93 protein-coding genes and 4 tRNA genes (1 of these 97 cut by a window edge) are annotated in these 115,343 nt (G+C 50.2%); 60 read left to right on the forward strand and 37 right to left on the reverse strand.

Annotated elements, in window-relative coordinates; all coding sequences use genetic code 11:
• The first annotated feature begins 9 nt into the window (after window positions 1–9).
• The 3 genes from FIU95_RS06615 (at window position 10) to FIU95_RS06625 (ending at window position 2,240) form a co-directional block, all read left to right on the forward strand.
• Window positions 10–255, forward strand: coding sequence for a hypothetical protein (locus FIU95_RS06615; protein WP_152452646.1), 246 nt, complete (start codon window positions 10–12; stop codon window positions 253–255).
• A 222-nt stretch (window positions 256–477) separates the two neighbouring features.
• The gene (gene pcaB, locus FIU95_RS06620; protein WP_152452648.1) at window positions 478–1,827 is read left to right on the forward strand and encodes a 3-carboxy-cis,cis-muconate cycloisomerase; all 1,350 of its coding nucleotides are present in this window, start codon (window positions 478–480) and stop codon (window positions 1,825–1,827) included.
• Window positions 1,827–2,240, forward strand: a complete 414-nt coding sequence (locus FIU95_RS06625; protein WP_152452650.1) for a nuclear transport factor 2 family protein — start codon at window positions 1,827–1,829, stop codon at window positions 2,238–2,240. Before pcaB ends, FIU95_RS06625 begins: the two co-directional genes overlap by 1 nt.
• Before the next feature lie 50 nt (window positions 2,241–2,290).
• Here the strand turns inward: FIU95_RS06625 and FIU95_RS06630 are convergent, their stop codons facing one another.
• Window positions 2,291–5,419 (reverse strand): cellulose binding domain-containing protein, encoded by a 3,129-nt coding sequence (locus FIU95_RS06630; protein WP_152452652.1) that lies wholly within the window; start codon window positions 5,417–5,419, stop codon window positions 2,291–2,293.
• Between the two features lie 788 nt (window positions 5,420–6,207).
• On the opposite strand from FIU95_RS06630, the gene FIU95_RS06635 reads away from it, so the two are divergent.
• Window positions 6,208–8,292: a neutral/alkaline non-lysosomal ceramidase N-terminal domain-containing protein gene (locus tag FIU95_RS06635; protein ID WP_152452654.1), complete on the forward strand. Its 2,085-nt coding sequence runs from the start codon at window positions 6,208–6,210 to the stop codon at window positions 8,290–8,292.
• Between the two features lie 93 nt (window positions 8,293–8,385).
• Here FIU95_RS06635 and FIU95_RS06640 read toward each other — a convergent pair whose 3' ends face one another.
• Entirely contained in the window at window positions 8,386–9,306 is a 921-nt protein-coding gene (locus tag FIU95_RS06640; protein ID WP_152452656.1) for a haloalkane dehalogenase, read from the reverse strand.
• A gap of 500 nt (window positions 9,307–9,806) precedes the next feature.
• On the opposite strand from FIU95_RS06640, the gene FIU95_RS06645 reads away from it, so the two are divergent.
• Together FIU95_RS06645 and FIU95_RS06650 are read left to right on the forward strand one after the other, a co-directional pair.
• Window positions 9,807–10,292: a hotdog fold domain-containing protein gene (locus FIU95_RS06645; protein ID WP_152452658.1), complete on the forward strand. Its 486-nt coding sequence runs from the start codon at window positions 9,807–9,809 to the stop codon at window positions 10,290–10,292.
• A gap of 254 nt (window positions 10,293–10,546) precedes the next feature.
• Entirely contained in the window at window positions 10,547–11,029 is a 483-nt protein-coding gene (locus FIU95_RS06650; protein ID WP_152452660.1) for a hypothetical protein, read from the forward strand.
• Window positions 11,030–11,175: 146 nt separating this feature from the next.
• Here FIU95_RS06650 and FIU95_RS06655 read toward each other — a convergent pair whose 3' ends face one another.
• The 6 genes from FIU95_RS06655 to FIU95_RS06680 all read right to left on the reverse strand — a co-directional run bounded on the left by FIU95_RS06655 (window position 11,176) and on the right by FIU95_RS06680 (window position 16,457).
• On the reverse strand, window positions 11,176–11,685 hold the full coding sequence (locus tag FIU95_RS06655; protein WP_152452662.1) for a 6-carboxytetrahydropterin synthase: 510 nt from the start codon (window positions 11,683–11,685) through the stop codon (window positions 11,176–11,178).
• Between the two features lie 247 nt (window positions 11,686–11,932).
• A complete protein-coding gene (locus FIU95_RS06660) occupies window positions 11,933–12,520 on the reverse strand; it encodes a DUF99 family protein (RefSeq protein ID WP_152452664.1) in 588 nt (195 codons plus the stop codon).
• A 3-nt stretch (window positions 12,521–12,523) separates the two neighbouring features.
• Window positions 12,524–13,081: a DUF1415 domain-containing protein gene (locus FIU95_RS06665; protein ID WP_152452666.1), complete on the reverse strand. Its 558-nt coding sequence runs from the start codon at window positions 13,079–13,081 to the stop codon at window positions 12,524–12,526.
• Window positions 13,082–13,089: 8 nt separating this feature from the next.
• A complete protein-coding gene (locus FIU95_RS06670; protein WP_152452668.1) occupies window positions 13,090–13,623 on the reverse strand; it encodes a DUF2058 domain-containing protein in 534 nt (177 codons plus the stop codon).
• 145 nt (window positions 13,624–13,768) lie between these two features.
• Window positions 13,769–14,863: a PaaI family thioesterase gene (locus FIU95_RS06675; RefSeq protein WP_152452670.1), complete on the reverse strand. Its 1,095-nt coding sequence runs from the start codon at window positions 14,861–14,863 to the stop codon at window positions 13,769–13,771.
• Window positions 14,864–14,984: 121 nt separating this feature from the next.
• The gene (locus FIU95_RS06680) at window positions 14,985–16,457 is read right to left on the reverse strand and encodes an alpha/beta hydrolase (protein WP_152452672.1); all 1,473 of its coding nucleotides are present in this window, start codon (window positions 16,455–16,457) and stop codon (window positions 14,985–14,987) included.
• A gap of 772 nt (window positions 16,458–17,229) precedes the next feature.
• Here FIU95_RS06680 and FIU95_RS06685 point away from each other — a divergent pair.
• Window positions 17,230–17,745, forward strand: a complete 516-nt coding sequence (locus tag FIU95_RS06685; protein WP_152452674.1) for an RNA polymerase sigma factor — start codon at window positions 17,230–17,232, stop codon at window positions 17,743–17,745.
• A gap of 586 nt (window positions 17,746–18,331) precedes the next feature.
• Window positions 18,332–21,340, forward strand: coding sequence for a TonB-dependent receptor (locus FIU95_RS06690; RefSeq protein ID WP_152452676.1), 3,009 nt, complete (start codon window positions 18,332–18,334; stop codon window positions 21,338–21,340).
• A gap of 281 nt (window positions 21,341–21,621) precedes the next feature.
• Here the strand turns inward: FIU95_RS06690 and FIU95_RS06695 are convergent, their stop codons facing one another.
• A complete protein-coding gene (locus tag FIU95_RS06695; protein ID WP_152452678.1) occupies window positions 21,622–22,104 on the reverse strand; it encodes a hypothetical protein in 483 nt (160 codons plus the stop codon).
• Between the two features lie 691 nt (window positions 22,105–22,795).
• Between FIU95_RS06695 and FIU95_RS06700 the strand changes: the two genes are divergently transcribed.
• Together FIU95_RS06700 and gndA are read left to right on the forward strand one after the other, a co-directional pair.
• Window positions 22,796–23,998: a serine hydrolase gene (locus FIU95_RS06700; protein ID WP_152452680.1), complete on the forward strand. Its 1,203-nt coding sequence runs from the start codon at window positions 22,796–22,798 to the stop codon at window positions 23,996–23,998.
• A 606-nt stretch (window positions 23,999–24,604) separates the two neighbouring features.
• Complete coding sequence (gene gndA, locus FIU95_RS06705) at window positions 24,605–26,125, forward strand: NADP-dependent phosphogluconate dehydrogenase (protein WP_152452682.1); 1,521 nt, start codon at window positions 24,605–24,607, stop codon at window positions 26,123–26,125.
• A gap of 143 nt (window positions 26,126–26,268) precedes the next feature.
• On the opposite strand, the gene rdgC is transcribed toward gndA, so the two are convergent.
• The 7 genes from rdgC to FIU95_RS06740 form a co-directional block, all read right to left on the reverse strand.
• On the reverse strand, window positions 26,269–27,261 hold the full coding sequence (gene rdgC, locus FIU95_RS06710) for a recombination-associated protein RdgC (RefSeq protein WP_152452684.1): 993 nt from the start codon (window positions 27,259–27,261) through the stop codon (window positions 26,269–26,271).
• Between the two features lie 178 nt (window positions 27,262–27,439).
• Window positions 27,440–28,570 carry an alkaline phosphatase family protein gene (locus FIU95_RS06715; RefSeq protein ID WP_152452686.1) on the reverse strand — a complete coding sequence of 377 codons (1,131 nt, stop codon included), beginning with the start codon at window positions 28,568–28,570 and terminating at the stop codon, window positions 27,440–27,442.
• A gap of 191 nt (window positions 28,571–28,761) precedes the next feature.
• Window positions 28,762–31,119 (reverse strand): TonB-dependent receptor domain-containing protein, encoded by a 2,358-nt coding sequence (locus FIU95_RS06720; RefSeq protein WP_152452688.1) that lies wholly within the window; start codon window positions 31,117–31,119, stop codon window positions 28,762–28,764.
• Between the two features lie 324 nt (window positions 31,120–31,443).
• Window positions 31,444–31,782 (reverse strand): hypothetical protein, encoded by a 339-nt coding sequence (locus FIU95_RS06725; protein WP_152452690.1) that lies wholly within the window; start codon window positions 31,780–31,782, stop codon window positions 31,444–31,446.
• Between the two features lie 10 nt (window positions 31,783–31,792).
• Entirely contained in the window at window positions 31,793–32,296 is a 504-nt protein-coding gene (locus tag FIU95_RS06730) for a hypothetical protein (RefSeq protein WP_152452692.1), read from the reverse strand.
• 95 nt (window positions 32,297–32,391) lie between these two features.
• Window positions 32,392–33,498 (reverse strand): hypothetical protein, encoded by a 1,107-nt coding sequence (locus FIU95_RS06735; RefSeq protein ID WP_152452694.1) that lies wholly within the window; start codon window positions 33,496–33,498, stop codon window positions 32,392–32,394.
• Window positions 33,499–33,925: 427 nt separating this feature from the next.
• Window positions 33,926–34,324, reverse strand: a complete 399-nt coding sequence (locus FIU95_RS06740) for a VOC family protein (RefSeq protein ID WP_152452696.1) — start codon at window positions 34,322–34,324, stop codon at window positions 33,926–33,928.
• 479 nt (window positions 34,325–34,803) lie between these two features.
• Between FIU95_RS06740 and FIU95_RS06745 the strand changes: the two genes are divergently transcribed.
• From FIU95_RS06745 to FIU95_RS06755, 3 genes are all read left to right on the forward strand, one after another.
• Window positions 34,804–35,886 (forward strand): linear amide C-N hydrolase, encoded by a 1,083-nt coding sequence (locus FIU95_RS06745; protein ID WP_152452698.1) that lies wholly within the window; start codon window positions 34,804–34,806, stop codon window positions 35,884–35,886.
• Window positions 35,887–35,981: 95 nt separating this feature from the next.
• Window positions 35,982–36,854 (forward strand): GNAT family N-acetyltransferase, encoded by an 873-nt coding sequence (locus tag FIU95_RS06750; protein ID WP_152452700.1) that lies wholly within the window; start codon window positions 35,982–35,984, stop codon window positions 36,852–36,854.
• Entirely contained in the window at window positions 36,854–37,747 is an 894-nt protein-coding gene (locus FIU95_RS06755) for a polysaccharide deacetylase family protein (RefSeq protein WP_152452702.1), read from the forward strand. Before FIU95_RS06750 ends, FIU95_RS06755 begins: the two co-directional genes overlap by 1 nt.
• Window positions 37,748–37,904: 157 nt before the next feature.
• Here the strand turns inward: FIU95_RS06755 and FIU95_RS21690 are convergent, their stop codons facing one another.
• The 4 genes from FIU95_RS21690 to FIU95_RS06775 all read right to left on the reverse strand — a co-directional run bounded on the left by FIU95_RS21690 (window position 37,905) and on the right by FIU95_RS06775 (window position 42,609).
• Window positions 37,905–38,231 carry a YceK/YidQ family lipoprotein gene (locus FIU95_RS21690; RefSeq protein ID WP_152452704.1) on the reverse strand — a complete coding sequence of 109 codons (327 nt, stop codon included), beginning with the start codon at window positions 38,229–38,231 and terminating at the stop codon, window positions 37,905–37,907.
• Between the two features lie 22 nt (window positions 38,232–38,253).
• Window positions 38,254–38,769: a hypothetical protein gene (locus FIU95_RS06765; RefSeq protein WP_152452706.1), complete on the reverse strand. Its 516-nt coding sequence runs from the start codon at window positions 38,767–38,769 to the stop codon at window positions 38,254–38,256.
• Window positions 38,770–39,053: 284 nt separating this feature from the next.
• Window positions 39,054–40,526 (reverse strand): aminoacyl-histidine dipeptidase, encoded by a 1,473-nt coding sequence (locus FIU95_RS06770; protein ID WP_152452708.1) that lies wholly within the window; start codon window positions 40,524–40,526, stop codon window positions 39,054–39,056.
• A gap of 115 nt (window positions 40,527–40,641) precedes the next feature.
• Window positions 40,642–42,609, reverse strand: a complete 1,968-nt coding sequence (locus FIU95_RS06775; protein ID WP_152452710.1) for a VacB/RNase II family 3'-5' exoribonuclease — start codon at window positions 42,607–42,609, stop codon at window positions 40,642–40,644.
• 348 nt (window positions 42,610–42,957) lie between these two features.
• Here FIU95_RS06775 and FIU95_RS06780 point away from each other — a divergent pair, with 348 nt between their 5' ends.
• Both FIU95_RS06780 and FIU95_RS06785 read left to right on the forward strand, forming a co-directional pair.
• Entirely contained in the window at window positions 42,958–44,046 is a 1,089-nt protein-coding gene (locus FIU95_RS06780; RefSeq protein WP_152452712.1) for a Glu/Leu/Phe/Val dehydrogenase dimerization domain-containing protein, read from the forward strand.
• Between the two features lie 250 nt (window positions 44,047–44,296).
• On the forward strand, window positions 44,297–47,113 hold the full coding sequence (locus FIU95_RS06785; RefSeq protein ID WP_172975338.1) for a pitrilysin family protein: 2,817 nt from the start codon (window positions 44,297–44,299) through the stop codon (window positions 47,111–47,113).
• Between the two features lie 140 nt (window positions 47,114–47,253).
• Here the strand turns inward: FIU95_RS06785 and FIU95_RS06790 are convergent, their stop codons facing one another.
• Window positions 47,254–47,865, reverse strand: a complete 612-nt coding sequence (locus FIU95_RS06790) for a glutathione S-transferase family protein (RefSeq protein ID WP_152452716.1) — start codon at window positions 47,863–47,865, stop codon at window positions 47,254–47,256.
• Between the two features lie 90 nt (window positions 47,866–47,955).
• On the opposite strand from FIU95_RS06790, the gene FIU95_RS06795 reads away from it, so the two are divergent.
• Window positions 47,956–49,317: an amidohydrolase family protein gene (locus FIU95_RS06795; protein WP_152452718.1), complete on the forward strand. Its 1,362-nt coding sequence runs from the start codon at window positions 47,956–47,958 to the stop codon at window positions 49,315–49,317.
• Window positions 49,318–49,376: 59 nt separating this feature from the next.
• Here the strand turns inward: FIU95_RS06795 and FIU95_RS06800 are convergent, their stop codons facing one another.
• Both FIU95_RS06800 and FIU95_RS06805 read right to left on the reverse strand, forming a co-directional pair.
• Entirely contained in the window at window positions 49,377–50,087 is a 711-nt protein-coding gene (locus FIU95_RS06800) for an SIMPL domain-containing protein (RefSeq protein ID WP_152452720.1), read from the reverse strand.
• 143 nt (window positions 50,088–50,230) lie between these two features.
• Entirely contained in the window at window positions 50,231–51,403 is a 1,173-nt protein-coding gene (locus tag FIU95_RS06805; protein ID WP_152452722.1) for an aminotransferase class V-fold PLP-dependent enzyme, read from the reverse strand.
• Window positions 51,404–51,478: 75 nt separating this feature from the next.
• Here FIU95_RS06805 and FIU95_RS06810 point away from each other — a divergent pair, with 75 nt between their 5' ends.
• The 5 genes from FIU95_RS06810 to FIU95_RS06830 all read left to right on the forward strand — a co-directional run bounded on the left by FIU95_RS06810 (window position 51,479) and on the right by FIU95_RS06830 (window position 56,948).
• Window positions 51,479–51,919 (forward strand): VOC family protein, encoded by a 441-nt coding sequence (locus FIU95_RS06810; protein WP_152452724.1) that lies wholly within the window; start codon window positions 51,479–51,481, stop codon window positions 51,917–51,919.
• Between the two features lie 59 nt (window positions 51,920–51,978).
• A complete protein-coding gene (locus tag FIU95_RS06815; protein ID WP_152452726.1) occupies window positions 51,979–53,085 on the forward strand; it encodes a hypothetical protein in 1,107 nt (368 codons plus the stop codon).
• Window positions 53,082–53,753, forward strand: coding sequence for a GntR family transcriptional regulator (locus FIU95_RS06820; protein ID WP_152452728.1), 672 nt, complete (start codon window positions 53,082–53,084; stop codon window positions 53,751–53,753). Before FIU95_RS06815 ends, FIU95_RS06820 begins: the two co-directional genes overlap by 4 nt.
• A gap of 338 nt (window positions 53,754–54,091) precedes the next feature.
• On the forward strand, window positions 54,092–55,441 hold the full coding sequence (locus tag FIU95_RS06825; RefSeq protein WP_152452730.1) for an aspartate aminotransferase family protein: 1,350 nt from the start codon (window positions 54,092–54,094) through the stop codon (window positions 55,439–55,441).
• 121 nt (window positions 55,442–55,562) lie between these two features.
• The gene (locus tag FIU95_RS06830) at window positions 55,563–56,948 is read left to right on the forward strand and encodes a glutamine synthetase family protein (protein WP_152452732.1); all 1,386 of its coding nucleotides are present in this window, start codon (window positions 55,563–55,565) and stop codon (window positions 56,946–56,948) included.
• On the opposite strand, the gene FIU95_RS06835 is transcribed toward FIU95_RS06830, so the two are convergent.
• Window positions 56,945–57,178: a hypothetical protein gene (locus FIU95_RS06835; RefSeq protein WP_152452734.1), complete on the reverse strand. Its 234-nt coding sequence runs from the start codon at window positions 57,176–57,178 to the stop codon at window positions 56,945–56,947. The two genes, FIU95_RS06830 and FIU95_RS06835, sit on opposite strands and share 4 nt — an antisense overlap.
• Before the next feature lie 429 nt (window positions 57,179–57,607).
• Here FIU95_RS06835 and FIU95_RS06840 point away from each other — a divergent pair, with 429 nt between their 5' ends.
• From FIU95_RS06840 to FIU95_RS06850, 3 genes are read left to right on the forward strand one after another with little or no spacing between them, the layout of a single operon-like run.
• Window positions 57,608–58,951, forward strand: coding sequence for a glycosyltransferase family 4 protein (locus FIU95_RS06840; protein ID WP_152452736.1), 1,344 nt, complete (start codon window positions 57,608–57,610; stop codon window positions 58,949–58,951).
• The gene (locus FIU95_RS06845) at window positions 58,951–59,703 is read left to right on the forward strand and encodes a class I SAM-dependent methyltransferase (RefSeq protein WP_152452738.1); all 753 of its coding nucleotides are present in this window, start codon (window positions 58,951–58,953) and stop codon (window positions 59,701–59,703) included. Before FIU95_RS06840 ends, FIU95_RS06845 begins: the two co-directional genes overlap by 1 nt.
• The gene (locus FIU95_RS06850; RefSeq protein ID WP_152452739.1) at window positions 59,700–60,812 is read left to right on the forward strand and encodes a prenyltransferase/squalene oxidase repeat-containing protein; all 1,113 of its coding nucleotides are present in this window, start codon (window positions 59,700–59,702) and stop codon (window positions 60,810–60,812) included. The genes FIU95_RS06845 and FIU95_RS06850 overlap by 4 nt, the downstream gene beginning before the upstream one ends.
• Here FIU95_RS06850 and FIU95_RS06855 read toward each other — a convergent pair.
• Window positions 60,741–61,358: a class I SAM-dependent methyltransferase gene (locus FIU95_RS06855; protein ID WP_152452740.1), complete on the reverse strand. Its 618-nt coding sequence runs from the start codon at window positions 61,356–61,358 to the stop codon at window positions 60,741–60,743. The genes FIU95_RS06850 and FIU95_RS06855 overlap by 72 nt on opposite strands.
• A 107-nt stretch (window positions 61,359–61,465) precedes the next feature.
• Between FIU95_RS06855 and FIU95_RS06860 the strand changes: the two genes are divergently transcribed.
• Complete coding sequence (locus FIU95_RS06860) at window positions 61,466–62,188, forward strand: DapH/DapD/GlmU-related protein (RefSeq protein WP_152452741.1); 723 nt, start codon at window positions 61,466–61,468, stop codon at window positions 62,186–62,188.
• A gap of 44 nt (window positions 62,189–62,232) precedes the next feature.
• On the forward strand, window positions 62,233–62,745 hold the full coding sequence (locus FIU95_RS06865; protein WP_152452742.1) for a shikimate kinase: 513 nt from the start codon (window positions 62,233–62,235) through the stop codon (window positions 62,743–62,745).
• Between the two features lie 69 nt (window positions 62,746–62,814).
• Here the strand turns inward: FIU95_RS06865 and FIU95_RS06870 are convergent, their stop codons facing one another.
• On the reverse strand, window positions 62,815–63,285 hold the full coding sequence (locus tag FIU95_RS06870; protein WP_152452743.1) for an Lrp/AsnC family transcriptional regulator: 471 nt from the start codon (window positions 63,283–63,285) through the stop codon (window positions 62,815–62,817).
• A gap of 277 nt (window positions 63,286–63,562) precedes the next feature.
• On the opposite strand from FIU95_RS06870, the gene FIU95_RS06875 reads away from it, so the two are divergent.
• Window positions 63,563–67,120, forward strand: coding sequence for an indolepyruvate ferredoxin oxidoreductase family protein (locus FIU95_RS06875; RefSeq protein WP_152452744.1), 3,558 nt, complete (start codon window positions 63,563–63,565; stop codon window positions 67,118–67,120).
• A gap of 48 nt (window positions 67,121–67,168) precedes the next feature.
• Here the strand turns inward: FIU95_RS06875 and FIU95_RS06880 are convergent, their stop codons facing one another.
• Both FIU95_RS06880 and FIU95_RS06885 read right to left on the reverse strand, forming a co-directional pair.
• A complete protein-coding gene (locus FIU95_RS06880; protein ID WP_152452745.1) occupies window positions 67,169–68,479 on the reverse strand; it encodes an OprO/OprP family phosphate-selective porin in 1,311 nt (436 codons plus the stop codon).
• Between the two features lie 252 nt (window positions 68,480–68,731).
• Window positions 68,732–69,622 (reverse strand): TraB/GumN family protein, encoded by an 891-nt coding sequence (locus FIU95_RS06885; protein ID WP_152452746.1) that lies wholly within the window; start codon window positions 69,620–69,622, stop codon window positions 68,732–68,734.
• Window positions 69,623–69,808: 186 nt separating this feature from the next.
• On the opposite strand from FIU95_RS06885, the gene FIU95_RS06890 reads away from it, so the two are divergent.
• Window positions 69,809–70,912: a glycosyltransferase gene (locus tag FIU95_RS06890; RefSeq protein WP_152452747.1), complete on the forward strand. Its 1,104-nt coding sequence runs from the start codon at window positions 69,809–69,811 to the stop codon at window positions 70,910–70,912.
• A 29-nt stretch (window positions 70,913–70,941) separates the two neighbouring features.
• On the opposite strand, the gene FIU95_RS06895 is transcribed toward FIU95_RS06890, so the two are convergent.
• From FIU95_RS06895 to FIU95_RS06905, 3 genes are all read right to left on the reverse strand, one after another.
• Window positions 70,942–71,379: an acyloxyacyl hydrolase gene (locus FIU95_RS06895; RefSeq protein WP_253868897.1), complete on the reverse strand. Its 438-nt coding sequence runs from the start codon at window positions 71,377–71,379 to the stop codon at window positions 70,942–70,944.
• A gap of 340 nt (window positions 71,380–71,719) precedes the next feature.
• Entirely contained in the window at window positions 71,720–72,868 is a 1,149-nt protein-coding gene (locus FIU95_RS06900) for an RNA polymerase sigma factor RpoD/SigA (protein ID WP_152452749.1), read from the reverse strand.
• A 188-nt stretch (window positions 72,869–73,056) separates the two neighbouring features.
• Entirely contained in the window at window positions 73,057–73,476 is a 420-nt protein-coding gene (locus FIU95_RS06905; protein ID WP_152452750.1) for a hypothetical protein, read from the reverse strand.
• Window positions 73,477–73,740: 264 nt separating this feature from the next.
• Between FIU95_RS06905 and FIU95_RS06910 the strand changes: the two genes are divergently transcribed.
• Window positions 73,741–74,049, forward strand: a complete 309-nt coding sequence (locus FIU95_RS06910; protein WP_152452751.1) for a hypothetical protein — start codon at window positions 73,741–73,743, stop codon at window positions 74,047–74,049.
• Between the two features lie 72 nt (window positions 74,050–74,121).
• Here the strand turns inward: FIU95_RS06910 and FIU95_RS06915 are convergent, their stop codons facing one another.
• From FIU95_RS06915 to FIU95_RS06930, 4 genes are all read right to left on the reverse strand, one after another.
• Entirely contained in the window at window positions 74,122–74,880 is a 759-nt protein-coding gene (locus FIU95_RS06915; RefSeq protein ID WP_152452752.1) for a YciK family oxidoreductase, read from the reverse strand.
• Between the two features lie 51 nt (window positions 74,881–74,931).
• On the reverse strand, window positions 74,932–75,591 hold the full coding sequence (locus FIU95_RS06920; protein ID WP_152452755.1) for an HAD family hydrolase: 660 nt from the start codon (window positions 75,589–75,591) through the stop codon (window positions 74,932–74,934).
• 12 nt (window positions 75,592–75,603) lie between these two features.
• The gene (gene ubiG / locus FIU95_RS06925) at window positions 75,604–76,305 is read right to left on the reverse strand and encodes a bifunctional 2-polyprenyl-6-hydroxyphenol methylase/3-demethylubiquinol 3-O-methyltransferase UbiG (protein ID WP_152452757.1); all 702 of its coding nucleotides are present in this window, start codon (window positions 76,303–76,305) and stop codon (window positions 75,604–75,606) included.
• Window positions 76,306–76,554: 249 nt separating this feature from the next.
• A complete protein-coding gene (locus tag FIU95_RS06930; protein ID WP_152456179.1) occupies window positions 76,555–77,880 on the reverse strand; it encodes a TRZ/ATZ family hydrolase in 1,326 nt (441 codons plus the stop codon).
• Between the two features lie 189 nt (window positions 77,881–78,069).
• Here FIU95_RS06930 and gyrA point away from each other — a divergent pair, with 189 nt between their 5' ends.
• The 13 genes from gyrA to FIU95_RS06995 all read left to right on the forward strand — a co-directional run bounded on the left by gyrA (window position 78,070) and on the right by FIU95_RS06995 (window position 94,198).
• On the forward strand, window positions 78,070–80,631 hold the full coding sequence (gene gyrA / locus FIU95_RS06935; RefSeq protein WP_152452759.1) for a DNA gyrase subunit A: 2,562 nt from the start codon (window positions 78,070–78,072) through the stop codon (window positions 80,629–80,631).
• A 166-nt stretch (window positions 80,632–80,797) separates the two neighbouring features.
• Entirely contained in the window at window positions 80,798–81,877 is a 1,080-nt protein-coding gene (serC, locus tag FIU95_RS06940) for a 3-phosphoserine/phosphohydroxythreonine transaminase (RefSeq protein ID WP_152452761.1), read from the forward strand.
• A gap of 39 nt (window positions 81,878–81,916) precedes the next feature.
• Entirely contained in the window at window positions 81,917–83,020 is a 1,104-nt protein-coding gene (pheA, locus tag FIU95_RS06945) for a prephenate dehydratase (RefSeq protein WP_152452763.1), read from the forward strand.
• Entirely contained in the window at window positions 83,020–85,251 is a 2,232-nt protein-coding gene (locus FIU95_RS06950; RefSeq protein ID WP_152452765.1) for a bifunctional prephenate dehydrogenase/3-phosphoshikimate 1-carboxyvinyltransferase, read from the forward strand. Before pheA ends, FIU95_RS06950 begins: the two co-directional genes overlap by 1 nt.
• A gap of 68 nt (window positions 85,252–85,319) precedes the next feature.
• Entirely contained in the window at window positions 85,320–86,009 is a 690-nt protein-coding gene (gene cmk, locus FIU95_RS06955) for a (d)CMP kinase (RefSeq protein WP_152452767.1), read from the forward strand.
• Between the two features lie 173 nt (window positions 86,010–86,182).
• On the forward strand, window positions 86,183–87,862 hold the full coding sequence (gene rpsA, locus FIU95_RS06960; protein WP_152452769.1) for a 30S ribosomal protein S1: 1,680 nt from the start codon (window positions 86,183–86,185) through the stop codon (window positions 87,860–87,862).
• A gap of 140 nt (window positions 87,863–88,002) precedes the next feature.
• Window positions 88,003–88,311 carry an integration host factor subunit beta gene (ihfB, locus tag FIU95_RS06965; RefSeq protein WP_152452771.1) on the forward strand — a complete coding sequence of 103 codons (309 nt, stop codon included), beginning with the start codon at window positions 88,003–88,005 and terminating at the stop codon, window positions 88,309–88,311.
• 118 nt (window positions 88,312–88,429) lie between these two features.
• Window positions 88,430–88,738: a lipopolysaccharide assembly protein LapA domain-containing protein gene (locus FIU95_RS06970; RefSeq protein ID WP_253868900.1), complete on the forward strand. Its 309-nt coding sequence runs from the start codon at window positions 88,430–88,432 to the stop codon at window positions 88,736–88,738.
• 1 nt (window position 88,739) lies between these two features.
• Window positions 88,740–89,930: a lipopolysaccharide assembly protein LapB gene (gene lapB, locus FIU95_RS06975; protein ID WP_152452773.1), complete on the forward strand. Its 1,191-nt coding sequence runs from the start codon at window positions 88,740–88,742 to the stop codon at window positions 89,928–89,930.
• Between the two features lie 48 nt (window positions 89,931–89,978).
• Window positions 89,979–90,689 carry an orotidine-5'-phosphate decarboxylase gene (gene pyrF / locus FIU95_RS06980; protein ID WP_152452775.1) on the forward strand — a complete coding sequence of 237 codons (711 nt, stop codon included), beginning with the start codon at window positions 89,979–89,981 and terminating at the stop codon, window positions 90,687–90,689.
• A 141-nt stretch (window positions 90,690–90,830) separates the two neighbouring features.
• Window positions 90,831–91,133 (forward strand): ComEA family DNA-binding protein, encoded by a 303-nt coding sequence (locus FIU95_RS21695; RefSeq protein ID WP_152452777.1) that lies wholly within the window; start codon window positions 90,831–90,833, stop codon window positions 91,131–91,133.
• A gap of 162 nt (window positions 91,134–91,295) precedes the next feature.
• Window positions 91,296–92,186, forward strand: coding sequence for a glycosyltransferase family 4 protein (locus tag FIU95_RS06990; protein WP_152452779.1), 891 nt, complete (start codon window positions 91,296–91,298; stop codon window positions 92,184–92,186).
• 59 nt (window positions 92,187–92,245) lie between these two features.
• A complete protein-coding gene (locus tag FIU95_RS06995) occupies window positions 92,246–94,198 on the forward strand; it encodes a nucleoside-diphosphate sugar epimerase/dehydratase (RefSeq protein ID WP_253868903.1) in 1,953 nt (650 codons plus the stop codon).
• A gap of 160 nt (window positions 94,199–94,358) precedes the next feature.
• Here FIU95_RS06995 and FIU95_RS07000 read toward each other — a convergent pair.
• Window positions 94,359–94,434 (reverse strand) — tRNA-Asn (locus tag FIU95_RS07000).
• A 45-nt stretch (window positions 94,435–94,479) separates the two neighbouring features.
• A tRNA-Asn gene (locus tag FIU95_RS07005) sits at window positions 94,480–94,555 on the reverse strand.
• A gap of 241 nt (window positions 94,556–94,796) precedes the next feature.
• Between FIU95_RS07005 and uvrB the strand changes: the two genes are divergently transcribed.
• The 18 genes from uvrB to FIU95_RS07095 form a co-directional block, all read left to right on the forward strand.
• Window positions 94,797–96,803 (forward strand): excinuclease ABC subunit UvrB, encoded by a 2,007-nt coding sequence (gene uvrB, locus FIU95_RS07010; RefSeq protein WP_152452781.1) that lies wholly within the window; start codon window positions 94,797–94,799, stop codon window positions 96,801–96,803.
• Between the two features lie 150 nt (window positions 96,804–96,953).
• A tRNA-Val gene (locus tag FIU95_RS07015) sits at window positions 96,954–97,030 on the forward strand.
• A gap of 107 nt (window positions 97,031–97,137) precedes the next feature.
• Window positions 97,138–99,066, forward strand: coding sequence for a threonine--tRNA ligase (gene thrS / locus FIU95_RS07020; RefSeq protein WP_152452783.1), 1,929 nt, complete (start codon window positions 97,138–97,140; stop codon window positions 99,064–99,066).
• Window positions 99,067–99,093: 27 nt separating this feature from the next.
• Window positions 99,094–99,633 carry a translation initiation factor IF-3 gene (infC, locus tag FIU95_RS07025; protein ID WP_152452785.1) on the forward strand — a complete coding sequence of 180 codons (540 nt, stop codon included), beginning with the start codon at window positions 99,094–99,096 and terminating at the stop codon, window positions 99,631–99,633.
• Window positions 99,634–99,782: 149 nt separating this feature from the next.
• Window positions 99,783–99,977, forward strand: a complete 195-nt coding sequence (gene rpmI / locus FIU95_RS07030; RefSeq protein WP_020413351.1) for a 50S ribosomal protein L35 — start codon at window positions 99,783–99,785, stop codon at window positions 99,975–99,977.
• Window positions 99,978–100,012: 35 nt separating this feature from the next.
• Window positions 100,013–100,372 carry a 50S ribosomal protein L20 gene (gene rplT / locus FIU95_RS07035; protein ID WP_020413350.1) on the forward strand — a complete coding sequence of 120 codons (360 nt, stop codon included), beginning with the start codon at window positions 100,013–100,015 and terminating at the stop codon, window positions 100,370–100,372.
• Window positions 100,373–100,577: 205 nt separating this feature from the next.
• Window positions 100,578–101,591 carry a phenylalanine--tRNA ligase subunit alpha gene (pheS, locus tag FIU95_RS07040; RefSeq protein ID WP_152452787.1) on the forward strand — a complete coding sequence of 338 codons (1,014 nt, stop codon included), beginning with the start codon at window positions 100,578–100,580 and terminating at the stop codon, window positions 101,589–101,591.
• 131 nt (window positions 101,592–101,722) lie between these two features.
• Complete coding sequence (pheT, locus tag FIU95_RS07045) at window positions 101,723–104,098, forward strand: phenylalanine--tRNA ligase subunit beta (RefSeq protein WP_152452789.1); 2,376 nt, start codon at window positions 101,723–101,725, stop codon at window positions 104,096–104,098.
• A 130-nt stretch (window positions 104,099–104,228) separates the two neighbouring features.
• Window positions 104,229–104,534, forward strand: coding sequence for an integration host factor subunit alpha (ihfA, locus tag FIU95_RS07050; RefSeq protein ID WP_108733837.1), 306 nt, complete (start codon window positions 104,229–104,231; stop codon window positions 104,532–104,534).
• Window positions 104,515–104,883, forward strand: coding sequence for a MerR family transcriptional regulator (locus FIU95_RS07055; RefSeq protein WP_152452791.1), 369 nt, complete (start codon window positions 104,515–104,517; stop codon window positions 104,881–104,883). Before ihfA ends, FIU95_RS07055 begins: the two co-directional genes overlap by 20 nt.
• 114 nt (window positions 104,884–104,997) lie before the next feature.
• A tRNA-Pro gene (locus FIU95_RS07060) sits at window positions 104,998–105,074 on the forward strand.
• Between the two features lie 475 nt (window positions 105,075–105,549).
• Window positions 105,550–106,668 carry a PP2C family serine/threonine-protein phosphatase gene (locus tag FIU95_RS07065; protein WP_152452793.1) on the forward strand — a complete coding sequence of 373 codons (1,119 nt, stop codon included), beginning with the start codon at window positions 105,550–105,552 and terminating at the stop codon, window positions 106,666–106,668.
• 8 nt (window positions 106,669–106,676) lie between these two features.
• Entirely contained in the window at window positions 106,677–107,732 is a 1,056-nt protein-coding gene (locus FIU95_RS07070) for a serine/threonine-protein kinase (RefSeq protein WP_253869094.1), read from the forward strand.
• Complete coding sequence (locus FIU95_RS07075; protein ID WP_152452797.1) at window positions 107,729–108,796, forward strand: serine/threonine-protein kinase; 1,068 nt, start codon at window positions 107,729–107,731, stop codon at window positions 108,794–108,796. Before FIU95_RS07070 ends, FIU95_RS07075 begins: the two co-directional genes overlap by 4 nt.
• Before the next feature lie 1,091 nt (window positions 108,797–109,887).
• Entirely contained in the window at window positions 109,888–110,067 is a 180-nt protein-coding gene (gene csrA / locus FIU95_RS07080; protein WP_152452799.1) for a carbon storage regulator CsrA, read from the forward strand.
• Between the two features lie 260 nt (window positions 110,068–110,327).
• Window positions 110,328–110,924, forward strand: a complete 597-nt coding sequence (locus tag FIU95_RS07085; RefSeq protein ID WP_152452801.1) for a hypothetical protein — start codon at window positions 110,328–110,330, stop codon at window positions 110,922–110,924.
• A gap of 430 nt (window positions 110,925–111,354) precedes the next feature.
• On the forward strand, window positions 111,355–111,897 hold the full coding sequence (locus FIU95_RS07090) for a hypothetical protein (protein WP_152452803.1): 543 nt from the start codon (window positions 111,355–111,357) through the stop codon (window positions 111,895–111,897).
• Between the two features lie 876 nt (window positions 111,898–112,773).
• On the forward strand, window positions 112,774–115,343 hold the 5' end (the start) of the coding sequence (locus FIU95_RS07095; protein WP_152452805.1) for a PQQ-binding-like beta-propeller repeat protein. It continues 4,042 nt past the right edge of the window; the window shows 2,570 of its 6,612 coding nt (coding positions 1–2,570); it begins with the start codon at window positions 112,774–112,776; its stop codon lies beyond the right edge, outside the window.

Here is a 115,343-nt window from a genome sequence, read left to right on the forward strand (position 1 = left end):
AGTGGATCAATGATGGAATTGGAAAAAGATGTAATTGATGCAATTGAAAATGGCGAAATGATTCAAGCCATGAAATTGTTGCGTGAATCCAAGAAGGTTGACCTAAAAGAAGCAAAAATCATCGTTAATACTTATGTGCGTGAGAAAAATATACAATCCCCTCCCTCGGAAATACCTGGTCGCGCAGGATTAATCGGACTGTTGCTTATATTGGCGATCACGGGGTACCTGGCTTTTGGTCTTGGTGCTGGCTAGCGCCCTAGTTTTAGTACTACTTTGAACCTGTTATTTCTCTACTTGACCGAAATAAGGTTGTCAGCTAGCCGTAGCATTCTTTCCTGAATGCTATTGTTTATCCTATCTAGAAAATCGGACATCTAGACTTTGGTTTGCTCCTGAATATTTAGAATACCTTTATATCTATTAAAGATTGTTTTAAAGCATTGCTACTGTTACCTGCTGTTTGGAATATTAACAATGGCTGCAACCCTTATTGACTCCCAAGTCTTTTCTGGTCTCTTTAGTTCTCCAGCAATGAGTGAGATATTTTCGGATCGGCAAAGAGTCCAATACTATCTGGATGTGGAAGCCGCCTTAGCCAGGGTTCAGGCACGACTTGGCATTATTCCTGAAGAGGCGGCTGATGAGATTTGCAGACATTGCCATACCGAAGAAATTGACCTCAAGCGATTAAAATCTCAAACAGAATTGATCGGCTATCCGGTCTTGGGGGTTGTACAGCAGTTAGTTGAGCGCTGTAGTGATGGTCTTGGTCAGTGGTGTCACTGGGGCACTACAACCCAGGATATTACCGATACCGCGACCGTATTACAGATTCGCGCGGCAATGGAGCTGGTGGAAACCGAAGTAGATGCGATCGCCGATGCACTGGCAACCCTGGCCAAGGATTACAGGGACACGCCAATGGTGGCTCGCAGTAACCTTCAGCAAGCTGTGCCAATTACCTTTGGCTATAAGGCGGCAGTCTGGCTAGCTGGTTTCCACAGGCACCAGCAGCGACTTGGGGAGATTAAGAAGCGCGCTTTTGTGGGGGAGTTTGGTGGTGCAGCGGGTAATTTGGCTTCTTTAGGAGAGCAGGGCCTTCTAGTGCAGGCTGGTCTTATGGAGGAACTCAGCCTGGGTAAACCCCTGATTGCCTGGCACACCATGCGCGACAGGATTGCTGAAGTTGCTTGCCTGTTGGGTCTGATTACCGGCACATTGGGAAAAATAGCCCTAGATATCAAGTTGATGGCACAGACAGAAATTGGAGAGGTTACGGAACCCTTTACCTCAGGGCGAGGAGCTTCCAGTACTATGCCGCAAAAACACAACCCCGTCTCTTCGGTGTATATCAGTGGAATAGTACCCATTGTGCGGCAGCAGGTGGCGGCTTTACTGAATGCAATGGAAGAGGATCACGAGCGAGCGACAGGTACCTGGGAGATTGAATGGGTGGTTCTTCCTGAGATCTTCTGTTTATCTGCTGCTGCTTTGGCACAAGCTAGGTTTGCTTTAAGTGGTCTCAATGTGCACCCAGAAAATATGTTGCGAAATTTAGAAATGACGGGGGGGCTGGTCTCTTCTGAAGCAGTGATGATGGGACTAGGACCCAAGCTTGGCCGTGAAAAAGCCCACGATCTGGTTTACAAAATTTGTTGCAAAGCAATGGAGACTGGTCGCCCTTTTGCTGACCTCTTAAAAGAAAATGCTGAGATAACTGGGGTTTTAAGCGGCAGTGAAGTGGATCATTTAATCAATCCCAATAATTATCTGGGACTCTGCGGTAAGATGGTGGACCAGACATTGGCCAGGCAAGATAAGTGATGAGTAAAACGATATGTATTGGGAAGACTGAGCAGCTCTGTTACCAATATATAGCTGCTGTAGAGCAGGGTAACTTGGAAGCATTACTGGCGCTTTTCACTCCAAATGCATCCGTATACTCTCCAATTTTTGGGGAGTGCTCTGTGAAGAGTTTTTACTCTTATATTTTTCACTCAATCAGCAACCGTACAATGGTTTTGAGAAATATACTTTATGGTGGGATGAAGACCAATCAGGTTGCCATTTATCTTAGCTATACCCGATCGGTAGAGGGGAGAGATCCAGCCACAATTGATGTAGTGGATCTCTTTGATTTCACTGATGACTTTAGTGCTTTTTCATCTGTGAAAATTATCTATGATACCGCTCCAATACATGGAGACTTTGTACATCCAATAAATATGCCACAGTAATCCAAAGCTATTCCTTGAATCTCAAATGTTGGCACTATTAACGGTAATATTTATTGTGCTGAAACAGCAGCAAATGCCCGAAGTAACCCTGTGTTTGGAATCTTACCAGGAATTGGGCAGTGGAAGCTTTCGGAGTGTCCATAGTTGTAGCCATATAGCAGGTTACAGGCCATGACCTTGTGTCCAGCGGTGGTGGGGTGTACTGAGTCACCGGTAGGTACAATATTACCTTGGTCGGCAAGGAAGACTTTTGTTGAGGGAGCAATGCTAGCAACAGTACTTTTGATTTTTGTATTGTAATAATCTGTACAGTGGTTGGATGGGTCCTGGCCATCCAGGTTTGTCCGGCGGGGGATTGTCGAAATCACAAAAGCAATTTTGTCGTTTGGTATCCCGAGTGTATTGAGGTGGCCGTATATTTTGCCTACCAAAGTTGTGTTATCCCGAATATTTTCCGTTGAAACAATACTGGCGACCACTTGATCGAGTTTCTTGGCAGTCGTACTTCCAGCTTGCGGGGTAGAGCTGCACTGAGTTGCGCCGCTCCTGTTGAGGTGAGTGATATCGTTTGTGCCCAATTGAATGGGCACAATAACGGCATCCGTGGTTTCCAGATTTTGGTTTAATTGGCAGGCCTGGTTGTCTAGCCACCCCGCGCTATTGCCGCTCTCACGGCACATTTCAATAACTACAGAATTAAAGTAGGCGATAGAGTCAGCGCAGCTGGCAGAACTGTAGCCTGCAGGGATCTGGTGACCTGTGGGGTTGAGAAAGCACAGCATATCGCTGGTGCTGGCTCCCGGAATGCCAGTGTGCCAATAATTGCCAGTCTTCTTTTCTATGCCATCTGGCCCGGTAGGACCGCTCACGGTGCCGATAGTCTCTACGGGTTGACCATTGTAGCTAATGGTCAGTGCACCATTATTGTCGCTGCTACTCAGGGGGAAATTGGATTTCCCATCGGCGGCTTCGACAATGTGTTGCCAGATTTGAGAGCGGAAGCCCATAGAGTTGTAGGGCAGGGTGGTCATACCGTAGGTGATGGAGTCACCAATAAACCAGAGTTTGATTTTTCCCGTTTCACCTTGGGCAGAGTTGCCAATACCGCTGGGTTGGGTAGCGGTATTAGGGGAGGTCGATGTATCGGAGGTACCAGCTTGGTCTGAGCTACTAGCCTGGCAAGTGGCGCTAAGGGTTGGCTTACTGTTGGTTCCGCTATATTCACCATTAAAGCCAAAAGCTCGAGCTTCCCCTGGCGGAATGGTGTCTTGGCCACTGGCTGTAACAGAGCCTGAGTGGTCAACCACTTTTGCATTCCAAAAATTTGTGACTTTCTGGTTGCCAGGCCATTGCCATTGTATTTGCCAAGCGTCCAAAGGTTGGCTGCCGGTATTGCGAATGACAATGTTAGCCATAAATCCATTGCCCCAGTCATCTTGAATGGAGTATTCCACTGTGCATTGACCAGAGGCCTGGGGTTGCGTATCCGGAGTTGTGGGTGTTGGATCTGTGCCTGTGCCTGTGCCTGTGCCTGTGCCTGTGGTCGGAGTTGTTGGTGGCGTAGTCGTATTGTTGTCGGGAGTGGCGGTAGCAGAAGATTCAAACCATTTTAGGGCGAAAGCGCGAAACTCTGATTCGGATGGTAACTTGCCCTGCTTGGCCTGATAGTTATTGAGATAGCTCTTGGCATCTTTGTAAAAGTTTTCATGGGTATGATAAATCTCTTTTTTATTACCGTTGTTATCGATCAGCCAATAGCCGACAAACTCATTGATCCAGCTATCGTATTCATTTCCGTACATCTGCCAGTAGAGAATAAATGGAGATCCCCATTCAAGAGAAGTTTTAATCACATTGCGGGACAGCATGTCCTGAGCTTCTCCGGAGCGGGTTCCCCAATCTTTAAACCAGGATTCCCCGTAGCCGTATTCACCGATAAACACGCGCTTTTCGAAGGGCAGTCCGGCCTTGTGTGGCAGCTTTGAATCAATAAAGTCCAATGCTTTGGTGAGCTCGGCATGAAGGGTGGCGAAGTCGGAGTGCTTTTCTTTGGTGGTAAGATCGTAGGCAGAATAGGAAACCAAGTCGACATTGGTATGTGGCAAGACTGCGTTGGTAATACGCTCTTTGCCCTGCATGGCGGATTCCACCCGATTCACTTCAACGTAGTGATACAGATTGACGTTGGAGTGGGGCACATTGGCCTTGGCATCTTCAATGGCTTTTTGGCGGATATTCAGCCAGTCGATTAACCCCTGAATACGCAGCGGATCGATTTTCTGCTGGCTATCATCCCGTGTTCCATCGGCTTTCTGCACGAGATTCCAGTCGCCTTCCCAGTGACCGATCATAAAAGTCTTTCCAGAGCCACTATACTGCGTAAGCAGATATTCGGCCATCGCATAGATTTTATCGTACTGCCAGGTGAGCTCTTCCTGGGACATTCCTTTATTGTCCATCCAAGATCCGGAGTCCTCCACCCAGAACATATAGTGGGAGAAGTCCATATCCAGTACCTCTCGGTAAGCGGGTACTTCTTCCAGCATACGTTTGAATTGGTAGTCCAGACCTTTGCCCCTAAGCTCATCGTATAAGCCGGTGGAAAGGGCGATTTTAAGCAGGTTAGAGCCCATTGCACGGATGGCCTTGGCGGATTCCACCAAGGAGCCTTCCCCAGTGAAACTGTATTTCGGGCTGATGGTCTGGGTGCCCAAAATATAGTTGTAGCTTTCCAGGTCTGAGAGGGGTGTATTCCCTTTGGTTGGCTCTGCCGGTGTCGTCGGCTTAGGTATTTGCTGGCTATCACAACTGGCATTAATTTTGGCTGGAACCTGCGCACCACCGGAGTAGGCGATGTTGAAGCCAAAAGAGCGAGCCTCACCTACAGGGATATTGGCAAAGTCGCCGGTCCCTTCAGCGGAGGCTGCATTGCCACTCTGGGAAACCTTGGCATTCCAGGAACCGTCGATCACTTGGTCTCCAGGCCATTGCCAGGAGACGTTCCAGCCGTTAATAGGTTCTGTACCGGTATTGCGCACCATCACGGAAGCCATGTAGCCCTTATCCCATTGGCTCTGTACAACCATATTCACTTCGCAGTTGGTTGCCGCCATTGAGAAAGGTGTGATACCTAGTAGAAGAAGGGAGGTTAAGCCTGTTTTAAAAAATCTTACACGCATCTGATAACCACTAAATTATTCATTTTATGTAACCCTTCTAAGGCCCTTGGGGGGCAAGAAAGTTTCTTTTGAGGAGGTTCGGCCCACTGTGACTCAAAGGTCAAAGCATAATTTTCTGACTCAACCGTTATCTATAGGGTTATCTTTTCTTGAAAGACTTGATCAAGCCTGTCACTCCCCCTCGATATTGTCTGGAGCTCTCATAGACCAGAAACCTTTGTTGGCCTTTAGTCATTTTTACACTTGAGATGTGCCGACCTGAGACAAGTAAGCCGTTGTTCAAACCTTTATAAGAACGCATGAGTCATCTTCGTATTACTCAATCTGTTGAAATAAATAATGCTGTCATAACTGACAGACAGAAATAATTAATTGTTATTTATGTGCGCCGCTGGATTGGTATCACTTTGGGACTGAAAAAATCTGGATAATTTTGGCGGCCGCTGAATTCTGATAGGCATACTGAGCGGTGAAATTAGAGTATGCTGGCACCTACGTACCTATACAAATAATAAGCGATTGGTGCGATCAAGGACATTGACCCTGCCCATCACTCTCCGTGGTGTATCGGGATGTTGAGGCAGAGGTATCAGGAAGAGATAAAAGCCGGCGATAGTAGCTTCTTATAGTAGTTTCTTACTGTACTCCGGCATCCACTGGCCTGGCCAGTTTTCACCCCACAATATCAAGCTGACTTTTTGCGAAAGGGACTCACTTTTTTGGCGCTTCAAGGACATTGAGAGAAGGCCAATGCGGCAACTTTTCGTGTAAAAGTGTATGGAGAAAAAATGAAGAAAATAATAATTCGGTGGTATGCCGCATTTTTTATGCTGCTTGGGTACACCCCCTTTGCGCTTAGCGCGGAATGGCTTTTGGGTGCAGGTAAATATGACATCACTGGCCCAGCAGCCGATGTGGGTATGGTTGGTTACGGCGAAACCAGTCAGACCACCAAGGGAATCCATAGCCGCCTATGGTCCCGTGCATTTGTGATTGCCAATGCACAGGATAGTGAGCGCCTGGTGTTTGTCTCTGCCGATTTACAGGGGATTCCCCAGGGGGTTAAACAGGGAGTAATTGCCAAACTTAAGAGCAAATATGGCAACAGCCGCTATACCGACGAGAACGTTATGCTCACGGCTACCCATACACATGTTGGGCCCGGTGGTTACGATCATTATGTGATGTTAAACATGAGCGCGCTTGGCTATGCGGAGGATAACTACAACGCGATCGTTGAAGGTATCTACCAATCAATAGTTTCTGCGAATAATGGTTTGGCAGAGGGTGACATTTATCTGGAGCAGGGCACATTGCTTAACACCAGTATCAATCGAAACCCGGAGCCATATGCGCAAAATCCGGATGCCGAGGACTATCAATACGATACCAATAAAACCATGACCCAGCTCAAGCTGGTGAATGCCAATAATGAAGCTCTAGGTATTATTAACTGGTTTGCGGTGCACAATGTTTCACTCGGTACCAGCCAGCGTCAGCTGAGTAGTGATCACAAGGGCGCTGCCAGTTATTTATTTGAACAGTGGGCAGCAAGCCAGGTGGATACCACAGGGAGTTTTGTCGCAGCCTTTGCCAATAGTAATTTGGGTGATGCTTCCCCCAATATTTGTGGCCCAGGAGATGGTTGTGGCTCTAGCGAGTATGAGAGCCTTGTGTTGGCTGCAGAAAAACAAGTAACTAAGGCTAAGTCTCTCTACAGTGCTTCCGGCAGTAAATTATTAAACGATCTCGATTACCGTCACCAGTATATTTATTTTCCCGGTTATACCGTAGCTGGAGAATATACCGGCGAAGGGCAGCAGAATATATGTGAGGGCGCCGTGGGCTGGTCATTTACTGCCGGTTCCTCCTGGGATGGCCCTAGTGGGATCGATGGTATCTTCGAGGGTATGTCTGTTGAAAATGAGGGCACCGAGTGGGATCGTAGTGAGAGCTTGTTCGAATCCGTGATCAGTGGTTTCCCGCTTTTTGGGCTGATGAATGCTTTCTCCGCTGCTGCGGTTTACGAGGATACACAGGACGATCCCTGCCAATATCCCAAGCCCACTTTTGTTGAGCGCAAAGTGATTGGACAGGAGTTGTATACCCCCTATCTGCCATTCCAGATGTTCCGTATCGGCTCTCTGGTCCTGGTCGCCGCACCGGGTGAAATGACTACTATGGCCGGTCGCCGTTTACAGGAGCAAGTATTGTCCGCGATGCAAGGTCACGGTATTTCTACCGTGGTTATTGCCGGTCTGGCCAATGCTTATACCGGTTATGTCACCACTCATGAAGAGTTTGACCGCCAGCACTACGAAGGTGGGCATACCATCTATGGCCCCAACACCCTAGCGGCTTACCAACAGATTTACACGGAAATGGCCGATGCCATGAACAATGATTTGGCGGTCGATGCTGGACCGACACCGGCGGATTTATCCGATGACCAGATCATACATGTCATTGGTGTGGTCTACGATGACAAGCGCCTATGGGAATCCTTTGGGCAGGTTTGGGATGATGTGCGTAACAGCTATTCCGTTGGCGATACCGTCTCCGCAAGCTTCCGCTCCGGCCACCCACGCAATAATCTCAGAACCGGGGGCACTTTTATCGAAGTGCAGCGCAAGGTAAATGGTAACTGGGAAACCTATCTTACTGATAATGACCTGGATACCCGTTTTATCTGGACGCGAGATACTGCGGTGGACTGTTTAGCTTGCTCTTTTGCCGAGGGTCAGTGGGTGATCGGTGAGGATACCCCAGCGGGTACCTATCGCATCAAACACAAAGGTAACTGGAAGAGCGGTTGGAGCGGTAAAATCACGAGTTACAGCGGAAAGTCCAGCAGTTTTACTGTGAATAAATAAGTCAGTAAGGCTCACTCAAATCCCCAGAAAGCAGGCCGTGGGAACGGCCTGCTCTGGAGAGAACTATTTGCAATTCTTCCCTTTCATCGCTTTTTATTGGGCCGGTACCTTTTGTAGTTGAAAGTGGGCTAGGGCCTTTTCAGCAATTTCCTTGCCATACTCCTGTACGAAATGACCGGCCTCTTCAACTTTGAGAGGTTTCGGGCAGTTTTTGATGGTGCTCCTCAGCATTGCCATTACTTTTTCACCGAGCACGGCATCTCGCATTCCAATCGCCATAAAGCTATCGCCTTCCCAGTTACTGGACCAGAACTCCCTGGCTCTAAGCCCCAGTTCCGCACCCTCCATACCGGGATCAACCGGCACAATCGAAGGGAAACGGCGGACTCCAGCCTTATAGCGGTTGTCTGGGAAGGGCGCATCATAAGCGACTATATCCAAGAGATTAACTTCAGATCTGGCATCATTGGCGATCAGTCCACCCACCGGGATTTCTGGAACACTGACAGAGAAGTTTCTCCAGTGGTAAAAACCTTCAGAGGCACCATCCCCGGCTGCAATCGCGGTATTCATTACCAATAAACGAGTAGATCTACCAGGCATATCCATAGGGAGGGTGAGTCCCAGTAGGCCGCCCCAATCCTGGCAAACCAAAGTGATATTTTTAAGGTTCAGGTGCTCAATCAGTTGTATCAGACTGTTTCGATGGAAGTTAAAGGTATAGACCTTGTCATCCACAGGCTTGTCTGAACGACCAAAACCAAAGAGATCCGGGGCAACTACCCGATGCCCGGCTTCAACAAATACTGGAATCATTTTGCGGTATAAATAGCTCCAGCTTGGCTCTCCGTGCAGGCACAGGAATGTCGTTTCCGCACTGGAGTTTCCTTCATCAATATAGGCCATGCGCATGGAATCGTAGCCATCCAGGCTATCGATATAATGAGGTTGGTAGGGAAAACCAGGCAGAATGGAGAAGCGTTCTTCGGGAGTTCTTAATCGCTCAATAGACATAGATAACCCTCTTTTATTAAAAAGTTGGTAAGTGGTCTTATGCTGTGAATCCTCGACGTTCAACCATAGCCTAATAAATAGGCTGAATAAAGTTGACAAGGTGTATAAATGGTTCCTTAGAGTTTTAAATACACTGGTTTCGAAAATTTAATCTCCTGCTGGAAAGGACCATTCCCATGATTTTGATCTTTATAATTTGAATAGAGATTAAGGACTGGCGATTTTCATTATTAACTGCCAGCTTACTTGCCATATTAAAAATATGGCTCTCTCATCTAAAAATACATGCATGGCGAGCTCCAGGAAGGGATCTGCTGTAGCTATCTATCTACAAGTTACCATTCACTGCCCTGGGTCTTCCGGCATTCCGGCATACCTGCGGGTCAATTGACCTGATAGATCTGATTACCTGAACGAGCAAAGAGGTGTTGTATAGTACACCCAATATCAGCCCCCATAACCGGGGGCTAATCAGTTCATAATTTAGGTAGTGAGACAAGATGGAGTATCAGTCCTCGAAGAGTGCAGTTTTGCAGCTTTGGAAGAAGTTTGGTGGTTCGGCGTTTGGACGCTGGGCAGTTTCTAAGATTGTCGCTTTCAAGGCACCTTACTTTAGGTCTATCAAGCCCTGCTTTACCCAAATATCACCTGGGCGCGTAGAGGTATCTTTGAAGAAACGCTGGAGTGTGACGAACCATATCGGCACCGTGCATGCCATTGCCATGTGCAATGCTGCTGAACTTGCCGGTGGGGTTTGTCTGGATGTTTCCCTGGATCGCCGCTTCCGCTGGATTCCTGTGGGTATGGAAGTCAAGTACCTGAAAATGGCGAAAACCAACCTGAAAGCGGTTTGTGAGTATCCAGATTTTGCCTCCATTGAGGCTGGGGATGTAGTGATGCCGGTGGGAGTCTTCGATACCAATGGTGAGGAAGTATTCCACGCGGATATCACCATGCGAGTGTCCCAACGTCCGACAGCCAAGTAATGGTTTCTCGATGGACTGTAGCTTGTCAGCATGCATACAGCCTGTCGTAAATTGCCAAAGTTGATCTTTCATAGAAAGCTTGGATGGCCTCCATGGCCTTTTCCCGACAACTTTGGCGTATCAGACCTGGTCTCTTAAGCAGGTGTAGGTGGGTGTAGGTGATAGTTGTAAGGGGGGAGTGGGTGTAGAGAGGTCCAGAAAGTCGTAAAATAGACCAGCTAGCAATAGTTATCGACCGACTACCTGGAGGAATTATGGGTTTAATTTGGAAACTGGATCATTCGACATCTCCCTTTGAAGAGGTCGAGGGGGGTGTTGCTGAGTATGAAGTACATAGTACTGAAAGCCCGGCACTAAGCAGCGACGATATTTATCAGGATCTTGCTGAGAACTTGGAACTGGCCATTTCCAAATTTAACCAAAACGTTAACGATGCTTCCCGCTTTTTCCTGATCCACTGGGAGCCACTAGCTTCGACTTTAACGTTGTCTGTCACGGATGACCAAAGAGAGAATGACTCTCGAGTGGTTGTTCGTTGTCATTTCACAGCGCTAGAAAAGCAATTACAAGAATCCGAATATGAATCTGACAGTGAAAAGCAAGCTGCACTGGGGATGTTTTCTGAGGACTTGCATTTTTGGTGCAAGGAGTTTCTCTCTACTGATCAAGGGTTTAGTCAGTTCTCTTTGATTGCACTCTTTACCGATAGCACTAGGGACCGGGCAGTTATTCTATAGGTAACCCAGTATTAGAATATGTTTTATGGGTGGTTGTTTCTTCCTGCGAGCAAGTAAGAAATAGCCTGCCTTGCCCTTAATCTTGTTTTCAATAATCTTTTACTCCGGCGAGTTTACTTTACAGATGTTCTGAATTTTTTCACGATTTATAGATTTGCTGAATACTCTGTATACCAGTTGTTAGTTTCCCAAACTTTAATCTTTTCGAATTTGATATCTGGGCCAGAATTATGGGTTGTAATTTTTTCACGAATGGCTTCATACCAAGCTTTAGCAAGATTTTCAGAACTTGGTTTAAAAGGGGTTATGCATAATTTTCCAACCTTTGAACTCTTTAGAATAAAATGTGGCTTATTTTGTTGTTGGTTGATGATGCTTGTATATTCATTGGAGCTGATAATTTCCTTTAGAAAGGGATCTTGAGAGTCAATAATCGTAGCGTGATCACATAAGTCTTGAATCTCGGCTCTAAATATAGTTTTTAAGAAAGACATATCTGTGGGTGGATCTTGGTATTTTACCCTGCATGTACATTCCACTCGATATCTATACCCAACAAAGCCCTCTTCCAGGTAGTTGTCCTCAATATAGGCGTAATTTACTTTCTTGGTAATATTGAGATCAATACAGTAGGTGATATTGAAATGCTGAGCCATTGGGGTGATCTCTTGATTTGCTTAGATTGTCGCTACTAGCTGATGAGTATAATAGATTTTTTGAGGTTTTCTGGATGAGGTTTTCAATGTGAGGTTAATAATATTTTTAACTGCACAAACCAAATTCTAAATGGCAGATTATATTGGTAGGGGTTAAGCAGTTAAGCAATTGTTCCTTATTTTATAAGGAAATACTGGGAGAATTTATGGCGAGAAGTAGGATGAGATATGCTTTTAGAGGAAGTGCTTAGGCTCGATTCCCACTCTGCCCAGTTATTACCGCTGCACCAATCATATGTGCTAACCGGAGGGCTTCAGGTACGTTACCGTTATCGGTAGCTTGCTCTAGCACCTGGGCAGCAATATTCGGGGGACAGCCCTGTACCTGGAAGTGAAACCCTTTGTCAGAGTAAATTTCACCCGCTTTTAGCAGAGTTTGCCTGCGCAGTGGGTAATCAGAGAAATTCATTAGCGCTTTATCAATGGCCAACATGTCGGGAGGCCTGCGCATTACGGCGATGCAAGGGCATCTTAGTGATTCGGTCAGCTTGGGTAAGTCGATGATGTTGAAGCCTCCAACGGCGAGGCCATCAATTAGCACCACGTTGATTTGTGGGTAAAATTTGCTGTTTTGCAGTAACTGCGTAATAACTTCGGTGGCATCCATACCATCCTTTTGTACTTTACCCCAGAGCATGCCCTCAAAGCGGGTGTTGGTACAAATTATCCCACTGATGTTAACCGGTGAGCCCCGTTCCTTTTGGAAAGGAGCATCGTCAAAGCCAATAATGCGAAGTCTTTTCTTCAGGCGAAGAAGTTCTGCGAGGGGCTTCATCGGCTATGTTTTCATTTGCTGGAATAGATAGGGAAAGAGCCGCAGCTTCTCCTCCTGAGTAAGAGATTCGACCCGTTGGATATTATTTTCCGGAATGCTCTCCGGATCTGGATAGAGGTCGATCATTTTGGCCAGGTTTTCTTCCCTCAGTAGGTGCAGAATCGGGTAGGGAGCACAATTGGTGAGGTTCTCTGCGTCCTCTGGGGCAGTACCAGCGAATTGATAGTCTGGGTGGAAGCTGGCCAGCTGGTAGGTGCCCTCGTAGCGGTTGCGCCCCAGAAGCCATTCAGCCAGATCGAGAAACTGGTTGTAGTCAGAAAAGTCCTGAAGATGTTTGGGAATAATCAGCAGGGTAGTTAGTAGCTCATCTTCCGGCGTGCTGTCGAGTAATTGAAGCTCTTTGAGGAGGTCCGCTAGTAGAGCATTATCCTCATCTGCCTCGCTGACTTTGTAGCGAATCTGGCCAGCGCGCAGGGGTTTGCGCGCAAAAGGGCAAAGGTTTAGGCCCACCACAACATTGGTGAGCCATTGTTCCACTACCTGAGTAACATCTTGCTCCATGAACTCGCTTACCACATCAGGTCGTCAGGAATTTGGAAGTCAGCGTAGGGATCATCTTCATCCATTGGAGTGGAAGTCTCTGCGGGCTTCACGATGATGTCGGCATTGCGCTCGGCAATTTTGTCGGCGATTACTCTGGGTACCAGTTCAAAGCGTTCACCCTGGGCGACAATTACCAGGCGGCCAGCTATTAAGTGGTCACGCAGTGTCTCACTGACATATATAGTTTTGATTTTTTTATCAAAGGTGAAATTGTAAGCAGTTTCGCCAGAGTAGGGCTGTCGGTTGTTTTCCACCAGTTGCTTGATTTGTGCGGCGATGGCCTTTTGTTGAGCCGCCGCATCGCGTTCGGCATTCAGTGCGCGATCCCGTGCGGCCTTCTCGGCGCGGGCCTGTTGTGCGGCCAGTTTGGTTTCATCAACTTGTGGCTGTGATGATTTCTTTGCAACCTTTTGCTGTTTGCGCTTCTCCTTACCGATCTGCTTGGCTTTTTTCTTGTCGACGAGTCCCGCTTGTAATAGCTGGTCTTGCAGTGAGGCCATGGTCTGTTTCCTGCAATAGTGAATTGGATTATGAGCCGCCATTTGCCTGGTGGCCACTTGGTCAAGTTGTAATCAGGGAGTTTCCCTGACATGGGTGTAGGGCATTTTACCTGAAGATGGCCTTAGTGCTGGCAGGGAATTTGAATTAGGGGGTCCAGGGCTTGCCGGAAGTGGCGGTAGCAATAATTTCATCGGGCTCTTTACCCTCGCTCAACATCTGTGCGCCCCCTGGAATCATTAGTGCTGAGCCGGTGGCAATGGCCACACGCTTGCCGCTGGGGGTGTCGATGTTACAGGAGGAAACCCTTAACTGGCGACCGCGGTGCAGAACCTGAGCTTCGAGGATCAGATCCCCACTATTGAGCTTGGCCGGTCTGGCAAAGCGAATGTGCATATCGAGGGTGGCAAAAATAGAACCTGCCGATAAGGTGGAGTACACAGCGGCGCCCATGGTGAAATCTGCGGCCCAGGCTAGTAGGCCCCCGTAGATAGATAGGGTGCCATTTGAGAACCAGGGAGAAGATGGCATGGTCGAGATACAGCGGCCGTTCTCAATCTCGATCGCGCGGTAACCGGTAAGCATCCATATAGGGTGGATACGGCCTTCATTAATGGTGGTGCGCTGCAGTTCAATGGGCGTTTGCTCAGGCAAGTGCGCCATATCGCAAAAGTAGGGCTTGGGTGGAGGTCTCAGGTATGGATCTGGTGGATCGGTGGGCCCAAGGTCAGGCAGTGGCAATTCCTGATTTGGGTTGACCGGAAAGTCAGCTATCAGGCAGCGGGTGCTTCCATAAGCAAGGGTTCTACCTTCCTGGTCATTAATCTGGATACTGGAGAGGCCTACCTGACTACCAGAGTGCACGGTGGTGGCTCTGCCGACAATATTTTGTGTGGTACTGGTAATAGGCCGAATAAAACACATGTTCAGCTCAGATGTGCTGAGTACTTTACCGGCTGGCAAGGTGGTCCAGATTGCGGAGGCGAGGGGTGCGTCAGCGAACATCGCATAGATACCACCCCAGTAAACGCCGGTACCGTCTGCCAGCCAGGGCGTAATAGGCATTGAGTAAGTGGCTTTACCAAGCCCCGCTTCCGTTGGCTGCATGCCCGTGAGCCGCCAAAAGGGCGGTCCCGGTAGACTTCCTCGAATATATCGCTTGAAAGTCTGTAGACCGGGTTGTTGCAACGCTCGCAGGTCACAGATGGCACCGCGATGAACTTCGTCGGTGATATTGGTCATCCCCCGCCTCCCAATTCATCTATTGCAAGATTAATGTGCAAAGGCTTGGTCAACGAGGGAATCTGTGGGTGGTTTTGCGGCAGGTATTTTGGACCTGCCGCTGATTGGCAGAGGGGAGTAGTTATTTCGGAGAAAAATCCGGCAAATTCAGGGTTAGGGTGGTTTTTTCAATTGGGCGCCCCTCCAAAAACAAGTTGATGGTTTCCTGTATCTCGGGGGATGCCATAAATAAATTGTGTCCGGCATTTTCTACTGTCACTAAAGTGGCATTGTCCAACCCCGACATTGCCTCGCGTTGGCTCTCTATATAGGTTCTCCCATCCAGTGTGCCACTCAAAAGTAAAACAGGAATATCACTGCGGGGGTTACTGCGGAAATTCTCACCCAGGTCAAGCTCCCTGGCCAATCCATCATAGTGATAGGAAAAGTTGAGGTAGTCACCAAGCAAAGCGTTTTCGGCTTGTCTCCTCACTTGCAACTTTCGTTGCTTACTCATACCTGAGGCAATATCCATTGCTGTTGGCATGGCGCGCAGGGAGATCGGAGTTCCCGGGTTGTGGAATCCATCGGGGAAGTAACGCCTGGGCACTTGATCAAAAGCCGGAACCTGCCCCAAATCGATCGAGCGATAGAAACCCAATAAGTAGGCGGCACTTTTGGGGTCAGCGATAAAAGAGGAAGCTATCCTCTGCATATCCCGGCGTTGAAGCAGGTAATCCAGGTTCTCGCCATCTCGCTGAGGGATCTGAATTTTGAGTGGTTCCCGTTCCAGCTTTGTGTGCACTCTTTTGATCAGTGCCTTGATATCCGGATAGGCGGCTTTAGCGGAGGGCTGTTGATCCACGGCTAGTTGCAGACGGTCCAGGTAAGACTCAGTACGTGCAGGTAGTTTAACAGTCTGGTCAAGGCCCTCAGCGCTGGAAAGAATAACTCTATCGACCGAGCCTTCGATTTCCCTCAATGCCGCTAAGGCCAGATGGCTGCCATAAGAGGTGCCCCACAGGACAATTTTCTCTGCGCCCAGATGTTGGCGTAGGGCTTGCAGGTCGCGGGCATTTTCCAGGGTATTATAACCCGCGAGATCGATGCCTTTTTCGTGCCAGAATGTTAAGCATTCTCGCAATGCTTCGCGATGATATTCGATGTATTTGGCGTCGGAGATTTTTTCCAGTGCGGGAACCACTTGCCGGGATTCACAGTTAGGAAGATCATTTGAGCGGCCGGTACCTCGCTGGTCTAAGGCGATGACATCGCCGTACTCCCGCAGAGCCATAAACATATCAAAACGGTAGTTAACGGCCATAATACCCGACCCGCCTGGGCCACCAGCTAGATAGATGATGGGTGGGCCTGGTTGCTTTCCGGTTGCAGGAAAGCGTACATAGTGAATTTTTAGCGAGCGGCTTTTAGGAATGCTGCGATTTTCTGGTACTTCAAAGAAGCCCTTAAGACCATCCGCGGTCTGTTTGTTCCAGGTTGTAAAAGTGAATAATTCCTCGTTTTTAGCGGGCTCTGCATGGGTGATTGCTGTGCTAGTGAGGAGGCCTAAAAATAGAATCCCCTTAATCAAGGGGCGATTGAAGATAAAACGCATTGACTACTGTCCTTCCTTAGATCGAATTTTCCGTATTTTATACTTGAAAAATATTGATTGAGCCAATTGACAATAGGATGGGAAATTTTCTCAGGCTTTCCTTACGAGGCGAACTTACTTCAATCATTTATAGGGAAAGCTTGGTATTTATCGATGTAGCGTTTTAGGTCGTCATTCTTCTTTGGTCAGTCTTGATTTTGCTAAATAGACAGGTTGTCACAAAAGGCATAAAAGTCTTAATGGTCGCGCCAGCCTTAGGTGCTGTTCGTAATTTCATAAACTTTTCTCAATCGTACTAGTCGGGTATTGGGACTATTGGTGTCGCTAAGGGCAGGGCGGTGTTGATTAAGAAGATCGGTTGCCAGGTAACGTTCAGCTTGGTCAAGAATAAACGATTAACTCCGGCTTGGGATGTATTCAGTGAGTGAGGTGTATGAGCTTGCTTAGTGATTGTATGGGTTGATGTTGCTTGTCGTAAAAAAGGCGTTCTATTCTGCTTGAAGACTTCTGAGAGAAGTTTATCTAAATTTCCTGTGCGGTTATTCTCCGTTAATGTAATTGTAGTTTTTTGAGGTCGATGATTTTTCTTGATGGTGGTTGCCGCCAAGCGTTTGCTGTGTTTTGCTTGTTTTTAGTGTTGTGGGGGTGTTGTCTTAAGTTAATTATAAAAATAAATTTTTCCATTCTCATGTATGTTGTTCTGTTTGTTTGTCTAATCTTTTCTGTGTTGAAGGATGCTAAATAATTAGTTGAATCACGTGTGTGTTTCACTATGGATAAATTTTATCAAAAAGATATTTCTCCTTGGGTGGATGAGTACCTTCCAAGGTTGAGGCGATATTTCTCATCTAGAGTAAACTCTGCTGATGTTGATGATCTGGTGCAGGAGGTTTTTGCTCAGTTACATTGGCACCTTAATCAATCTGATATAGAGATTGAAAACCCAAGAAGCTATATTTTTGCAGTTGCTAAAAATCTTTTGGTTAGTCATAGCCGATACCAAAAGTCCCGATGCCGAACGCTCCATGAATCACTCTCGCAAGATTTGGATATTCCCGATGTGATCACGCCTGAACGTACAGTAATAGGTATACAGGATTGTCGATGCGTATTGAAGGCGATTTTAGGGTTGCCTCCCCGAGCAGGGGCTGCATTCAAATTTCACCGCTTTGAAGGTATGACCTATCAGGATATTGCCGAACGTATGGGTATTTCCAAAGAGTCGGTAAAGGAGCTTATTCAGCGCGCACTGATAAAACTGAGGAGGGCTTTGGAAGAGGTTCCGTAGCTCTTTCTCTCAAATATTTTAATATAATTATCCTTCAGGTTAAGGCTGACGAGGTAGGAATATTGCCCAATCGTTAGATGCTTCAAGATGCTTCAAGATTCTTCCAGTGTGCTCCAGTAGTGTTAATCGAAGAGTAGTTGTTCTGACTCTTTGTCAACAAGCAATCTAAATACTTCGCGACTTGTTAAATTTAAGATGGGTTTACCCTGCTTCGTAAGTGCACGTCTCTATCCGCTTACATTTCCAAATTTTAAATCCACTTTTGCTAGCTTGAACTACACTCCTGAAGGTTTTTCAGAAGTGAAAGATAGAGAAAACCTGCATTCCCTTGCTGAAAACTAACCCTTTTATAAAAGTTGATTGAAAGGTGGCTTGCTGGAATATTTGGTCATTGCTTTTGTTTTTTTATGTTAATTTGATTGGGTTAATTTTTTGGTTTTAGGGGGTGTGTATATAGAAAAAAGCTTTGATAGATAGGGGTATCCCCCCGATTGAAATTGAAATGCGTCTTTAACCTGGTTAGGCCTGAGATAAGGTGGTGTTTGGCTGACAGAAAAATAGAGAAAATATAATAGAGAGAATCAGAATGATGATGAGCCTGCGTAAGCAAAAGAATTTGATTGCACAAGCGATTCGTGCCACCAATCCGCTTAATCGAACAACTCCTTGGTACAGTGCTGCAATAACATGCCTAGCAATGTCTATTACTCCTTCTGGAGTGCTTGCCCAAGATGGGCAGAATACTGAAAGAAGTAGCCGCTCCAAACAGCCTATTGAGGAAGTAACGGTAACGGCCCAAAAGATTGAAGAGAGTATCCAGGATGTCCCTATTGCAGTTTCGGCACTCTCGGGGGACAACATGGATGCCTTGAAGATCGAACGTGGTGAGGAACTACTGCGGGCAGTGCCGAATGTAAATTTCTCCAAATCTAATTTTAGTACCTATAACTTTTCCATTCGGGGAGTGGGTACCAAAGCGGTCTCTGCGGCTACGGATCCAGCAGTGGCAGTGAGTTTTAACAATGCGCCATTGATTCGGAATCGGCTATTCGAGCAAGAATTTTTTGATGTCCAGAGGGTAGAAGTGCTACGGGGCCCTCAGGGCACACTCTATGGCCGCAACGCTACCGCCGGTGTGGTTAACATGCTGCCGATAATGCCGGGTGATGCATTGGATTCTGAAATTAAGGTGGAAATAGGCAATTATAACTCCAAACGCACTAGTGGTATGTTTAATCTGCCCATGGGCGATACTTTAGCCCTTCGTCTTTCCGGTGCTATGACCAAGCGAGATGGTTTTGATACCAATACTTATACCGGAAATGATGTGAATGATCGCGACCTCTATTCCACTCGTGCAATCTTTGAGTGGAAGCCCGCTGATAATTTTAGTGCCAATTTGATCTGGCAGCACTTTGAAGAAGACGATAAGCGCTCACGTACAGGGAAGCAGCTCTGTACTACAGATCCAGGCATTTCAAAGATAGGGGATACTGAAGTACCTGAGAATTATAGGGGTTTCTTTAGTCAAGGTTGTTTACCTGGCTCAATCTATAGTGATGAAGCGTATGGTACGACAAATGCTAAGGGACTTGCATTTGTTGTTGCTCCGCAAGCACTCCTTTTTGGTTATTACCCGGTAATGAAGGAGTTTCTTCCTAATCCTTATGCCAATGCCGAGCAGTCCAGAGATTTGCGTGAAATCGCCACTAGTTTTGATCCTGTGTTTCGTGCTGAAAATGACCTGGTGCAGTTAAATTTCTCATGGGAATTGAGTGATACTCTGACGTTTTTTTCTCAGTCAACCTACGCCAAGGATGACTACTACTCTTCCCAAGACTACAACCGGTATGTTTCAGATGCGATTTTTAGTGACTCTACTGAATTTGGGATGGACCCAGGCCCTACGCCGGATGGAGTTTATACCGATCCACAGCTAGGTCCTTCAGAAGGGATATTAGCAGTGGATATCAGCCGATCTGATAACAAGCAGTGGAGTCAGGAATTTAGACTTCAAACATCTTTTGATGGGCCTTGGAATTTTTCAGTAGGTGCAAACTACCTGGATTTTAAAACTCAGGATGATTACTTTGTATTTAACAATATGTTCACCCTGATTGCTGAGCATGTATACAATGGAGTCTATGATCCTGAGTCTGGATTGGGGTCAGAGAATTGTACGGATCCTCAGAATAAAGAGGGTTTTCAAGATTGCATGTATGTGGATTATAACTCGTTAGCAAACATAGATGAGGAAGGTCACAACTATTTCCTAAGTCGCAACCTAGTTGAGACGCGCTCTTGGGCCCTATTTGGAGAGGCCTACTGGCAAATTACTGATGATGTGAAGTTAACTACTGGTTTGCGTTATACCGATGATCGCAAACGCTCCACGCCGGTACCGAGTCAATTATTATTGGGGACTGAAACTAATAATGATACCGGTGAGATTGTTCCTGGCTCGGCCTCTGGGGGACTGGTTTATAAAGGATACCCTGAGGATGACGAGGTTACTCAAAGCTGGAAGGAGTATACGGGGCGCGCCGTATTAGACTGGCGTACAGATACGCCTTTTACCGATGAAACTATGTTTTACCTCTCCTTTGCTCACGGTTATAAAGGGGGCGGTACCAACCCTCCTCGTGCAGATATTGATCCCAATGTTGTGCAATATCAACCTTTAGATGAAACCTTTGAACCTGAATTTGTTAATGCAATCGAAATTGGAACAAAGAATGTTTTACTTGATGGGAGTTTAACTCTTAATGCTAACGCTTTTTACTATGACTATAGCGATTATCAAGTTTCCCAAATCGTTGACCGTATTTCATTAAATGAAAATTTTGATGCGGAGAGTATGGGGCTTGAGCTGGAATTAGCATGGCAGCTTACAGACAGCACTCGGCTGGATATGAATATGGGTTATCTGAAGACCCGTATCGCGGATGGTGAAGAGTCTATCGATGTAATGAATCGTACTCAGGGGCATGAAGACTGGCTCGTAGTGAGGCCAAGCCTTCAAGTACCTTCTAATTGTATTGCTCCAAAGGACGTGGTTGAGGCAACCTTTGCAATAGATTACCCATTAATGCTCTGGGCTTTGTGTGATACTACGGGTAGATGGGGATCATTTACACCGGAAATTGAATCCGACCAATATTTTGATTGGTTACTATCAGAACCCTATAACCCAATTACTGATGCACCAAATGGAGCACGAGGTTTTGCGGCTGACTTGAGTGGTAATGAGCTTCCTAATGCCCCACGCTTTACCCTAAATTTAGGGATGGAGCACACTATACCTATCGAAGACTGGGATCTTACCCTGCGCGCCGATTACTATCGGCAATCAGAGAGTTATGCACGTGTATATAATACTGATTATGATCGCCTGAAAGCATGGAGCAATTTGAATGCCTCTGTCAGCCTGAGTAATTCTAATTCGGAGCTGTATATGCAGCTCTATGTGAAGAACATCTTCGATGATGCACCAATTACTGACTTATTTACCAATAGTGATGACTCAGGTCTCACTACTAATGTCTTTACTTTAGAGCCGCGTATAGTTGGCTTTAGTATTAGTAAAGGCTTCTAATGTTTTTAGGAGGTGCCGCGACGAGCTGACAGAAGAAAGTTTTTGTTGGTTTGTTGTGGCGCTACAAATAACTTTGTATTGCCGGTGAGATGCTACTGTCAGTAATTTTAAGTGATATACATTAAAGATTTTAGAGGCTCTTTCGAATATCTTGATTTTTTGATGTGTGTGCTGAATGGGAAACAAGAAAGCTTAAGATTTTAATTCTATTAGGCTCTCATTAAAGAAATACCGCTAGTAAAAACTAGCGGTATTTCTATGTTTGTTTTACTTCGTTCTTGCTAGGGGACGGTAAATGATGATTGCGGATTGGTTGAGATTACGCCGTTAATAAAACAATCACTGCCGCTACCGGAGCTTGGGATTTGTGCGTTATTAAAGGTTATTCTTCCATTTCCCTGATTAAATGTACCCACAAGGTCTCCCACACAATTTCCTGTTACAGCCGCAACAGATACATTCTTTAAGGTGACATTGTTGTTGGAGTGTCCAACCAATTCATAGGGTAAGTTGTTAAAAGTAACCCTGTTGCACATATTCAAAAAGCCTCCCGATAACGCTAAGCTGCCTACTGAAGCATCTGTACCGGTTGAGTTGACACTGCCGGAGAGGGAGCAGGTGAGTTGAATACCTTTCTTAACTGTTAAGTTTCCAACATTCGCCAGGGCGATAGCGCCAGAAGGAGACCAAGTTGCGGCACTAGCCAAGCCAGTCAGTCCTGCGGTAGCGATACAAAGAGTGGCTGCAGTAAGGATCTTTTTCATAATAATAATTTCCTCAAACCTAAGTTATATGTTTTTAACGTCGCATCATCGATGGAAAGGAAGCCCTTTCATAATTAAAGACGACACGGTAGGTGGAGAGGGGGGAGTCTTGCAGAGAAAATCGACGTGAAATTATTGTTTGTAAGAGTTATTGGTTTTTTGTTGTATAAGATATGTGAATACGAAATTTAGCTTGTTTTCTTACTTCTAAAGACTATTAGTGCGTAGTTTTTCGGTGTGCTTTAGCCGGTTTTTAATGTCTTTTTGTTTGATGTTAGGTTGATTTTTTGATTGATTTGTATGAAAAGTAGGTCGCTATTTTGTTATTCTAGTGATAAGTGGAAGACGCAATATATTTTTATTTGAGGGGTTTGTAATAAGTATAGAAAGAGCTAGCTGTTTGCAGTTAACTCTGTTTCATATGTGCTCAAATGGATCCACTTTCTTTCTTGTTGGTTGTTTAAGTAGTGCTGGGGTGATAATTTGTGCTGATGTTCTAGATTGATGGTTTGTTCAGAACTCTTTCTATTAAGTAAGGTGAGTTGACCCAAATAAGCGATCAAAATCTTTTGATTGGCTTTCGGCTTTATGTAAGATCCACAGGCGTTTTTAATCCATTTTCAGTAATTGGTTATATTAGATATTAATTTTATACCTTATGTGATAGGGCTTTTATGTTTAAGGAATTTGTATGTTAAAGAAGGGTTTTGCATTTATATCGGCTTTAATTGCCTTGCTAGGCTATACAGTTTGTTTTGCTGCTGGAGAGAGCTCTAACATTAAAGCAGAGGCTTTATTCGACGCAGCACTTGACAGGGCTATCTCCGAAGCAGCACTTGACAGGGCTATCTCCGAATATGAGATACCAGCTATTTCTTGGGTCTTTGTATCTCCAGAAGAAGTAATTTACCAGGGCGTTAAGGGTACTAAAGTAATTGGTGGAGAAACTCCAGTTTCCATTAATGATCCAATGCATATTGGCTCTAACACCAAGGCTTTCACCGCTTATCTGGCAGCTATTCTTGTCATAAAGGGAAAAATTGATTGGGATACTCATGTTTCAGAAGTCTTTCCTGAAATACCGAAAGAGAAAGCGAACAACTATGGCCAGGCAACACTTTCTAATCTTCTTTCACATCGGGCCTGGATCAAACCAATGACTGGGGAGGAAGAGTTCTCTGAAATTCCAGAAAAATTTATGGATACTGAACTTTCTCCCAAAAAAGCCATGGAGCTTAGGAAGGGTTTTGTCTACAAAATGTTGGAGCTTCCTCCCTCACCAGCGGAAGATGGCAAAGAATTCAGGTATTCAAATGCTGGATATGTGCTAGCTGCCTCCATGCTAGAAAAGGTTAGCGGTAAGCCCTGGGAGGAGTTGATGACAGAGTTTGTTTTCAAGCCTCTGGAAATTGATGCGATTTTCGGCTGGCCCGGTAAACATGATAGTAAAGGTGTGTATGGGCATATCCCTGGTAAAGATGGCCAACTTATTCCTGACGATCCTAATGGAGAGAATACCATACCCACTATTTTCGGTCCGGCTGGTGATCTTAGTTTGTCTGTACTGGATTATGGAAAATGGCTTATGGAGAACTTGAAGTGCTTGCAGGGGGAATCTAAAGTTTTGACTCGAGAGTATTGTCAATTGTTGCATTTTGGTGCGGCTAAAGATAACCGCTTTCCTATGGGGTGGGGTAGTAAGTTCAAAGAAGGGTTGGGACGAGTCAGTACCCATTCAGGTTCCGGTGGTACTTTCCTAAGCTATGCCATTATCTTTGCGGATAAAGGGCGTGCAATTGGTGCTACTTTCAATAGTGCAAATACCGATGCAATCTTAGCCTTTAAGGATATATACCCCGCTTTTAAGGAGGCGGTGGTTCCAGGCGAGAAATAGTAACAATTTTCAGCTGATCTTATCAGAGCCTGTTTCTAGGAATGCCGTGAAATTGAGTAAATTTCCTAAACAGGCTCTTCATAACCAACAGAAATTTCTATCTATTCGTGAATTTTATTTCTGATGGTTGTTTTAAAAGGTAGCCGAGCGATGCTGTTTCAAAGTAATTCCGTGATTGATCGATACTTATTAATCCCCTTGAAAGGGGTTAATAAGTGATGTTTGTTAAACCTAGAGGCTTGGTAAAGGGTATCACTGTTTCCAACAAGTTTAATAAGTTAAATCTCTTCATTGAGGTCTATTAGGCCTTCTTATAATCCCTGCCTATTGGCAGTTCTCTGGTAATTTGTATCAGTCTTACCTCTTAATGTTGTTGATTTAGCTCTTTTACTCGTAAATCTTCACCGTTGGCTTTTGGTGGCATTATATTTGGTGGGTTGGTCAGTTTTACCGCCTGAAGCTAGTGATCGGCTAAACCCTATTGGTAGTTGATGTACCTTTGGAGGGATATGGCTACTTTGATGAATTTTTACCCTCCCGACCATTGATTCATGTTGCTATACTCCGCGCCCTTGAAAGCCCCCCTATCTTATGACGGAGAATTTGATGTCTGATTCACAGTGCGACATTGGCTTTATCGGCGCCGGTGTGATGGGTAAGAACCTGATCCTGAACCTGGCCGATAATGGCTATCGGGTCTGCGCCTTCGACCTGGATCACAACCGGCTCAATGCACTGCTGGAGCAGGATAAAAAAGAACGTGGTGATCAGCCTACACGTGTAGAAATCTGTAATTCATACACCGAGTTGTTGGCTAAGGTCAAAGCACCGCACCTGATCATTCTCTCTGTGCCTGCAGGGGCTCCAGTAGATGATGTCTGTAGCAAACTTTTGGATGCTGGCCTCAAGGCCGATGATATTGTTGTGGATACAGGCAACAGCCTTTGGACCGACTCGGTAGAGCGTGCCAAGCGCTATGAAGGTAAGCTGATTTTCTTCACTACGGCGGTATCCGGTGGTGAAGTGGGTGCGCGTTTTGGGCCGTCTCTGATGCCCAGTGGCGATCCCTACGCTTGGAGCCGTATCGAGCCTGTTTGGCACGCAATTTCGGCCAAAGTAGACAAGGCCAGCGGTCAGCCCATCGAGCGCTTTGAGCCAGGTAATCCGGTGAAAGGTGGGGAGCCCTGTGCGGCTTATATCGGCCCTATTGGCTCTGGGCACTATGTGAAAATGGTGCATAACGGCATTGAGTACGCGGATATGCAAATGATCTGCGAAGCTTACCACGTGATGCGCAGTGCCCTGGCGATGTCACCGGCGGAGATTGCCGAAGTGTTCCGTGAGTGGAATCGGGGCCCATTGAACAGCTATTTAATTAATATCAGTGCGGAAGTACTGTCTACCCTGGATTCCGTTACCGAACAGCCGTTGGTGGATGTGATTCTGGATCGTGCGGGCCAGAAGGGGACCGGTCTTTGGACTGCTATTAGTAGTCTGGAAGTGGGATGTCCGGCGCCGAGCATTGCCGAAGCGGTTTACGCTCGCTCCCTGTCTACCCGCAAAACTTTGCGCACTCGTGCGGCAAAGAAACTCAAAGGTCCGGAGCTCACCCAGGTGGCGGCAGAGCAACGCGAGGAGGTTATTCAGCAGCTACACGATGCTCTCTACTGTGCCAAGATCTGCGTATACGCTCAGGGCTTTGACCTGATGAAACTGGCTGCGCGGGAGCAGGGCTGGCAGCTGAACTTCTCGGAAATCGCACGAATCTGGCGCGCCGGCTGTATTATCCGGGCGGTATTCCTGCAGTCCATTAGTGATGCCTACAACAGAGACCCCAAACTCTCCAACTTGTTATTAGATGACTTCTTTACCCGGCAGATCGCCGACCACCAGGCTAACTGGCGTCAGGCGGTTGCCAGTGCAACCCTGAACGGTATTCCGGTGCCGGCGCTGTCTTCGGCCTTAAGTTATTACGACGCCTTCCGCTCGGAATCCCTGCCTGCCAACTTGTTGCAAGGGCAGCGGGACTTCTTCGGCGCGCATACTTTTTCACGTGTAGATCAGCCCGAGCAGCGCAAGTACCACGTACAGTGGAATGAGGCGGGTCGCCCGGTTGTAGAGATTTAGTAGAGATAAAAAAGCAGCTACTGGCACTTTGGCCTTGAGTGGGGCTTTTGCCCCACTCGAAGTCAGTGAATTGGTAGCTGGTTACCACTTCAAAGCACTAAGCGTACTCCTAAGCGCAATATTTGTGCTGTGAGGCGAAGGTATTAAAAGACTACTTCCTCTACTTCTCGCGCCAGGTCTTCAGCTTCAGAGCGGGAGGCTTTGGCGACAATCTCCTCTACACTGGTAGATTCGGTATTCATGCCACCGAAGGCATTGAGCAGATCCCGGATCAAGGCTGAGATTTCCAGTGTCATTACCGCAAAATCCGCATCGAAGCGCTGTGCTGCACTTTCGGCATCGGCGCCATCTGCTTTTTCCAGCAATTCATCGCTAAACTTAACCCGCTTTAGAGAGAGTTGATCGTCTACCAGGAAGTCGACCCCACCGCGCCAAACCAGTCCCAACTTGTGCACCTGCAGTCCGGCAACCAAGTGATTATGAATTTCCTCGGCACATAGGTCTTGGTTTTTGCAGCGGATCACGCTACCGCTGTCCTTTGGATCGCGCAGTTCACATTCGTGGCCGAAATCAAACTGAGCGGGGGCCTCGGGGGCGGTGAGCCAGTGGGTCATTGTCTGCTGCGGTAAGTTTTTGGCTGATAGTGGCACTACCGCGAGGCTGCTAATGGCCTCGCGCAGGTTTTCCAGCAACTCTTCAGCGGCGGAGGCAGAGGAAGCATCTACCACAACCCAGCCCTCCTGCGGGGCGATATAGGCATAGTGCAGGCGGGAGCGAGCAAAAGCCTTGGGACGCATTTCCAGCAGTACCTCATCTTTGAGGTTTTGACGTTCCTTGCGGCCCACCTGTCGGGCCTCTTTCTCGGAAATCGCCTGGGCCAGCTCTTCCACTTTCTCATTGATAACGGCAGCAGGTAGAACTTTCTCCTGCTTCTTGGCGCAGATCATCAGGTAGCCATTGGTGGCATGTACCAGCTGGCTGCCGTGTCGGCCCAGTGGAGAGACCCAGCCGTAGCGGACACTATCCTGGCTGCCGCAGGGCACGAATGCCTGGGCTTCCAGAAGCTCGTTTAATTTTTCGGCATCCAGGGAGAATTCTTTGGTTAAGCGGTAAATACGAAGGTTCTTAAACCACATACATCAGGCCATTGGTGTTCAGTTGTGAGTGCGGCCGTTAATTATGCGGAAACTGGGGCGTGGCAGCTAGTGAGCTGTTTCCAAAAGACGAATTGCCTGTTTTTTGTACGCCTTTTGGGTGGGGTTGGGGAGTGAAGGGGCTAGGGGGAGTATGGGCGCTCCCCCGAGTGGCTGAGGGTTATTTTTCCTTTAAAAGACTGGCCATAACCGGGCCCGCTTCTCTGTGAAAGTCCATGGGGTTGAGTTCCAGTAGCTGCAGCGCGGTTGCGGCCACTTGGTTTTGATAAAGGGTAGGGCCGCCGGATAGTTCCCCAAATCTTTTAAAATCCGGGCCCAGGGTTGCCAGCCAAATTTCATCGGACCCGGGTATGCCATCTTTATGTGGATGATCCGCCTTACCGAAATACTGGGTTAGGGCTGGGCCACTGGCGTGGTGCGGCCATGCCTCAACCGCATTGCCGCGTCCATGATCTACTGTGATGATCAAATTGGTATTGTCCCGATAACCTTCAATGGATTGCAAAGTCTCCCACAGGTCGGCCAGGATGGCATCGCTACGGTGGGCTGAATCCAGGTATTGGTGATACTGCTCATCGTGGGCAAAATCATCGGTTTCTCCCAGTGCGATATACAGTACTCTGGGTTTCTTCTGAATTAAGTATTCCTTGGCCAGTCCCCAGGTAAAGGCGTCGGGTCTTACATCGGGCCAGAATACTGGTAATTGCTCCTGTAGCTCATTAAGAAAACGAGCGCGTTGTGAAAGGCGCGGCCAGTCTGCTGTTTCTAGTCCCGCATTGATAAAAACACCGCTGCGTTCACGGTTGACAATGGCTGAGAAAGCTCCCCAGCTACCAAAAACGGCCACGTGACCTTTAAAATGAGATTTTCTGTTGAGCCACTCAAGGAAGGTAATATTTGAATTGGGTACTGGGTCATTGGAATTTATTGTTGGATCCGCACGACCGGTTAAAATTTCGTTATATCCAGGGTAGGAAAACCACCAGCCGTTGGTGATGTTAGCCAGGGAATTTTTGTGGCGATTGCCAACTAATGTTCCTTTTTGTTCTACAGTGCTCCACAAAAAAGGCAATAACTGTTTGCGTTTTTCCTCCGCAGATTTCCCGCCAAAACGCTCAATCAACTGCTGCTTATTTTCGGTATATTTTTCGTGATCGATAAGCTCAGGGTCGTATCCATTGAACACCTCTTGCCAGCGAAGGCCATCGATGGTTACAAGGACCAGATTGTCTGCGGCATAAGAGGCAGTAGAAATTGCCATTGCCAATAGCGTGATAAGAAATGCTTTCATTAAGGAGTCCTCTGCGGGCATAGTCCTAATTTATTATTCTTTGTTTGGTAATGTGCCGTTGAACCGCTGGGCGCTTATAGATATTAACCCGGCTGATAAAGAAGTGAATGGATTAACTTGACGATTGTTGAAGGTTTGCACGGATAGACTCCAGGCACCCAACGAAGTGGTGCCTGGAGTCTGGTGCAGATTTAGAAATCTAGGGTGGCAGATAGGGAAACAGTACGCGGTGCGCCTATCCAGGCTCCCCCGGACACCACTGTGCCCAGGTAATCCTCATCAAATAGGTTGTTGACTACAAGATTGAGGTTCAACCCACTGAGGGCTGGGTTGAGATCTACTAGATCCAGGCCGAGGTAGGCATCGGTCACCATATAGGCGTCGGCTACCCAGGTGTTATCCAGGTCAACATGGCGATCACCGGTATATTTACTGGAAATGCCGCCGTAGAAGATTTCTGAGTTCCAATCCAGGCCGATCACGAGCAGGTGATCAGCAATACCTACAACATCATTACCAGGGGTGAGGCCCAATATTTCGTCCACGGTGGCATCACCAGTACCGATATAGGTGGCATCGATCTGGGTATAGGAAGTATAAAGGTTTAGCGAATCACTGATGCCGTAGTCCAGTGATAACTCCAAGCCACTGGATTCGATTCCCCCGGCGTTAAAGTAAGTACCATTGGTGCCGATTAGGTAGTTTTGGCCGCTTGCACTGTTGTTATCCAGGAAAATGATACGATTCTCAAACTCATTCTCGAAATAGGTGCTGGTTAAGGTCAGGTTATCACCGGCATAGCGCAGACCGATTTCGATAGTTTCGGAAGTTTCTGGTTCAATGTTATCCAAATCGGATTCTGGTCGTTCCAGGATACTATCGCCAATAGCCTTAAAGTTTTCGGCATAACCGGCAAATAACTCGATACCCTCTAAAGGCGTTTCCCAGGTGAGGCCGGTGGATATCAGGATATCGGAGTCGGAATTGATAGTTGCATTAGGGGATTCATTAAATAAATCCTTGCGCTCTACATCCACAAAGAACTGCTTGGCCCCCAGGGTCAAGGTGACAGTATCAATGGTGAGAGCATCTTGCAGGTACCACTTTTGGGTTTCTTGAGGGTAGCTGCGATCGTACTGAATCCAATAGGGGGAGGCATTGAAGTCGGCACCTCGGCTGGCATCGCTGATCTTATGCCAGTCACGGTATTCATCACGGGTGGCATCTTCATACCAGATTCCACCGCGCAGGGTATTTTCATAACCGGCAATAAGGCTGTTGTGGGTAAAGTCCAGCGTCAGGCCTGTGCGTTCTTTTTCATAATGCGTATGACGATAAGACATTACGGGAATGGTGTCAGTGGAATAGCAGCGCGGATCGTACTCCTTCCCAGAAGGGCCATAAATATTATTCACAGAGAAGGAACAATCTTCCTCAGGCGCGAGAGCATTGCCTCTGGCATCTACAAAATAAATCTTATCTAGTTGAGTACCTCCAGTTGCTGTAGTCCCCCCGAGGAACTCGGATTGGCCGTTATTGCCATCATCAGTGATATTGACCAGATAAGGGGGTACCCAGTCTCCGCGACCTTCATTGCGGTGATAGTAGATTCCACCTTCTACATTGAATTGGTCAGACAGGTCAAAATCTAATTGGGTGTAGGCTAGCAGATTCTCGCGGATGGTGGACCAGCCGCGGCGATAGAGTTGGTCGTTATACGGAATTCCGGTCCATTCGCCACTGAGGAAATCATTTTCCGGGTGCTCTTCAAATTGTGCATTTGAGTAAACCCGCTGGTAATTGTCCTCGTGAATATCATCGTAGGAAATATAGGCTTTGATAGAGCCTCTCTCCAATCCGGTTACCAGTTTAGCGGCGATATGCTCACGCTCATTCTCGGCTGTTTCAGTGATCCAGTCGGTGGCTTCCTGAGTGGAGTAGGAAATCCAGGCTTTAGTATTGCCTGCAAAGGTGCCGGTATCGAAACGGTAGTAGAGGCGTCTCGCATCGAATTCCCCGGCGGCAAGTTCCATACGGCTGCGGCGATGATCGGCTGGGTCGTCAGTGCGGTAATCGATGGTGCCACCTAGGGCTTCATGGGAGCGAGAGGCAATGTCTGCGGTACCTTGGGATACTTCTACCGAGCCGATATTGGCGGGATCCACGAAGCGATTTGCCTTGGAGCCCCCGCCATAATTGGACCCGCCATTGGGAATGCCATCTATTGTAGTACCGATTTGCTGCTCATCCAGACTGTTGCTAAATCCCCGCACGCTGATATTGGTAGACCAGTCATCAAAGCCGTAAGTATCGCCTTCGTTGACAGAGACCCCGGGCAGATTGTCGATCAACGCATTCACACTGGTTATAGAGGACTGCTGTTTGCGCATAGCTTCGGAGACTTCACTGCTGTTAAAAGTAGCGCTTGCCCCTAAAACAACCACTTCCTCTATTTGGCCACTACTAGACCGCTGCGCTATTAAAGAATTTGCGTTGGTCAGAGTGATAATAGCAATAGCCGAAGCGAGGCAGTTTCTTCTGGTATTCATCGGGTAACTCTTTAGTTGTTATCAAATTATTTCAGACGCGGGGTATTTATATGCCCGGCGCGTTTTGCGCGTACATTGACGGCTTCCGATGAAAAATTCCTTACAGACCTGTGAAACTCTTTTGACCAAATTGTGAAGAGATAGGGATAGCGTTGGAGTCAGGAGGTGTTAATGCAGGCGATTGATTAATGTAAGAAAAAGGGGGAAAGACTTGACGAGTGTGTAAGAAAGCTCAGTTAAAAGGAAAGGGAGCCGTATTGGCCGCTTCCCACAGATGATTCGCCTCAGCTATGGGAAGGATGGGGAAGGAGTGGCTATGAGCCTTCAGGAGGCGATCTTCAGAGAAATCCCTGTGCAAGCTTCGAGTGCATTCCAAATTACTCGCACAACTGCGTTCCAGACTTTCTCTATGGTTATGGCGAGGAGACCGCGCAGGGTTTTGGCAAAATTCAAGGCCATATCCTCAATAGAGTCCAGAAAGTAATCTCTCAGCTCATCATCGATTTCCCCTTCGGCAATGGCTTTGGCAATCATTTTTGCCTGTAAAGCCAGAGCCGATAACTGACGATCTGAAAAACCGCGAATTTCAGTAACGTCATGCTCAATAACAGTAGAGGCTGCATCTTTTATATCGGATATCAATTGGGTTACGTCCAGTAACATGGCAAAGTCCTCAGCGGTTTAGAAATGATTCGTAGGTTAGAGCCTGGTCCATAGAAATGACTATTTCATTTTTGAAAAGAGCTACAACTGTAGCGCGAAGCCCTTTGTCCTCATCTTCTTTGCGCATACGATTTAGGCTCAAGGAAATTTTTTCCAGAGAATCGACACTGGGTGGCTGTTCGTTAAAGGCGATATCTGCTCCTGTGGAATTGAGATAATTGTTGATTTTCTTGAGTGTATCCTTATTCGGGATTGGCCGAGTGTTGGATTGCATTGCCAGGGCATCGATCTTGCCAATTAAGGCATGGTAATTTTGATTTCTCTCCGCATAAGAGTCTTTACTGGTACCGTGGGAAACCAAGGAAAAGAACTGCAGGATTTCAGCGTTCACCTCGGTCAAGTCTGAATAGAGCTCCGCATCATATCTGGGAGCCAGCTGGGAACATCCACTGATGGCTAGAGTTAGCACTAGGTAAAACAGGGCTGACGCTACCTGGGATGGGGTGGACAACATCTGTACTCTCCTTGCTGTTGGCATGTTGTAAGTATTGTGGTTTCTGTTATGCGTTAGCGGCAGCTGTTTGGGTAGCTGCCATTCCTCAGCTTATTTTAAGCTGGCTCCATGGCTGATTCACTTTCAGTGGAGTCAACCTTAGTGGATTCCTGCCGCTCAAAATATGACAACAGAAGCCTGACCGCTTCCTGGTTGTCGAAATAGCGAGAATGTACTTTTGCCGCAATTTTATCTGGGAAAGTACCATAGGAGCCGATAACCTTCTCATAACAATTATGCACCTCTGGTACGGCTGAGCCACTGGCAAACCAGTCTGAGTGGGATTTGATATCAATCCATTCGATCAAGTCATCGCGTTGGGACAACTCCAGAACCTCATTTTGCAGCCAGGGAGCCTGCTTACCTAGAACTTCGATTAAAGAGCCCATAGTTAGAATACGCACAGGGGTACCGAAGGAAGGGAGATCTGCAAGCAGGTCCACGGTGACAACACTACCAAAGCTATGGCCAACAATGGTCACCGATTCATAATCCCCCAGGGCAAGGCTACTCTGCAGTTGCTCGCGTACGCGCCGAATAATCTCAAAGCGTACCGCGGGTTTGCCGCGGGCTGCGGGTTCATTGGTTAAGTAGCGCTTACAGAAATCAGAGATATCTACCAGCAGGGAAACAGGCATTAGGGCTACAACTGCGGTTGCCACTGCCCAGATCCGCCAACCGCCTATATATTCAACAGATTTTTTAAGTTCCTCTACTAAAGGGAAGAAAGGACTATCCGCTGCGGGCTCTATGGCTTCTACAAATAAGATAATGGTACCTAGGTACCAAACAATGAAAGCTAGCGCAGACAGGGTGAGTCCAAAAGTTAGGTACTTACGCCGCAATACCCCTTTCCAAATATGCAGGTTTGCGAGCCAGAACCAAATGAGCGAAAAGCCCCTGGCGAGGCGTGTCTTCAGTGTCTGCTGGGTGATGCTAGGTACCAGGTCGTTCCAGTAGGCTTCAACCAGGTCCAGTTCTATCTCTTGGCTGGCTGCGGTGGTTCGCAGGCGCTGAACCCCTGGGGGAATAGAGGGGGCGGCTATATGGGCGAGGGGCATGCGTTCACTTGCAGCAATCAAACCCTCGGTAAACTCTGAAAGTTGTGCGGTGCTGGTGACCCTGGTAAGCCCAGGGACCAGCATAATCAGGTTTCTTTTCATAATACTTCCAAATGATTGTATCGAGCCTCGGGCTTCTTCTTTCTTGGAGTTGGCGCCCGGGGCTCAATGGCCTGCATAGGCCGCATATTTTTCCAATTGATATTCTGTTAAGAAACAACCTTCCTTCTATTCTATAACGCACCAGCGTTGGGCTGAGCATGGCACAGCCAGTGCCGAAATTTTGATCTGCACTAAGTGATAATCAGATCAGGAGGCGTGAAAATTATGGGAATTGGTACTCATAGCGTGAGTCTTGTTCGATTTATATGTGATAGGGAAAGGGATGTAAACAGGAAGTTTTTTAATAATAGGGTTTGTACCCTGATAATGGAGTTAAACGCTGATATTGGGCGCAGAGATGTAAAAATAGTGATCCCTACTACCTCAGATAAGTGATAGGAATGGCAAGTTTGATAGTAAAAACGGGTTAATCAACAACCTCTGCTTTCAGATGTACGAGTACAAACTCATTACCATAAAGATCTTCAAAGTGCGCAAATTCAGCACTGGAATCAGAGAGTCTAGGCTTTGTAAACTTCACCCCATTCCCTCTCAGGCGTTGATATTCGTTTTCGAAGTCCTCTGTGTAAATAACCGCGCAGGGTTGGCCTGCGGTCTGTCTGCCCACCTGTTCCAATTGTGCATTGGAGGAGGCCTGTAGAAGCCATATTCCCATATCTTTTTGTTGGGGGAGTCGCAGGTGAACAAATCTTAGTGGGGGTGTCTCTGAGTCAACAAATACCTCGAAGCCAAGTTTATCACGGTAAAATACAATAGCTTCTTCGTAGTCTTTAACAAGAATAACCAGTCTTCCTATAGCCTTCATAAAGCCTCTCCGTCTCGATTAGCTGCTGATCACAGTGAGCCATATTGGTCAACGTTATGGCATTGAATATTACAGCAGTCTGAACGAGGTAAAGCCATAAAGAAGAATGGTCTGCCAAGCTGCTTGTAATTACACAGATATCCAAAGATTTGTTGTGAGTGAAATAATACGCTGATATTTATCTAATTTTAAGGGGGTGAGTCTTGCTGAAGAGTTAGGCCGCCAAGGCGAATGGCTGCAATCTGATTCAAAATGAGTGTTTAAACGCCTTTATTGGGGTGCTAGGTAGATTAGGGGGTTTTTGGCTGAATCAGTTTCGCCCCCTTCTTCTTAGAGCCATTTATTATTACCTGCTAAAGCTAGAATTGGCCTTTGAAGATCCTTTGATTTTCCGCCAACCTCCAATAGGGGCTGTGAATTGAGGGGCTGTGAATTGGTTCGTCAAAATATGGGGAATGTATTCAAGAGGAATCTTAGATATGGATATCAATAAAAAAGGTGTTGCCAAAAAATTTGTTCGCAACCTGTTGGGTGGTGCTTTGGCTCTAACTGTTGGTTTGAGTCTTGGAGATGCCAGTGCATGTACCAGAATTTTTTATGAGTCTGGCGATGGAGATTATATTACTGGGCGAAGCATGGACTGGAATGATACCAAGGCGGCAATGGATTTTTGGCTGTTCCCTAAAGGGATGCAAAGAAATGGTGGCGTAGGGGAGGGATCAATAACTTGGACTTCAAAATATGGTTCGGTAGTGATTAGTATTTATGAGGCGGCAACTTCCGATGGGCTTAATGAGGCTGGGTTGGTTGGAAACCTTCTCTATTTGGCTGAAGCTGATTATGGAAACCCCAAAAAACGTGGTAAACCAACAATCTCGGTTGGTGCATGGCTCCAATATATTCTGGATAATTACGCAACCGTTGATGAAGTAGTTAAGGCCATGGAAGCCGACCCGTTTACAGTGGTTGGGGCTAATCTACCTGATGGTTCTCCAGCCTCGGCGCATATTGCAATTTCTGATCCCAGTGGAGATTCAGCCATATTTGAGTATATCAATGGGAAGTTACAAGTACACCATGGTAAACAGTACAAGGTGATGACGAACTCCCCGGTATATGATCAACAACTTGCGATTAATACCTACTGGAGTCAAATAGGCGGTGATAATTTTTTACCGGGAACCATAAGTGCTGCTGATCGATTTGTTCGTGCCAGTTTTGCTCTTAAGTCTTCTCCAAAGTTTAAGGATCGTCGCGATGCAATTGCTTCTGTATTTTCTCAGGTGCGCGCTATCAGTGTACCTTTGGGAATGAGTAGTCCAGGAAAACCTAATATTGCCTCGACACTTTGGCGTTCAGTCATAGATCAAAAGAAGATGCGTTATTACTTTGATTCTGTGATTAACCCCTCGGTAGTATGGTTAGACTTCAGTAATTTAGATTTCAAAAGTGGGGCGAAGGTTTTGTCCTTGAAGATGGATACTCCCAGCGATATTGGGGGGGAGATCTCCTCACAATTAAAACCGGCAACACCGTTTAAATTTCTTGCACCAAAAAGTTAAGTTTTCTTGACAGGAAGCTACTGGCTACTGTTTGTGGGCTTTAAAGTGCGTTTGCAAAAGCACGGTAGATCGCTTTTTTACATATAGGGGTGGATATGAAAGATACAATGATCATGCGTAATATGCAGCGCCCTGAAGTCGATGTCTTGGTGAACTGGGCAGCTCAAGAGGGGTGGAACCCGGGAGTACATGACGCTGAAGCTTTTTGGCAAGCGGATTCAGAAGCATTTATCGCTGCACTGGTTCAGGAAAATATGATTGGTGGGGGCTCCGTAACCTCTTATGAGGGAAAATATGGTTTTATGGGTTTTTTCATCGTAAAGCCAGAATATCGCGGATTGGGCTTTGGTCGTAAGCTCTGGTACCACCGTCGTCAACGAATGCTTGAGCGATTATCTCCGGGAGCCTCCGTGGGTCTGGATGCCGCATTTCAAATGCAGGATTTCTATGGGGAAGGAGGTTTTGAATTCTCCCATCGCAACCTGCGCTTCAGTATGGATAAACCTCTAAGCAAAGCTAATAATAGCGCGAGCGAGTATGAGATTTGTCCTCTCGCTGATATTCCTTTTGATCAGCTACTTCAATATGACCTGACTTGCTTCCCTGCGTGCAGGGAGAAATTCCTGCGTACTTGGTTGAGTCCGGAGGGCGTTCAGGCTTTAGGTCTGATGCAATCGGGGGAACTCTGCGGTTATGGGGTTATCCGTCGCTGTGCAGATGGTTATAAGGTGGGGCCCTTATTTGCCAATAGCGGTGAATTGGCCGAAGCTCTATTGAGAGAGTTATCCAGTTCTGTAGAGGTTGGTCCAATATTTTTGGATGTGCCAGAAAATAATCCAGAAGCTATGGCTCTGGTAAAAAAATATAATATGAAGGAGGTTTTCGGTTGCGCACGTATGTATCTTGGCCCTAAGCCTGATATTGCCAATGAGCGGGTTTTTGGCGTGACCACCTTTGAGTTGGGTTGATGATCGAGCGCGATCTGCAAGGCTATGCTGGGCATCCCCCTGATCCCAGGTGGCCAAATGGAGCCAGGATAGCCGTTCAATTTGTGCTGAATATTGAAGAGGGCGCTGAATCTTGTGTATTAAATGGCGATGATCAATCTGAAGCCTATCTACATGAACTTTTCGGTAGGGAGCCACGCTTAGGGGAAAGAGACCTCAGTGTTGAAAGCATGTATGAGTATGGCAGTCGGGCAGGTGTATGGCGTATTCTCAATATTTTTAACTCTCATAATCTTCCGTTAACGGTATTTGCTTGTGGGTTGGCTCTGGAATTAAACCCAATCCTAGCAAAAGCCTTGGTAGCTGCAGGTCATGAGCTCGCTGGACATGGGTATCGCTGGTTAGATTATCGGCACATTGGCGAAGAGATTGAGCGTGAGCATATACAAAAAACGCGTAAAAGTATTGAAAGACTGACTGGAGAGAAAGAAATTGGCTGGTATATCGGCCGCACTAGTGTAAACAGTCGTAGACTCCTCGGGGAAATGCCGGACTTACTCTATAGTTCGGACTCCTACAGTGATGACTTACCTTATTGGAGCAATACGCCAAATCCTTGGTTAATTATTCCCTATACCCTTGTAAGTAATGATGTTCGATATCTTCTTCCAAACGGCTGCGCCTCTTCAAATGAGTTTTTCCATCTTTTAAAGGATAGTTTTGATCTTCTCTGGCAGGAGGGGGAGAGTCAGGCAAAAATGTTGACGGTTGGATTGCATAGTCGTATCAGTGGTCACCCGGCTCGAGCCATGGCTTTGATCCGTTTTCTGGATTATATCCTTAATCACGAAAAAGTATGGATTTGTCGAAGGGCAGACATTGCCAGACATTGGATTTCTCAATATCCGCCTTAGAGCGGGTGAATGATGAATCTCATAATATTCCTGGTAGTGCAATATCTATTGGGGTTTTGGAGATGGGAGTTTCTTTTGGCAGGAGGCTGGCAGCTATCGAGGGATTATAGATCTGCCAGCTGACTAAAATTTTTTCTTACTGGTTAAGTTGTTCTCGCTAATACTGCCCGTTGGCGACTGAAATGTTGCCATTCTTGTGTTGATTGTAGATAGTGAATGGGAGCACGGCTGTATCCGTTGCGGTAGATAGTACGCTATCTAAGAGGTATACACCGAGAAGCAGGTCGACATTAATCGATTCACTATCTGAATGCATTTTACACATATTGTAAGAAAGCCCACTGTAGACTCTCGGGATGGATTCACAGTTGGACTTCTGCCTTTTCAAATTCGCAGAAATTTCACGATCTGTGCTGGAGAGGGTGGTGAAGGTGCCGCATCCCGTTAGTAGGAGAGAGCAAATAGATAGGGTTAGAATTCTCATTTATATTGGTTTCTATGAAGGTTTAGAATTGATAGCCGAAGTGCAGTTTGAGTTCGGTCCCATCTCTGAATGAGCCATCTTTATTGGTCTTTAGATAGGATTTTCCAAAGCTTACGCCACCTAGGAGGCTGGCTTCGTCATATCTGTTAAAGAAATAAGTGTAAGATCCTGCGATATAGCTTTCATAGCGTCCTTTATATTTAAACTTGGCTGATGTCTGGTCATTTGGTGAAGTCGTAAGTAAGTTTGAGTTTTCATAAATATAATGCTCCCAACTTAGTTCTTTTGTTCTTACTAGCAGACCAAGGGAGTGTTTTGGATTGAGACTTCTTTCCCAGCCGAGCGATATCCCGTATTCTTCATCAAAATTGTCGGCTAGCCCTGCTCCAATATAAAAAGTGTTGGGCCCATTGGTGGTTGAATACTTTATGCCTAAAAGTCCTCCATATTGTGTGCCTACTCCAAGGCTTAAGTGATTATCCATGTTTGCGAATGCGAATGAGGGGAAAAGGATACCGACAAAAATCAAACTTTTCATTGTTTCTTCCATGTTTTCTTAAAGCGATTGTATTGACCTATAGGGTTCTAGGGAAGTTCCTTCGACAGAGTTTGTTTGCAAGGATTTTTATGAAAGGGGGTAAGCTACTTCTGTAAAATAAAAAATATTTTATTAATTTCTTGGTGGACTAAAAATTACAACTGATGTGGTAAATAAGGTTGTAGACTTGGTAGGTATTGCCTGCTCTCAGAAATAGTTTCTGAAGGGCAGGCAATGAATAAGGAGAGTGCTACTGGAGATTAGTCAATAGACTAAGCATCTAATTATTGATGAGCCGGAATGGCCTGGACAACTTTAATAAAGTAATCCCAGAAGTTGGCCACACTCTGGATATGCACTCTCTCTTCGGGAGAATGGGCGCGGCGGATGGTTGGGCCGAAGGAGACCATATCCCAGTTGGGGTATGGTTTGGCCAAAAGTCCACATTCCAGGCCGGCGTGGATGACTTTTACTTCTGCAGTTTCACCAGTCATTTCCCTGTACACTTCCCTCATCATGGCAAGAAGTGGTGATGCTGGGTTCGGTGTCCAACCGGGGTAGGCGTTATCCAGCTTGGCTTGTGCGCCGGCCAGTTCGAAAGTGGCGGCGACATCAAGACCGTGTTGATCTCGGGCACTGTCGGACAGGCTGCGTACCAGGCACTGGATGTGTACCTGGTGCTGGCTGTCTTTTTCCATGGTGACCACACGGGCCAAGTTGTTAGATGTGTCGGCAATACCCTCCAGAGCGGTACTCATACGCTCGACACCGTTGGGGCAGGCGCGAACAGCGCGAATTAACTTCAGTTGACTCGCCTCGTCCATGATATTCGCCGGTGCTTCGGTTACTTCCAAGCAGATTTCCAGCGCCGCTTCGTTATCGAGTTCGCGAGCAATTTGTGCGCTTTCATTCTCAACAATTTCTTGAAGCTGTTTCTGCGCGTTGCCAGGTACGACTAGGGTGCTGAAGGACTCACGTGGAATGGCATTGCGCAGGCTGCCACCGTCGAGGTTGGCAATACGTAATTGGGGGATGGATCGAAGGGCGATATCAATAATGCGGTTGGCGATTTTATTGGCATTACCGCGGCCCTTGTCGATATCCAGGCCAGAGTGTCCACCGCGCAGACCGCGCACTGCCAGTTTGAAAGCCACAGCATCAGCCATCAATGGTTCGGCGCTGTAGGGCAGGGTGACATTAACATCGACACCACCGGCACAGCCGATGTAGAGCTCCCCTTCATCTTCCGTGTCGAGATTCAACAGCAAGTCTGCTTCAAAATAACCGGGCTTCAGGTTTTTGGCCCCGGTCATACCCGCTTCTTCATCAATGGTCAGTAGTGCTTCCAGGGCTGGATGGGGGATATCTGTGGATTGCATCAGGGCGAGAATAGCGGCCACTCCGATACCATTGTCGGCGCCGAGGGTGGTACCTTCCGCGGTAACCCACTCGCCATCGACATAGGGTTTGATCGGGTCTGTCAGAAAATTATGGTCCGTATCGGCATTTTTCTGCGGCACCATATCTACGTGGCTTTGCAGGGCCAGTGTCTTGCGGTTTTCCATGCCGGGTGTGGCCGGCTTCTTGAGAATGACATTACCGATTTCGTCGAGCTGAACCTCTAAACCACGATGCTTGGCAAAATCCACAATGTATTCGACAACGCGATCTTCATGCTTGGATGGGCGGGGAATTTCGCAGAGCTTGGCGAAGTGCTTCCATAGTGGTGTGGGGTTCAGCTCAGCAATATTGCTCATTGGTGGCCTCGAGTGATTGTTATGGGGTGGCTTTATGCAGTGCCCTAAAATTTGGGCGGTTTGGGCATAACAGTAAAGAGCCCAGCGGGTGCTGGGCTCTTTGGGTTTTTTGAACTTATTTATCTGCAGCTGTGTCGCCTGGCGAACTCTCCTGTAAAAGCTCGAGAGAAATGCGACGCTTGTCGATATCTACAGAGGAAACTTTGACCTTGATAGCCTGTTCTAGCTGGAAGCTTTGCTCGTTGTAAGTGAGGGTCAGGTGCTTGCCGTCAAAATTCGGTAGGTTCTTTTTATCCCCGTTTAGGCGAACAAACCCATCGATACCAAATTCATCCAGGCGCACACCGAGTCCGGCACCATTGACCAGGGTGATCTTGCCAGTGAACTCTTGTCCAACTTTGTCCTGCATAAATTGGGTGTAAAGCCATTGCTCGAGAGCGCGATTGGCCTGGCGGCCGCGGATCAGGCTCTCCTGCAGGGATTCGATCTGCTCATCGCTCATCGCCACGGCAGTGTCATCCTGTAGGGCGGCACGCAATACCCGGTGGTTGTGCAGGTCATTGTACTTGCGGATAGGAGAGGTCACGGTAGCGTAGGATTCGAGACCCAGGCCCAGGTGTGCCCCAGCTTTATTGTCTAGCTGGCCGGGACGCAGCATACGCTTCAGTACCGCCAGCAGGTTTTGCATCTGAGCATCTTCATGGCTTTCAAGGTGCTTAACCAGGGCCAGGTAATGCGGCAGCTCGCTGAGGTCTTTCTCTGCATGCTCGGGCAGTAACTCCTTAAGGAGGCTGCGGACTTCACCCATGCGCTCCTCACGGAAGCCCAGGTGTACCGAGAAACAGCCCTGTTGCAGCTCTGCCAGTTTGCCGCCGATGCTGATATTGGTAGCGAGCATGGCTTCTTCCACCATGCGCTGAGCAACATTGCGCTCCTGCTTTTCGATACGTGCGATCTTGCGCTTGTCATCGAGGTGAATTTCGTAGTCAGGGCGGTCTTCCATCGCCAGGGAGTGACTTGCGCGATAAGCAGAGCGGGCTTCATAAACGGCAGCCAGGTTGCGCAGGCTCTGTTTCTGCTCTTCCGGTACAGCGGATTCGTCGCCCTCGATAAACTGGCTCACCTGGATGTAGCTCAGTTTGTGCTGGGAGCTGATCGCGGCATATTCGTAGCGGCTTTCGCCCAGGCTGCCATCGCTGTTGATATCGATATGAACCACCAGGGCTGGGCGCAGTTCTCCAGGTACCAGGGAGAATAGGTCTTCACACAGGTTGCGCGGTAGCATCGGCAGGGTTTCACCAGGCAGGTATTGGCTGTGAGCGCGTGCGAGGGCCTCTTTGTCCAGGGCGCTGCCGGCCTCAATCACACTGGAGGGGTCGGCGATGGCGATATGCAGGGTCCAGCCGCCGTCGCGGATGCTGACGGCGAGAGCGTCATCCATATCGCGGGTGCTTTCCGCATCGATAGTGGCAAAACCCAACTCGGACAGATCCTGGCGCTCAGCGATCACTGAAGTGAGTTGCGCGCTGATTTCCTTTGCCTGGGCTTCTGCTGCCTGGCCAAACTGCTCGGGCAATTTGAATTGCGCGACCACATAGGCATGCTCGATACCGGGGATATCGGGTTTGCCAATGACCGTTTCCACTTTTGCCTGGGCGCGGCCATCTTTAAAAGGGTGTCGATTGATTTTGCAGGCGATAAACTCGCCGGGCTGGGCCTTGCCACGGGCCTTGGGTGGCAGGAAGATCCAGCGCGACAGGCCATTTTGGCTGGGCTGGATAAAATGCCCTTGGCCCCGCTGTACATATTGCCCCACCAGATAATCCAGCTGGCTGTCGATCAGGGTATCCAACTCAGCGCTGAGCTTGCCCTTCTTTTCCTCGCTGAGGCTGACGCGAACACGATCACCGGGGAAAACCCGTTCCATCTCATTGGGAGGCAAAAAAGCCTCGCGTCCATCCTCCAGCTCCACAAAGCCAAATTTGCCGTTGCTGCCGCGAACCCGGCCCTCGGCAAACTCCTTACTGGAGCGAATATCTGTTTTCAGTTGTGAAAGTTGTTTCAGAGCGTCGGCATTCAGCATCGAGTTTATCTCTCGGGTCGATTTAGGCGCGGATTCTACCAGACCAAGGTGCAGCGGGTAACAGGGTGCTGGGATAGGAGAAAATATCCCAGTTTGATCAAGCGCAAAGGTACTAGGTTGAAGTAGCTGTCAAGATTGATGACTGTATAGCCCTCTATGTTTCCGTAAAGTTAATTATCCTAAAAAAGAATAATCTGTGTGAGAATTTAGCTATTCCAGCGCCGTTCTGTGCAAAATATGCAAACTTTGTCTGCCGAAGCTAGATATAATCTTACCCCTAAATAAAAACAGATAAGGGCTGTGGTTGTTCCCCAGCTGTAGAACCGGCCTTCCGGAGAGGAACAGTTAATGAGTATTTTTTCCCATTCCGCCTACGATAAACACGAACAAGTGGCGTTTTACCAAGATGCTAAGAGTGGTCTCAAGGCAATTATCGCGGTACACAATACGAATTTAGGTCCCTCCCTGGGTGGCTGCCGCATGTGGCCATACGCCGATGACGGCGAGGCTTTGAATGATGTTCTGCGCCTGTCCCGTGGGATGACCTACAAGTCCGCTATGGCAGGTTTGAAGCTGGGCGGCGGTAAATCAGTCATTATCGGCGATCCTCGCAAGGAAAAGACTCCCGAGCTATTGCGCGCTATGGGCGAGTTCATCAACACCCTGGGCGGCCGCTATATCACCGCAGAGGACTCCGGTACCAGTGTTGCCGATATGAGCATTATCGGTGAGACCACCGAATACGTATCCGGCCTGTTTGCGGGCTCTGAATACGGCGGTGACCCTTCTCCCTCCACGGCATACGGTGTGTTTGTCGGCCTCAAGGCTGCTGTCGAGCACCGCTGGGGCAAAACAGACCTCACAGGCTTGAAAGTTTCTATCCAGGGCGTTGGTAACGTGGGCTTTCGCCTGGGCAAACTACTGAAAGATGCCGGTGCTGAGCTGTTTGTCACCGATATTTTCCAAGATAACATCGACCGTGCAGTAACCGAGTTGGGTGCTATTGCCGTTACCGCCGATGAAATTTTCGATCTGGATGTGGATCTGTTTGCCCCATGCGCGATGGGTGCCATCCTCAATGACGACACCATTTCCCGCCTGAAAGTGGGCGCTGTGGCTGGTGCAGCCAATAACCAGCTGGCTGAGGAGCGCCATGCAGCTGCTCTGCGCGAGAAAGGTATTTTGTATGCGCCGGATTACGTGATCAACGCCGGTGGTATTATCGACGTTTACTACCAGCAAAAGGGTGACTACGACGCCGCAGAGGTGCGTGCCCATATCGAAGAGATCGGCAGCACCATGAAAGAAGTGTTTGAGCGCGCGGATGAGACCGGTGAGACCACAGCGCATGTGGCCGACCGTATCGCTGAAGAGCGCTTTGGACACCACTCCGTGACCGGTGATACGGAAAACAAGTCCGGCACTGTGGCAGCATAATCTAATTCGGCACGGGAGATGTGCCGATGACCTGATCCCTGGCGATTGGCATCATCGCTTCTCTCTGTGATGTATTTATTTGGGCACTTTAGTGCCCATTTTTTTGTCTGAAGATTGATGTAGTGACTTGGTACCTCATTCTGGTACCAGGTTTGTGGTTTATTACTGCGGAAGGCTAGCCAGTAAATGGATTGGATACTGGCCTAAACTTGCCATCCTGAATCCGCGGTTATTACTAGGGAGTGACAATATGGACTTGCGTCCAGTGTTCTTCAGTATCGTTATCGCTACTGCCGGTCTCGCCGGCTGTGACCAGTCTACGGACAATACGCCCCACGCTCTTTCTGTGGACAAGGAAGCCGCTGCAAGTAGTAAAAATGCGGCTATTGATAAGAAAGCTTTCGTACCGCCCCCTCAACTGGATATCCCGTTTCACAAGGAAGTTCTCCCCAACGGACTGACTGTGATTGTGCACGAGGATCGCAAGGCTCCGGTTGTCTCTACCAATATCTGGTACAAAGTGGGTTCCAAAGACGAGCCGAAAGGTAAAACCGGCTTTGCGCACCTGTTTGAACACTTGATGTTCAACGGTAGTGAGAACTACCCCGGTGAATACTTCGAACCTTTCCAGCGCTCCGGTGCCACCGATATGAACGGCACCACTAGTAACGACCGTACCAATTACTTTGCCACCGTCCCCAAGGGTGCTCTGGATATGGCCCTATGGATGGAGTCTGACCGGATGGGTCATTTCCAGGGCGCCATCACCCAGGAAGTACTCGATGAGCAGCGCGGGGTGGTAAAAAACGAGAAGCGCCAGGGTGAAAATGCGCCCTACGGTAAGGCTTTCGACATCATTGCCAAAAGTACCTTCCCGGCGGATCACCCCTATTCATGGACGCCTATCGGCTCTATGGAAGACCTGGACAATGCCAGTCTCGAAGACGTTAAAAAGTGGTTTGCGGATCACTATCAACCGGCCAACGCCACCTTGGTGATCGCCGGTGATATCAGCGTCGATGAAGCGATGGCCAAAGCGCGCAAATATTTCGCGGATATTCCCAGTACCAAGGTGCAACCTCGCATCAAAAACTGGGAGTTGCCTTCCCAGGTGAAAAAACGGGAGGTCGTATACGATCAGGTGCCGCAAACCCGTATTTATAAGGTCTGGAATGTGCCGGCAGTGGGCAGCGAGGAAGAGCATGCGCTGGAGTTGATGACTTCCCTGCTGGCAAACCGCAAAAACTCTCTGCTATATCGCCGCTTGGTTCGAGATGAAAAAGTGGCCACCAGTGTGAGTGCTTTTTACTACGGCCGCCAGTTGGCTGGGCAGCTGATTATTGTGGTGGATGTAAAACCGGGTCAGTCTGTCGATAGAGTTGAAAAACTTTTAAATAAGGAATTGCAGCAATTTGCCAAAAACGGCGTCAGTGCAGAAGAGCTGCGCCGGGTAAAGCAGGGCGAGTTTGCCGACCTGGTTAAAGGCCTGGAAAAAACCGGTGGTTTTGGGGGGAAAAGCGATATTCTGGCCCGCTCGGAATTTTATTACGATGATCCCGGCGCATTGCTGAAAGGCGTCGAAGACTATGCCAAGGTTTCAGCCCGCGAGGTGCAGGACGTCGCCGAGCAGTGGCTTAAGGATGACTCTTATACCTTGATTATCGAGCCCCAGCAGCAGTACACCGCGGCAACAGTGGGTGCGGATCGCAGTAAGCTGCCGGAGGTCGATAAAAATGTAGAGCTGGAATTGCCCAAACAGCAGAATTTCACTCTAAAAAATGGACTCCGGGTGGTTCTGGCTGAGCGCCACGATACACCAGTTGTACTGATGAATTTGCAGTTTCGCAGTGGCGCCTCCGCAGATAAAAACAAACCCGGACTCGCTTCAGTGGCCGCACAGATGCTGAATGAAGGCGCCGGAAACCTGGACAGCCTCGAGTTCAGTGCCAGGGCCGAGGAACTGGGAGTTAGTATCGGAGGAGGTAGCGGTCTGGATTACAACTCTATCAGCATGAGTGCTCTCAAGTCGCAACTGAAACCCTCCCTGGAGCTATTTGCCAAGGTGGTGACAGAGCCCCGCTTCCCTGAATCCGATCTCGAGCGGGTAAAGTCCAATCGCTTGGATGCCATTGCCCAGGAAAAGGCGCAGCCGCAAGGGCTGGCTCTGCGCGAGTTACCGCCACTGCTCTTTGGTAGCGAGCATCCTTACGGTGCCCCTTTGACCGGCTCAGGCACACCTGAGGGCATTAAGTCGATCACTCGCGAAGACCTGGTGAACTTCCAAAAGACCTGGGTGCGCCCGGATAACGCCACGCTCACCATCGTTGGTGACGTGACAGAAAAAGAGATTGAGCCGCTGCTGAATGAAACTCTGGGTGGCTGGAAGGCTCCTAAGCAGGCGCTACCAAAGATTGAAGTGGCCAAGGTGACGCGCCCTGAAAAGGCCAGGGTTTATCTCCTGGACCGCCCCGGCGCTCAGCAGAGTTATATTATGGCCGGGCTGGTGATGCCGCCCTGGCAGCCAAAGGGGGCGGAAGCCTTTGAGGCAATGGCAAATACGATTGCCGGCAAGTTTACCTCCCGGGTAAATATGAATCTGCGCGAGGATAAGCATTGGTCTTATGGTGCCCGTGCGGTTTCCATGGATACCGAAGGCCAGCGACCTTACATTCTATTTGCCCCGGTTCAGACCGATAAAACGGCCCCTGCAATCCAAGAGTTGATCAAAGAATATCGAGAATATTTGGCTGATCGGCCGATCACAGAAAAGGAGCTGGAGGACTACCGAAACGATGAAGTGCTTAAACAGAGCGCTCGTTTCCAAACCAAGGGGCAGCTGCTCTCCAGTATAAACTGGCAGGTGGAAAAAGGATTGCCAGAAGATTACATCGCCGAATATCCCCAGCGGGTTGCGGCGCTGAAGAAAGAGCAGGTTGAGGCCTCGGCACAGGAGTTTCTCGCTCCAGATCAATTTACCTGGGTCATTGTTGGTGATCTGGACAAGATTAAAGGAGAGGTTGAAGCCCTGGATATCGGCCCGGTGGAGGTTTTACCCGCTAAAGATTAATAAAAAAATTATTGTTGCATAAAAAATGCCCCGCTCTCTTGTGAATCGGGGCATTTTTTTGTGTGGTGTCTGCTGGCTCTTTACGTGGCTATAGAGCTAGATCACATCAGGTCTTGCGGCTAGGACCTGTCAAACTCACTTTAGGCTTTAAAGCTCGGGCGTTGCTTGAGTTGCTCACGCCAGCGTATCAGGTGGGGGTGCTTTTCGGCATCCGGGCGTAGGTTTTGCACTTTACCAAAATCCAGGCTGCAAACCATGCTGATATCCGCTACAGAAAAATAGTCACCTGCCAGATATTCATGATCCGAGAAGTGATCATTGAGGATGCCCATAAACTTTATTGCGCGCTTACCGGAATCCTCGCCAAACTCCGGGTAGACATTCATGCGGTCTTTGAAAAAGCCTGATACATGTTGGAAGCACATGCCCACTGGGAACATTAAGTTGAAGTCGGCACGGCGATTCCACATTTCCACCAGCGCTTTTTCTTTTGCATCGCGGCCAAACAGTGCCGGTTCTGGGTGTAGTTCTTCGAAGTAACGCTGGATGGCTACAGATTCTGAGATATAAGTGCCATCATCCAATTCTAATAAAGGGACTTTTTTGTTGATATCTTTGCTGCGATATTCGGGGCTGAGGTTTTCGCCCTTGGCGATATCTACATGGGAAAATTCCACTTCGATGCTTTTTTCCGCAAGATACATGCGAACTCGACGACAATTGGGAGCGCTTGCAAACTCATAGATTTTCATAGGGCTTTCTCTCGCCTTGGTGATTGCGTTAAATTGAGCAACTTTCCATAAAAACACAACAAATCTAAAAGAGACTTACTGGTGAGGACAATGACAACAAGTTCCAAGAGAGACTGCTTCTTTCGCCGCACTGTCACGGCCTTGGCTGTTTTTGTAGGCCTGTTTTGTCAGCAAGTTTCGGCTGAGGAAATGGCCATCTATGCGGGCAAACTCTTCAATAGCAGCAATGGTAAATTGTTAGAGAACCGTACCATTCATATCGTGGATGGTCGTATCGAGTCGGTGCAAAAAGGATTTGCCAAGCGGGAGAGTGAAATTCTCATTGATTTGCGCAATTTCACTGTGCTTCCTGGGCTGATGGATATGCATAGCCACCTGACCTATGAGTTTGGTCCTCGCGCTTACATGGAATCCTATACCTGGAATGCGGCAGACTTCACCCTTCGCGGTGTCGATGCGGCTAACCGTACTCTGCAGGCGGGTTTTACTACCATTCGTAATTTGGGTGATCACGATAATGTCACCGTCAGTCTGCGCCATGCGATTGAGGCCGGCACTATTGAAGGCCCGAGGATTTACACTGCGGGAAAATCCATTGCAACCACGGGTGGTCACGCCGACCCCACTAATGGCCGTCGCCATGATCTGGTGGGAAATCCCGGCCCGGCTGATGGCGTTGTGGATGGGCCTATTTCTGCGCGTAAGGCGATTCGCCAGCGCTATAAGGATGGTGCCGATCTGATCAAAATCACCGCGACCGGCGGAGTATTGAGCGTTGCGAAAAGTGGGCAAAATCCACAATTTATGCAAGATGAGTTGGAGGCAATTGTCTCCACCGCCAAGGATTATGGTTTTACCGTAGCGGTACACGCTCATGGTAAGGAAGGCATGATTCGGGCTATTCGCGCCGGCGTGGATTCCATTGAGCATGGTACTTATATGGATGAAGAGGTGATGGACTTAATGCGCCGCAACAACACCTGGTTTGTTCCGACCCTGATGGCTGGGGAGTGGGTAACCGAGAAATCTGCGATCGATGGCTTTTTGCCGGAAATAGTGCGCCCCAAGGCTGCCACCATGGGGCCTTTGATGCAGGAGACTTTTTCCAAGGCCTATAAACGCGGAGTTAAAATTGCTTTTGGGACCGATACCGGCGTGACCCGGCACGGGGAGAATGCGAGGGAATTTGCTTTGATGGTGCAGGGCGGTATGACTCCTGCTGATGCTATTCGCTCTGCAACCTGGAATGCCGCACAATTGCTACAAATCCAAGATGAGCTTGGCAGTATCAGTGAGGGCAAGCTCGCAGATATTATTGCAGTCGCGGGCAATCCTCTGGAGGATATCTCCGAATTGCAACGAGTGCAGTTTGTGATGAAGGAAGGCAAGATTTTCAAATACCCCAGTGAGCCGGCCGTGGAGGTATTTCTGGAGCATGAGGAGAATGGCTGACGGTGGTGTCTAGGGTACCGGCGCCGCAAAAAATTGCGGAGCCGGTAAAAAGCTACTGATTATTCCAATTCGAAGACCAGGTCCAGGTTCACCGACACAGTGGTTTCACCGGGTGCAATTGGCGTTGAGGCGCTGTCTTTCATTGACTCCATCTGGCCGCGCATCATCATCGGACGGGGCATACCGCCACTGCCCTGTTCAGAGATGCTGACGATCCGGCGAACTTTCATACCCAGCGCTTTGGCATAAATCGTTGCTCGCTCCTGGGCATCGATCAGGGCTTTCTCACGGGCTTCGGCTTTTACCGGTCCCGGCTCACCAATCTCAAAGCTGGGTCCGTTAATCTGGTTGGCACCGGCGGCGGTGAGGTCGTCCAACACGGTTCCCAGTTTATCCAGCTCACGCACTTTGATGTTGACGGTATTGCGCGCGGTGTAACCGACGATTTTGGGTTTCTGATCTCTCTGGTAGTGGTAACGGGGGGAGAGGCTAACGCCGCTGGTTTGAATATCCTTCTTGGCAATGCCGGCTTTTTTAATCGCCTTCATCAGAGAGTCCATTTGCTCTGCGTTATCTTGCATCGCTTTTTTGCTATCGTCCGCTTCTGTCACCACACCTACAGACAAGTTGGCAACATCGGGGGCCTGGCTGGTCTCGCCCTGGGCTGCGATAGATACCAGGGTGCCACGCTGCGAGGCTGTCTGCCCGTTATCACAGGCGCTAAGTATCAGGGCGAGTAGTGTAATGGTCGAAAATTTTACTAACTTCATGGTTTTTCCTTATCTATCGCTATGGGTTGGCGATATAGCAATGCACTTGGCGTCAAAAATATTATCTAAGCTTATCTGAACCTCAGCTGAGGATACCGGATCCAGCGGGTTGGTTATAACGGTGCAAATCCTTTCCTCCTTTCTTATTCGTAAGAACCAAAAACCTGTTGGTATGTTTCTTCGCGGTCGTGGTAGATGGCAAACCCCAATCGCAGCAACTGCTGTCTCCGGTCGCAAAGGACGGCGCGGGCTTTTAATTCACTTTGTAATTTCTCTGCATTCTCTGCGCTGTGACAATCAAAAGTGAAGAAATGTCCATGACCATGCTCCAGGTCGTGATGGATTAAATGCTCACGATTGAGAAAAGGGTGGCCGGCGCTATCCATGGTGCGCAGGAATCGCTGTTGTGCAGCGAGGACATAGTTGTGGATTTTTTCCACAGTAATGCCCTCGCGGCGAAACAGCTCAAAAATCGCCAAGCCTTTGTACAGGCAGGAATAATCCATGGTGGCTCCGGCAAACCTCAGCCAGTTGTCCCCATAGCTGACACTGCCGCTACAATTTTCCAGCTCTGCTATTTCTGCAAACCAGCCGGTGTTTAGAGGGCGCAGAGTGCAGTGGCGGGGGATGCTCATAAAGCACATTCCCTCGCCAGCGCCCAGGTATTTATAGGAGCCGGCGGTGAAAAAGGCTTTATCGGCAATAGAGCTCAGGTCGATTGGACGAGCGAAAAACCCATGGTATCCGTCGATAACAAACTGGGCTTGGGTTGGCTTTCGTTCGGCGATGCGAATCAATTCGGGGAAAACCACGCCAGAGTCGAAAAATACTAGGCTGGCATAAGCCAGCTGGTAGTTACCGGTATGCAGCTCTCTCTCGAAACGCTCTGCCAGGGTGGAGAAGGGGTGTTTGGGGATACGGGTTACCTGTATGTTGGGTAATTCCTCCAGCCGCTGTAACTGGCGGGTGAAGCTGTAAAATTCTCCATCGGTGGTGAGGATCTGCAGAGGCTTATCGATAGGGAAGGCACTGAGTAGTCGATAGACAAGTTCGTGGGTATTGGGGGCAATAGCTATTTGAGAAGCGTCGGGAAGGTTTAGTGCGCGCGCGACAGCACTTTGCCAGGCGGGTATTTTTTCCTGGAAAATAGGTCCCCACTTGTCATCGGCGAGTAGCGCTGCATCCTGCCAGTATTGCTGGACCGCCTCCAGTGTCACGTCGGGCCAGTAATGATGCGAGTGGCAGGCCATGTGCAGCATGGAGGATGGGCTGCCGCTGGGTGCTTGAGAAAACGCACGATAGAATTTTTTATACATTTGCTTTTCGCCGGGCGAAGCTGAATTATTTATTATTCCCCGATTGTAAAGCTTGGCAATAGGAAGGAGTAGAGGGTGAGATACCTGCACACAATGGTCCGCGTGGCCAACCTGGAAGAATCCTTAAAATTTTACTGTGAGAAATTGGGCTTGCAGGTGGTGAATCGCAACGATTATGACAAGGGGCGTTTCACTTTGGTGTACCTTGCGGCACCAGAGGATGTTGATAGTGCCCGCGAGAAGAAAGCCCCCACGCTGGAGCTCACATACAATTGGGACCCTGAGTCCTACAGTGGTGGGCGTAATTTTGGCCATCTGGCCTATGGAGTAAATGATATCTATGCGGTTTGTCAGCGAATGATGGACGCGGGAATCACCATCAATCGCCCCCCTCGCGATGGTCATATGGCCTTTTTCCGCTCGCCGGATGGCATATCGATTGAACTGCTGCAAAATGGTGAGCCTCTGGAGCCCAAGGAGCCCTGGAAGTCGATGGAGAATACCGGCGAATGGTAATTTTCCCTAAGGAAGCTCCCATTAAACCTTGGCTTTAGGCTGATTTGTAAGGAAATTATGTGAAGAACCGCAGTTGTATTTTACTGGCCGGCGCTGTTGCGGCGCGCAGGGTTCGCGAGGAGGGATTGCACCAGGGGCAGTTCTCCACCCTGGTCGGCGCCTCTGGAGGTCCCAAGTGGCTGGTTATCAGCCAGCTGGATCGGGTTCTCATGGGCGCCTTTTTCAAGGATCGTCGCGAGCCTATTGCGACACTGGGCTCTTCCATCGGCAGTTTCCGCAATATGTGTTACGCCATGGAGGAACCTCTGGCGGCACTGGAGCGCTTGGAATACGGTTATATCCACCAGAGCTACGGCACCGCCAGGCCTACCCCAGCGGAGATTACCGCGGCGGGGGAGGCGATTCTGCTGGAAGTTTTGGGGGAAAATGGCGCGAGTGAAGTGGTAGAGAACCCCTTGTGGCACAGTCACTTCGTTACAGCGCGCGGGCGCGGGCCCCTGGCCAGTGAAAAGCGGGCTCTGCTGGCTCCGGCACTTTTCACTTCTGCGTTGGCTAATGCCTTCTCCAGACACAGCTTGAAGGCCTTTTGGGAGCGGGTAGTGTTCCACTCTCAGGCACAGCCCGCGGTGGCGTTTGGGAATTTGAGTACGGTGAACTCTCCCCTCAATCGTGAAAACGTCTGCGCGGCGGTGCTTGCCAGCGGTTCTATCCCACTGGTAATGGCGGGCGTGCGCAACCCCGCTGGTGCGCCTTTGGGCAATTATCGCGACGGGGGAATCACCGATTACCATTTTGATCTTCGATTCAACCATCCTCCCGGCTTAGTGCTCTATCCGCATTTTTTCCCGTTTATGGTGCCGGGTTGGTTCGATAAGGGCTTGTCCTGGCGGCGTGTGCGCGGCGATGCCATGGCATCGACACTACTGATTGCGCCATCGCCTAAATTTGTCGAAAAGCTGCCATTTGGCAAAATCCCTGACCGTAATGACTTTTATAAATTGAGCACAGATGAACGCGTGAATTACTGGAAAAAAGTGGTGGAGATGAGTCGGCAGGTGGCAGATGATTTTTATGAAATCTGGCAGACGGGTCGGGTGGCGGATCACCTTATTGAGGTGGGGTCCGATGACTTGCCGCATAAATTGCAGCAGGTTGGGGCCGCATGAATATGGCACCGGAGTTTAACCCTCCTCAGGAGGCGTTTCGCACCACCCAGGAGCGGGTCTACTTTCAGGTGCGTGATGCCATTTTACGCGGCAAGTTTTTGCCGGGCCATCCGATCACTATCCGAGGGTTGGCGGCGGAGCTGAACTGCAGTCCTATGCCCGTTCGTGAGGCCTTGCGGCGCCTCACCTCAGAGCGGGCATTGGAGTTGTCCGACACCCGCCGTGTCACAGTGCCCACTATGACCCCGGAAAAGCTTGCGGAGATTTGTGCGGCGCGGGTTGCGCTGGAGTGTCAGGCCGCAGAGCAGGCCCTGCCCTTTGTGGGGCAGGGGGCTCTCGAGCAGCTGCGTCAGCTGGATGCCCGTGTCACTAGCGCGCTCAAAGAGAAGAATATTGAGGAATATGTGACGGCCAATCTCGATTTTCACTTTACCCTTTACCGCTTGGGACACCCTCATATCATTCTCTCGTTGATTGAGAGCCTTTGGCTGCAAACTGCTCCCCTTCAGCACCTGGTATTCCAGCGCTTCGGTGTACAAGAGTTGCCGGATCGTCACGAGGACCTGCTGGATGCGATAGCCGATGGCAATGTGGCGCGAGTGCGCTTGGCGATCCGCCAGGATATTGAGGAAGGACTCGGTTCCATTTCCGCAGAAGAACTACTTTAACCGTTCTAGTTATTCCCATAAACCATTAGAAAAGCCTTCTCACTATCCCTGATGGGAGGGCTCTCGCCGTTGTGATTTGACCTCTAGATTTTCTTCTCGCCAAGGGTAATTGGCACTCTGGACTCTATCGTTACCCAGAGGCATAGATAGATCTTGCGCTTCCGTTAGTCTCGCTACTAGAATGTGATCACAAATGTTGGAAGCAATATGCCGCCCGGCCGTGCTCGTAAACGGGCTCTGGTGGGCAGGTGATCAATTTGCGGGAGGTCTCGTTCAACACCCAAGCGGATTCAGTCCGGTGCTGTAGAGAGCCCCCGAGCAAAAGCCAGGAGCGAAATATGAACAAAAGTGAGCTGCAACAACACGATCGCGAGCACCTGCTGCACCCCTTTACCGACTTCAACGATCTGGGGCAACAGGGTACCCGTGTGATCACCAGTGCCGAGGGCGCTTATATCACCGATATCGATGGCAATCGCATGCTGGATGGCATGTCCGGTCTGTGGTGCTGCAACCTGGGTTACAGCCGCAAGGAAATCAGTGACGCTATCTATGAGCAGCTGAATACTCTGCCGTTCTACAACAGCTTCTTCCAGTGCACTACCGTGCCGTCCATTGAATTGGCAGACGCTCTGGCAGAAGTGACCCCCGCCAATATGAGCAATGTATTCTTCACCGGCTCTGGTTCCGAGGCGAATGACACCAATTTACGTCTGATCCGCCGTTTCTGGGACTTACAGGACAAGCCCGAGAAGCGCATTGTGATTTCCCGCAAGAATGGTTACCACGGCTCCACCATCGCCGGCGCCAGCCTGGGTGGCATGAGCGGCATGCACAAACAGTTCCAGCCGCTGGATTACATTGAACACGTGCAGCAGCCCTACTGGTTTGCAGAGGGCGGTGAACTGTCTCCAGAGGAGTTCGGTATCCAGGCCGCGCGCAGCCTCGATGAAAAAATCCAGGAGCTGGGTCCTGAGAAAGTGGCCGCCTTTATTGCCGAACCCATCCAGGGCGCCGGTGGTGTGGTCATTCCGCCGGAAACCTACTGGCCAGAAGTGAAGAAAGTCCTGGATCAGTACGACATCCTGTTGGTGATGGACGAGGTGATCTTTGGTTTCGGTCGCACCGGTGAATGGTTCGGCGCCGATTACTACGGCCTCAAGCCCGACCTGATGACTTTCGCCAAAGCGGTGACCAATGGTTACTTCCCTCTGGGCGGTACTATGGTGGGTGATCGCGTTGCGGATGTGATCAAGAGCAAGGGCGGTGAATTCACTCACGGCTATACCTACTCTGCACACCCCGCGGCCTGTATGGCAGGCTTGGCGACTATCAACATCCTGCGCAACGAAAAAATTATCGAGAATGTGCGCGATGTAACCGGCCCCTATTTGGCCAAGCGCTGGGCTGAGCTGGCCGAACACCCAATTGTCGGTGAGGCGCGCAGCCTGGGTATGGTCGGCGCTTTGGAACTGGTCAAGGACAAGGCCAGCCGCGCCCGTTTCGACGACGACTGTACCGCCGGCGCGGTATGCCGCGATCTGACTATCAAACACGGTTTGGTGATGCGTGCTGTCGGCGATGCCATGGTGATTGCCCCACCGCTGATTATCACCACCGAGCAGGTGGATGAGTTGGTGGAAAAAGCGCATCGCGCACTAGACGACACCGCTAAAGCTCTAGCGTAAACTCGGGGTTTCGCCCCTTATTGGAAGCGGCGCAAGGCTGTCACACATAATTCGCCAACGGCGGATAAGGTGGCAGCCCTGGGCCGCTTCTGCGGTTTGACAGGACTACCTCAGGCAACTTATGTCACAAGAAAAAGAATTTACTGCCCAGCCAGAGCTGCTGGAGCAGTCGCGCAAATTCCTGGCAGAGCACCCGGACCTAAAGTGGATCGAAGGCTTTATGTTCGACATCAATGGCGTCCCCCGCGGTAAATGGCTGCCTGCTGAAGCGGCGGAGAAGCTGCTCAAGGGGAGCCTGCAAATGCCGCGCAGCGCCGTTAGCCTGGATATCTGGGGGCGGGATATCGAGGATAGTCCCCTGGTGTTCGCCAGTGGTGACAGTGATGGTGTCTGCCTGCCGGTATCGCCCATCAGCCTGGCGCCCTGGCACCGGGAGGAGACGGCACAACTGCATATGCAGTTGCACGAGGCGGATGGTTCCCTACTTTATGCCGATCCGCGCGCCCAGCTGCAGCGGGTGGTGGATCGCCTGCAGAAGCTTGGCTACACCGCGGTTTGTGCCACCGAATTGGAGTTTTACCTGCTGCGCGATGATGTTGACCATTTAGCGCGCCCGCGTCCGGTTAGTGACAATGATGCCGAGCTGGTGCCCTCTACGGATGTATACGATCTGTCTGAACTGAATGCGCAGCGCCACTTTTTTGCCGATGTACGCGCCGCCTGCGAGGCCCAGGGCATTCCCGCTGACTCGGTACTTTCAGAGTGTGCACCCGGTCAATTTGAAATCAATCTGCTGCACAGTGCCGATCCGGTCAAAGTAGCCGACCAGACACTGCTATTTAAACGCTTACTGAAAGGCGTAGCGCGAAGCCATGGCTTCCGTGTGAGCACTATGGCCAAACCCTTTGGGGATCAGGCTGGCAATGGGATGCATGTGCACTTAAGTTTGATTGATAGCAGTGGTAAAAATGTTTTCGATGATGGCAGTGAGGAGGGCTCCGAGCTGTTGCGTCAGGCAGCCGCGGGTATGCTGGCAACAGCCAATGATGCGATGGCCTTTTTCGCGCCGCACAGCAACTCTTACCGCCGTTTCCAGGAAAGCTCTCATGCCCCGCTAAACCTGTGCTGGGGCTACGATAACCGCACCACAACACTGCGTGTTCCCGCCAGCAATCCAGAAGCCCGTCGTATCGAGCACCGCATCGCTGGTGCGGATGTGAACCCCTATTTGGTTTTGGCGGGTATTTTGGCTGGTGTCTGCCATGGTATTGAGAACCAGTTGGAAGCGCCTGAACCGGTGGAAGGTGATGCCTATCAGGTGCAAAGCGAGCAGCTGATCAACACCTGGAGTGGGGCACTCAAGCGCTTTGATAGAAGTGTCTTGTGGCGCGAGTACCTCGACCCTCGGTTTGTCGAGCTTTTCTTGCTGCTGAAGCGCCAGGAGATGGCAGAAATTGGCGCCCGAGTTACCGATGTGGAATATCAAAGTTACTTGCATCGGGTTTAATTTTTGGCCTGTTGACTACCGGCGTATAAATACTGAACGGCTTTTGCGACAGGGGCTCTGGAGAGTGGCAATACTCTGCTATACCTAAATTTAAGTGCGTAACGTGCTTGAAACTCTCCTCCTGAAAGTGTGTTCGAGAAACCTGGCCCGCCATTGGCGGGCATTTTTTTGCCAAAAAAATAATCAGGCTCGCTTTTGGTTAGCTCTTCCTCTGAAAAAACTAATGCCACCTTTCTTTTGGCGCCTAATCTGTTTCAGGTGGCGAAACTTAGGCGTTACTGTCAGGTAAATAATCCGTCACAGTTTTTTGAGGTGCGGTATTTTGAGTGGATTATGCGCAGAATAGGGGGTTTGCAGTGACCATAGGGCTATAAGCTTTGTGTGAATTTTTAGGCGCTCGCCAAAATCTCACCGGCGAAAATACCATTGAGGGGGAATTCACCTGCTTCATTTTATTTGGCTTCAGAAGCCACGCGGAAGGGCGGACTGGCCAACAGCGTGGACTGCTTCTGCCTAGCAGTCATTTCTCCGCCAGTGTATTCTTCCGCTTTACCAGCGTAGGGCCCCGGATTGGTCGACTGCTATAGCCAGGCTTCACAGCCCGGCGCTGCATTTTTGATTAATGTATGTGGGTCTCAGAACAAGCAGATGGGGAATCTATGACCGCCTTGGGAAATTGTGCAGACGGTCCAATGGCTGGCGAGACACGGCCACTAAAAATATGTCTACTGGGTTATCGCAGCCACCCGCACAGTGGTGGCCAGGGTATTTATCTCCGCTATTTGAGTAAGGCACTGGTTGATGCCGGTCATTCCGTGGATGTTATATCCGGCCAGCCCTATCCGGAATTGGATGAAAGGGTCAAGCTGATTAAGATGCCCGGCCTCAATCTCTATGAAGTAGAAAAGCCCAGCCTTGCTCTTAGACCAAAACACCTACTCTCCTGGGCGGATTTCTTTGAGTGGTGGAGTAAACTGACCGGCGGTTTTGCCGAGCCTTATACTTTTGGCCGTCGAGTGCGCAAATACCTGCGCCAACATGGTCACAAGTACGACATAGTTCACGACAACCAATCCCTTTGCTATGGCCTGTTGGATATCGAGCGCAGCGGCCTTCCGGTTGTTGCCACTATTCACCATCCCATTACCCGCGATCGTCAGTTAGCCCTGGATGCGGCGCCGGACTGGCGTTTTCGTTTATTGGTGCGGCGCTGGCATAACTTCCTCAATATGCAGATTAAGGTCTCGAGGAAATTACGCCATATTGTCACGGTATCGCGCCAGTCAGAGCGGGATATCATCGAGCAGTTTGGGGTAGCGCCAGAGCAGATCCACCTGATTTACAACGGTATCGACACAGAGATATTCAGCCCCGACGACAAAGTACATCGCCAGCCTTTGCGCATCATGACGACCTCCTCGGCGGATCAGCCGCTCAAAGGCCTTGGCGTCTTGTTACAGGCCATGGCTGGATTGCGAGAACGCTTTCCTGCTTTGGAGCTATTGGTGGTCGGGCGCTTACGCGAAGGCGGCGCCACCGAAAAGCTGTTGAAAAACCTGAAATTACAGGATGCAGTGCAGTTTGTTTCCGGTATTTCCAATGAGGAACTGGTGAACCACTACCGCAGCGCGACAGTTGTTGCCTGTCCGTCACTCTATGAGGGATTTGGCCTACCAGCAGGCGAGGCGATGGCCTGCGGGGCCCCGGTGGTTTCCAGTGATGGTGGCGCCCTGCCAGAAGTAGTTGGCGATGCGGGTATCGTAGTCCCGGCCGGTGACAGCAATGCGCTGGCAGAGGCTTTGGGGCGCGTTCTGGAGGATAAGTCTTTACAAGCCAATATGGGTGCTCAAGGCAGGGCGCGTATAGAAAATAAGTTCTGCTGGAGTCTGGCGGCAGAAAACCTAGTCGCTTACTACCGCGAAATACTCGGCGAGCCGGCTGTACAACAGCACAAAGAAAACGATTTAGTTGACGCAGATGTCAGCGGTGCGGAGGCAGCTTAATGATTACTGTAGATCCGCAACACTTGAATCTTCGCCCAGGACAAAAAGTTTTGGACCTGGGCTGTGGCGAGGGGCGCCACTCCATCCATTTGATGATCACGGATGAGGTGGACGTCTACGGCATAGATCTGTGCCTCAATGATGTACGCACCGCCAGTGAGCGTGCCGAACCTTTTAACCATCCAAAGCATGCCAAAGGGCGCCTATTACTCGGGGTGGCGAATGGCTTACAGCTGCCTTTTGCCGATGCCACATTTGATGTGGTGATCTGCTCCGAAGTGTTGGAGCACATTCACGAGTACAAGGAAGTCCTCGCAGAAATAGACCGAGTGCTAAAACCTTCGGGCATTTTTGCCGCCACCGTACCGGCGTATTTCCCCGAGTGGATCTGCTGGCAACTCAGCGATGAGTACCATCAGGTAGAGGGGGGACATATCCGCATTTTCCGTGAGCGCGAACTGCGCCAGAGTATTGAAGCCCTGGGACACCGCCATTTCGCCCGCCACAAGGCGCATGCTTTGCACTCTCCCTATTGGTGGTTGAAATGTCTGTTTTGGAACAATCCGGATAATCGCCTGGTGGCTGCCTATCATCGCCTGCTTGTTTGGGACTTGATGAAGCGGCCCGCGCTCACCCGTGTGACGGAGAAATTGTTGAACCCTCTTTTGGGAAAAAGTATCGCGCTCTATTTTGTGAAGGCGGAGCAGCGGGTTCCTGAAAGCCTACCTCTGGCCGAGGAGGTGAACTCGTGACTGAAGCGGTAACATCCCAAAAGAAGGCGACTCTGTTCCCTACCGGCTTTGTGCGCGATAGTGCCGCCTACATCCTTTCTCAACAGTTGCCCGATGGCTCAATTCCCTGGTTTAAAGGGCATTACGCCGACCCCTGGGATCACGTAGAGGCGGCCATGGGACTGGCCATCGCCGGGGAGTTTGTCGCCGCGGAGAAGGCCTATCGTTGGTTGGCGGATATTCAACTGCAGGATGGCAGTTGGTGGGCGGCTTATAAGGACGGGGCGATTGATAATAGCGAGCGCCGGGAGAGTAATTTTGTTGCCTATGTGGCCACTGGGGTCTGGCAGTATTACCTGATTAGCGGTGATAGTCGTTTTCTACAGCGGTACTGGCCGATGGTGGAGCGCGCTATCGATTTTGTCTTGGGCCTGCAGACCGAACACGGTGAGATTCACTGGGCTGTAGACGCCGAGGGAAAACACAAAGAGGATGCCCTGATTACCGGGTGTGCCTCGGTTTATAAAAGCCTGGAATGCGCGATCAATATTGCCAGTGCACTGGGGCTGGAGCGCACGGAGTGGGTGCGGGGCCGCGCTGCACTCGGCGAGGCGTTACAGAACAAGCCCGAACGTTTTGACCGGACCTGGGAGAGCAAAGCACGCTTCTCCATGGACTGGTTTTACCCCGTGCTCACTGGCGCTATTGCTGGAGAAGCCGCCCGAGCGCGTCTTCAACAGCGTTGGGATGAATTTGTGGTGGCCGGTTTAGGCTGCCGCTGTGTGAATGATGAGCCCTGGGTAACGGTGGCAGAATCCTGCGAGTTGACCATGGCGTTGTTGGCCTCGGGTCAGCGGGCTCGCGCCGAGATTATTTACCGGGGCTTGCATCGCTGGCAGGACAGTGATGGTGGTTATTGGACGGGATATGTTTATCGGGATCAGGCGGTCTGGCCCGAGGAGAAAACCACCTGGACTGTGGGCGCTATGTTGCTTGCGGCAGATGCGCTTGCCGACCTGACGCCGGCAAGCGGGCTGTTTACCTCGGTACGCCTGCCGTCAGATGCGGCGCAGGATACCCAGAGTGTCGACAGTTTCGACCAGCTCGAATTGAGCGGAAGCCAGGGCTAGCTTGTAAATGTCGTAGGGGGCCTGGCCGCCATCGGCTGGATCGGGAAATATGTCGTGAATGGCCAGGTAACCGCCTGGCACAATATGCCGAGACCAGCTGCGATAGTCCGTCATTGCTGCTTCCAGAGAGTGTCCGCCGTCGATAAATACGAGCCCGAGCGGGGTGTTCCAGTGACGTGCGGCCACCGCTGAGGGGGCCACCACCGGTACTACCCAATCTTCCAGCTCGGCGGCTCGCATATTTGTGCGAAAGGTGCGGAAGCTGTCCATTAGGTTGGCTTTCTGGTCAAACAAATCGGGATCGTGGTACTCCTCGCCAGGCTGGTGCTCCTCGGAACCGCGATGGTGATCCACGGCAAACACGACGCTGTCGGTCAGCTTGCAGGCTGAGGCCAAATAGATCGTGGACTTTCCGCAATAGCTGCCTACTTCGAGGCAGGGGCCCAGGCTGCTGGCCTCAGCGGCAAGATGGTAGAGCGCTTCCCCCTCGTGGGCTGCGAGAAATCCCTTGATGGCTCGGATATCGATGGGCAAATGAATGGACATAGTTTACTGCTTGCTATTTTACTTGGCCCAAACACTAAACTGGCGCTTGCACAAAAGCAATTGTGATTTTTTGTGGGCAGCAGGCCCCACCGAATAGAAATTTAATTATGCGCAAGGATCATAGGCCTTACTGGCTGAAGCGCCTGCAGTTGCGTTGGCGCAACTGGCGCACGCACTATTTTTTACTTCCTCAGTTTGATGCGATAGGTGTTGACCCGGAAGTGATGGACCCCTCTTCAGTGCATGTATTTGGAAATAATGTTCGCCTGGGTAATTATCCGCATTTGATTTCCAATGCGGAAAAATGCATTCGCTTTACTACCTTTGGACACAAGGGGGGCGAGGCTTTTATTACTGTTGGGGATTATGTGCTGATTTCCCCTGGTGTTCGTATTTCGGCTGCACAGTCTATAGAGATTGGTGATGCCTGTATGATTGCGGCGAATGTTTATATTTCCGACTCTGACTGGCATGGTCTCTATAACCGCACCAGGCCCTTTCGCTGCACCGCACCGATACGCCTCGGTAATAATGTCTGGATTGGCGATAGCGCGACTATTTGTAAAGGCGTTAGTATCGGTGATAACTCCGTGGTTGGTGCGGCCAGTGTGGTCACCAAGGATGTACCTGCGAATACGGTGGTGGCCGGCAACCCGGCCAAGCCGATAAAAACCATTAATCCCAAACGCAGAATGATTACTCGCGAAGCGCTTTTTGCCGATGCTTTTCGCCAGGCTCACAATATGGATGAGCTGGATAAATATATGCTGCAAGGCAATAGTTTTTTCGGCTGGTTGCGTTCTGTATTTTTTCCCCGCCGCGGTGATTAAAGGTGTTTTAAGCTCCGCTTATGATTTTGCGTACAGATAAACTGATGAAAAAAAGAAAAAGTGTTGTTTTGATTGGCATGCCTGGTGCCGGCAAAAGTACCCTGGGTGTTTTGTTGGCCAAAGAGTTGGCCCTGGATTTTGTCGACACCGATGTTTTGATTCAGGCACAAGAGGGAAAAACCCTTCAGGAAATTATGGCGGAAAGCGACTACCTTAACCTGCGTGCTATTGAGGGGGAGGTTATTGCCGCAGCACAGCTGCCCAAGCATGTGGTTTCCACCGGGGGCAGTGCGGTATATAGCGCAGAGGGTATGGCAAATTTACGCGAGCAAGGCACGGTTGTATTTCTGGAGTGCTCTGCAGACGAGTTGCGTCGGCGAATCCATAATTATGAAAGCCGTGGGATAGCTAAGGCGCCGGGACAAAGTTTTGAAGAGTTGTTTGAGGAGCGGCAGGCTCTGTATCGCAAATATGCGGATATTACCCTGAGCTGCGATGGTTTGGATCTGCAGCAGGCACTGGATCAGTTATTACAAAAGTTACGAAGGTTGGACTGATGTCGTGAGCCCTGAGGTTACAGGGCTCAGATCTCGCCTCTCTTTTTTCGACTGCAAGATTGACGGAGGCTAGAGCGGCAACTGAGTGGTGTATTTCACTTGCTTGAGCGCGAAGGTGGAATTTACCGAGGCCACATTGGGCAGATGCACCAGCGAACGTTTTAGCAGTTGTTCGTAGTGTTCAACGCTATCCACGACTACGCGCAGTACATAGTCCTTATCGCCGCTGGTTGAATAGCATTCAACCACTTCCTGTACGTCCTGTACTGCGGTTTCAAAATTATTCAGGGACTCTTCGTCGTGGTTGTGGATGGTCACGTAACAGTATACCGTGACTCCCAGGTCCAGTTTGCGGGGGTCCAACAGAGTGACGCGGCCGCGAATAATGCCTTCCGCTTCCAGCCTCTTGATGCGGCGCCAGCAGGGGGTGTGAGAAAGACCGACTTTGTCTCCGAGCTCCGCCATGGAATAATCGGCGTTCTCCTGCAGCGCTCGCAGAATCTTGCGGTCGAAATCATCCAGGTCTGTCGAACGCTTCATAAAGACTCCTATCCTATAAAAAATTGCTCGATCGAGATTTTCATCACAAATTTACGCACATTTACGTAAATAAAGCAATGCTCTGTTGCGCTTAACGCACTAGTATGACCTGACCAATCCGTTTCAACTTGAGTGCTTTTTGTGATTACCCGCCAGAGGGGTGACCTGAGAGGCGAAAAAATGAACTCTCTACGGCTGAAGCGGAGCAATTCGGAAGAATAATGACTTATAACTCGAACCGGGTTTCGAGAAGAATAAATGACCGGAAACTAGGTGTATGACTGATAAAGTAGCCAGTCCCCAGCGCGCGGTGGACTCCCAGGTAAAAAAACCAATATCACTGGATGATCGTTTTACCACTCTGAAAGGCCGTGTGCTTCTCTCAGGGATTCAGGCACTGGTGCGCCTGCCCATCGACCAGATGCGGATGGATCAATCCCGTGGTCTGAATACCGCGACTTTTATCTCCGGTTATCGCGGCTCCCCTTTGGGTGGCTACGATCTACAGCTCTCACGGGCCAAAAAGTTACTGGACCAGCACAATATCCGATTCCAACCGGGCGTGAATGAGGAGCTGGCAGCGACTGCAGTGTGGGGCTCCCAGCAGGTTGGCCTGTTCGATGGCGCCCAGGTGGATGGTGTTTGTGGTATCTGGTACGGCAAGACGCCGGGTGTGGACCGCTCTTGCGATGCTTTCCGCCACGCCAATGCCGCGGGTTCCTCGCCAAAGGGCGGGGCGCTTATCATCGCTGGAGATGACCACGGCTGTAAGTCTTCCTCCTATCCAGGACAGTCGGAATTTGCTTTTGTGGATATGCATATTCCGGTCTTGAATCCCGCAACTGTGCAGGAGGTTCTGGATTACGGTCATTATGGCCTGGAGTTATCTCGCTTTAGTGGCTGTTGGGTGGCGATGATCACTCTGGCAGAAAATATGGATAGCTCCGCTACGGTGGAAGTTGATCCACAGCGAGTACAGTTCAGCTACCCCGAGATTGAGCGCCCTGAAGGTGGGCTCAATATTCGCAAACAAGACAATCCCCTTGAGCAAGAGGAGCGTTTGTGGCGCTACAAGCGCCCGGCAGCTCTGGCATTTGCCCGCGCCAATAAACTGAACAAGGTGGTGCTGGAAAATCCAGAGGCCACTCTAGGTATCGTCACTACCGGTAAGGCCCACCTGGACTTGATGCAGGCCTTCGAGGATATGGGTATCAATGAGGAGAAAGCCCGACAGCTGGGCATTCGTATCCTCAAGGTGGGGATGACCTATCCCCTGGATGTGCCCGGCATCCAAGAATTTGCCCGGGGCCTGGATACCCTGCTGGTGCTGGAGGAGAAGCGCAGTCTGATGGAAGTGCAGCTGAAAGAAGAGCTGTACAACGTCCACCTCAAGGACGCCAACTTTCCGCGTATCCTCGGTAAAGTGGATGAGCACGACCAGCCTTTAATGCCCGCCTATGGAGAATTGTCTCCGGCCATTATCTGCCAGGTGCTGGGTCTGATTTTGGATCAAGACCAGCTAGGTGAGCGCGGGCAACACCGCTTAATGCGCCTCAACGCCCTGGCGCAACGCATTGCACAACAGGCGGGCTCCAGTGTGTCACGCCTACCCATGTTTTGTGCCGGCTGCCCCCACAACCGTTCCACCAAAGTGCCGGAGGGCAGTCGCGCGCTTGCCGGTATCGGCTGCCACTATATGGCCCAGTGGTTGGATCGCGAGACATTCACCTTTACGCAAATGGGTGCCGAAGGGGTCAACTGGGTGGGGCAAGCGCCCTTCACCGATGAAAAGCATGTGTTTGTGAATCTGGGGGATGGCACCTATTTCCACTCTGGGATTCTCGCCATTCGCGCCTCTGTGGCTGCCAGAGTCAATATCACATACAAAATCCTGTTCAACGACGCCGTCGCCATGACGGGTGGTCAGCCCCACGATGGCGAGTTGGCACCGGATATGATCTGCCGCCAAGTGCTGGCGGAAGGGGTGCAAAAAGTCGTTCTGGTGATGGACAACCCGGACAAATACCAGGGGGCCTTGAGCTTCCCTTCCGAGGTAGAGATTCGCCACCGGGACTATATGCCGGCGGTAATGGAAGAGTTGCGTGATGTGGAAGGGTGTACGGTTATTATTTACGACCAGACCTGCGCCACCGAGTTGCGACGCAAGCGCAAGCGCGGCCTGTTGCCTCAAGCTGAGGGGCGCCCCTTTATCAATGAATTGGTGTGTGAAGGCTGTGGCGACTGTGTGCAACAGTCCAGCTGTATTGCCGTGGAAAAGGTTTCCACCGCTCTGGGGGACAAGCGCCGCGTCAACCAGACCGGCTGCAACCAGGATCTGTCCTGTATTAATGGTTTTTGCCCCTCGTTTGTTACTGTAAAGGGTGGGCGTCTGGCCAAAGGTGCAGGCGTTGGCGATGTATTGCGTACAGAAGCGGAAAAGCTGCCTACACCACTGTTACCAGGCCTAGTTGAACCCTTTAACTTCCTAGTGACAGGGGTGGGCGGCACCGGTGTGGTGACCATCGGAGCACTGTTGGCGATGGCGGCGCATATTGAAGGCAAAGCCTGCAGCACCTTGGATCAGACCGGCCTAGCGCAAAAAGGCGGTGCGGTGTATTCCCATATCCGATTTGCCGCTCAGCCTGAAGCGCTGCAAGCAGTACGTATCTCCGACGGTCGCGCCGATGCACTGATGGCCTGCGACTTGATTGCCGCTGGAAACCTCGCTGCTTGCCTGGCCAAGCTGGATGAAACCCATAGCCGTGCAGTAGTGAATACACACTTGAGTCCCACAGCTGCCACCGTTTTGGGCCGTGAGGATGCCCACTCTCCACAGGCAGTTCTCGATACTCTGAGCAGTGCGGTTAGCGAGTTGGATTCCATCGATGCCCACCGTCTGACCAAATCTGCACTGGGAGACACCCTGGCGGCCAATATATTTATGTTGGGTTTTGCCTGGCAGAAAGGCCTTCTGCCTCTCTCCCAGGCGTCGCTGTTACAGGCTATTGAGCTGAATGGCGTGGCGGTTGAGGGCAACCTGCAGGGATTTGCTGCCGGGCGCCTGGCAGCAGCGGATCGGAAGATTTTAAACCGGCTTCTCGCCCATGACCGCGCGCCTGTTGTGTTGCCCAAAGGGCTGGATGAGATTGTTGCCCATCGGGTTGAACACCTGACCGGCTATCAAAATGAGGCGTTGGCCAAGCGCTATCAGAGCTTGGTTGAGAAGGTTAAAGCGGCAGAAATTCTTAAAACACCGGCGAGTCAGGCGCTTGCCGAGGTGGTCGCGCGCAATTATGCCAAGCTACTCGCTTACAAGGACGAGTATGAGGTCGCGCGCCTCTACACGGATGGGCGCTTTACCCAGTCTCTGCAGGAAAATTTCAGCGGCGATTTTGTACTCGAGTTCAATCTGGCCCCGCCTCTATTAGCCCGTTTCGATAAGGTATTGGGGCGCCCGCGTAAGATGAAATTTGGCGGTTGGATGTATAAAGCGTTTGGTGTCTTGGCCAAGCTGAAGTTCTTGCGTGGTACGGCCCTGGATATTTTTGGCTATACCGCTGAGCGCCGTATGGAGCGGGCCTTGATTACTGAGTATGAGCAGTTGGTTGAGAAAGTGGTGGGTGAGTTGAATGCGCAAAACCATCAGGCGGCTGTTGAACTGCTTAGCTACCCAGAGGTTCTTAAAGGCTATGGGCATATCAAAGAGGCCAACTGGTTGGAAGCCCAGCGACAAAGAGAGCTGGCGCTGAGCCGTTTCGAAAATCCTTCTCGAAACGCCGGTCAGGCCAGCGAGGTTGAGATTTTCGATCCCACTAAAGCCCAGCAGGTGGGTTAACTTTCCGGCCAAAAGAGCCCCGGCGGATTTCCTCCGGGGCTGTTTCTCCTACCAGTATGCCTGCATTCGAACAGCGAACTGTTTGGTTTGATCGCCGGTAAAATCATCATCCCCGAGTGTGATATTCATCATTAAACGCACCTTGGGGTTGAAATAATAATTAAACCCAAAAACAAAGTTACTAACCCTCATGCGGGGAATATCCTTATTCTCGATGGTGTCGTAACGTGCGGTTACTTCGAAAGCGCCTTCCGGTGGGGTGGGTTTGATGGATTTAAAAACGCCTATTTTATCGTCGTAGGGTTTGTGCTGACCGGTGATCGCCCAGCTACCGGTGATATACCAGGTGCGCACATCCTGATCGCCAATGAAACAGCCGGTAAATGGATCGCATAAGAAACTGGGCGGTGCGCCAAAAAAATCCTCGAAAGTAAGCTCTGATAGATAAATATCTCCAGAGAAGTTGCCAAAAGCGTATTCTGATTGGGCGTAAAAAGGACCGTAGGTGCCGGCTAACTCCAGTCCAAAAATCCACACATCGCCACCTGGGTTACCTTTATAAAACTCATCATCACCAAAATCACCAAAGAAAAATTCGCCGCCACCAGGGCTTAAAGCAACCAGCTGCTCCGGGCCACGACGCCCGGCATATTCAACCAGGGCCTCACGGGCTAAGGTGTCTTCATTGGCATCTTCATAACTTAAATAGGTGCCTAGGTGCAGGGTGCTGATGGACTCGTTAATCGGGGCCCAGGTAAACCGGGCTGCGCTCCCTATGCCCTCATTGCGCGGATCACCGGGATTGCGCAGGTTAAAGAGATCAATGCCAAATGTATGGCAGCACCAGTGGGTGTTCCAGCCAATCCCCTGTTGTCGGCCGCGGTCGGCGAAAATCCCTGCGGCAGTGGCGAAGGATCTCTCCATCATGGTGATTTCATTGGAGCTGGTTAGCTCATTAATAGAGCGGCTGGGTTTGAAGTTGCCAATGCGAAGTTTGCCGTCGAAGATTTTTGTGGCCAGAAATACATCTCTAAGCCCTCCAGTTCCGGCGGAGGCAAAATCCCTCTCCAGCTTGTATTCCCACTTCCAGAGTTTCCCCTTCATTGCCAGGCGCACTCGGCGAAAATCCGTGGTGTTTACCGGCTCCTCAAATTCATCATCTATGAAAAAACTGTCAAAGTAGTTGTCGTCCTTGTCAAAAAAGTAGGTGTCAAAATGGATTCGACCGCCGAGCTCAGCGGAAAAATTACCATCGTCAGATGTAATTTTGAGCCCGCCTTCTGTTTTGGCCTTATCGGCTGTGGCGGTGGAAGAAACAAGGGCACAGGCTAGGGCGCAAAATAGGCCGTAGCGTTTCATGGGGTACTCCCTAGAAAACTGCAGTGACAACTGCGGCGTGTTGTTGCAGTTTAGCAAGTGAGTATGGCGATTAATCAGTTTTTCGCCGATTCAGCTTTTTTGCGGGTAAAAGGGCGCTGGTTTTGAGCGTGAGAAGTGCAGACGATATTGGGTAAGCCCGTGAAACAGTGACAACTGTTTATGTCAGCGCCAATATTTCGCGGGCAAAAGTAAGAAGGTATTCAGCTTAGTGATTACACAGCCTGGAAGAAGTTAGATACGCTCCAGTTTATAGCCTTTTTCTTTCATCAGTTCTGCAATACTGCCTTGCCCTACCAGGTGACCGGCGCCGACAATCACAAACAGTGAACGATACTTTGGCGCCTTGGATGCAATCTTATTGGCCATATTTTTGTTGCGCTGGAAAAAGAGCTTGTCGTAAAGGGGCTTGTATTCTGGATTTTCCTCAAGACCATCGAGCAATATCAGACGGTTGAGAGCATCGTGATCCCCGGCTTTCCAGGCATTGGTGAGTTGAGGTAGGTAGGTAGAAATATCTTCCAGTTGTTCTAGCGTCTGCTGAAGCAGCAGGGCGGGATTGTCTAAGCCGTTCAAAAGCTGGAATTGTTGTACGACTCCTTCAAGCTCTAATACCGGTTTGCCATCTTTTTTGGCTTTGGTTAGGAAGTGACGGTCGATACCCAACTCAGGGTTGAGGCCCAGAGCCTGCATTTCGATCATGCTCATGGAAATCATAGCGATAGCGGGGCGCTGACGAATAAACATGGCTTCCGGCATGTTGCGTTTATGCATCCACGCTTGCAGTCTCTTATATAAGTCTGCTGGCAGGTCGTCACGCAGGCTGCGCTCCCCTTGGTAAACCGATTCCATCATGATTTTCTGTTGCACCATTATGTCGCTTTCGGCTGCGAGGACATCGGCTTCAACGGCAATAGCGTCGCTGGTGGCATATGCGCGCTCTATTTGGGCACGCATCGGATAAAAGTCTTCCGTTGCCAAGTGGATAGAGCCCAGCAGATAGACAGTTTTATCCTCCTTGGTGGCTTTCCAGAAAATACCGCGGTCTTTCTCGGCTGCGGTGGCAGTGCCAACAAGCAATATAAGAACAAGAGCGATCGACTGTGTGAAATAGCGTTGGAACATTGCTTTTCCCTGAATGTGTTGAAGCGAGTCATGTTAGCACTCGTGAAGCCCATCTCATACTGGGGGACCTTGCTGGTAAATTGGCCTGGCCAGAGGGGTTTGTTACAAACTTGTGTGGAATCTACTGGGAAATTATTTCTGTGAGGGCCAAAATACTGCCTTTGTTCCATTTTTGCGGTAGGTATTTTGAAAATCGTACAAGTCTGGCCTGAGTTGGAGCCTGGAGAAATAGGCAAGGTCGCGCTGGAATTTATTCAGGAACTGGCCCGGCAGGGTGTTAAACCCGTTGTGATCTCTGCTGGGGGAGCATTGGTAAACCGTTTAGAGTTGCATGACATTCAGCATATTCAATTATCTTTGAATAAAAAGCCTTTTCTGTCTGTGGCCTTTGCGCGTCGGTTGCGCAATGTCTTACAAAGCTTAAATGCCGATGTAATTCATGTTCACGGGCGCCTGACTGCCCAGCTGGTTTGGCGGGCTTGGCGAGGCATGGATGTCGGCGCCCGTCCCAGTTTAATAACTCATGTCGATCAGTATTTTTCACCTGGCAGACGGGATGCGGGATTGATTTCTGGTCAATCTGTCATCGCATCGTCCAAAGGGATCGCAATTCATTTGCAGCAGCATTTGGGCGAAAAGTTAGCTGACCCGGCCCATGTTGTGCATTGGGGCATTAATTCCCGGGAGTTCGATCGCAGTAAACCTGTATCGAGCCAATGGCACTTACGTTTCTTGAATAGCTATCCGCAGCTGGAGGGAAAAAATTGGTGGTTGTATTCGGGTTCCCTGTCAGAAAATGGGGAGTTGAGAACCTTTTTGCAGGCTTTGGCACAGGCTAAAGAGAGTCGTGACGATTTATTGGGGCTGGTGGTAGGGGTGCCGCAGGGCGGCGATTTACGCTATGTACGTAAGCTGGAGCAGCTAGCCCAAGAGTTGGGGCTTGAGGGGTGTGTACTGTTTCTGGGAGAGAGAAAGGATTTACGGGAGCTCTATGCTTCCTCGCAGTTGGCTTTTTGTCTCTCCGACTCCGGAGAGCCTAATGGCAAAAATGCGATGCAGGCTTTGGCGATGGGGTGTGCGGTGGTTGCCTATAAAGATACCTGTGCTGGAGAAGTACTGGCGCACTGTTTCGCTCAAGGCGTGGTTGAACGGGGAAGCCCGCAAGCCCTGTGCGATGTAGGCTTGGTTTTGATGGCACAACGGGATAAAACGCATTTACACGGCTTTTTTCATGAAGATATCGTTAAAAAGACCGTGAATATCTACCGCAATCTCAGCGCCACTTCTTAACTGGCAATTGCAAGCGCCTCAGTGTTGGATCAGAAATTAAAATGTCCATTGAGTGAGGCGAAATCGAAACCGGGGTTGGGGATGTTGGTGTAGGCATTGGAGAAGTGGCTATAACGTAGCGATAATGTATGGCCACTGCTAAAGCGATAGCCCAGGGCAAAATGCAGAGCAAAGTTAACCTTGGTGCTGAGCTGAATATCGCCAAATTCCCGCTGGCTTAAGTAAGAAGCGCCAACTCCCGCTTCTCCAAATCCACCTAGGGGTTCACTGCGCGGATACCAGCGCAGTACCGGTTTGATTTCTATGATGTTTTGCTGCTGGGTTTCATTGAGATGTCCCAGGCGTATATAGGAGTAGCTACCCTGGCCCCACCATTGCCATGAATTATTGGCGTTATTGGAGGAGGTGAGTAGGTATGAGTAGTTCACGCCGGCTACCTTGGCGGCGGAAATAGAGTCCCGTTGCATTAAGGCATTTCCCAGCCCCTTTCCGCCGCTGATAATAATTTCCTGCTCAGCGTGTGCTACGTGTGAATTGAGGAAATTTAAGGCGAAGAAAAGGATACAGCCTAGCGCTGTGTTATCGCCCGCAGCCTGTGTGAAAGATTTACGCATGGGATATAGGGGGATAGTTGCAAGAGCTGTAATTAAGACTAGTGGGAAAGTGATTGATGGCAAGCACGGTACTCGTTGACCGCCACCGGCTTCCTCCTGTTTGATAGGAGGTGATTGGTTGGGGGCTGAAAATCAGCCCCCTGCTCTGAGAGTATTGGTCTTTTGATCGATTGCTGGATCAATTGCTGGGCAGTTATCGCCACTGTCGCTTCAGTTGGCGAATGGCATCGGAGTGCAGCTGGCGCGCGCGCTCCTGGCTGAGTCCAAGTTGCTCACCGATAACCCGAAAAGAACAATCTCTATCTGAAATTAGTCCATAGCGCAGGTTCAGCACGGTCCGCTGCCGCGGCGGCAAACGGTTGACCGCTTCGCGTAGGCGCTCCGCCAGCTCTTGATTGGTAACCAGCTCATCGGTGTTATAAAGCTCGTCGGCGGGAGCGTAATCCAAGCGGGTACTGCTCTGGTCGTCTGCGACAGGGTCGTCCAGTGAGCCAGTAGGGCCGGGTAGCTTGAGTAGACTCTGGATGCGTTCGAGATCGAGCCCTGTATGCTTTACCAGATTCTCATCGGAGGCGGGATGCCCTAGGGCGCGTACTTCGCCGATTGCACGGTAAATTGTTCGCAAATCATCCTGCACATTGGCTGGCTGGCGCACCAAATCCTCATTGCGGCGCATAGCCAACTGTATTTCCTGCTGAATCCACCAGTAGGCATAAGTGGAAAAGCGGTAGCCCATTTGCGGTTTGAAGCGTTCAATGGCCTTCATTAAGCCGACATTGCCCTCTTGGATCAGGTCAATGAATGGCACTGAGGGATTGCGGAAACGTTTGGCAATGGCGATGACCAGGCGCAGGTTACACTGGATGAGTTTCTTGCGCTGTTCCTGGAAGCGCCGCAGAAGGCCGCCGAGCTTGCTTCTTTCCCTTCGGATAAGTTCGTCGCCGGCCATTAATTTTTCGGTGTGCGCAATGATCAGGCCATGATCATAGGCGCCGGTACTGCCGCGCTGCTCCACGCCTTCGCTGCGCAGCTGCACAAGCTCGGTGCCGCATTGCTGCAGCTTCTCGATCAGGGTGTCCTCGAGATCTCGCAACAGGCAGGTGGTACTGTGTTCCTCTTCGGGTGTGAGCAATTCAAGCCGGTATAAGTGCTTGAGATAGCTCTGCATTGGGGTGCTGCCGCTTTCGCTCAGAGGCTCCCCAACTGAATGAATCTCTTCGATATCGGGCCCGGCTTCTTCCGTCTGGCCGCGATTTTCCGCATTGGAGCAGGAATCGGAGAGGGCGTTGTCTGTATCCTTCAGCCAGTCTTCATCCCTTGAGTAAAAATTTTCTCGGGACAAGTGCTTAAACCTTCTGTTGACTGCGTGAACGATATGTTTTGTTCAGTCTCTCCGGGCACCCTTTGGCGCCCATTTCACCTTAACGATAGATGAAAGTTGAATTTTGCGCCCTATTAAGGCTGACTGATAAGTCTGTGCGTGGGAGGGAGGGGCTGGGCGCAGAAAGCGCCCGGATAACTAATGGTAAGTTATTTCAGTCGCTTGACCCGCATTTTCTTTCCACCATCGGCAGGTTTCATAAAGAAGGAGCCAAACATTGCGCGCTCCACGACAACGAGGTCACCGGATTTCCAAAATATGCGACCCGCATCATTCTGCTTCCAGACCTGGCCGTTTTCCAGGGTTACGATTTTCTTATTGTGGGCACCCTCCTGAATCTCTGCGATTTTTGCCTCGATAGACTCAGGTGCTTCTTCAGTTTGCTTGTATTCTTGACCGAAATCTTGCTCGGCTCGCTTTGCGAGGGAGTTGCTGAGCTTGTCGTAGCAAGCCAGTCGATCCGTGTTGGGTGTAATTTCAGAGCACCCTTTAAGCTGTTTTCCCAGCGTGTCCGCGTTAATACTGGGAGCGAGGATGGTTAGGAGGGAGATAAGAAAAATTCGATTCATGAGTATTTATTACGTTATTTGCCAGCTGTGGGCTTTATTTTGCCGGAGCTGCGGCTAATGGACAATTGGATTTGTGCGTCTCCGCACGCTTTTAGTGGAACCCACATGGAAAAATAGCCTCGATAAAGATGAGCTAATCTGTCACCTTATTAAAGCGATTTGGTTGGCTCATTTTCAATAGCGGTGCTTGTTTTAGGGGTTTGTTGAGTGCTTGGCTATTGATTGGATTTAAATCATAGACAAAAACTATCCAGGGGCGGAACAATGAAAAGTCTTATTACTCCCGCAGTTATATTGGCTACGGCAGGTTATCTCAGTATCGAGGGTTTGCGGCTTACACTCGGAGGAGAGGTCTTTGCCTCAACGAGCGTGGATACCCTACCTCAGAATCAGCAGGGTAAGGGTATAGAGCAGGACTTTTCCGGGAGCAATATCAAAAAAGGCGAAATGCTCGGTGGCAGTGAGATGATGGAATTTGAGGGGGATGTCTTTGCCGATGTGCCTGAGCATATGGGGGCGGATAAAGGTGTGGGACAGAGAAACCCATCGGGAGAGGAGTCCCCGAAGAAGTGATAGGGGCGAACACCTTTGTCCCTGCCTCAGCAAGAAACCGGGAGCTACCCGGTTTTTTGCTATTTACAGGGTCTAGCGCTTTTGCGCGCTGAAGTGTTTGCCGCTCTGGCTGCGGCTATCATCGCCCATCAAGTAGAGGTAAGTCGGCATAATTTCTTCTGGTGCCGCTACTGATTTGGGGTTTTCTGCCGGGTAGGCCGTCGCGCGCATGGCTGTGCGGGTAGCGCCCGGATTGAGGCTGTTCACCCGAACATTGGACACACCTTCCAATTCATCGGCGAGTACCTGCATCAGCCCCTCTGTTGCGAACTTTGATACAGAATAGGCCCCCCAATATGCCCGTCCCTTTAAGCCAACACTAGAGCTGGTGAAAACTACCGAACCGGCTTCGGATTTTTCCAGCAGAGGCAGTAGTGTTTTGGTGAGCCCAAATGCTGCATTGACATTGACCTGCATGACCTGTTGCCAGATAGCGAAATGGTAATTTGCCAGGGGCGTGCGCTGTCCGAGTAGACTTGCGTTGTGAAGCAGGCCATCTAGGCGACCAAATTCCTGTTCGATGGCCTCGGCAAGATTTTCAAAGTTTTCTATGCGTGCTTCACTGAGATCCATAGGGAAAATTGCCGGCTGCGGTCCTCCGGCGGCCTCAATCTCGTCATAGACCATTTCGAGCTTTGGGGTGGTGCGCCCCAGCAGTATTAAAGTGGCTCCGTGTGCGGCGAAAGTTTTTGCTGCAACTTTGCCAATACCGTCACCAGCGCCGGTAACGAGTATGATTTTATCTTTTAGTAAGTTTGAAGGAGCGACATAGTCGCCGGCATATTCAGACATGAAACATCCTGATGCTGGCGCCCAGCATCGGGCCGGGCATGATTTCAAAGATTAAATGTAATGTTGCTGTAGCAAGGGCCAGATTTCATCCACAGAGCTGACCAGGTGATCGGCACCCCAATTAGCGGGGTCATCAGATGCATCGATATAGCCGTATGCGCAAGCAATCGTCGGCATGCCTGCACGCTGGCCGGCAATAATATCCCGCTGGTGATCTCCGATATAGACGGCGTCTGCCGGAGTGCATCCTATTTTGCTACAAGCGAGTAATATCGCTTCTGGGTCTGGCTTTGACTTACTGACATGATCGGGGCAAATCACCGCAGAGGCCGGTGGCAGATATTCAAATGCCCGCATCAACGGCACAGTAAATGCTTCGGGTTTATTGGTGACGATACCCCAGGGGATTTCATTCTGCGCGAGGGTATCCAGCAATGGTTCTATGCCGGGAAAGGGGGTGGTTTGCTCTGCGAGGTGCGCGAGGTAGAGATCCAGCAGGCGCTGCAGGAGGCTGGCAAATTCGGGATCACCTTCCTGTTTGCCAAACCCCAGGGTGACCAATGCCCTTGAGCCGCTTGAGACGGTGCCGCGGATTACCTGGTCGGGCAGTGGAGGTAATTGCTCCTGATGCCGTAACTGATTGAGCACGACAATAAAGTCCGGTGCGGTGTCGAGGAGTGTGCCATCCAGGTCAAATAAAACTGCTTTCATCGTAGGGTTCGCTTATTCGGGTTTGCTGGCATACATCAGGTAATTGACGTCGACGTCGCGGGGATTGAGTTTATAGTTGCGGGTAACCGGGTTGTAGGTCATGCCGGTGATATCGCGCAGTTCCAGGTCCGCCTCGCGCAGCCAGGCGCCCATTTCCGAGGGGCGGATAAACTTGCTGTATTCATGGGTGCCTTTGGGTAGTAAGCGTAGGATATATTCCGCTCCCACCACGCCAAAGAGCCAGCCTTTGGGGGTGCGGTTGATCGTCGAGAAAAACAAGTGTCCGCCGGGCTTGACCAGTTTGGCGCAGGCGCGGATCACTGAGGCAGGATCGGGTACATGCTCGAGCATTTCCAGGCAGGTCACAACGTCGTAACTTTCCGGTGCTTCTTCGGCAAGCTCTTCCACGGTAATACGTCGATAATCTACCGATACGCCGCTTTCCAGAGCGTGCAATTTGGCAACGTTGAGAGGGGCTTCGCCCATATCAATCCCAGTCACCTTTGCACCTCGCTGGGCCATGGCCTCAGCCAGAATCCCTCCGCCGCAGCCGACATCCAGCAGTTTTTTGTCGGCCACTGAGGCGTATCTGTCAATGTAGTTAGCGCGCAATGGGTTAATTTCGTGCAGCGGTTTAAATTCGCCTTCTTTATCCCACCAGCGGCTGGCGAGTTGCTCGAATTTGGCGATTTCCGTGGGATCTACATTACTCATGAATTTCTCTGCAAACTCCGTCGCTGTTAACCCGTAAATACATGCGGCTACGGGTTATCTCGGCACGGGGGTGTGCCGTAACCAGTTGTCAGCTGGCCGGTAAAAGTCCGAGAAAGCAGGGAGGCTTGAATAGCCACTCCAGTATTTCGCGGACGGCAACAAAAGGGATGAAGTACACCCATTAAATTGCCTAGTTAATGATTAATTAGTGGCTGATTCCTATATTGAATCGCAGTGTCCGGTTCGCGCCTAGCGCGAATGGCCGGCGATTCTATCACGCCATAATTGCGCTCGCTGGATTACCTCAGTCTCGTTCAGGGTGAGTAATTGGCGCTCTCCCAATAACTGCTTGCCCGCAACCCAGACGTCGCTGACATTGTGTCCGCCGCTGGCATAAATTAGTTGAGACATGGGGTCGTGTACTGGTTGCTGCTCCAGGCCGGATAGATTGATCGCCGCAATATCGGCGCTCTTGCCAATTTCCAGGCTGCCGGTTTCCTCCTCAATACCCAAAGCACGTGCGCCATTGATAGTAGCCATTGCCAGCGCCTGGTGAGCGGGAAGTGCGGTGGCCCTGCCACTGACAGCCTTGGCCAGCAGTGCGGCGGTACTGGCCTCGGCAAACAGGTCCTGACTATTGTTGCTAGCGGCTCCGTCAGTGCCCAGAGATACATTAATACCGGCATCGAGCATCTCGACGGTGGGACAGAAGCCGGAGGCCAGTTTGAGGTTGGACGAAGGGCAGTGGGCCACGTGCGCACCACTGGTTTTCAACAATTCTATGTCCCGCTCATTGGTTGCCACCATATGTACGCAGAGAGTCTGTGGGCTCATCAGGCCAAGGCGCTGTAGCCGCTCGGTGGGGCGTTCGCCATTTTGCTTCAGCGCAGTTTCCACTTCCTGGTAAGTCTCGTGCAGATGTATCTGCACGGGAATTTGCGCCTCGGCGGAGCATACAGCGATTTTCTCCAGGGTTTGATCGCCGACGGTGTAGGGGGCGTGTGGTGCAAAAACCACTTCAATGCGTTCATGGGCGCGGTAGTCGTCGCGCAGTGCCAAGCCTTTATGCAGGGCCTCTTCGGCGTGGCGGCTCCAGGGGGTGGGCACATCCAATACCGGAAAGGCGATATGTGCGCGGATGCCGGTTTCCCGGACAGCGGTTGCGACAGCTTCTGGGTAGAAATACTGATCAGAGAAAGTGGTAGTTCCCGAGCGCAGCATTTCCGCAATGGCGTGGCGGCTGCCATCCGCGACAAACTCCGGCCCTACCCAGCGCTGTTCCGTCGGCCAAATATGTTTTTCCAGCCATTCCTTGAGGGGGCGGTCATCGGCATAGCCCCGCAATAGCGTCATGGGCGCGTGATTGTGGGTGTTGATCAGCCCGGGGATCAGGGCGTGATGCTTGAGCTCCACTTCCCGTTTTGCCTTGAACCGTATTTTGGCTTCTGTCGATGGCAACAGGGCGGTGATTCGCCCGCTCTCAATAGCTAAAGAGCAATTCTCGTACACTTTTTGCTCGGGGATTACTGGGATAATCCAGCGCGCATGAATCAGGGTGTCTATTGCTTGGGGCATGGAAGTTAGGCGACGGCGGTTAAGATGGGGATTTACTTTAGCGGCAGAGACTGCTTGCGGCAACAGGGGAGAGTAGTGGTCCAGAAGAGCGTAGGGCAGCCGGTCCAAAGGCGTCAAACTGTGCTAGAATCGCCCGCTTATCCGGGCTCAGTACACATGCCCGCGCTATAAAAAGGAACGCCGTAAGCCATGGGCGAATTAGCCAAAGAAATCTCTCCGATTAATATCGAAGAAGAACTCAAGCAGTCTTATCTCGACTACGCCATGAGCGTGATTGTCGGGCGCGCACTGCCGGATGTACGCGATGGCCTCAAGCCGGTACACCGCCGTGTGCTCTTCGCTATGAGCGAACTGAAAAACGACTGGAATAAACCCTACAAAAAGTCAGCGCGTGTCGTTGGCGATGTGATCGGTAAATACCACCCGCACGGGGATACCGCGGTCTACGACACGATTGTGCGTATGGCCCAGCCTTTCTCTATGCGCTACACCCTGGTAGATGGCCAGGGCAACTTCGGTTCTATCGATGGTGATAGCCCGGCTGCCATGCGTTATACCGAAATTCGCATGGATAAGCTGGCCCACGAACTGCTATCTGACCTAGATAAAGAAACCGTCAATTTTGTCGATAACTACGACGGCTCCGAGCAGATGCCGGAGGTGCTGCCCTCCCGTGTGCCGAACCTATTGGTGAACGGCTCTTCGGGTATTGCGGTGGGCATGGCCACCAATATCCCTCCCCACAACCTAAAAGAAGTTGTCAATGCCTGTCTGGCATTGATCAACAATCCCGAGCTGTCTGTTGACGACTTGATGGAGTATATCCCTGGGCCTGACTTCCCCACTGGGGCAACCATCAATGGCCGCGCCGGGATACTCTTGGCCTATCGCACGGGTCGCGGGCGTATCTATGTGCGCGCCAAGGCGGATGTGATTCGCGATGACAAGTCCAATCGCGAAACAATTGTTATTACCGAGATCCCCTATCAGCTGAACAAGGCTCGATTGATCGAGCGCATTGCCGAGCTGGTGAAAGAGAAGAAGATCGAGGGTATCTCTGAGCTGCGCGACGAATCCGATAAAGACGGCCTGCGTGTAGTGATTGAATTGAAGCGCGGTGAGTTGGGTGATGTGGTTTTAAACAACCTCTACTCCCAAACCCAGCTGGAGAGTGTGTTCGGCATCAATATGGTGGCTCTGGTCGATGGTCAGCCCAAGGTGCTGAACCTGAAAGAGCTGCTCGAGCACTTCGTGCGTCACCGCCAGGAAGTGGTGACTCGCCGTACCGTCTACCTGCTGCGCAAAGCGCGCGAGCGCGGTCACATTCTGGAAGGTCTGGCGATAGCCATCGCCAATATCGATCCGGTGATCGAGCTGATCAAGTCGTCGGCTACCCCAGCGGATGCCCGCGAGGCGCTGCTGGCCAAAGGCTGGCCAGTGGGCAACGTGCAGCAATTCCTTGAGCGTGCTGGCGCCGATGCCTGTCGCCCGGATGATCTGCCAAAAGAGTTTGGTCTGCGCGACAACGCCTACTACCTGTCACCGGCCCAGGCTCAGGCCATTCTCGAGCTGCGCCTGCACCGCCTCACCGGTATGGAACACGACAAGCTGCTGGCGGAATACCAGGATCGCCTGGAGCAGATCGCTGAATACCTGCATATCCTCGGTAGCTTCGAGCGCCTGATGGAAGTAATCCGCGAAGAGCTGGAACAGCTGTCAAAGGACTTTGGCGATGAGCGCCGCACCGATATCGTTGCCTCCCGTCAAGACCTGACCGTAGAAGACCTGATCACCCCGGAAGATAAGGTGGTGACTATCTCTCACGGTGGCTACGCCAAGAGCCAGCCCTTGACCGATTACCAGGCCCAGCGTCGCGGCGGTATGGGTAAGTCGGCCACCCAGGTGAAGGATGAAGACTTCGTTGAGCACCTATTGATTGCCAACTCCCATGACACTATTTTGTGCTTCTCTAATAAGGGCAAGGTGTACTGGCTCAAAGTTTACGAAGTACCCACTGCCGGTCGCGCCTCGCGCGGACGGCCGGTTGTCAATATGCTGCCTTTGGAAGAGGGTGAGCGTATCAGCAGCCTGATGCCTGTGTCCGAGTACGATGAAAATCACTTTATCTTCTTCGCTACTGCTAACGGCACCGTGAAGAAGACTCCGCTTACCGCCTTTGCCCGTCCACGCAGTGTAGGTTTGCGCGCTATCGAACTGGAAGAAGGAGATCGTCTCGTTGCCACAGCGGTGACCGATGGTGAGCGCGATGTATTGCTGCTTACCAGCGCCGGTAAAGCGGCGCGATTCTCCGAGGCCAATGTCCGTTCCATGGGGCGTGTGTCCCGCGGTGTACGCGGTATCCGCATGCAGGAGGGCAAGGAGGTGATCGCTATGGTGATCCCGGAAGAGGGCGGCTCAGTGATGATGGCCACTGAAAACGGCTACGGCAAGCGTACCGCTATCAGCGAATTCCCCACCAAGGGTCGCGGCACCCAGGGTGTTATCGCGATCGCCGAGAGTGAGCGCAACGGTGCTTTAGTGGGCGCCTGCCAGGTGCATCCAGGCGAGGAAATGATGTTGATTTCCGACCAGGGCACTCTGGTGCGCACCCGCGTCGACGAGGTTTCTGTCCTGGGGCGCAATACCCAGGGGGTACGCGTCATCCGGCTTAAGAGCGGTGAAAAGCTCGTGGGCCTCGGGCGTATCGAAGAAACTGAGGAAGAAGTCGAAGACAACGGTGGGGCAGAGTGACCCACCCTCAGGTACCAACAGAAAGGCTGCGATTATCGCGGCCTTTCTTGCCTCTGACGCCCTAAAAAATGCCTGAAAGCGTGATACCCATCTCCCTGAATGGCGGTTTGTGCGTCGGCACATCTAGTTGAATTTGAAACCATTTTTAGTTTGTGGAAGTCAGGTCATGAGGAAATACAATTTCTGCGCTGGTCCCGCCGCTCTACCTGAGCCGGTTTTGCAGCAGGCGCAGCAGGAGCTGCTGGATTGGCGTGGTCTGGGGTGTTCAGTGATGGAGGTTAGCCACCGCTCGCCAGAATTTGTCGAGGTGGCTGAACGCGCGGAACAGGATCTGCGCGACCTGCTCAAGGTGCCAGATAACTATAAAGTGCTGTTTTTACAGGGTGGGGCTACCGGACAGTTCAGTGCGGTGCCCTGGAACCTGCTCGGCGCCGGCTCAAAACAGGCTGACTTTATCCACACCGGGCAGTGGGCGGCCAAGGCGATTAAAGAAGCTCGGCGTTACGGCGAAGTCAATGTGGTTGCGTCCAGTGAGGATCGTAATTTCCGCTATGTGCCATCACAGGACAGCTGGCAGCAGAGTAAGGATGCGGCCTATTTCCATTACACGCCCAACGAGACCATCGGCGGTATCGAGTTCGACTATGTTCCTGAAGTGGACTGTCCCCTGATTGCGGATATGTCCTCTAATATTCTTTCCTGCCCAATCGACGTGGAAAAATTCGGTGTGATATATGCCGGCGCGCAAAAAAATATTGGCCCCTCCGGTATAGCGGTCGCTTTGGTTCGCGATGATCTCTTGGATCGAGCGCTAAAAGATATTCCGCGCAGCTTGAGTTGGAAAGTCGCCGCAGATGCCGGCTCTATGGATAACACGCCACCCACATTCGCCTGGTACCTTTCAGGTCTGGTTTTCCAGTGGCTCAAGAATCAGGGTGGCGTTGAAGCTATGGCTCAACAGGCTGATAAAAAGTCCTCGCTGCTCTATGGCTTTCTCGATAGTAGTGATTTCTTTTCCAGCCCGGTGGAGAAGTCCAGCCGCTCGCGGATGAATGTCCCATTTGTGTTGGCTGACGAACGACTCGATAAGCCGTTTTTGGCTGAGGCCGAGGAAGCCGGGTTGCTCAGTTTGAAGGGGCACCGCTCTGTGGGGGGGATGCGGGCATCCCTTTATAACGCCGTACCCTTTGAGGCAGTGAAGGCGCTAGTGGCCTTTATGGCGGACTTCGAGGCCCGCAGAGGCTAAAGATCAGGCAATTAATAAACCCAGGAAAGTAGAAAGCGGATGACAGAGGAAACCGTGGGAGGCGACCAGCGCCTGCTGGAGCTGCGCAATCGTATCGATGACATTGACTCGGAGATCGCCCGGCTAATCAGCGAGCGGGCTAGCTGTGCTCTGGAGGTGGCGGAGGTAAAAAAAGCAACCGGAGAGGATGCGCTTTATTATCGCCCTGAACGTGAGGCGCAGGTTTTGCGTCGCGCTATGGAACGCAATGCTGGTCCTTTGACCGATGAGGAAATGGCAAGGCTTTTCCGTGAGATTATGTCCGCCTGCCTCGCTCTGGAGGAGCCGGTCAAGGTAGCTTATCTTGGGCCTGAAGGTACATTTACCCAGCAGGCAGCCTTGAAGCATTTTGGCAATTCCGCGCAAAGTCGTCCGCTGGCGGCCATTGATGAAGTCTTCCGCGAGGTGGAGGCCGGCGCTGTGAATTACGGTGTAGTGCCGGTAGAGAACTCCACTGAAGGTGTGATCAATCACACCCTGGACAACTTTATGAACTCCAATCTCAGTATTTGCGGAGAGGTGGAGTTGCGTATTCACCATCACTTGATGATTTCCGATGTGACTCGGCCGGAGTCGATCACGCGTATTTATTCCCATGCCCAGAGTTTGGCCCAATGCCGCAAATGGCTGGATGCGCATTACCCCAACGTGGAGCGGGTGGCGGTCTCCAGTAATGCGGATGCGGCCAAACGTGTTAAAGGGGAATGGAATGCCGCGGCAATCGCCGGGGATATGGCGGCCGATCTCTATGGCCTGAAAGTGCTCTCAGAGAAAATTGAGGACCGCCCGGATAATTCCACACGTTTCCTGATCGTTGGCACTCAGCAGGTGCCTGCCAGTGGCGATGATAAGACCTCTCTGATGGTCTCCATGCGCAATGAGCCGGGTGCGCTGCACGATATGCTTGAGCCCTTCCGCCGCTACAGCATCGACCTTACCAGGGTGGAAACACGCCCCTCTCAGTCCGGCAACTGGACATACGTGTTTTTTGTCGACTTTAAAGGTCACCGCGATACGAAAGATATTGCTGAGGCGCTAAAAGAGGTCGGTGCCTGTGCTTCGGACCTGAAAGTGCTCGGCTCCTATCCGCGCGGTGTCCTGTGATGGGACAAGTGCGTGTTGGCCGCTTGTTGGTTGTGGGTGTCGGCCTTATTGGTGGCAGCTTTGCGCTCGCCCTCAAGGCGGCGGGAGCCTGTCGTGAAGTGATCGGTGTGGCGCTTCAGGAGGAAGTCTGTGAGCAGGCAAAGAGATTGGGTGTAGTCGATCGCGCCTATACAAGCCTGCCGCAGGCGCTTGAGCAGTTGGAAGCTGGGGATCTGGTTTTTATTGCGGTGCCAACTCTCGCGGTGGAGTCAGTATTTGCGCAGCTGAAGGATTATTTGCCTGAAGGTGTGACTGTCACCGATAGCGCCAGTGTTAAGGGAAGTGTGCAGAGTGCGGCGGAAAAAATCTGGGGCAGGGTACCGAATTATCTGGTGTTAGGCCACCCTATTGCCGGCTCCGAGAAAAGTGGGGTAAGCGCCGCACGCGATGATCTTTATCGCGATCACCGCGTTATTCTCACTCCAGCCCATGACACCGATGCCGATCATCTGCACCGGGTGGCTCAGGCGTGGCAGGCCGCCGGAGCTGAAGTATTGAAAATGTCGGTGGAAGAGCATGATGAGGTGCTGGCCGCGACCAGCCATCTCCCCCATGTGATCGCCTTTAGCCTAGTGGATACCTTGGCCCATGATGCGGAAAATGAAAATATTTTCCGCTATGCGGCCGGTGGCTTTCGCGACTTCACTCGCATTGCCTCCAGCGACCCGGTGATGTGGCGGGATATTATGCTGGCTAACCGAGATGCCATTTTAAAGGCGATCGACCTCTACAGTCTCAATCTTTCCTCCCTGCGCAGTGCGATCGCCTCTGGTGATAGCTCGGCACTGATGGGGGTATTTACTCGCGCTAAAGCGGCGCGGGATCACTTTACAAAAATGTTAGCGAAACAAGCGTATTCAGAACCTATGCAAGCAAAGGAAGTTACTTTTATCGCGCAACCGGGTGGCACCGTGAGTGGGAAACTCCGTGTTCCGGGAGATAAATCCATGTCACACCGCTCAATTATGCTGGGCTCTCTGGCTGAAGGGGTGACAGAAGTGGAGGGCTTCCTGGAGGGGGAGGACGCTCTGGCCACTCTGCAGGCATTTCGCGATATGGGGGTGGTCATTGAGGGGCCGGATAAGGGCCGAGTGACGATACATGGAGTGGGTCTCCAAGGTTTACAGGCGCCACCTGGTCCCCTTTATTTGGGTAACTCAGGGACATCTATGCGCCTGCTTGCTGGTTTACTCGCGGGTCAGAATTTTGATGTCACTCTGACCGGTGATGAATCCCTCTCTAAGCGCCCCATGAACCGGGTTGCCAACCCATTGCGAGACATGGGCGCAGCAATCGAAACCGGGCCCGAGGGGCGTCCACCACTGTTGATCAAAGGTGGTAAACGACTCGCCGGTATCGACTATCACCTGCCAATGGCAAGCGCCCAGGTGAAATCCGCAGTCCTGCTCGCCGGCCTCTATGCAGACGGTGAAACCAGCACTGTGGAGCCGGCCCCTACCCGTGATCATACCGAGCGCATGTTGCAGGGCTTTGGCTATTCAGTGGAACGAGATGGTGCCCGCGCGACCTTGCAGGGAAATGGAGAATTGAAGGCTTGTCGTATTGATGTGCCGGCGGATATCTCCTCAGCGGCTTTCTTTATGGTGGCGGCGGCTATTTCACCGGGGGCGGATGTGACCCTGGAGCATGTGGGAATCAACCCGACGCGCGATGGAGTCATTAATATCCTTCGGGCCATGGGTGGTGATATTGGGCTTTCAAATAAACGCACTGTGGGGGGAGAGCCGGTCGCGGATATCCGGGTTCGCTATGCGCCTTTAAAGGGAATTGCTATTCCCAAAGATCAGGTGCCTCTGGCTATCGATGAATTCCCCGCACTATTTATTGCTGCGGCTTGCGCGCAGGGGCAGACGGTTTTGACCGGTGCCGAAGAGTTGCGCGTAAAGGAGAGTGATCGTATTCAGGCGATGGCCAATGGTCTTGCTGCCTTGGGGTTAAGTGCTGCGCCTACCGAAGATGGAATCGTGATCGATGGCTCCCCAGAAAAAGCGGTATTTTCTGGTGGCACCGTGGATAGTTTAGGAGATCACCGCATCGCCATGGCTTTTGCGGTGGCATCGCTGCGTGCAAAGGATACAATTCGCATCCTCCACTGCGCCAATGTGGCGACCTCCTTTCCGAACTTTGCTGAACTGGCAGTTGGTTCAGGCCTTAGGCTGCAGTTAGCTTGACCTAGGGTATCTTTATGGAGGGAGCCGGTTTGCGCGGCTAACGATGAAGTAGAGTTGTACGAATAACTATGAATGATTCAAGCAAGCTGCCACCGGTTGTCACAATTGACGGTCCCAGTGGCTCAGGTAAGGGAACTATCGCAAAGCTGCTGGCCGACAGGTTGGGCTTTGCTCTTTTGGACTCTGGCGCTCTCTATCGGGCTGCCGCCTTGGCCGCCCTGGAAAAAGAGGTGGATCTCGCCGATGAGGAAGCGCTGACTCAGGTCGCCAAAGATTTGGATGTTCGCTTTCCGATAAGCGATGGTCGCTTGCAGGTCTTGTTGGAGGGCCGGGAGGTCAGCCATGAAATCCGTATGGAGCGGGTGAGTATGGCAGCCTCTACGGTGGCTGCAATCCCCGGCGTGCGCGCCGCATTACTGCAGCGTCAACGGGACTTTAGGCTCCAGCCAGGTTTGGTGGCCGATGGCCGGGATATGGGCACCACCGTATTCCCCGATGCCCCCGTTAAAGTGTATCTAACCGCCAGTGCGGAGGAGCGCGCCAGGAGGCGCGAAGCGCAGTTGCGGGAGAAGGGGGTTTCTGTTAGCCTCCGCGACCTGCTGGAGGACATCCGTGCCCGTGATGCACAGGATATGAATCGAAAAGCATCCCCCCTGGCTCCCGCTGAAGACGCGGTAGAGCTCGATAGTACTGGGGTTGGGATTGAGGATGTTCTCAATAAAGTAATGGCACTGGTACAGGAGCGAATCGCGCCCTGAACCACAGAAGTCAGTAGCAGAAAGTTTTTAACGATAGCGGCCGGGTTTTGCCAGAATTGCCCGGCCGTTGTTGTAATCCGACCCGCGTTCTGGCATCGCGGTTGGGGTCCTGGCTGGCGGTTGACTAAACTCAACAGTTACTAACGGCTGGACCCAGCACTATAGGTAATGTAATGAGCGAGAGCTTTGCTGATCTATTTGAAGAGAGCCTAAAAAGCGTTGAAATGGCACCGGGCGCTATCGTCACTGGTGTTGTAATTGACGTAGACAAAGACTGGGTAACCGTTCACGCGGGCCTGAAGTCTGAAGGCGTTATCCCTGCTGCACAGTTCGCCAACGATAAAGGCGAAGTTGAGCTGCAGGTGGGCGACGAAGTACAGGTTGCCCTGGAAGCTGTAGAAGACGGTTTCGGTGAAACCCGTCTGTCCCGTGAAAAAGCCAAGCGCGCCGAAGCCTGGAAAATCCTCGACGCAGCGCACGCAGCTGACGAAGTGGTTAAAGGTGTTATCAGCGGTAAGGTTAAGGGTGGCTTTACTGTCGACGTTGCCAATATCCGCGCATTCCTGCCCGGCTCTCTGGTTGATGTTCGCCCGGTTCGCGACACCGCGCACCTGGAAGGTAAAGAGCTCGAGTTCAAGGTTATCAAGCTGGATGCCAAGCGTAACAACGTAGTGGTTTCCCGTCGCGCTGTGATGGAAGCTGCAACTTCTGAAGAGCGTGAAGCGCTGTTGGAAAGCCTGCAAGAAGGCATGAGCATTAAGGGTATCGTTAAGAACCTGACCGACTACGGTGCTTTCGTAGATCTGGGTGGTATCGACGGCCTGCTGCACATCACCGATATGGCTTGGAAGCGTATTAAGCATCCGAGCGAGATCGTGAATGTTGGCGACGAGATCGAAGTAAAAGTACTGAAGTTCGACCGCGAGCGCAGCCGTGTATCCCTGGGCCTGAAGCAACTGGGCGAAGATCCTTGGGTATCCATCAAGCAGCGTTACCCAGAGAACAGCCGCGTGAAGGCGGTTGTAACCAACCTGACCGACTACGGCTGCTTCGCAGAGCTGGAAGAAGGTGTGGAAGGTCTGGTGCACGTTTCCGAAATGGATTGGACCAACAAGAACATCCACCCATCCAAAGTTGTCCAGGTTGGCGACGAGGTAGAGGTGATGATTCTGGATATCGACGAAGAGCGTCGTCGTATCTCCCTGGGTATCAAACAGTGCCAGGAAAATCCGTGGGATGCCTTCGCGCGTAAATTTGCTAAGGGCGACAAGATCTCCGGTAAGATCAAGTCCATCACTGACTTCGGTATCTTCATCGGTCTCGACGGCAGCATCGACGGTCTGGTTCACCTGTCCGATATCTCCTGGAACGAAGCTGGCGAAGAAGCTGTTCGCAAGTTCAAGAAAGGCGACGAAATCGAGACTGTTATCCTGGGTATCGATTCTGAGCGCGAGCGCATCTCCCTGGGTATCAAGCAGCTGGAGTCCGATCCGTTCTCCGACTACGTATCCACTAGCGATCGTGGCAGCATCGTCAATGGTATCGTGAAGGAAGTGGACGCTAAGCAAGCGGTAATCACCCTGGCAGATGAAGTTGAAGGCGTTCTGCGCGCTTCAGAAATCAGCCGCGACAAGGTTGAAGACGCTCGCAACGTTCTGAAAGAGGGCGAAGAAGTAGAAGCTAAGATCACCAGCGTGGATCGCAAGAACCGCGTGATCAGCCTGTCTATCAAAGCCAAAGATCAGGACGATGAGAAGCAGGCCATCAAGGATCACAGCAAGAAGCAGTCCGAGCAAGTTCAGCCTGCTACTATCGGTGACCTGATCAAGGCACAGATGAACAACAAAGACTAATCCTCTTTGAGTGTTCAGCACTTCAGATTTCTTATCTGAAGTGACCCGAAAGCCGGACTGGGGTTGCCCAGTCCGGCTTTCTATTAGATGATTGGCGCTCTACTCCAGAAAATCAATGACTTACAAAGGTTGCGGAGCGCATGACCAAGTCCGAACTGATCGAAAGGATTGCGTTGAGGTTGGATCAGCTGCCAGTTAAAGATGTAGAGCTGGCGGTGAAGGTGATGTTGGATACCATGTCTGATTCCCTCTCTCAGGGGGAGCGCATTGAGATACGAGGTTTTGGCAGTTTTTCACTGCATTACCGTGCACCGCGCACTGGGCGGAATCCTAAAACGGGGGATGCTGTGGCGCTGGCGGGTAAATATGTTCCCCATTTCAAGCCTGGCAAAGAATTGCGCGACAGAGTAAATCGCAGCATGCACGATGTGGCTGGGATCGAAGTATGATTGCACCTCGGATATTGCCGGATGAGAGGGGTGGTGCTTCCAAAATGGCAGTATCATTCGCCTGAAAATCCTGTGGCTGCTAGTTTGAGCCAATCTTTCGTGGAACGTGGAGGTTCCCTTGTCATTTCTGCGCTGGCTGATGCACTTTTTTTTCGGCCTTTTGGCCCTGATTTGCGTTGCTCTCGGTATCTATTTTGCGGTGGAAAACTCCCAGGTGATCTCCCCGGTTATTGCGGGTTACTCCCTGCAGTCCGGTAGCGTTGGGGTTTGGCTGATCTGTATGCTGCTTCTGGGCGTTTTGCTCGGCTTCCTTGCCAGTCTTTTACCGATTTTTTCCCAGCACCGCCGCGCTAGAGGTTTGAACAAGCAGCTCAAAAAGATGGAGCGCGAACTGCAAGCCGTTCACCGTAAGGCTTCCGGAGACTGACTTGCTGGATCTTGCCTACTTCTTCTTTCTGCTGACTGCTGTTGCTATCGGTTGGGTATTGGGTCGCGGTAGCTCCAGGAGAAAGCCCGACTTTAGTGAGCGGGAGCAGTCCCTGGCTCGCTCCTATGCGCAGGGCCTTAATTATCTTCTGAGCGAGCACCACGATGACACCATTGAGAAGTTTATCGATTCTCTTGAGGTAAGCCCGGTCACTTTCGATACGCACCTGGCTCTGGGCAATCTCTTGCGTAGAAGGGGGGAGTACGACCAGGCTATCAGGGTCCACCAGAACCTGCTCGCGCGTCCCAGCTTATCAAGGCAGAGCCAGCATAAAGCCCAGTTTGAGTTGGCCTGCGACTATATCGCCGCTGGCTGGTTAGATAGGGCCGAGCGGCTTCTACAGGAACTGGTTGAAACCTCCCAGGAGCTGCGGGCAACCAGTCTCGAACATTTGATTGAGGTCTATAGGGATGAGAGAGAGTGGGCTAAAGCCATCCATGCGGTAAATCTTTTGCACGGTCGCCGATTCAAGCGATTGTCCGCTGACTGGGCTCCTATACAGGCGCACTTTTGCTGTGAGTTGGCTGAGGAGGCTATTGCAGGCAAAGACTATTTGAGTGCGCGTAAACATCTCGATGCGGCTTTGGGGTATGATCGCAGCTCAGTCAGAGCCTGCTTACTGTGGGCGCGTCTTGAATACTTGCTTGGTAAGCAGCGGGATGCCATCAAGGTGTTGCAGCGGATTCCCAAGCAAAGCCCCGACTATATTCCGGAAATTCTGGAGTTATTAATCACCTGCTATGTCGAGCTGGATGATGGAAAGGGGTTGGATCGCTATCTTGAGTCGCTCCTCAAGGAGCACCCATCGAATAGCGTATTGATCGCTCTTACTAGCAGGATTCAAGAGCAGGATAGTGAGGCCGCTGCGGCAGCCTTTATGGGCAAGCAGCTTGCTCTGCGCCCATCATTGCGCGGACTTGGCCGTTTTCTGGATTTGTATATTGGTACAGCACAAGGTAGGTCGAGGGAAAATCTCTCCCTGCTGAAAACATTGATTGATCAACTGATCGCCAATCGTCCGCACTATCGTTGCAGTAATTGTGGATTCTCTGGAAACCAATTGCACTGGTTGTGCCCCAGCTGCAAGCATTGGGACTCTGTCCGCTCAGTCAAGGGGATCGAGGGGGAGTGATGGATTTCCTCGATCGCTATCTAGTCTAATTTATCTAGAGGTATTTCTTTGCATTCTCAAGTCTCCTCCCCGGTTATTGTCGCCCTCGATTATGACAACGCCGATGCCGCGCTCTCTATGGCGGATCAGCTAGACCCATCTCTTTGTCGAGTAAAAGTTGGCAAGGAATTATTCACTATTGCGGGGCCAGATCTGGTTCGCGCCCTTGTCGATCGAGGGTTTGAGGTTTTTCTGGACCTGAAATTTCATGATATCCCCAATACCGTTGCAGCAGCGGTAAAGGCGGCAGCGCGCCTGGGTGTTTGGATGGTAAATGTGCACGCTAGTGGCGGAGAGCGCATGATGAGAGCGGCTGCCGATGCGTTGAGTGAGCTTGGCGAAGGTAGGCCGTTGCTGATCGGAGTCACTGTGCTGACTAGCACCACCCAGGAAGAGCTTGCAGCAACTGGGGTTGGTAAGCCTTTGGAGGAGCAGGTGCTCAACCTGGCCGCTCAGGCTCAATCCTGTGGTCTCGATGGTGTAGTCTGCTCTGCGCGCGAGGCTGAAGCGCTAAAAGAAGCCTGTGGTCCAGATTTTGCTTTGGTGACCCCAGGGATTCGCCCTGCCGGTAGTGACGCCGGCGATCAGCGACGTACTCTTACCCCTTCTGAGGCATTGAATCAGGGATCTGACTACTTGGTAATTGGTCGACCAATCACCGCGGCAGAGTACCCCCTGACAGCCCTGCAAGATATATTGGCTGAAATTGCAGGAAAATAAGGTTTGTTTGCTTTGACTGGGTGTCATGTAGTGTAATAAGCCTATGCAAGAGGCTCATATGACCTGTTGGTATCATGCTCCGGCTTGGGGAGGTATAGCAGTCCCAATGTGAAACCAAAACACTTTCACTGGGAGTCGATCATGATAAAAGCTCATTCGTTAATTTCTGTATTTTTGGCTATTGCCCTTTCATTTTTTTCTTTATCGGCATTATCCGCCGAGGAGATTGAGGTTGCGCAGCAAGACTCTATTGCGGTCAATGTAAACAGTGCATCCGCGGCAGAGCTTGCTGACAGGCTTGTTGGCATTGGTGAGGCCAAAGCGCAGCTGATTATTGAGTATCGGGAGCAGCATGGTCCCTTTACATCGTTAGATCAGTTGCTCAATGTCAAAGGGATTGGTGCAGCGACGCTCGACAAGAATCGTGAGCGGATTCGATTGTAGTTGACTTGGAATTAGGGGCGAAGAGGATTCCCCTTTGTTGATAGGATGGGGTGCCTCTCTGCCTCAGCTCTCCTCTGCTGCGAAATTGATGTCAGCGCTTGTTCTGAGGTTTAGTTTTAGCGCTATGTGTTGCGTCAATAGTAGGTGTTGAAGGAGAAAGTTTTGACAGGTTCATTTTTAGCCTGGTTGCTCCCCTTGTTAGTTGGGGGGGCATTGAGTTACGGCATGACATCTGTCTTGCTGTCGCGCATGCAAAATTTGGCCCTGGATGTGCCCAATCATCGCTCCATGCATAGCGACCCGGTTCCTCGCACTGGTGGTTGGGCGCTATTGGCGGGTTGCGGGCTGGGCTTAGCTGTGGGGCCGGCATCTTTTCCTCTGCCGGTTTATATATCTTTTTTCTTGCTGCTTGCTGTATCGGCCATAGATGATGTGCGGCATGTGGCTGCTAGGGTACGTTTTGCTACCCAGTTAATCGCCGCGATATTGATTGTTCTTTCGCTGCCTAGAGGCGTCGACTGGTGGTGGCTTCCTTTCCTTGTTCTGGCAGGGAGCTGGATGATCAATCTGTACAATTTTATGGATGGCATGGATGGCTTTGCCGGCAGCATGACTGTGATTGGTTTTTTATCTCTTGGTCTTGCGTGTTTTTTTGCTGGTGATTTGGAGTTGGCCGGTGTGTGTGCCTTGTTTGTGGTGTGCACAGTGATTTTCCTGCGCTTTAATTGGCCCCCTGCTCGAATATTTATGGGGGATGCAGGGTCCACAGGCATTGGCTTGGCAGTGTTCGCTGTAAGCGTATTTGGGTGGCAGAGAGAGGCCTTTCAATTATGGTTCCCGATCATTGTATTTAGCCCATTTTGGGTGGATGCCAGTTTTACATTATTGCGCAGAGTGGCCACTGGGCAGCGCTGGTGGGAGGCCCATCGAGAGCACCTTTACCAGCGCTTGGCACTCCGAATTGGAGTGAGAAAAACACTACATTTGCAGTTGGCTTTAATGGTTGCTGCATCTAGTGTCGCATTCGCTTTTGTTGCCTTGACGGCAGCTTGACTTTGATGGCCGCTCGAATGGGGCCAGGGATTGGTTGATTCTATGTTTGGAGTAATCCTGTGATTGGTATTTGGCGAAAATTTGACAGGGCCAAGAAGCCGACATTGATGTTGCTGTTTGACCTCGCGATGCTGAGTGTTGCCTTTTTTATCGCTATGGCAATTCGGCTCAATGGCTTTGCTGAGGCCGTGACGTTGCCAATGCTGGCCTGCCTGGTTATTACCATCTGCTCCAGTAGCTTTATATTTCTTAAGCTCGGCTTGTACCGCACGGTTATTCGCTACATGGGGCAGAAAGCGGTTATCGCCGTACTCCAAGGGGTTACCGCATCCTCAATTCTACTTGCAGTAGCCTCTTATTTGACCACTGCGGGCGTCCCTCGCTCGGTACCAGTTATCTATTGGTGTTTTGCACTGATTGCTGTGGGTGGGTCTCGCTGGCTGGTTAGGATTTACTATCAGATGGCCTTGGAGATCCATAAAACTCGCGTGGCAATTTATGGCGCCGGTACGGCTGGTTTGCAGGTTTATAAGGCGTTGCTTCATGGTGAAGTCTATAAGCCCGTCGCCTTTTTTGACGATAACACCTCTAAGCAAAAGACTTTGATTGATGGTGTTATGGTTTATTCCCCGGCAAACATCCTTAGCGTTGTTGCCGATCAGGATATTGCTGAGGTTTTATTGGCAATGCCTGGCGTGCCTAAGCGCCGGCGCCGGGAAATAGCAAGGGGGCTTCGTGAGCAGGGGTTGGTGGTCAAGGCCATTCCCGGTGTGGAGGAGCTGGTTGATGCGGCGGGCCGCACCGAAGATATGTCCCAAACCTATGAAAATATTTTAGGTAGGGCTCCAGTAGAGCCTGAAAAAACTTTGATAGCTGGCTCTATTAGCGGCAAGGTGGTGCTGGTTACTGGTGCTGGTGGGTCTATTGGATCGGAACTTTGCCGGCAGATTGCCCAGTGGGGGCCAGCTCACTTAGTGCTGGTGGAGTCCTCTGAGTATGCTCTCTACCAAATTGAGCGTGAGCTTCGCCAGCAGCAACTGGATGAAGGGTATCAGCTCAAGGTGACTGCACTACTAGGCGATGTCCGCGATAAAGTGCGAATGGCTGATATCATTCAAGGCTTTTCGGTAAATACTATTTATCATGCCGCTGCCTATAAGCATGTTCCCTTGGTTGAGCAGAATGTCGTTCTGGGTGCAGACAATAATGTGCTGGGTACCCTGTCAGTTTTGGAGGCTACCGAAGGTACCAAGGTGGAGCAGTTTGTTCTGATTTCTACCGATAAGGCCGTACGCCCAACGAATGTCATGGGTGCCACCAAGCGCCTTGCCGAACTGGTGTGTCAGGACTATGGTCGCCTCTCCAGCAAAATGCGGGTCTGCATGGTCCGCTTTGGTAATGTGCTGGGCTCTTCTGGCTCGGTTATTCCCCTTTTTACAGATCAGGTCAATGCGGGCGGCCCTGTTACTGTGACCCACCCTAAGGTGACTCGCTACTTTATGACTATTCCCGAGGCCGCTCAGCTTGTCTTGCAGGCGGGGAATATGGGCCGCAACGGCGATGTATTTGTGTTGGATATGGGAGAGCCAGTACAAATCTATGATCTTGCCGAGCGGCTTATCAGGATTATGGGGCACTCCGTAAAGGATGATAAAAACCCTGACGGAGATATTGAGATTCAAGTGACTGGCTTGCGTCCCGGGGAAAAGCTCTACGAGGAGTTGCTACTTGGTGACAATGTATCGGGCACCGACCACCCGATGATTATGCGCGCGGAAGAGGAGTTCCTGGAGGGGGGAGTCCTGCGATCGCTTATCGCGGCATTGAGGCAGGCCTGTGCTGAGCATCACTGCGAGAAGGTCCACCAGATCTTATCTGAATCGGTAAGTGGTTATGTCTCAAAGCACGGCTTGACCGATGCCGTTTGGTCTTGCTCTGCCAAAGTGCCCCGTCCGGTAAAAATGGCCACCGTTGAGCGGCTTCCCGTCTCTAATGAGAGTGCTCTTCGGTAGCTTTAGCTTTAAGAACGACTACCCCTCAGCTCTTTATTAAGTCGGGAGCTGAGGGTTCACTTTGCTTCTCGGAGGGGGATAGGGTAAGAATTAAGAATAAGAATATAGAGTAGATAAACAAGAAAAAACCCCGCATAGCATGCTATACGGGGTTTTAATTTGGCTCCGCCTGCTGGGCTCGAACCAGCGACCCAATGATTAACAGTCATTTGCTCTACCAACTGAGCTAAGGCGGAATTTAATCTAACTTATATAGCGCAAATTAAGCTGCGCTGTAAATTTGGCTCCGCCTGCTGGGCTCGAACCAGCGACCCAATGATTAACAGTCATTTGCTCTACCAACTGAGCTAAGGCGGAATATCTTTTCGGCTGTGCCGTTGAGATGGCGCGTATATTATAGAGCACACCTGACTAGGTCAACCCCTTTTTTGATCTTTAACTAATTGATTTGTCAGGAAATTATTTATTTGGCCTGCGAGCAAAACGCCTCAGGCCTGAGCCGGGCGGGGTAGGACGCTATTCTCTTGTATTTGAGGGTGGTATGACGACAGCCTACAATCCGGTGCTGCATGAACGATTGAGTGGTTGAGGGAAGTGTATGGAGTCGCGGCCTTTTAAGGTGGAATCTAAGTATCAGCCAGCCGGGGATCAGCCGCTGGCGATCGAGCAGTTATCCGAAGGTATAGACGATGGTTTGAGTCATCAAACGCTGCTGGGGGTTACGGGTTCGGGTAAAACCTTCACTATGGCGAACATCATCGAGCGCTTACAGCGCCCGGCAATAGTGATGGCGCACAACAAAACGTTGGCGGCTCAGCTCTATGGAGAGTTCAAAGAGTTTTTCCCCAAGAATGCCGTCGAGTACTTCGTTTCCTATTACGACTACTACCAGCCCGAAGCTTATGTGCCCTCCTCAGATACTTTTATTGAGAAAGATGCCTCGGTAAATGAGCACATTGAGCAGATGCGCCTATCTGCTACAAAGGCACTGATTGAGCGGCGTGATGTTGTGGTCGTTGCCACGGTATCGGCTATTTATGGTCTGGGTGATCCCGATAAATACCTAAAAATGGTGTTGCATCTGGATCGCGGCGATCTGGTGGATCAGCGCACAATTTTACGCAGGTTGGCGGAGTTACAATATACGCGCAATGATGCCGACTTCCGCCGTGCAACCTATCGTGTGCGCGGTGATATTATTGATATCTACCCGGCCGACTCCGATTTGGAGGCGGTGCGTCTGTCTCTGTTTGATGAAGAGATTGAAGAGATCACCCTGTTTGACCCCCTTACTGGCGAGCAGCTTAAGAAAGTTCCCAGGGTTACCATCTTCCCCAAGAGTCACTACGTTACCCCGCGCGAGACCATTGTCAGCGCTATCGATGAAATCAAGGATGAATTGCGGGTGCGTCTGGAGCAGTTGCGCGGTAATAACAAGTTGCTGGAGGCGCAAAGACTAGATCAGCGCACTCGATATGATTTGGAAATGATGCAGGAGTTAGGGTACTGCAATGGCGTGGAGAATTATTCCCGCTACCTGTCTGGTCGTGATGCCGGCCAGCCACCGCCCACGCTATTTGACTACTTACCGAATGATGCACTGCTGTTTATCGATGAAAGCCACGTAACCGTGCCGCAAATCGGCGGCATGTACCGTGGCGATAGATCGCGCAAAGAGACCCTGGTTGAGTACGGTTTTCGTCTGCCATCGGCCCTGGATAACCGCCCGCTCAAGTTTGAAGAATGGGAACATTTAGCGCCGCAAACGGTATTTGTTTCGGCGACACCGGGGCCCTATGAGGCCGATCACGCGGGGCAGGTGGTTGAGCAGGTAGTACGGCCCACGGGGCTTGTAGACCCGGAAGTGGAAATACGCCCGGCCCAGACCCAAGTTGATGATGCACTTTCTGAAATTCACCGCTGCGCGGAAGTGGATCAGCGGGTGCTGATTACCGTGCTGACAAAGCGGATGGCAGAGGATCTGACTGAGTATCTGGCGGAGAATGGGGTGCGAGTACGCTACCTCCACTCGGATATTGATACTGTCGAACGGGTGGAGATTATTCGCGATCTTCGCATCGGCGAATTTGACGTGCTAGTTGGTATTAACTTGCTGCGAGAAGGACTGGATATGCCGGAGGTTGCCCTGGTGGCCATCTTCGATGCCGATAAAGAGGGCTTCCTCCGCTCTGACCGCTCACTGATCCAGACGATTGGTCGGGCAGCGCGTAACCTTGAGGGGCGGGCTATTTTGTATGCGGATAAAGTAACCGGCTCTATGGAGCGCGCGCTTGAGGAGACCCGTCGTCGCAGGGAAAAACAGCTTGCCTTCAATAAGGAGCATGGCATCACACCGAAAGGTATTCGCAAAAGCGTCGCCGATATTCTTGAGGGGGCCGTGGCTCCCGGTGTGCCAAAAAGTAAGCGTAAAGTGGCCGAAGGGAAGGGTGCCTACAAGGTTGATGCCAAGCCATTATCCGACAAGCAGCGCTGGGCGCGAATCGCGGAGCTGGAAAATCAGATGTATGAGCACGCCAAAAACCTGGAGTTTGAATCTGCAGCAAAGTTGCGAGATGAGATTTCACGCCTGAAGGAAGTGGAATAATTGGGCTGGGGGCAGTTTTATCGGCCGCCCCCATAGTCGCAATCACTTAAAAAAATTACGGTAAAAGCTCAGTAAGTTGTTGAAAACACTGAAAAGCGGTGCTAAAGTTCGCGCTCTTCGCAGCACTGGGTTCCCCCGCTGCAGAGTTCTAGACCCGTAGCTCAGTTGGTTAGAGCGCTGCCTTGACATGGCAGAGGTCAGCGGTTCAAATCCGCTCGGGTCTACCATCTTCAAAGGGTGGTTACTCCATCCGAATCAATAGTTCCATGAATGGTTTCATGGATAGTTTCATGCGGTCTTTGGTAGGGATCGCCACTGAGAGAAAGGACAAACAATGCTCGTTGTTACTCTCCCCGATGGTTCTCGTCGAGAATTTTCCGCTCCGGTTTCCGTGCATGACGTGGCCGCAGATATCGGTCCTGGCTTGGCCAAGGCTGCACTTGCTGGCGTAGTTGACGGCAAAGAGGTTGATACCAGCTATGTCATCGATCGCGATGTCAATCTGGCCATCATCACCGACCGCCAGCCCGAAGGCCTGGAAGTCATTCGCCACTCCGCCGCACACTTGCTGGCGCAAGCGGTTAAGCAGCTGTACCCGACAGCCCAGGTCACTATTGGCCCGGTTATCGATGATGGCTTCTATTACGATTTTGCCTACGAGCGCCAATTTACGCCGGAAGACCTGGAAAAGATCGAAGAGCGAATGGAAGTGCTGGCCAAGGAAGATATTACGGTCAGCCGCCGGCTAATGCCCCGTAAAGAAGCGGTGCAATACTTCCGCGATATGGGCGAAGAGTACAAAGCCGAGATTATCGACAGTATCCCCAGCGATGAAGATATTTCTCTGTACCGCCAGGGCGACTTTGAAGACCTGTGTCGCGGCCCCCACGTGCCCTCCACTGGCAGGTTGAAGGCCTTCAAGCTGACTAAGGTGGCTGGTGCCTACTGGCGCGGTGACTCCAACAACGAGATGTTGACCCGTGTTTACGGTACTGCCTGGGCCAACAAGAAAGAATTAAAAGCTTACCTGCGTCGTATTGAAGAGGCAGAGAAGCGTGACCACCGCAAGCTGGCCAAGAAGTACGATCTCTTCCATATCCAGGAAGAGGCGCCAGGCATGGTGTTCTGGCACCCGAATGGCTGGACGATTTATAGCACTGTTGAGCAGTACATGCGTCGCCGCCAGCGCGAGTTTGGTTACAAAGAAATCAAAACCCCGCAACTGGTGGATTTCAGCCTGTGGCGCAAGTCCGGCCATGCGGACAAGTTTGCCGATGACATGTTTACGCTCACCAGTGAAGAGCGTCAGTTTGCCATCAAGCCGATGAATTGCCCCTGTCATGTGCAGGTGTTTAATCAAGGTTTGCGTAGCTATCGCGACCTGCCGCTGCGATTGGCGGAGTTTGGTTCCTGTCACCGCAGTGAACCCTCCGGTTCCCTGCATGGTCTGATGCGTGTGCGCGGCTTTGTGCAGGATGATGGCCATATCTTCTGTAGCGAAGACCAGATCCAGTCAGAGGTTTCTGACTTTATGGATCTGCTGCACTCCGTGTACAAAGACTTCGGCTTTAATGATGTTATTTACCGCCTCTCCACTCGCCCGGAGAAGCGTGTGGGTTCCGATGAAAGTTGGGACAAGGCAGAAAAAGCGCTGGCGGATGCGTTGGATGCCGCGGGGCTGCCCTGGGAGGAGCTGCCAGGTGAAGGCGCCTTCTACGGACCCAAGATCGAATTCTCCCTGAAAGACTGCCTCGGCCGTGTATGGCAGTGCGGTACTATTCAGGTGGATTTCTCTATGCCGGGTCGTCTGGATGCGCAATATGTTGCCGAAGATGGCTCGCGTCAGTCACCGGTCATGTTGCACCGTGCAGCCCTGGGTTCCTTCGAACGCTTTATCGGAATTCTGATCGAGCACTATGAAGGCGCGTTCCCTACCTGGCTGGCGCCACAGCAGGTGGCAATCATGAATATCACCGATCGTCAGGCCGATTATTGCCGCGATCTTGAGGCTCGCCTCGGCGTCCTTGAATACCGCGCCAGTGCTGACTTGAGAAACGAGAAGATCGGCTTTAAAATCCGCGAGCACACGCTTCAGCGTGTCCCTTATCTGCTGGTCATTGGCGATAAGGAAGTAGAGAGCCAGACGGTTGCCGTGCGCACCCGCAGCGGTGAGGACCTGGGAAGCATGACTTATGAGTCTTTCCTTGAGATTCTCGAACAGGACGTCAGTCGCCGCGGCCGTTTGTCCGAAGATAATGCATAACAACTTGGCAACTGGGAGACCATAGCTATTAAACGAGACACTAAGGGACGGTCCAAAAAGGCCCGCATAAACGATCAGATTGAAGCGTCAGAAATCCGCCTGATAGGCGCTGATGGCGAACAGGTAGGCATTGTCTCCCTGGATGAAGCGCTGGAAGCTGCACAGAAAGCCAGCTTGGATCTCGTTGAAATTGCCTCGGACTCCACGCCGATAGTCTGTAAGATCATGGACTACGGCAAGCACGTATTCGAGGCCAAGAAAGCCAAGAATGCGGCCAAGAAGAAGCAGAAGCAGCAGCAGATCAAGGAAATGAAATTCCGCCCAGGCACCGATATCGGTGACTACCAGATCAAGCTGCGCAACCTCATCCGCTTCCTTGAAGCGGGTGACAAAGCCAAAGTATCCCTGCGCTTCCGTGGTCGTGAAATGGCTCACCAGGAGCTGGGCATGGAAATGATGCAGCGCATCGAAAAAGACCTGGAAGAGCTGGCTGTTGTAGAGCAAAGACCAAAGATGGAAGGTCGCCAGATGCTGATGGTTCTCGCTCCCAGCAAAAAGAAAAAGTGAGGTTTGGGGAAGCGATTCCCGGGACCTCCTTTGAGAAGTGATTGGGCGACGGCTGCCTCCTCACTCTCACAGTGTCGATAACCCCTGGTTGTCGGCAGTTACTAAAGGTGCCTGTTTTATACAGGCGAATATTCACTTTGGAGTACAAAATGCCGAAAGCAAAGACTCATAGTGGCGCTGCCAAGCGCTTCAAGAAGACGGCTGCGGGCTACAAGCACAAGCACGCTAACAAGAGCCACATCCTCACCAAGATGACCACCAAGCGTAAGCGTCAGCTGCGTGGCACCCAGACTATGAACAAGTCTGATGCCGGTCTGGTCGATCGTATGCTGCGCGCCAAGTAATTGGCCCAAATCGCAAAGGTTTAAGAGGATAAGTTATGGCCCGTGTAAAACGTGGTGTAGAGGCGCGTCGTCGTCACAAGAAGATTCTGAAGCAGGCTAAAGGTTACTACGGTGCGCGTTCTCGCGTATTCCGCGTTGCCAAGCAGGCAGTTATTAAAGCTGGTCAGTACGCATACCGTGACCGTCGCGTTAAGAAGCGTAACTTCCGCGCTCTGTGGATTACCCGTATTAACGCCCAGTCCCGTGCCGAAGGCCTGAGCTACAGCCGCCTGATTGCAGGTCTGAAGAAAGCGGACATCGCACTGGATCGCCGTGTACTGGCTGATCTGGCTGTTTACGATAAAGCCGCTTTTGCTGCCGTAGTTGAAAAAGCTAAGGCAGCCCTGGCAGCGTAAGCTGTCACTTCAGTTGTAAAACTGAATACTTAAAATAGGGAAGGGCTGTAGCGGCCCTTCCCTATTTTTTTATGGGGTTTCCGCTATTTTTACCGGTGGCGGTGCCAGGGGAGCCCCCCGCGGTGCAAGCGCACCGGCCGAAACAAGCACAAAAACTAGGGCCAATAGGCCCCAATCGAAGTTGGATTCAAACGGGAACAGTTCGATGCAAGATTTGCAGTCCCTCACCGAGCAGGCAATGGAGCTGGTGGAGAAGGCCGATGGCCTCGCCGCACTGGATCAGGTGCGTGTTGATTACCTGGGCAAAAAGGGCCAGCTGACGGCACTGCTGAAAGGCCTGGGCAAGCTGTCTGCTGAGGAGCGCCCGGCTGCGGGTGCCAAGATCAATGAAGCCAAGCAGCAGGTGCAGGAAAAAATTAACGCGCGCCGTACAATGCTGGAGCAGGCAGCCATCAATGCCAAGCTGGCTGAAGAGACCATTGATGTCACTCTGCCGGGGCGCGGTGAAGAGCAGGGCAATGCTCACCCCATCACCCGCACCTTAAAGCGCGTGGAAGAATTCTTTGCAGGCATCGGGTTTACTGTTGAGAACGGCCCGGAAGTCGAACAGGACTACTACAACTTCGAAGCCCTGAATATTCCCGCGCACCACCCCGCGCGCGCGATGCACGACACTTTCTACGTGGACCCCACCACGGTACTGAGAACCCACACCTCTTCCGTGCAGATCCGCACCATGGAGAAAAAGTCTCCGCCGCTGCGTATTATCTGCCCGGGTCGAGTATACCGTTGTGACTCCGATGTAACCCACTCGCCCATGTTCCACCAGGTAGAAGGCCTGGTAATCGGCGAGAACATCAGCTTTGCGCATCTGAAAGGCACCATCGACCAATTCCTGCGCGCCTTCTTCGAAGCGGAAGTGCCGGTGCGTTTCCGTCCGTCTTACTTCCCATTCACTGAGCCTTCCGCAGAGGCGGATATCCAGTGCACCGCCTGTGGTGGTGAAGGTTGCCGCGTATGTTCCGGCACCGGCTGGCTGGAAATTCTCGGCTGCGGCATGGTGCACCCGAACGTGTTTGCCGCCTGCGATATCGACAGTGAAAAATACTCCGGCTTTGCCTTCGGTATTGGTATCGAGCGCCTCGCCATGCTGCGTTACGGCGTTAACGATTTGCGCTTGTTCTTCGATAACGATCTGCGCTTCTTGAAACAGTTCTAGCCCAGTGAGAACGCGAATAGCCGAGGCTGTTCGCAGCAGCAATCGAATTGTGGAGGCCCGGGTGGCGAAATAAATATCCCGGGCGAAATGCGCACCAAGTTGCGCTGACGGAATACAGAAAGAGATCAACTATGAAAATCAGCAACTCCTGGTTGCGGGAATGGGTAAACCCGAAACTCACCACACAGGAACTGGCCGATCAAATCACCATGGCCGGCCTGGAAGTGGATGGCATAGAGAAAGTAGCGGGTGATTTTTCCGGAGTGGTTGTCGGTGAGATTGTCGCTTGTGAACAGCACCTGGATGCCGACAAATTGCGTGTCTGTAAAGTGGCCGGCCACCCCGACGGTGAAATGCAAGTAGTGTGTGGTGCCCCTAACGCGCGCGTTGGAATCAAAATTCCTTTTGCTCTGGTAGGCGCCAAGCTGCCGGGCGATTTCAAAATCAAAAAAGCCAAGCTCCGTGGTGTAGAGAGCTTCGGCATGCTCTGCGCACAGACCGAACTGGAGTTGGGCGAAGACAACGACGGTATCTGGGAACTGCCGGAAGACGCTCCCACCGGTACCGATCTGCGCGAATATCTGCAGCTGGACGATGAGACTATCGAAGTGGATCTCACCCCAAACCGTTCTGACTGCCTCGGTGTTGCCGGTATTGCCCGCGAAGTGGGCGTACTGAATCGCTGCGCCGTTCAGGGCCCGGAAGTTGCCCCGGTTCCTCAGCAAATCGACGAGAGCCTGCCGGTATCCCTGCTGGCCGAAGCTGCTTGCCCGCGCTATGTTGGTCGTGTCATTCGCAATATTGATATCAAAGCCGTAACACCCCTGTGGATGCAAGAGCGCTTGCGCCGCAGCGGCCTGCGCAGTATCGATCCGGTAGTAGATGTGACCAACTACGTCCTATTGGAGTTGGGCCAGCCCATGCACGCCTTCGACTTGGAGAAGCTCTCCGGAGGTATCAAAGTGCGTATGGCTGAAGCCGGTGAAGAGCTGACCCTGCTGGATGGCCAGGAAGTGAAACTGCAGGAAGGCACCCTGGTAATTGCCGACGAAGAAAAGCCTCTGGCCATGGCCGGCATCATGGGTGGTCTGGATTCCTCCGTGACCGAAGGCACCCAGCATATCTTCCTGGAGAGTGCCTTCTTCAGCCCGCTAGCGATTGCCGGTAAGGCCCGCTCCTATGGTCTGCACACCGACTCCTCTCACCGCTTTGAACGCGGCGTCGACTACCACCTTCAAGAGAAAGCGGTTGAGCGCGCCACCCAGCTGTTGCTGGACATTGTCGGCGGCGAGCCCGGCCCGGTACATCTGCGCGAGCTGACTGAAACCATGCCCGCCGAGCGCCATATTACCCTGCGCCGCACGCGGGTAGAGCAGGGCTTGGGTATCCAGCTGGCGGATGACGAGATCGTCGATATTCTTACCCGCCTGGGCCTGGAAAAGATTGATCAAAATGCCGAAGGCTGGACCTTCCTCGCCCCCAGCTTCCGTTTCGATATCGCCATCGAAGCCGATCTGCTGGAAGAGCTGGCCCGTGTTTATGGCTACAACCGTATCCCCAGCGAGAGCTTTACCGCCGAACTGGAAATTGCCCCGCGTCCGGAGAGCACTATTGCCCAGGACAGCCTGGAGCAGACACTGCTGAGCCGCGGCTATTACGAAGCGATCACTTTCAGCTTTATCGATAGCGACAGCGCCGCGCTGTTTGACCCGGAAGCCGATCCGGTGGCCCTGCAGAACCCAATCAGCGCCGAGCTGGCGGTGATGCGTACCACCTTATTGCCGGGCCTGTGTAAAGCTTTGCAGTACAACCTCAATCGCCAACAAAACCGCGTGCGCCTGTTTGAAACCGGTCTGCGCTTTGTACCCGGTGCGGAGCTGCACCAGGAACAGATGATCGCTGGTCTCGCCTACGGTAACCGCTTTGCGGAAAACTGGACTGGCAGCAAAGACAGCGTAGATTTCTACGATGTGAAAGCCGACGTGGAAGCCCTGCTGGCTCGCACCGGTGTCGCCGATGAATTCCGCTTTGTTGCCGGTCAACACTCCGCACTGCACCCCGGTCAAACCGCCAAGATTATGCGCGGCGACCGCGAAGTAGGGGTTATCGGTGCCCTGCACCCGCAGCTGCAGAAGAAGCTGGATCTGGCCAAGCCGGCCTTCGTATTCGAGCTCAGCCTGGAAGCGATCGGCCAGGGTAAAGCCCCGGCATTCCGCCCGCTGTCCAAGTTCCCGGAAGTGCGCCGCGACCTGGCCCTGTTGATTGATGCGGACGTTCCCGCCGCCAGCCTGGTGGAGACCGCCACCGAGGCCGCCGGTGAAACCTTGACGGACCTCAAGATATTTGATGTCTACCAGGGCAAAGGTATTGATTTAAATAGAAAAAGTGTCGCTTTGGGCTTGACGTTTCAGCATTCGTCGCGCACCCTTAATGACGAAGAAATCAATGCCGCTGTAGATGCGGTGGTCGGTAAATTAGAAGAAAAATATAACGCTAGCCTGCGCTAACAGAGCATGATGCTCTCGGTGTGCAGACTGAATTGCACCCCGAGAGCGTCTGCTTCCGGGTTGAAAGCCGCCGCGGTTTGGGCCGCTTCCGATCTGGAGTCGACGCCTCTGAATCAATTGGTAGGATCCAATGACAGAGGCACTGACCAAGGCCGGGCTCGCCGAAAAGTTGTACGAGGAGCTGGGCTTTAATAAGCGCGAAGCGAAAGAGATCGTCGAGTATTTCTTCGAGGAAATCCGCAATGCGCTGGAAAGCAACGAGCAGGTCAAGCTCTCGGGCTTTGGCAATTTCGACTTGCGCGACAAAAGCCAGCGTCCCGGTCGCAACCCCAAGACCGGCGAGGAAATCCCCATCTCAGCCCGCAGGGTAGTCACCTTCAAACCAGGGCAAAAACTCAAGACACGAGTAGAGGAACATGCTGGAACCGAGCAATAATGCTCAGCTACCTGCAATCCCCGGTAAGCGCTATTTCACCATTGGTGAAGTGAGCGAGCTGTGTGCCGTGAAGCCCCATGTATTGCGCTACTGGGAGCAGGAATTTCCACAGCTGAAGCCGGTTAAACGCCGCGGCAACCGCCGCTACTACCAGCACCAGGACGTTATTATGGTGCGCCAGATTCGTGCGCTACTCTATGAAGAGGGCTATACCATTGGAGGAGCCCGCCAGCAGATAGAGACCGGCAGCGAAAGGGCAGAAGTGGTACAGCTGCAGCAGGTACTGCCGGAAGTGATTGCGGAACTCAAAGATGTGGTAGCCCTGCTGGACGGGAGAAAGAATTTCTAAAAAAGTACCGATACGGGCTTGCAATCCAGCCCTAGTCCGGTATGATTCACGCCACATCGAGACACGATGCCTTTAAAAATCAATCACTTAGCGAAGTGAGCGATTTTTTAAAATCGGAGCGTAGCGCAGCCTGGTAGCGCACCACACTGGGGGTGTGGTGGTCGTCGGTTCAAATCCGGCCGCTCCGACCATACATATCGTTGCATAGCAACGGCCAAGAAACCCGCTTTTTAGCGGGTTTTTTTTTGGTTGGGATTTAGTTACATATTAAGTCAGATTCCTGAATCCAGAATGACCTAGAGTCACGCTGCCTTGCCAAACAAGCATTGATATAAATTCTTTATTTACACCATCAATTGCCCTCCAAGAGCTGATACTTTTCTCATGGGCCCTTGCCCCTCATTATCAATAGATTGTATGTTTATAGGTGATTTTCTAAATCTACTAATTATTAGTGGGTGCTCAGAAGAGTAGAAAGTGATTAAATGTTATGCTCTTTTTCTATGAATTATTTGAATTAAATAACTCGAAATTTTACCAATTGACCTGTTATTAACGAAGTTCAAGATTTGAAAAATTAAGTGGCTGGGCCTTTAAGTGGCTGCTTAATGTAGAAATCAATGTTAGGCGATTAATGAAATGGATGCTTTAGGTGGGTAGTCTTAAATGAAATCAAGTCACGACTTTGTTTCCCTGCTCGAAACTTGGCTTAAGCGGCGGGCCAAGTCTACTGGAGTTCGGCGAGTTAGTACTTCGAATATAGCGTTATCGACTGATCAAGGGTCGGTTCGAGTTGAAAACCAAGATCGGGCGGTAGTGGCCAGATTTACGAATAAAGATTCTATCAGCAGAATAATTTGTATTGTTGCTGATGGAATGGGTGGCATGGAGTCTGGTTTAGACTGTGCGGCAAAAGCTGTTTCTTCTTTTTTAGGTGGTTGCCTAAAGGGGATAGATACGCCAGTAAAGAAAATGTTGCATGATGCTGTCCTGATGGCGGACAAGTATGTTCATCAAGTGCACGAAGGACGTGGTGGTGCTACTTTATCAGCTATTTGTCTTGTTGAAGCGGGAGAGATACATGCAGTAAATGTAGGCGATAGCCGTATCTATGGAATTCTTGACAAGAATCTTATACAGCTATCAAAGGATGATACATTAGAAGGTCAGTTTGGTAATGATGGAAATCTTTTTCTTGGCAGGAATGAGCTGATTCAGTATGTCGGGATGGGGTGCGGTATTATCCCGAACTCTTTTACTTTTCCTCAGGAATCTGACGGTTGGCTGATTTCAACCGACGGAGTTCATTTTATGGCCTCGAATATACTAGAAAAGATTACCCAAAATAGCTCTGATTCGGGCACAGCAGCATTTAGACTCACGGAAATGTCCCAATGGTTGGGTGGAAATGATAATGCAACCTGTATTGTGCAGCTGTGGCGTGAGAAAAATTGGGATTTTTTTCGAGGAGATGTAGCTGGGCTCTTAGAAGTTTGGGATTCTTTTGGGGACTTGCAGTTATTTATAGGAGATTCAGCAACGAAGGGTGACATGATCTTAGGGGACGATATAAGTTCCTGTAATAGCGCTAAGGCTCCGAGCCACGAAACAAAAGCAAGCCATAAAGATGAAAAACCAGTTATAAATGAGTCAAAAAAAACAAGCAGTAGTTATAAAAAAAATAAGTTACAAGAAGAGGCTTTTGAGGAAGATGATAGGAAGGATATAAGTCAAAAATCTAAGCCTCAGTTGAAAATGAAGTTCGATGAGTCTAAGGACGGATAATTGTGGATATGCCGAATAGATATCAGTTAATTAGCGCTTGCGGAAGTGGTGGATTTGGTTCCGTGAGTATCTATATGGATACGCATTTAGAGCGCCGAGTAGCTATTAAGACGATTCTTTCTGAGGGTGAAAAGAGAAGGCTTGTTGATGAGCTTCAAGGCTTAATGAGTCTGAGATCAAATCATGTCGTTCAAGTGTTTGATGTGATTTATGAAGATGGAAATCTGTCCGGCATTGTTGAAGAGTTTGTTGATGGGGAAGATTTACAGGGTAGTAATTTTCCTCAGGCAGGCAATCCCAATTACTTAAAGTGTTTGTGGCAAATTTCTAAAGGGCTTGCTGATATTCATGCGGCTGGAATAATTCACAGAGATGTAAAGCCTAATAATATGAAAATAGACGATAAAGGTATCGTTAAGGTTTTTGATTTTGGGTTGTCTCGCTCAATCGAGCATGGTGCTCATACTAGAGGTTTTAAGGGCACTTTTGGATTTGCGGCTCCAGAGCTATTTGCAAGTGATCATGTTGAGTTTACACCTGCAGTTGATGTGTACGCATTTGGTGTAACGGCAATATTTTTATTGAATAAAAATTTGCCAAGATCGCTATTGGAGGTTCCTCCTGCTCCGTTGACGGAGGAAGTGGTTAGAGATATTTTTTCCCATCTTGATGATCCCATTCAAGATGTACTTTTGAGGTGTTTAAGTACATTTGCTGAAGTTAGGCCAAGTATGGAGGAAGTGTATAGATTACTTTCCAAGTACCTCCTCCTGGATCGTCATCAGGCTATAGCTACTTATAAGGATAAGTATCATTATTTGAACTCTGGCAATAAATTGATTTCACTTGCTCTGAATAAGATTGGCTCCTTAAAGATTGAATATAACGGATTGGGCTTTTATGTAAAAGATCGAACAGGAGAGGTTTATATTAACAATCGGGAGCCGAATGTTGGTGAAGAAATACCTGGATCGTGTGTTGTTTCTCTAGGTTCAGCTAGTAGGGAATATAATGAAAGAGCTTTCATTACTTTTGATGTCTCAAATCCGGAGGTGGTTTTGTGATTGGACCTCATAGCAGCGGAGATTTGGTCGGGGGTAGGTATGAAATTCAAAAGTATGTTGGTGAAGGAGGCATGCAATTTGTATATCTTGCCAGGGACCTGGTGTTGGGGCGGAATGTTGCGCTAAAAACTCCAAAGAATAATGCGGCGCAGAAACGTTTTCGCAGGAGTGCTGTAGTTTCAGCGCGAGTGAACCATCCAAATGTCGCGAAAACGTTGGATTATTTAGAATTTGATGATCGATCATATTTGGCTGAAGAATTCATTGATGGGAATGACTTATATAATGGTCTTCTTAGAAAATTTTATGAAGTTGACCCCTATTTGGTAGCAAGATTGTTCCATAACCTTAGTAAAGGGTTGTGGGTTTCTCATGATGCTGGTGTCGTTCACAGGGACTTAAAGCCAACAAATATCATGCTTGTTGGTAATGTAAATATAGAAGCAGTAAAAATTACAGACTTTGGTATTGCAAAACTTGCGGATGAAGAATTGACAGAGGCAGCAGTAGGTGGAGAGGATAGCATTACAAACTCTCAGACAGCTGTAGGAGCGCTGCCTTATATGTCCCCTGAGGCGATTTCAGACCCTGAAAGAACCGCGTACCCATCGGATGTTTGGTCACTTGGTGCCATGATATATGAGGTTCTAACAGGAAGTAAGCCATTTGGAACAGGCTTAATGGCAATAACAGAAATTCTATCAGACAAAGTACCACCATTACCCCCTAAATTGCTTGATAAACCTCAATTTGCAGATCTAGTAAAGAGAATCTATACATTGGCAATTCGTTGTATGTCGAGAACTGTAACAGATCGGCCTACAGCAAGAGACTTAGTACGAGAGTGCGAAGAGTTCTGCTACCCCATTGAGCAGCGCTACTTGGGGGTAGTACGTGATGCTAGGTATCGCTGGGGGTTTATTTCAGAGAATGGTACAGATGTTTTTTACCATAATGATAGTATTTATGGGCCAAATATTCGGGATAATGATTCTGTATGTTTTTCGAAGTTCCCTGGAGGAGGTGCTGATAGGGCTCACCCAGTAATGAAAATAAAGAGTTAATATTTATACTGCATCGCCCTTGAGGTGGGTCTAAGTGAGAGGAGTGCTCTCCTCTCCTATGGCTCTTGCTTCCGTCCTGCCACTGACGTCGTTAGTAATTGTTCTAATTATTTATTAGTGAAAGAGAGAAATAACTCGAATTTCCCTCTGGAAGGAAAAACCCTGGAGACCCATCAAATGGCAGAAGTTTGGGATGTCCATAGAGGTCTCCTAGGAAATGGCGCACTTATTCGAGTCTTTGCCTTACTTTCTAACGCCATCTATCAGGCATTGCCTCTGAGATTGGCTTCAACTTAGAAACAACCAGGCAGGATCAATAATATGGAGAGATGACTTGCTCTATGGCAGCTTCACACCAAACTGTCTAATCCAATAACGGTTTCGTACTCTTTTTTCATTAAAAAATGGGACACAGCAATACGCATAAATCAGATGAGATATTTTAATCATCGGTAAATTTAAGTCTGTTCCAGCTCCCCCAGTCAGCTACGGTGTTGAGAAGTTGATTCTTCAATCTTTTCGGAAACACATAGGGAAAATTCCAATATAAATTGAAACTGTCAGTTGTTGGGTGAAATTTTCCCGGTCGGATTTATCAAAAAAATAAGCGCGAAATTGATCTTATTAGATTTTATTAAGCTTGTTTCAATATCAAAGCTGCGTAAAATCGACAAATATTTTTGGTGTTTTGGTAGTAATTGAGTAAGCCAATTAAAAAGGCTCAGAGATTTGAAAGCTTCGAGCATATTCTAAAAGACCCATCCCCTCAAAGGAGAACGGTAGCGTGACGTAAGAGTAAGTAAAAGGCGCTGACCCAAGGTGCTACCAACACCCGGGGCCAGCTAACCAAATTGATAATCTGACTATCAAAATGGCTATACGGATAATACGCTAGAAACCCGCTCGTCTTCAATAAAGTGGAGTACATTCAGCGGCTTGGGGCCGGTTCCCAAGCGCTGGAAGCCTAGCGCCCGCCTTTCCCTCTTCTCTGCCTACCGCCCCCGCGCACCACCCCATATTTCCTCCAAACGCTAAGCCCAAGCTTCCCCACCACGGAAGCGCCCAAACTTAGACCATTGAAGGAAATAAGTATGTTGTTCTTAAAGCGACGGACAGGTGAGCTTCTAAGAATTGGAGCAAGTGTCTCGGTCACAGTGCTAGAGGTTAAAGGTAATCAAGTGAAGATAGGCATAAGTGCACCCAGGTCACTGCCCATCCACCGTGAAGAAATCTATGTGTGGATCCAAAAGCAGCTGAAAGTGAAGGCCTGAAAGCGCTTGAAGCAGCAGCCGGGAGGGATAATCTAGGTAGGCTCAGTGCCTCTCTGGTGTATCGGTATTGAAAAGACTAGGGGAGTTATACCGGCAATCGTCCCTTGTTATTTAGCGGAGTGAACTAGTAGCCAAATTAGGTCCCAGATTACCAGACAAAAATAGCCGATGAACCCAGTAGAAAAAAGTCAAAGAGATCCATCGTGCTACCGCATACGCTTGTTTGAGATATTAGATTTCCACAATGAAAGATTAAGCTAGTGATAGGTGATCCTGAAAGCATTGTAGGAAGTCTATATTTCCTCATCAAATTTGGTGGGCTTGATTTGGAAGGAGTTGTCACTAATTGGACATACAGTGAAGTTAGATTGGCGGCAACTAAGCAAAAAAATTATAAGCAAAAGACACTTAAAGCCAAAATTGATGATTCGTTATGGTTTTGCCGCAGGTACCTCAAGCGTTATAATAAGATCAATGTTCAAAAAATAACATTTTTTATTTTACCCTTTGATGATTCAATAATGGCAGAAAACCAGAACAAGCAAGTATATGAAGATGACTATCTGATTGGTTTTATCTATCAGTCTATGGTTGACAGTATTCCTGAACCTTGGGTTTCTGCACGAATGGATGGCTATGTAGGTATTACTAAGAGTGGCAAGCAAGAAATAGCAGGAATATATTTTTACATGCCTAGCGGTGATAAAGGAGAGGTTCAGTTCTCAGTAACCAATACATTCGGTCCGCTTAATGCTATCTCGTATTTAAGGGAAAACTCTACTGCTCGTGGCGAAGAATGGAAAAATCTGAAGTTAAGGATATTTCCAGATCAAACGCATAAGCTTAGTACATGGTGATTCTTTATAATCAGAACAACACTGTGCGGTTGTGTCGCTCGGGCAGCCTACAGTGCGTTTCGGCTATTCTTGTGCACGTCGTTATAAACTAAAAAAGTTTAACTATTAATGAGATGATTAAAAAACTAATTCTTTTGCCTTCCTTGTTCTTGATGGGCTGCGTATCAAATAGAGAGTGTTTAATTTATGAAGTTGAGCAGGAAACGACCTACCACGAGAAAAAATGTGATGGAATAAGGGCTGCGGGTGGTCCTTGTGTCTTTAACACTTTTGTAAAAGAGCGGCCTGTGCATAGATGTCTAATTTACAAGTAATGTGATCCATTAGAGCAATTTCTAGAAAGCGTTGGTAAAAGATACCACGTGCTCGGGACCTGTAACATGTTGCTCGCGTATGCGATGGCTATTGTAAAAAAGACTAAATGTAATTTATGAAAGTGTTTACGCTGGCAATTTGTCTAGCTTTAATTTCATGTGTATCAACCGAAGTAAAGCAAACTGGAAAAGAGGATACCGTTAATGCCTCTAAAGATATTTTCGAAATTCATTCAATTAGAGCTTTGCCGGATGATATGGGATATCGAGTTTTCATCAAGTACTTTTTAGATAGCTTTGACCCAATTAACAATAAATATGTTTGTTCTTACAAGCAGCTATATGATGGGAAATGGAGTATTGTCAACCAAAATTGGAACTGTAAGATTGAAACCTCAGAAGGATCTATATTCTTTGACTGGAAGCCGGAAACAAAATATAAAAAGCTAAATATTGTTCGTGTGGTCAAAGATGGTTCGTACGTAACGCCACCGTACGAGATCTTAGATGTTGATCCACCCTTTGAAGTTCAGGTTTTATTAATGAGAACTCCAAATAAGGAAGCTTGCTGGAAAACAAGTAATAAAAGTGGGAAACGGTACTGGGGATGCGGTTATGGCCCATTAGCTGAATCCAGCCCGGCTAAAGTGGGGGAATAATCTAATACTTTACCGGCGGTAACGGTTTCCCCGCTGCTCAGCAGTACCCCTGTAGCGCGGCTACCCTCAATCAACACCTCCTTAACTTAAGCTTTTATGCGAATGGTGACTCCGAGATGCTCCGCCTGTTTACACATGGCCTGGGTGATAGCACCCATACCAACCGTTGCATGGCCTTAAGCGCCTTTTTCGCCATTTACCTTATCAAATACATGGTGCAGTAACACATAATCAGAGCCGTATCACAATGCTGAACACCCACCAATTTGAAGCTCTGGGGTGGGAGTCAAACGCTTATACCAATTGGTTGGCAGTCAGAGATTCTGCGTAGAAATAGGAGGCATGCTACTCCTGATAGCCGCTTATCGAGACAGTTGATAGGAGTTTAGGTAAAGAGCCGCACAGCAAGTTAGTAGCTCCTGTTGAATTGGCTGAGTTTAGCGGGGAGGGGAGAAAGCGCTGGCAGTCCTTAACCCGTGCACCCTAGGTTTATTTGGATACAGTTTTAGGCCATTCCAGTTAAATAGCCGTTCAGCTGAAAAGGGACATATTCCGGCGCTCCTCGCCCACCAGAGGCGGGTTGCTCGATTGAGATTGCAGCGTGAATACATTGCTGTATTGAGATGTAATTGGAACTGGGATATCGGGAGCAAAGATCTTGGCTTTTCCTTGTATCCTGTCTTCAACCCGCTGGCGTTCACAGTTCTTCCCGGATTTGGCATCACTACCGCAGAAGAATGCCCTCCGTACACAGCGGGAGACATAGTGATAATTAGGTATCGAATTCTAGGCTGGGTTTTGCAGTTCATTTAATAGCCGTATATGATCGCGCCCATTTCTGTAAAGAACTGCAAAGTGGCGAAAAGGCCCTGATTTATGCAGCTCAAGTACTATCGCACTAAGTATGCAAGCTTGGTGAGTGAAAAGGATTGTGATATGGGATCGCGAACAACGGTATTTAATTTAAAGCTTGTACTGGCAGGTCTCACTGCGGTCTTACTAGGTTGCTCAGGAGGGGGCGGAGGCAGTGACTCTTCACCTGAACCCGAGCCTACACCTGCCCCTACCCCAGCTGTCACATATTCGCTTTCTGGGACCGCCGTTAAGGGGCCACTAAGTTTTGCCACCTATAAGATTCATGAAGTTTCTTTTGAGGCGGAGGACTTAAAGGGGGAAGTTGTCGCGAGAGGCGAAACCACAGAGTTAGGTAAATTCATTGAGGAAGGCTTAGACATTCCAGACAATGGTTACTACCTAATTGAATTTTTGGCTGATGATGTCACGATAGACTTAACGACAGGAATGGCCCCAATCCTTCCTAGCTTATCAACAATTGTTGAAGCTGAGGCGCTCGAGAAATCTAAAGATATCTTTGCAACACCGCTAACAACCATCGTTGTTGATCTGATCCGGCAGAGAAATGTAGTCGATAAACCTGGGTTGAGTGATGCTATAAACTCTCAATCCCTGGTTGTTAAAAGTCAGTTAGGCTTTGACCTACTAGATAAGGTAGACCTTTTTCATACGCCACCAGTGGCCTTTGGGAATGAGGCCGATCTTGATGATATTTTGAGCTACCGTACCGCTTCTGAAGCTACCGCGTCTCTTGTGTGGGCTCTTAAAAACGAGACAGATATAAGCACTTCTGCAGTACTGGAGTTGTTAGTTTTAGATCTAACAGATGGGGTGTTAGATGGCCTTGCCGAAGGTCTTGATACAAATACCACGCAGGCAATACAAGATAATTACGACTTTGTCTCCAGGCTGAACATTGGTGAGCTACTTGTGCCCAACACCTTTGATCCCGAGTCTTCAGACGCTGAAACTCCTCTCAAAGTCGGTGGTTTAGTTAAGCTCCTTATTCATGAAACACGTCAATATGACGGTTCAAGAGAGATCTCAGCCTGGGGGGATAAAGCAAAATACTCCATTATCAAAGCTATCGGAGCCGATTTAGATGGGGATGGTACCCCCAATGAAGTTGACAGCGATATTGACAATGATGGCGTAGAAAACGAGAACGACGCATTCCCTTGGGATAAAACAGAGTCATCAGATCAGGATGGTGACGGCGTTGGTGATAATGCTGACTATTACGATCTTGATGCGTCGTGCTTTCGGATAAATGAAGGTGATGGGGAGACCTGTTTCGCCACACTGACCGATATACTTGCACTGGATGAAGCATTTTCTGATGCGAATGGTGTTATATATCTCGGGTTCTCTGAAAATGGGATTTACGATTTTTACCAGTGGAGTTCAGAGACTCAAAACTTCACTGGAAAACTTGATCTAGTAGTTGAAGATCAAAGTCCCCAGGTTGTACGTTACCATGATGAGCATAAGAGAGTATATCTTGCTTATAGTGACGGCTGGATCCGATATTTTTCAATTGATACACCTGAAAAACTAGTTAACCTCATTCAAATGCCTGTGGGTGCAACCGGACTGGCGGAAGCGGGTCGCTATCTATTGGTTCAAGATGGTCAGGGAGCCTGGAGTTCACATCATGTCTTGTCTAAGGATGGGAGTTTATTAGATAGTAAGGATTGGAATAGGTATTCTCATTATTATGCTTGGAACGATGTAAATAATCGGCTTTATCATTTTAGAGATGGCACGTCACCTAATGATATACATTTTGAGGAAATCTCTCAGTCGAGCGGTGCTATAGGTGCCCAAGGGGAATCTCCCTACCATGGTGATTACACTATCAGAGGTCCGATTCTGCTCGTTAATAGTGGTAACGGAGTGCTGCTTGGTAGTGGTGATTATTACAAAGCCAGTGACTTGAGTTTAATTGGCTCTCCAGTAACTAGTTTTGATTATGGGTTTTCCGATAATAGTACGGTTGTAACCTTATCAGCGTCTTTTACTAATAACAGCTCTTTAGTTGCTTACAACAACAATTTTGAAGCATTTTTTTCTGCTTCCTATACTGGACTTCCTGAGGGCTTAGTACAGTTAGATGAAGCAGCCTTGGTCATTACTTATACTGAGAATCATGGCCGAAAGTATCAGCTGGTTGAACTATTAGATGATATAGATGGCGATGGAGTTCCGAATAGAGAGGATGCATTTCCAAACGATAGCGCTGCATCAGTTGATTCTGACCTCGATGGCGCGCCCGACTCATGGAATGATGAGTATGATCCGTCTGTGGGAGAATCTAGTTTAAGCCTCGATTTATTTCCTCTGGATTCAGCCTGCTACCTTGCAGAGCATGGCATAAATGGTGTTTGTGATATTCAAGGACAAGTCCAGGTCAAAAATGTAGATCAGATTGCTCGAAGAGGAAACGTACTATATTTGCTGGATGGCGATTCCAGTTCAGTCTGGAAGTGGGATACGGCTGCTGGTAAATATCTAAACCCTTTACATTTGGGGCACTTTGAGAGTAACGGTAAGGCGATGTCTATAAATGTCGCCAATCCATCCTCGATATT

The organism is Microbulbifer sp. THAF38 (assembly GCF_009363535.1).
Taxonomy (GTDB): domain Bacteria; phylum Pseudomonadota; class Gammaproteobacteria; order Pseudomonadales; family Cellvibrionaceae; genus Microbulbifer.

Excerpts from the sequence above, each read along its gene's own strand:
- FIU95_RS06715 (WP_152452686.1), bottom strand. The coding sequence starts at position 28,570 with ATGAAAGCATTTCTTATCACGCTATTGGCAATGGCAATTTCTACTGCC.
- FIU95_RS06950 (WP_152452765.1), top strand. The coding sequence starts at position 83,020 with ATGGGACAAGTGCGTGTTGGCCGCTTGTTGGTTGTGGGTGTCGGCCTT.
- FIU95_RS06690 (WP_152452676.1), top strand. The coding sequence starts at position 18,332 with ATGATGATGAGCCTGCGTAAGCAAAAGAATTTGATTGCACAAGCGATT.
- FIU95_RS06755 (WP_152452702.1), top strand. The coding sequence starts at position 36,854 with ATGATCGAGCGCGATCTGCAAGGCTATGCTGGGCATCCCCCTGATCCC.
- pcaB (WP_152452648.1), top strand. The coding sequence starts at position 478 with ATGGCTGCAACCCTTATTGACTCCCAAGTCTTTTCTGGTCTCTTTAGT.
- FIU95_RS06730 (WP_152452692.1), bottom strand. The coding sequence starts at position 32,296 with ATGTTGTCCACCCCATCCCAGGTAGCGTCAGCCCTGTTTTACCTAGTG.
- cmk (WP_152452767.1), top strand. The coding sequence starts at position 85,320 with ATGAATGATTCAAGCAAGCTGCCACCGGTTGTCACAATTGACGGTCCC.
- FIU95_RS06655 (WP_152452662.1), bottom strand. The coding sequence starts at position 11,685 with ATGGCTCAGCATTTCAATATCACCTACTGTATTGATCTCAATATTACC.
- FIU95_RS07090 (WP_152452803.1), top strand. The coding sequence starts at position 111,355 with ATGAAAGTGTTTACGCTGGCAATTTGTCTAGCTTTAATTTCATGTGTA.
- FIU95_RS06855 (WP_152452740.1), bottom strand. The coding sequence starts at position 61,358 with ATGTCCATTCATTTGCCCATCGATATCCGAGCCATCAAGGGATTTCTC.
- csrA (WP_152452799.1), top strand. The coding sequence starts at position 109,888 with ATGTTGTTCTTAAAGCGACGGACAGGTGAGCTTCTAAGAATTGGAGCA.
- ihfA (WP_108733837.1), top strand. The coding sequence starts at position 104,229 with ATGACAGAGGCACTGACCAAGGCCGGGCTCGCCGAAAAGTTGTACGAG.
- FIU95_RS06745 (WP_152452698.1), top strand. The coding sequence starts at position 34,804 with ATGGATATCAATAAAAAAGGTGTTGCCAAAAAATTTGTTCGCAACCTG.
- gndA (WP_152452682.1), top strand. The coding sequence starts at position 24,605 with ATGTCTGATTCACAGTGCGACATTGGCTTTATCGGCGCCGGTGTGATG.
- FIU95_RS06695 (WP_152452678.1), bottom strand. The coding sequence starts at position 22,104 with ATGAAAAAGATCCTTACTGCAGCCACTCTTTGTATCGCTACCGCAGGA.
- rpmI (WP_020413351.1), top strand. The coding sequence starts at position 99,783 with ATGCCGAAAGCAAAGACTCATAGTGGCGCTGCCAAGCGCTTCAAGAAG.
- FIU95_RS06895 (WP_253868897.1), bottom strand. The coding sequence starts at position 71,379 with ATGCAACGGGACTCTATTTCCGCCGCCAAGGTAGCCGGCGTGAACTAC.
- FIU95_RS06660 (WP_152452664.1), bottom strand. The coding sequence starts at position 12,520 with ATGAAGCCCCTCGCAGAACTTCTTCGCCTGAAGAAAAGACTTCGCATT.
- pheT (WP_152452789.1), top strand. The coding sequence starts at position 101,723 with ATGAAAATCAGCAACTCCTGGTTGCGGGAATGGGTAAACCCGAAACTC.
- FIU95_RS06910 (WP_152452751.1), top strand. The coding sequence starts at position 73,741 with ATGAAAAGTCTTATTACTCCCGCAGTTATATTGGCTACGGCAGGTTAT.
- FIU95_RS06865 (WP_152452742.1), top strand. The coding sequence starts at position 62,233 with ATGAAAAAAAGAAAAAGTGTTGTTTTGATTGGCATGCCTGGTGCCGGC.
- FIU95_RS06880 (WP_152452745.1), bottom strand. The coding sequence starts at position 68,479 with ATGAAACGCTACGGCCTATTTTGCGCCCTAGCCTGTGCCCTTGTTTCT.
- rdgC (WP_152452684.1), bottom strand. The coding sequence starts at position 27,261 with ATGTGGTTTAAGAACCTTCGTATTTACCGCTTAACCAAAGAATTCTCC.
- FIU95_RS06740 (WP_152452696.1), bottom strand. The coding sequence starts at position 34,324 with ATGAAGGCTATAGGAAGACTGGTTATTCTTGTTAAAGACTACGAAGAA.
- FIU95_RS06875 (WP_152452744.1), top strand. The coding sequence starts at position 63,563 with ATGACTGATAAAGTAGCCAGTCCCCAGCGCGCGGTGGACTCCCAGGTA.
- FIU95_RS06720 (WP_152452688.1), bottom strand. The coding sequence starts at position 31,119 with ATGAATACCAGAAGAAACTGCCTCGCTTCGGCTATTGCTATTATCACT.
- serC (WP_152452761.1), top strand. The coding sequence starts at position 80,798 with ATGAGGAAATACAATTTCTGCGCTGGTCCCGCCGCTCTACCTGAGCCG.
- FIU95_RS06625 (WP_152452650.1), top strand. The coding sequence starts at position 1,827 with ATGAGTAAAACGATATGTATTGGGAAGACTGAGCAGCTCTGTTACCAA.
- FIU95_RS06640 (WP_152452656.1), bottom strand. The coding sequence starts at position 9,306 with ATGTCTATTGAGCGATTAAGAACTCCCGAAGAACGCTTCTCCATTCTG.
- ubiG (WP_152452757.1), bottom strand. The coding sequence starts at position 76,305 with ATGAGTAATGTAGATCCCACGGAAATCGCCAAATTCGAGCAACTCGCC.
- FIU95_RS06870 (WP_152452743.1), bottom strand. The coding sequence starts at position 63,285 with ATGAAGCGTTCGACAGACCTGGATGATTTCGACCGCAAGATTCTGCGA.
- FIU95_RS06775 (WP_152452710.1), bottom strand. The coding sequence starts at position 42,609 with ATGCTGAATGCCGACGCTCTGAAACAACTTTCACAACTGAAAACAGAT.
- ihfB (WP_152452771.1), top strand. The coding sequence starts at position 88,003 with ATGACCAAGTCCGAACTGATCGAAAGGATTGCGTTGAGGTTGGATCAG.
- FIU95_RS06770 (WP_152452708.1), bottom strand. The coding sequence starts at position 40,526 with ATGAGCAATATTGCTGAGCTGAACCCCACACCACTATGGAAGCACTTC.
- FIU95_RS07055 (WP_152452791.1), top strand. The coding sequence starts at position 104,515 with ATGCTGGAACCGAGCAATAATGCTCAGCTACCTGCAATCCCCGGTAAG.
- FIU95_RS06630 (WP_152452652.1), bottom strand. The coding sequence starts at position 5,419 with ATGCGTGTAAGATTTTTTAAAACAGGCTTAACCTCCCTTCTTCTACTA.
- FIU95_RS06915 (WP_152452752.1), bottom strand. The coding sequence starts at position 74,880 with ATGTCTGAATATGCCGGCGACTATGTCGCTCCTTCAAACTTACTAAAA.
- uvrB (WP_152452781.1), top strand. The coding sequence starts at position 94,797 with ATGGAGTCGCGGCCTTTTAAGGTGGAATCTAAGTATCAGCCAGCCGGG.
- FIU95_RS06885 (WP_152452746.1), bottom strand. The coding sequence starts at position 69,622 with ATGTTCCAACGCTATTTCACACAGTCGATCGCTCTTGTTCTTATATTG.
- FIU95_RS06670 (WP_152452668.1), bottom strand. The coding sequence starts at position 13,623 with ATGGCCTCACTGCAAGACCAGCTATTACAAGCGGGACTCGTCGACAAG.
- FIU95_RS06920 (WP_152452755.1), bottom strand. The coding sequence starts at position 75,591 with ATGAAAGCAGTTTTATTTGACCTGGATGGCACACTCCTCGACACCGCA.
- FIU95_RS06805 (WP_152452722.1), bottom strand. The coding sequence starts at position 51,403 with ATGTATAAAAAATTCTATCGTGCGTTTTCTCAAGCACCCAGCGGCAGC.
- FIU95_RS06790 (WP_152452716.1), bottom strand. The coding sequence starts at position 47,865 with ATGAAAATCTATGAGTTTGCAAGCGCTCCCAATTGTCGTCGAGTTCGC.
- FIU95_RS06800 (WP_152452720.1), bottom strand. The coding sequence starts at position 50,087 with ATGAAGTTAGTAAAATTTTCGACCATTACACTACTCGCCCTGATACTT.
- gyrA (WP_152452759.1), top strand. The coding sequence starts at position 78,070 with ATGGGCGAATTAGCCAAAGAAATCTCTCCGATTAATATCGAAGAAGAA.
- rpsA (WP_152452769.1), top strand. The coding sequence starts at position 86,183 with ATGAGCGAGAGCTTTGCTGATCTATTTGAAGAGAGCCTAAAAAGCGTT.
- pheA (WP_152452763.1), top strand. The coding sequence starts at position 81,917 with ATGACAGAGGAAACCGTGGGAGGCGACCAGCGCCTGCTGGAGCTGCGC.
- FIU95_RS21690 (WP_152452704.1), bottom strand. The coding sequence starts at position 38,231 with ATGAGAATTCTAACCCTATCTATTTGCTCTCTCCTACTAACGGGATGC.
- thrS (WP_152452783.1), top strand. The coding sequence starts at position 97,138 with ATGCTCGTTGTTACTCTCCCCGATGGTTCTCGTCGAGAATTTTCCGCT.
- FIU95_RS06820 (WP_152452728.1), top strand. The coding sequence starts at position 53,082 with ATGAATATGGCACCGGAGTTTAACCCTCCTCAGGAGGCGTTTCGCACC.
- FIU95_RS06825 (WP_152452730.1), top strand. The coding sequence starts at position 54,092 with ATGAACAAAAGTGAGCTGCAACAACACGATCGCGAGCACCTGCTGCAC.
- FIU95_RS07070 (WP_253869094.1), top strand. The coding sequence starts at position 106,677 with ATGCCGAATAGATATCAGTTAATTAGCGCTTGCGGAAGTGGTGGATTT.
- FIU95_RS06665 (WP_152452666.1), bottom strand. The coding sequence starts at position 13,081 with ATGGAGCAAGATGTTACTCAGGTAGTGGAACAATGGCTCACCAATGTT.
- FIU95_RS06615 (WP_152452646.1), top strand. The coding sequence starts at position 10 with ATGATGGAATTGGAAAAAGATGTAATTGATGCAATTGAAAATGGCGAA.
- FIU95_RS06675 (WP_152452670.1), bottom strand. The coding sequence starts at position 14,863 with ATGACCAATATCACCGACGAAGTTCATCGCGGTGCCATCTGTGACCTG.
- FIU95_RS07065 (WP_152452793.1), top strand. The coding sequence starts at position 105,550 with ATGAAATCAAGTCACGACTTTGTTTCCCTGCTCGAAACTTGGCTTAAG.
- FIU95_RS06860 (WP_152452741.1), top strand. The coding sequence starts at position 61,466 with ATGCGCAAGGATCATAGGCCTTACTGGCTGAAGCGCCTGCAGTTGCGT.
- FIU95_RS06905 (WP_152452750.1), bottom strand. The coding sequence starts at position 73,476 with ATGAATCGAATTTTTCTTATCTCCCTCCTAACCATCCTCGCTCCCAGT.
- FIU95_RS06685 (WP_152452674.1), top strand. The coding sequence starts at position 17,230 with ATGGATAAATTTTATCAAAAAGATATTTCTCCTTGGGTGGATGAGTAC.
- FIU95_RS06700 (WP_152452680.1), top strand. The coding sequence starts at position 22,796 with ATGTTAAAGAAGGGTTTTGCATTTATATCGGCTTTAATTGCCTTGCTA.
- FIU95_RS06765 (WP_152452706.1), bottom strand. The coding sequence starts at position 38,769 with ATGAAAAGTTTGATTTTTGTCGGTATCCTTTTCCCCTCATTCGCATTC.
- FIU95_RS06680 (WP_152452672.1), bottom strand. The coding sequence starts at position 16,457 with ATGCGTTTTATCTTCAATCGCCCCTTGATTAAGGGGATTCTATTTTTA.
- pheS (WP_152452787.1), top strand. The coding sequence starts at position 100,578 with ATGCAAGATTTGCAGTCCCTCACCGAGCAGGCAATGGAGCTGGTGGAG.
- FIU95_RS06845 (WP_152452738.1), top strand. The coding sequence starts at position 58,951 with ATGATTACTGTAGATCCGCAACACTTGAATCTTCGCCCAGGACAAAAA.
- FIU95_RS06930 (WP_152456179.1), bottom strand. The coding sequence starts at position 77,880 with ATGCCCCAAGCAATAGACACCCTGATTCATGCGCGCTGGATTATCCCA.
- FIU95_RS06645 (WP_152452658.1), top strand. The coding sequence starts at position 9,807 with ATGGAGTATCAGTCCTCGAAGAGTGCAGTTTTGCAGCTTTGGAAGAAG.
- FIU95_RS06635 (WP_152452654.1), top strand. The coding sequence starts at position 6,208 with ATGAAGAAAATAATAATTCGGTGGTATGCCGCATTTTTTATGCTGCTT.
- FIU95_RS06840 (WP_152452736.1), top strand. The coding sequence starts at position 57,608 with ATGACCGCCTTGGGAAATTGTGCAGACGGTCCAATGGCTGGCGAGACA.
- FIU95_RS06785 (WP_172975338.1), top strand. The coding sequence starts at position 44,297 with ATGGACTTGCGTCCAGTGTTCTTCAGTATCGTTATCGCTACTGCCGGT.
- FIU95_RS06750 (WP_152452700.1), top strand. The coding sequence starts at position 35,982 with ATGAAAGATACAATGATCATGCGTAATATGCAGCGCCCTGAAGTCGAT.
- FIU95_RS06830 (WP_152452732.1), top strand. The coding sequence starts at position 55,563 with ATGTCACAAGAAAAAGAATTTACTGCCCAGCCAGAGCTGCTGGAGCAG.
- FIU95_RS06735 (WP_152452694.1), bottom strand. The coding sequence starts at position 33,498 with ATGAAAAGAAACCTGATTATGCTGGTCCCTGGGCTTACCAGGGTCACC.
- FIU95_RS06725 (WP_152452690.1), bottom strand. The coding sequence starts at position 31,782 with ATGTTACTGGACGTAACCCAATTGATATCCGATATAAAAGATGCAGCC.
- FIU95_RS21695 (WP_152452777.1), top strand. The coding sequence starts at position 90,831 with ATGATAAAAGCTCATTCGTTAATTTCTGTATTTTTGGCTATTGCCCTT.
- FIU95_RS06650 (WP_152452660.1), top strand. The coding sequence starts at position 10,547 with ATGGGTTTAATTTGGAAACTGGATCATTCGACATCTCCCTTTGAAGAG.
- FIU95_RS06795 (WP_152452718.1), top strand. The coding sequence starts at position 47,956 with ATGACAACAAGTTCCAAGAGAGACTGCTTCTTTCGCCGCACTGTCACG.
- FIU95_RS06780 (WP_152452712.1), top strand. The coding sequence starts at position 42,958 with ATGAGTATTTTTTCCCATTCCGCCTACGATAAACACGAACAAGTGGCG.
- rplT (WP_020413350.1), top strand. The coding sequence starts at position 100,013 with ATGGCCCGTGTAAAACGTGGTGTAGAGGCGCGTCGTCGTCACAAGAAG.